A 97911-nucleotide genomic window follows, 5' to 3' on the forward strand; every position below is an offset into this window, starting at 1 on the left:
GCACGCGGGCGTTGTTGAGCCGGCCGATGTAGGGGTTGGCGGCCGAGCGGACGCCGTACTTGGCGTAGTCGACGATGCGCCGCGTCGGGATCGAGGAGAAGGGCTCGCCGACGCCCTCGGTCGTGACACCCTTCAGCGCGCGGATGCCTTCCTTGTTGATCAGCATCAGCACGTTGCGCTCGATGAGCTGCGCCTGTTGGCCGCGGTTGGCGTACAGCGTCAGGTCGGGCACGTTGATGACCTTGTTGGTCAAGCTGGTCTGCACCGGCAGCGAGGCGATCATGCCGGCCACCGCGGCTGCGGTGTAGGCGGGCGGCAGCACCGTGCCGTCGGGCTGGCGGATGCCGGGCGCGGCCAGCACGACGCGCGCCTCGGCCATCTTGTGGCCCAGGAAGTCGGCGACCGTGCTGCCCGGCGCGCCGATGACGCCGATGCGTTCGAGGTCGACCTGCTCGGTGGCCAGCAGGTGGTCGACAAGGGTGGAGCCCATGCCCGCCGCGTCCTGGCCGGCCAGCACGACGATGTTGACGAGCTGGTTGGAGATCGCGTCCAGGCCGGCGGCATATTCGTCCGTGCCGGCATCGGCACCGTCGGCACCGCCCAGATTGCTGCCGGTACCGAAATAGGCACTGACGCCGGTGGCGGGGCGCGCGTTGCCGAAGCCGGCGTCGGCGGCGACGCTGACCAGCGCCGATGCCGCGGCCATCGTGGCCAGCGAGTTGCCGTCGGGCACGACATAGCTCTCCTTGACCTGGCCCCAGCTGAGGTTCACCTGCACGCTGTCGGCCGGCTCGACCGAGTAGCTGGCGCTGAGGACGTCGCCGGCCACGGCGCGCGGGCCCTCGCCGGCGGCAAAGTCGAGCTGGCCGTTCCAGACCGTGATCAGCACGTGGCCAGCGGCCGGTGGCGCGTGGTCCACGCCGTAGGTCGCGACGACGCTCTGGCCGGCGGCCGGCACCTGTGTGGCCTCGAAGGTCAGCTCGCCGGTGGTGGCGTTGAGGCGGACTTCACCGACGCCCGGCGTCGCTGCGATGTCGTAGATGATGGTGCCGGGCGTGACGCCGGCGGGCGTGTTGGCGCCGTAGGCTCTCACCGGTGCGCCGTTGCCGTCGCGCACGACGATCGAGTTGATCGCGGCAACGACGGCGGCAGGCGCGTTGGCGAGCTGGAAGGTGCCGCTGCCGTTCTTCGCGACGGTCTCGTCGCGGGTGACGTATTTGTAGTCGATGTCGAAGTTGTCGACGCGCCGCGTGTCGCCGCGCACGACCTGCAGGCGGTTCTGCGGCCCGGGCTGCACGCTGTGGTACTTCAGCGCGGAGAAGCCGCTGGTCTGGCGTTCGCCGGTGATGCGCGCGGGCGTCTTGGCGTCGGTGACGGCGACCTGGATGTTGTTGCCCCAGGTGCCCGGCGTGGCGGCGGTCAGCACGGCGACGGTATGGTCGGCTGCGTCCTTGAGCGCGTACTGCGCGGCGGCGGCGCGGGCGCTGGCGACGCGCACGGCAATCACCGTCGAGGCGCCGTTGCCGTAGACCAGTTGCAGCGCGCGGGTCAGCGTCAACGGGTTGCTGCCATCGCTGGGTACGTTGAACCGGTCGGGCGCGCCAAACAGGTCGTTGGCATCGGACAGCGACGCCAGCGTGACCGGGACGCCGATCGGCCCCGAGCTCGCCGTGCCGATGACGCCGACGACGCCGGTCGTGACGCCGCCCGCCGAGATCAGTCCCTCCGTGCGTTCCTCGATATAGGTGCCGGGAATTACCATCTCTGCCATCTCGACCTCCTCGGTCAACGAACATCGGCGGCATCGGGCCTCTGGCAGGCCGGTGCGCGTGAGCCGCTAGGCGCGCACTGCGTAGACAAGGTGAGTTGCCTCGGCGGCGATTAGAGGAGCGATCACTCGACCGGAGCATCCCCAAACCGATTGACGGTCTGCGCGGTGCTAGGTCTTGCGTTGCCGCGCGTTGCGGCGCATGGAAGGTCGGCCGTTCTGCAGTGGCCTTGTGCTGTCCCGCAAGGAGTCCGGCATGGGTTCCGGGTGCGGGTGACTGCAGGGGTAGGAGCAGGCCCGTCGGGCACCAGGCCGCGCTGATGCGAGTGTGGGCGCGCAGACGTCAGGACGCGCAGAGGCATGCCCGCATGGACACCGCAGCAACCGAGAGGCTCGTCTCCTGCGCTGTGGCAGCACCGGGTATGCCCTAGATCAGTCAAAAAATGATAGCGATACCATTTGCTTTGGTAAACATACCATTGGAGTGCGAGTGAATCAGTTCTTCCGGCACCGTGCGAGTGCTGCTTGTTTCGCCGTCATGGCGTTCTTCGTGCCAGGTGTCCTGGCACAGACGCAGTCCGCCGCGGCACCAGCGGCCGAGCCGGGCGCGATGCCGGCCACGTTCGAGAACCCGGTGGTCAGCGGATTCGCGTCCGACCCCAGCGTCTGCCGCTCGGGCAACGATTTCTATCTCGTCACCAGCACCTTCGAGTACTTGCCCGGGCTGCCGGTCTATCACAGCCGCGACCTGGTGCACTGGCGGCTGGTGGGCAATGCGCTGTCGCGCGAGAGCCAGCTGAGCTTCGTCGGCCGCAAGAGCTCGCAGGCCATCTTCGCGCCGACGATCCGCTGCGAGGCGGGCCGGTTCTACATCGTCACGACGGACGTGGGCGGCATCGGCAACTTCTTCATCACGGCGTCCGATCCGGCGGGCGAATGGTCCGACCCCGTTCTCCTGCAGGAATCGGTGTTCGGCATGGACCCGTCGTTCTTCTTCGACGACGACGGCACGGTCTACTACACCCGCCACGGCGGCGGCCGCAACGGTGGCGTCTACCAGGCGCGGGTGGACCTGAAGGCCGGCAAGTTGCTGGAGGAGCCGCGCCTGGTGTGGAGCGGCATGGGCGGCATATGGCCCGAGGGGCCGCATCTGTACAAGCGTGACGGCTGGTACTACCTGATGATTGCGGAAGGGGGTACGTCCTATGACCATCGCATCACGATGGCCAGGTCGCACTCGCCGTGGGGGCCGTTCGAGGCGCATCCGAACAACCCGGTGCTGACCCATCGCAACAAGCCCGACAGCCCCCTGCAGGCGCTGGGCCATGCCGACCTGGTGATGACACCCAAGGGCGACTGGTGGGCGACGCTGCTGGCCATCCGTCCGCAGCAGGCCGAGGGTGGTCGTCATCACCACATCGGGCGCGAGACGCTGCTGGCGCCGGTGCGCTGGCGTGAGGACGGATGGCCGGAGTTCGGGCAGGGCGGTGTGCTCGAGCCGCTGCAGCCCACCACGGGGCTGCCGGGCTGGCAGCCCTGGCCGCAGCCCGCCGTGCGCGAGACCTTCGCGGCCGACCGCAAGCTGCCTCTGCACTGGACCTTCCTGCGCACGCTGGCCGCCGGCAAGTGGTCGTTGACGGCGCGGCCGGGCCAGTTGCGCCTGATCGGCGCGCGCAACGGGTTGGACACGATCGGCACGCCCGCCTTCGTCGGCCGGCGGCAGGAACACCTGAACCAGCGCTTCGCGACCGAGGTGGATTTCAGCCCTGCCGACGCTGGGGACGCGGCCGGGTTGGCGCTGCGCATGAACGAATCCCACCACGCGTTGCTGCGCGTGACCGGCGCAGGGGAGCAGCGGCGCGTGGAGTGCGTCCTGCGGACGGCCGGCGAGCCGCGTGTGCTGGGCTCGGCCCCCGCGCCGGCCGGCGCTTTGCAGTTGCAGGTGAGGGCGGACCCGCAGCGCTACGAACTGGCCTGGCGGCCAGTTGGCGACGCCAAGGCGTGGCAACTGCTGTGCAGCATCCCGACGCACCGGCTGTCGACCGAGACGGCCACCGGCTTCACCGGCGTCTACCTGGGCCTGTTCGCGCAGAGCGCCACCGACAAGCCGGCGACGGCCGACTTCGGCTGGGTGGACTTCGAGGCGCTGGGCCCCTGAGGTCGCGCCGCGGGACGTTGTCCCGCGGCTGCAGTCGGCACAGATCGGGAAAACGATAGGGCGCTCGCCAGGGGATGGCACTAGACTGAAATGGTTGCGATACCAAACATTTGGTTGAATTACCAATCGAGCTGAACCCACCGTGAGGTGGCGGCTTCAACAAAAGGCCCTCCATCGGGCCAATCAGGAGACAAGAGTGAACGGAAATTCAACGAGGGCGGGGCGCCGCCGTGCCGCGGGGCGCAATCTCTTCGCGACCACGCTGCTGGCTGGCCTGATCGCCAACGCCTTCGCCCAGACCGCGCCCGCCTCGGCGCCGCAGGGCAAGGACAACAAGCTGGAGACGGTCGTCGTCACCGGCTACCGCAGCTCGCTGGCCAACTCGGCGCGCGAGAAGCGTGATGACGTGGGCCTGAGCGAGACCGTGTTCGCCGAAGACATCGGCAAGTTCCCCGATCCCAACATCGCTGACGCGCTGTCGCGCGTGCCGGGCGTCGTGGTCAACCGTGGCGCCATCGACGGCGAGGGCCTGAACATCTCGATCCGCGGCATGGGCGCCAACTTCACGCGCGTCCTGCTCAACGGTGCGCCCATCGCCTCGGCGTCCGCCGGCTCATGGGGCGGCAACATCAGCGCCAACCGCGAGGTCGACATCGACTTCCTGCCGGCCGAGCTCTTCCGCAGCGCCACCGTCTACAAGAGCCAGCGTGCCAGCGTGCTGGAAGGCGGCATCGCCGGCACCGTGGACATGCGCAGCGCGCGGCCCTTCGACAAGCAGGGCTTCCGCTCGGCCTTCACGATGAGCGGCAATTACCGCGACCAGTCGGGCAAGTGGGGCACCACCGGCTCGGCGCTGGTCAGCAATACCTGGAACGGCGGCTCGGGCGGCACCTTCGGCGCGCTGGCCGGCGTGGCCTTCGGCGACACCAACTACAAGACCACCGGCTTCCAGACGGTGGACATGCGCAACTTCGCGCTCAACAGCAGCCAGTGCCTGAGCACCGACAACTGCAACAACACCAGCGGCGGTTCGCAATCCACGCCGGCGACCGTGCCGTCGGGGCTGGCGCTGTCCGACCTGCCGGCCTACGCGCAGTCCATCCTCGTCCCGGGCAAGACCATCGACCGCAACATGCTGCTGGCGCTGAACCCCGGCGCCAACATCAAGCAGATCGACAACGCGCTGATGGGGCGCCTGGGCCGGCACCTCTCCTACGAGGGTGAGCGCAACCGCGTGGGCGGCATCATCAGCCTGCAGGCGCGCCCGAACGAGAACGCCGACTTCTACCTCGACATGATCGGCGGCGTGAAGTCCAACAAGATGATCTACCAGGCGATGAACGCCGGTACGCGCGCATCCACGCCCATCCCCATCGGCATGGAGTTCGACCGCAGCGACTGCACCTACGGCTGCGTGCTGAACAAGGCGACGTTCGCCAACACCTTCTGGTCGCTGGAGTTCCGGCCGATGAAGGAGAAGACCAACTTCTGGAGCCTGAACCCGGGCGCCGAGTTCCGCCTCACGGACCAGCTGACCGTCGACGCCCACCTGAACTGGACCTACAGCAACTTCTTTCGCGACATGCCCTCGGTGCTGCTCGCCACGAAGTCGCCCAACTCCGTCATCACCTACGACAACTCCAAGCCCGGAGAGATCCCGACCTACTCCAGCAACATCGACATCAACGACCCGAACAACTTCGGCTGGTACCAGGCCGGGCAGGGCCTGTCGGGCCTGCGCATGGACCTCTACGAGCGCCGCAACACGACCGAGGGGCAGCGCGTCAACGTGAAGTGGGGCGACGAGAAATTCAGTGTCAAGGCCGGCGTTTCCCACGACGACATCGAGCGCCGCTACCGGGGCTACGGCGTGCCCGACGCGTGGATGAACGTCGCCTGCGGCAATAACGTCAGCTACCGCTTCTTCCCGGCCAACACGCAGATCCAGGGCGCTTGCGACGGTCGCAGCACACCGGGCACCGCGCTCGCGGCGACCGCCTACCCCGGCTACGGCACGGGTTCGACGGCGGGCCAGACCACGCCGCTGACCTACCTCGGCTCCGTCGTGCCCAACGCCAGCGTGGCCAACTACGCCCATGCATCCAGCCAGGGCTTCATCACGCTGGACTGGGACAAGTTCGCCAAGGACACCGACTACCAGTACTTCCGCGACAACATCCGCCGCGGCTTCTACACCGGGTCGGGCGGCTATCTGCGCGAGGACGTGACCGGCTTCTACGTCGAGACCGATGGCCGGGTGCCGGTGTTCGGCCGCACGCTGCGCTACAACCTCGGCCTGCGTTACGCCGAGACCGTGCAGACCATCGGCAACGTCGTGTCCCAGGCCGATCCGCGCAACGCCACGCTGACCAACGGCGGCCTCTACGACAACATCGCCGTCTGGACGTACGAGACCAAGAGCTACTCCAACACGCTGCCGTCGTTCACGCTGGCCTACAACGTGATGCCCGACCTGATCGCCCGCGCCTCCGGGTCCAAGTCCATCACCCGCGCCAACCCTGCCGACCTGAAGCAGAGCAGCATCGCCATCGGCGACCAGGGCGTCACGCAGGGCAGCGTGACCAACCCCAACCTCAAGCCCTTCAAGTCCAACAACCTGGACCTGTCGCTCGAGTACTACATGACCAAGGAGGCCTACGTCTCGCTGAGCGCGTTCGGCAAGGATCTGGTCGGCCGCCCGGGCAACCGCATCACGACCTACTCGCTGGCCCAGCTGGACGCCATCTACGGCACCATCGGGCTGACCAGCGCGCAGCAGATCGCCGTCGATGCCGCGGGCGGGCGCGACAAGAAGCTCGTCGAGATCACCGAGCCCTACAACATCGACACCAAGCTCAAGGTGCGCGGCTTCGAGCTGACCTGGCAGCAGCCGCTGGACATGCTGCCAGTCAAGGGCTTCGGCTTCACGGCCAACTACACCTACAACAAGCAGACCGACGAACTGCCGAACGCGCTGCCGGTGGCCGGTGTGCCGCCACGCACCAGCAACGTGACGCTGTACTACGAGCGCAACGGCCTGAGCTTTCGCGCGGCGCGGCAGTACACGGCGGCCAACATCGTGAACGCCAGCGTCGGCCTGAACGCGCCGGGCGCCTACATGTGGACGACCGCCCGCACGCAGTACGACCTGTCCGCCGGCATCAACCTGAAGCAGGCCTTCGGCTTCGCCTACGATACCAGCCTCAACCTGAGCGTCTGGAACGCCACCAACGCGATCAGCAAGACCTACGTGCAGTTCCCGAACGCCGTCTTCGACGAATACAAGCCGGGCCGCAGCTACACGCTGTCGGCGCGCGTGGCGTTCTGACGATTCGGGCGGGCATGTGGCTCGCCCGGTTCCGGGCCTCCGAGCCCTCCAAGCCCGAACGATCCCCGTTCGGGCTTTTTACTTTCTGGAGACAGCAATGGCATTCAATCCATGGCGCCGCCTGGCGTCGGCTTTGTTGTGGGCGATCGGCGGGGCGTTGGCGGCCGGTACGGCCGGCGCGCAGACCGTGACGATCAATCCGAACACCAGCTACCAGACCATCCGCGGCTTTGGCGGCATGAACGGCGCGGGCTGGATCGCCGACCTGACGTCCAGCCAGATCGACACCGCCTTCGGCACCGCTGCCGGCCAGGTGGGCCTGTCCATCATGCGCATGCGCATCGACCCCGACAGCTCGACGTGGGCGACGCAGTTGCCCACCGCGGCCGCGGCCAAGGCCAAGGGCGTGACGCTGTTCGCCACGCCGTGGACGCCGCCGGCTTCCATGAAGAGCAACGGCAGCCGCGTCGGTGGCAGCCTGCTGGCCGCGAGCTACGGCGACTACGCCACTTTCCTGCTGAACTTCGCCAGCTACATGAGCAGCGGCAACGCGGCCCTGTACGCGGTCTCCGTCCAGAACGAGCCCGACTGGCTGCCCAACTACGACAGCTGCAGCTGGACGTCGGACCAGTTCCGTGCCTTCCTCACCGCGCAGGGCTCGCGCTTCGGCAATCTCAAGGTCATCGTCACCGAGTCGCTCAACGCCAGCAAGACGCTGGGCGATCCCATCCTCAACGACGCTTCGGCTGCCGCGCAGATGGACATCATGGGCGGGCACTTCTACGGCGTCAGCCCCAGCGACTACCCGCTGGCGCGCAGCAAGGGCAAGGAGCTGTGGATGACCGAGCACTACACCGACAACACCGACGCCAACGACTGGACGGCGGCGCTGCCGGTGGGCCTGGAGCTGCACAACACGATGGTGTCGAACTACAGCGCCTACGTGTGGTGGTACATCCGCCGCTCCTACGGTCTGCTGACCGAGGACGGCCTGATCAGCAAGCGCGGCCACGTGATGTCGCAGTTCGCCCGCTTCGTGCGGCCCGGCATGGTGCGCATCGCCGCGACCGAGAAGCCCTACAGCGATACCTATGTGACGGCCTACAAGGACTCGGCCGGCAAGCTGGTCGTCGTGGTCATCAACAACGGCACGTCACAGCGCCGTGTGGACCTGACGCTGGCCGCCGGCTCCGCAACCTCCTTCACGAAGACGCGCACCAGCGCCACCGTGTCCAGCGGCTATGCGGGCAGCTACGCGGTCAGCGGCGGCGTCGCAACGGCCTACGTGGACCCGGGCAGCATCAACACCTTCGTGAGCCAATGAGGTGAAGGCGGGCGTCGCCCGCCGCGTTCGGACAAGCGCCGCTCCCGTGCGGCGCTTTTTTCCTGCGAGGCCTAACGCCTGTCCGTGAAGCGGAACCAGTCCACGTCCACGTGCCCGGCCGGGCTGTCCTTCGTGGTGTTGAAGCAGAAGAGGGCGTACTGCGGCCCCTGGAAGGTGCCGGTGCGCCAGTCGTAGACGAGATCGAAGGCGTCGCCCAGCGGCTTCCAAGTGGCGCCGTCCTGCCATGACAGCCGCCCCTGCGCGCGCTCGAAGTCCATCTCCAGCCGCAGCGTCACGTCGTTGCCGTCCAGTGCCGCCGAGGGGCCGGGCACGACGGTGGCCGCCTGGCGGTCGCCGTTGTCGATCAGCGTGTGGCGCTCCAGCCTCAGCGTGCCGTCGGGCGCCCGCACTGCAGCGATGCCGGCATTGACCTTGCCCAGCGTGCCCAGGCCGCAGCGGTCGCCGGCAGCCAGCCCCGACAGGTCCAGCTTCACGTCGGCGCGGCTGTAAGGGCCCTGGCCTTTCTGCGTCAGCGTGTTGCGTGCAGTCCAGAAGCCATCTGCCCGGGTGGCATTCAGGCGCAGCCAGCCCGGCCGCTCGGTCAGGCTCCAGCGCGAGTCGTCGGGGTTGTGGTTCCACGCCCACTGCAGGCCCAGCGTCGCGCGGTCGAATTCGTCGGACGTGTCCGGCTGCGCCGGCGGCTGCCCCTGCACGGGCTTGGTCACCCGCGCCGGCACGCGGCCCGGTGCGTCGGGCGTGCCCCACACGGGCCAGTCGTCGCGCCAGAAGATCGGGCTGAAGTTGGTGATGCGCCCGATGCTCGGCCGGTCCTGCATGACGAAGCCCCACCAGCGGCCGTCGGCCAGGTCCACGATGGCGCCCTGGTGGCCGCCGCTGGTGGCCGAGTCGATGGCGTTGATGGTCTCCCAGGGGCCGGTCAGCGCGCGGGCGCGCGAGATCGTCATCGCCAGGCGCCGCGGCACGGCGTTGAAGAGGTAGTACCAGTCGCCGCGGCGGACCAGCTTGGAGCCCTCGGCGCCGGGGATGTAGTGGATCTTGCGCGCTTCGGTCACGTGCGTCAGTGACTTGTCCAGCGACAGCAGCGTCACCGTGCCGTCGCTGCCGACTGACGTGGCGATGTAGGCGCTGCCGTCGGTGTCGAAGAACAGCGCCGGGTCGAAGGCCGCACGGTCCAGCGCATGGCAGCGCCACGGGCCCGCCACCTGCACGGCGCGGCAGATGCGGGTGTTCTGGCCCACCATCGTGAAGGCCAGCACGAACTCGCCGTCATGGAATCGCAGGCTGGGCGCGAACACGCCGCGTCGGTAGACGCTGCCGCCCTGCAGATCAAAGGCGGGACCGCCCTCCAGCCTTGGCAGCACATGGCCGGCGATGCGCCAGTTGACGAGGTCGCGCGACTGCAGGATGCGCAGGCCCGGCGAGTTGGCGAAGGTGGTCGTCGCGAAGTAGAAGTCCTCGCCGACGCGGATGACATCGGGGTCGGGGTAGTCCGCGTACAGCGGCGGGTTGGTGTAGCTGCCGTCGCCGTTGTCTGCCTGCCAGGCGCGGGCCGGCAGGCTGGCGAGCAGCAGGCCCGCCGCGCCCAGCGCGAGCGCGATGCGGGTGCCCAGGGGGAATGTCATGGCGGCAGGTTGTCCTTCAGGTAGATCTCGATGCGGATGGGCGCGTCCGTCTCCGGGCTGCGTTGGCGCGTCAGCCGGCTCAGGGCCAGGCGGCAGGCCACCTGCGCCTCCTGCGCGGCGGACTGGCCGATGACGGCGCTGGCCGTGCCGTCCAGCAGCGCGGCGCGGGTCTGCGGCGTGAGCTCGTGGCAGACCCACGAGACCCAGCCGGCGGCGCCGCTGTCGCGCAGCGCCGCGTAGATGCCGTCATTGCCGGCGCCGATGCTGTACAGCCCGGCGAGGTCCGGCCGTTCGGCCAGCAGCGCGGCCACAAGGGGCTGGGCCGCCTCGGGGCGGTCCTTGCATTCCAGCGGCGGCAGCAGCGTCAGCGCCGGATGCTCGGCGGCCATCACTTCACGAAAGCCCTGCAGCCGCTCGGCGTGGTCGTGCAGCGCGTGCGAGCCCATGACGATGCCCACCGGCCCGCTGCGCCCGGCGAGGCTGCGGCCCAGCAGGGTAGCGGCCGTGCGACCCGCCGCGCGGTTGTCGATGCCGACGAAATAGTTGCGGGCGCGGGAGTCGATGTCTGACACCAGCGTGACGATGCAGGTGCCGTCGCCGGCCATGCGGTCCACGGACTCGCGCACCAGCGGGTGGTCCTCCAGCATCAGCACGACGGCGTCGTACTGGCCGCGCAGCCGGCGCACGGCCGCCGATGCGGCGGCAGGGGAGAAGGCGTCCGTCGTGCGCACCTCCACGCGGGCATGCTGCTCGGTGAGCCACGGCGTCAGCGCGCGCAGGGCCTCGCGCAACTGCTCGACGAAGCTGTTCTGCCCCGACGGCAGCAGGAAGCACAGCAGCCAGCTGCCGCCGCGCGGCTGCGGCGCCATGGTGGGCTCGTTCTGCAGGGCCAGCCGCTGCAGCGCTTCCTGCACGCGCAGCAGCGTGCGCGTGCTCACGCCGGGCCTCTGGTTGAGCGCGCGGTCCACGGTGGCCAGGCTGACGCCGGCCTCGCGGGCGACGTCGTGCAGCTTGGCGCGGAGCTCGGGGCGGGGCGTGACGAAGGCCGATGTCATGGCGCGCGACCTGATGCGGGCCGACTGGCGGTCCCGGGGACTGTCAGTCGGCCTCGCTAACGGCCCGTTCCTGTGTATTTGGTATCGCTATCATAACTATCGGTCAAATCCCGATCCCATGGCGTTTCCACCTAGGATGTGACCTGTCCAGCAGTCTTGATAGCGATACATACCGTGCCAGGATTGCGGTCCCAGCCGGCAGTGCGTTACTGCGGGTAGCGGCGGCCCTGCGTCTCCAGTGCCCACCCGTCGCTGCGTGCCGGCGCAGCAGGCAAGCCATCGCCGCCCACCAGGTTGGCCTCGCTGGCGTTGTCCACCCAAGCGTAGCGCGCGGCGACGGGCGCCGCGACGGTCGGGCTGCTCAGCACGACCCGGTCGCCGTCGATGCGGGCCGTGGCCGGAACGAAGCGTTGGTCCGCGCCAGCGATGACGAAGCCGCGCAGCGACTCGCCCGACGCGGCCGTGCGCAGCCCGCCGGCTGTGTCCTTGAAGCGCAGCCACAGCTCGTTGCCGTGCACCTCGGCGCCCGCGAAGCGCGGGCCGGTGGCCGGCGCGGCGCGCAGCCCCATGTCGTGCAGGGCCAGGGCCGCCAGGCGCTGCCCCGGCGTGCGCTTGTTGCGCGGATGGATGTCGTCGGCGTTGCCCACGTCGATGGTGACCGCCATGCCGGTGTGGGGCAGGGCGAGGGCGCGAGACTGCGCCTCGCGCAATTCCGCCCAGCCGCCGTGGCCCGGTCGGTTGTTCTGCAGTGGCAGGAAGGATGCGAGCTGCACGAAGAAGAACGGCAGATCAGGTTGATGCCACTGTGCACGCCAGTCGAGGATCAGGCGCTGGAAACCATCGGCGTAGGCCGCGGCGCGGCCCGTGTTGCTCTCGCCCTGGTACCAGAGCACGCCGCGCAGGGCCAGGCCGGTGATCGGGGCAATGAGGCCGTTGTGGGCGAGCGAGGGCGCGTCGTTGGCGGTCGGGCCGTCGGCCACGCTGATCTGCTCCACGCGGGCGCGCCACGGCCCGGCTAGCGAGACCGAGCCGGCCGTGGTGTCCAGCCTCATCGTGGCCGCGTCGCCGTGGAAGCCGCCGCCGCCGCCCGTGTCGGTCACGCGCACGGCGATCCAGTTGGCGCCTGCGCGCAGCAGGCCGGCGGGCAGGCTGTAGTGGCGCAGCTGGTCGTAGCCGCACAGGCCACCCACGCGCTGGCCGTTCACCCACACTTCGTCGCAGTCGTCCACCTTGGCGAGATGCAGCTCGGCCGTGCCCGCAGCCTGCGCGGCGCTCAGCTCGACCTTGCGGCGCATCCAGACGACGCCGTCCAGGTCAGCCAGCCCCTGGCCTTCCCATTCCTGCGGCGCCTGCAGCGTGGGCCAGTCCAGGTCGAGGTCGCCGGCGGCGGACCAGCCCTTGGCGTCGATGCCCTGCAGCGGCAGACCCGGCTGCCAGGCCACCACGCGCGCCAGCACGCGCTCGCGCTGCGCCTTGGCGAAGTCGGCGTTGTCCGTCGGCAGTGCCTTCAGGGTCGGCGCCAGGTCGGGGTCGGCCAGCGCCACGTCGCGGCGCATCCAGGTTTCGAGGTGCGAGCCGCCCCAGGCCGTGTCGATGAGGCCGATGGGCACGCCCTGCGTGGTGAGCATCTGGCGCGCGAAGTGGTAGCCGATGGCGCTGAACTCGCCCACCTTGCCGGACTCGGCGACGACCCAGGGGGCGGGCGCGATATCGGCTTCGGGGTGCAGGCTGGCGCGCAGCGGCACGCGCAGCTGGCGCAGCTGTGCGTTCTGCGGCGCGGCGACCTCCTGCGGCCCGGTGTCGGTCGGGCCCAGCGGCCATTCCATGTTGGACTGGCCGCTCAGCAGCCAGACGTCACCGATCAGGATGTCTCCGCGCTGGGCCTCGCCGTCGCCGTGCACGCGCAACTGGTGCGGGCCGCCAGCCGGCAGTGGCGCCAGCCTGGCTGTCCAGCGACCGTCGGCACCGGCCTGGGCGCTGGCCTTGCGGCCCGCCAGTTCGACGGTGAGCTGACGCCCGGGCGTGGCCCAGCCCCACACGTTGATGGGCTGATCGCGCTGCAGCACCATGTGGTCGCCGAAGACCTGGGCCAGCCGGACCTCGGCGTGCGAGCCTGCAGCCAGCACACACAGCAGGGCAGGGATCAGCGACCGGGCGAGCCGCAGGGGGGATGAAGGCATGGAGTCTCCTGTGTTGTTGTGGATGTCTCGCGTTGGCGTTGCCGCCGCGGAGCGGTCAAGAATGTAGCGCTACCATTTGGTGTGTGGAAGGTCGGCCGCGTCGGCCGCACCGGGCCAGCCATTTGACGGCCCGGCCCGGCGGCTTGACTTACCATTTTGAGGGTCAGGCCGAGCGCCGAGCCTGCAAGAGTCCATGGCCGCCCCGCGAACCATCGAGGTCGAGATTTGAACCAAACCGCGCGTCCGCGGCGGCGCACCAAGGCCGCTACGCTGGCCGATGTCGCCAAGCTGGCCGGCGTGTCGCCGATGACAGTTTCCCGCGTCGTCAACGAAGAGCCCGGCGTGCGCCGGGAGATGCGTGACAAGGTCGTTGCGGCCATCGCTGCGCTGAACTATCTGCCGCATCCGTCCGCGCAGCCGACGCTGGACACGGATGTCGTGCGCATCGGCATGGTCTTCAACGACCCGAGCGTGGGTTATCTCAACGACTTCATGATCGGGTTGCTGAGCAAGGCCGGCCTGCCGCACGTGCAGCTGGACGTGCAGCGCTGTGAACTGCGCGAGGACGAGGAGGCGATGGTGCAGGTCATGATTGCCGGCGGCATCCACGGCCTCATCCTGCCGCCGCCGTTCTGCGACTCCGAGCCGCTGCTGCGCAAGCTGGCGGCCCACGGCGTGCTGGGCGTGGTGGTGTCCAGCGGCCGGCCGAGCCCGCTGGCCAGCGCCATCGGCATCGACGACCAGCGCGCCGCCTACGAGATGACGCGCCACCTGCTCTCGCTGGGGCACCAGCGCCTGGGCTTCATCGTCGGCGACAAGGATCAGCACTGCAGCGAGCGGCGCCTCGCGGGCTTCCGGCAGGCCATGAACGATGCCGGGCTGGACCCGGCCCGGATGGCCGCGCTGGCGTACGGCGACTTCAGCTACCGCTCGGGGCTGGACGCCGCCGAACAGCTGTTGGCGCTGGAAAGCCGGCCAACGGCCATCTTCGCCAGCAACGACGACATGGCGGCCGCCACCGTCGCCATCGCGCATCGCCGCGGCCTGGACGTGCCCAGCGACCTGGCCGTCGTGGGCTTCGACGACGCGCCGCTGGCCACCACCATCTGGCCCGAGCTGACGACGATCCACCAGCCGGTCACGGCCATGGCCGGCGCCGCGGTCGAGTTGCTCGTGCGACACATCCGCTCGCGCCGTGCCGGCAAGCCGCTGCCCTGCGAGCATGTGCTGATGCCCTTCGAGCTGCTGCGGCGCCAGTCCGATGCCGCGCCGCGCTCGCGCCCGCCGCTGCGCTTGGGCGGCATGGCCTGAACTCACCGGAAGAGCTGCTGGGCGAAGTGGTACAGGTCCTCTTGCCACTGCGCCGCATCGTGGCCGTGGGCCGGCACGTGCCAGACGTGCGGCACGCCCAGTGACTGCAGGCGGGCGTGCACGCCCTGGCTGATGCGCAGCAGTCCGTCGAGGCTGCCGCAGGACAGCCACAGCAGGCGGAGCTGCTTAGCGGCCTCGGCGTCGGGCAGCAGCTCCGCCGGCGCACGTGTGTTGGGCGCGGACGAGAAGCCGCCAATCCAGGCGAACCGGTCCGGGTGCGCCAGCCCGAAGTTCAGCGTCTGGCCGCCGCCCATCGACAGCCCCGCCAGCGCGCGGCCCTCCCGGTCGGTGCGGGTGTGAAAGCGTGCCTCGATGGCCGGGATGACGTCGTCCAGCAGGTCCCGCTCGAAGCGGGCGAAGGCCGGCGCCGTGGCGAAGACGTTGCCGCGCGCCCGGTCGTCGGGCTGGGCGCGGCCATTGGGCATGACCACGATCATCGGCACGGCGCGGCCGTCGGCGATGAGGTTGTCCAGCAGCACTTCGGGCGCCGCGAAGCGCTGCCATTCGGTCTCGTCGCCGCCGATGCCGTGCAGCAGGTACAGCACCGGGTAGGCGCGCTGTGGGTCGTAGTGCGGTGGCGTGTAGACCAGCATGTGCCGCCGGGTGCCGACGGTGCGCGAGTCGTAGTCCACCATCTCCAGGCGCCCGTGTGCGATGGCGTCGCGGGGCCGGTTCCATCCGGCGGCTGGAGGCGGGAAGGCCGGTCGGTCATCGGCGTGGAGCTCGATGGGCCAGCTCAGCGGAGCCGGCGTATCGGCGGGCTGGGCCGGCGCAACGCCGGACAAGGCCACGAGCAGGCAGCACCAGAGTCGTTTCATCTTGGGGGAAGTGCGGTGTTGGGGCCGCGCATGCTAGTCAGCCGCCCGGCTGCAGGGCAATGACTTGTGACCGTCGAGCGATTTGATTTTCGTCATCGGCTCCCTCAGTGCTTCACATCCTTCACCTCAGGCTGCGTGGTTCGATATCGACTTCGTGATTGAAGTGCTCGGCAAATTGATTGCTGTGCGTCGAGATGCGTTTCTAGGATGTGTCCGGGATGCCAGGGAGGCATCGTCGTCATAACCCGGAAAGGATGTCGTCCATGAAGCAGACAGCGCGGCAGGGTGCCGTACCCAGGTCGGCGACCGTGTCGGATGTGGCCCGCCTGGCTGGCGTGTCGACGATGACCGTGTCGCGTGTCGTGAATGGCGAGCCCACGGTCCGGCCGGACAGCCGTGCCCGGGTGCAGGCCGCCGTCGCTGCGCTGAACTACATGCCCAACCCATCGGCGCGCAAGCTGGCGGGATCGCGGCCCATCCTGCTCGGCCTGCTCTACAGCGACGCGCGGGCGGGCTATCTGAACGGCTTCATGCTGGGGATGCTCGGCAAGATCAGCCTGCGCCACGTGCAGCTGAACGCGGCGCACTGCGACGCCGGCAGCGACGGGGTGGACGCGGTTGCGTCGCTCCTTGACAGCGGCGTCGACGGGCTGATCCTGCCGCCGCCGTTCTGCGAATCGCGTGTCTTGCTCGACCTCGTGGCGCGCAGCGGTACGCCGACCGTGACGGTCTCCGCCGGCCGGCCGAACCCGCATTGCTACGGCGTCAGCATCGACGACTACAAGGCCGCCTACGAGATGACCCGCCACCTGCTGTCGCTGGGGCACCAGCGCCTGGGCTTCGTCATGGGCGACCCGGGGCAGAGCTGCAGCGAGCGCCGCTTCGCGGGCTTTCGGGCCGCGGCCATCGAGGCCGGGCTGGACGAGGCCCACGACATCCAGACCGTGCAGGGGCGCTTCACTTACCACTCGGGGCTCGATGCGGCCGAGGCGCTGCTGGCCGGCAGCCAGCGCCCGTCAGCGGTCTTCGCGAGCAACGACGACATGGCGGCCGCCACCGTCGCGGTGGCGCAGCGGCTGGGCCTGTACGTCCCGAGTGATCTGACCGTGGTGGGATTCGACGATGCGCCGCTCGCGACGACGATCTGGCCCGAGCTGACCACCGTGCGGCAGCCCATCGGCGAGATGGCCGGTACGGCCGTGGACATGCTGGTCCGGCACATCCGCGCCTGGCGCAACGGTGTCAGGCTGCCGGTCGCCCAGCAGATGATGGACTACACGCTGATCCGGCGGCAGTCGGACGCCGCGCCGCGCTACCGGCCCTCGGCGCGCCTGGGCATCGTGGCCTGAGCCGGCCGCGGTCGCCCTGGCGCTCACGCGCGCAGCGCGTGAGCGAGCAGCAGGCGCGCCTTGTCCCAGTCCCGCCGCACGGTGCGGTCGGAGATGTTCAGCGCTTCGCCGATTTCCACGTCGCTCAGGCCGCCGAAGTAGCGCAGCTCGACGACTCTCGCCAGCCGGGCGTCGATCTGCGCCAGGTCGTTCAGCGCGGCATCTACGTCGAGGATCTCGCCGGCCGGGTCGGCGAGCTGATCGACGAGCGTCGTGTCCAGCGGGATGGCATCCACGCCGCCGCCCCGCCGCTCGGCGCGTGAGGCCCGCGCCGCGTCGACGATGATCGAGCGCATCACCGAGGCCGCGTAGGCCAGGAAATGCCCGCGGTCGACGGGCGGCAGGCCGTCGACGCGGGACAGCTTGAGGTAGCACTCGTTGACCAGCGCCGTCGTGTCGACGGCCTCTTCACGGGCATGGCGTCCCAGCCGGCGGTGGGCCACCGCGCGCAGTTCCGGATAAAGCTTTTCGAACAGGCGGTCGAACGCGGCGCGGTCGCCGTCGCGGGCCTGTTCGATCAGAAGTGTGATGTCGCCCATTCGCGGTCGGTCCGTGGCGCGCGGGCTGTGCCACGCGGAGCGCGAATGATATCGACCGGCCCAGGCTCATGCCCGCTGGGTGCTGCCGCGCGATGCCGGCCCGGCCACGCGTGGCAGGCGGTGGCAGGCTGCGGTCACGGCGACGCTGGATGCGATGGCCAGCAACAGGGCCCAGCCGGTTCCCAACGCGGGTAGGGCCAGTGCGAAGGCCGCACCGAACAGCGCCCGCCCGAACAAGCCGCGGGTGTAGGCGTGGAGGAACTCGCCCGCGGCAGCGGTGCCATGCCTCGCGTGCTCGGCGACCGCCACCGTGCCGCAGACCACCGGCAGCGACGCGAGAACGCCGGCGGCCGACGGCCCCCAGTGCGCGCCCAGGCTGGCGGCCAGCGTGCTGAGCAGTGCCGAGGCCAGCACGGTGAGCGTGATCTCGCCGAGCCCGCCATGCGGCGACGAGCGAGGCGCCTCATGGCGCTGGCCGGACCGGGGGCGCAGCTTCAGGCTCAGCGCGACGCCCGCCACTGCGGCGGCTGTTGCCTGCAGCAGTTGATGGCTGATGGTCGGGGTCAGCGCCGCCAGCCCCGCCGCGGCGGCGAGGCCGCTCCCGAGTGCTCCCGCCGGGCCGACATGGCGGGACGCTCGCGCATAGCCCAGCGCGAAGCCCGCCTGCATCAGGCAGCAGGCCACGGTCGCCACCGCCGCCGCCGAGGCGAAGGCCGCACCTTCGTCGCGCGCCAGCCATAGCAGGGCCGGCGCGGTCGCCGTCGGGAACGCGGCGACCAGCCCCGCCAGGCGCCGATGTACGTGCCGTGCGGCGAGGATCACCGCCGCCATCGTGATCGCCGTGCACGCCGCCTTCCACCAGATATCCATCGCGCCTGCCATCCATCTGCCGGGCACGCTCCCGGCACCCCTTGCTCGTCAGTACGGCTTGCCGGGCGGCAGGCGGACAGCGGGGCGGGGCGGTCCCCAAGGGCTAGGGGGAGGGCTGTGTCACGTTGTGGAGGTCCGGTCCGGCTTGCGGGTGCCGGATGTCCGCTCCGTCACAGCGAATCCGTACAGCCGCATGTCAGCCGCCCCGACCGCGTCCTTGTCGACGGGCCGCGGTGGCGTGCCGGCTCAACGAAAGGGTGAATCGAATGCGAGTCCTGCGATGGATGGTGGTGGCGCTCGGGGGCGTCGCGACGTTGGTGCTGGTGGCGGCCGCAGTGGCCTACGGCGCTTCGGAATACCTGCTGCGGCAGACCTCGCCGGCCCGCGCCCCCGCGGTCGCGTTGCCGACCGATGCGGTCTCGGTCGCGGAAGGGAGCCGCCTGTTCATGGTGCACGGCTGTGCCGGCTGCCATGGTCCGGCTGCCGAAGGGAATCTGCTGTTCGATGAACCGCTCATCGCCACGATCGTGGCGCCCAACCTCACCGATTCGATCGCCCGCTACGGCGCTGGCGACATCGCGACGGCGATCCGCAACGGCGTCAGCCCGCGCACCGGCAGAACGATGCTGGTCATGCCGTCGCAGGCATTCGCGCCGCTGAGCGACGCGGACCTGGGCAAGATCCTGGCGTTTGTGGCGAGCCTGCCGCGGGCGCCGGGCATGGAAGGCAGCGTGTCGGTCGGGCCTGTGGGGCGCCTGGGGCTGCTGGCCGGCCAGTACAAGACCTCGCTGCAGCTCGTGGAGCAGGCGGTGGCGCCGCCCGAGGCGCCCGACGCCGGGGCGTCCATCGGGCGCTACCTGGCCCGCACCTCCTGTGCCGAGTGCCATGGCGCCGATCTCGGCGGTGCGAGCCACCCCGAAGGTGTCGCGCCCAACCTGCGCATCGTGGCCGGCTACCAGCCGGAGGCGTTCACGCGCCTGATGCGAACGGGCATCGGCATGGGCGACCGCAAGCTGGGCGTCATGTCGGGCTGGGCCCGGGCGTATTTCTCGCACTTCACCGACGCCGAGGTGCAGGCGCTGTACCGCTACCTGCACGACCTGCCGGAGCCCGTCCGGCGCTGAGGCGAGGTGGCACCGCGGCGGCCGTGCCGACAGAAAAAGGTGGGCGTGTGTCCGGGAGGCCGACGGCGCCTCGTTCACTGAGACGGCACGTTTGCCATGGCTCCAGTGGACCCGACATGACCCGTCCTGCGTCTTTCGCCGCGCGCCCCGCGCTCCTTGCCTTGCTCCTCTGTGCAGCCGCGACGGCCGCCTCCGCCCGGGGGCAGGCCACCGAGGTGCTGTGCGGAATGCGCACGGGCGACGCAGCGGCCACGCTGCGAGTGGCGGCGGGCGGCGACCCGCTGGCTGCGTCCGCCGTCGATGTCGGCGAGGGCTTCGAGGTGCGTGCCGTGGCGCTGTCCGGGGCGGGCGATGCCGACCTTGTCGACCGGGCCGTCGTCACGGTGCTGGACCGGGCGGACGCGAGCCGCCGGGTCGTCCTTTCGCAGAGCCGCCTGCCGACGGCCGGGCGCGAGGCTCTCGATTCACAGGCGGCCTGGCGGCCGAACCTGTCGGGCTGGCAGCGCGTCTACTCGCCGGCACTCGGCCGCGAACTGGCCTGGGGCTGCGCGTTGGTGCTGAAGGGCTCGACGCCCGCGAACTGGGACCGCGTGGACGCGACCGACATCGACGACAGCCAGGCGCCCGCAGGCCAGAAAGCCGCCCGCACGGGCTCCGCCACCGTCCGCCTCGCCTGGATGGGCGACGTCATGCTGGCCGATGGACCGGGTCGGAGCATCGCCCGTGGGCGCGATCCGTTCGCGGCGGTCATGACGGTCATGAAGGCGGCAGACCTGCGCATCGCCAATCTGGAATGTGTCATCGCGACCGGCGGAACGCGCGTCGCCAAGCCCTGGACCTTCCGGGCCCATCCGCGCGTGCTGGCGGTGCTGCGAAGGCATGTCGACGTGGTCTCGCTCGCCAACAACCACTCGGGCGACTTCGGGCCCGCGGCGTTCGCGCAGATGCTGGGGCGGCTGGAGCGGGCCGGGCTGCCTTACTTCGGTGGCGGCGCCGATCTGCGCGTGGCACACCGGCCCGCCATCATCGAGCGGCAGGGGCTGCGCATTGCCCTGCTCGGCTACAACGAGATGTTCCCGCGCCTGTTCGAGGCCGGTCCCGGCAGCCCCGGCATCGCCTGGGCCGACGAGGAGCAGATCGTGGCCGACATCCGCGCCGCCCGGGCCGAGGCCGACGTGGTCATCCCCTACATGCACTGGGGCCAGGAACACAGCGAGACGGCGCATGCCCGCCAGCGTGCCCTGGCCCGGCTGATGATCCGTGCGGGTGCAGACGCCGTCGTGGGCACGCATCCGCACGTGCGCCAGGACACCGAGCTCATCGATGGCAAGCCCGTGATCTACAGCCTCGGCAACTTCGTCTTCGACGGGTTCAGCGACGCGGACAACAACACCGGCTCCATCCTTTGGATGACCGTGACGGCCCAGGGTGTCAGTGACTGGCATCTGCAGTCCGTTCATATCGATCCGTCAGGCGCCCCGCAGATCGACCGTGCCGATGCGGCGCGGCCGGCACGGCAGATCGCGGTGAACCAGTCGGCCTCCGACCCGCCAGCCGCAGGGGACTCCCGATGAGATCGTTGCTCGCGATGGCTGACCAATGGCCGGTCCTGAACCACCTGCTCGACGAGGCACCGACCTTGCCGGCCGACCAGCGCGCTGCCTGGCTGGCGCAGCTCGTCGGCGCGGACACTGGACACCGCGAGGCGCTGGAGGCGCTGCTGGCCACGCAGGCAGGCGTGGAGACTGCGGGCTCTCTTGCGCGGCTGCCGGTGCTGGAGCCCTCGGAGGCGGCCGACGACCTCGTGGCCGGCGCGGAGGTCGGGGCCTACCGCCCCTCCGGCCACGTCGGGCGCGACGATGCTGGTCTCCCTGCGGCGCAGGCTTGCGTAAGCCACGCTGCCGCTTGCCGCAGGTGACGCTGCCGCAGCGCCGCGCCCTGGGCGACCCGGTCAGAAGCCCCGATGTCGCCCGTGTCCGGCAACTGCTCGCACAGGCCGGTTCAGGTTAGGGGGATCGTGCCGCGCGGTGGCGCGCGATGTCCGGTTGGAGGCGTCGACTGCGTAACTCTCTTCAGCAACTGATTGAAGAGATCCATGCGACGTCTGACGTTGACCCTGAGCTTCGCCGCGGCCGTGTGCGCCGCCGCGCAGGCGGCCCCGGCAACCCCGGATCGCCCCGCGGTCCAGAGCTGGACGCTGCGCGCGCGCATCGTCGCCACCGGCATGCGCCGCGCGTTCGGCGTTCGCCAGGTCGGCCGGTTCCACAGCGGCGGGCCTTTCGTGTCCAACCCCGAGTTCCTGCTGCAGACGCAGCCCGGCAAGGTGCTGGACCCGCAGCGCGTGCTGGTGGCGGTGGAGCAGAACTTCGGTGCGACGCCGGGCAACCCGGCCCATGCGCCCGGCGCCGTCCTGTCCATCGACCCGACCGCCGCGACGGACGATCACGCGCTGGCAATCCCCGCCGTGCTGGCGCCGGGCCGCCCGGCCGAGGGCGGCGCCGTGCAGCTGTACAGCGTCCAGGCGCGCACGCAGCTCAACCGCCTGCACAACGCGGGCGCCCGCACGGCCGACTTCGCCGGCGTGTCGGGCCCGCGCTACCTGTCGATCAACAACGCCTTCGGCCGGCCTTGGGTCGCGAACGCGCCGTTCGGGCTGCGCGGCGCGGGCAGCGAGAGCGTGCTCGACCCCGACGGCGCGCCGCTGGCCAATGCACCCAGCGACGACGCGGGCGGTGTGTTCGCCGGTGCGATGAATTTGCGCACCAGCAGGCCCCGCGCCGTGCGTACCGGCTGGTTCGCGCAGTGGCTGAACCGCCAGGACAGCGGCCAGCTCACGCCTGGCGCCATCGACAAGGGGGCGCTCGGCACGGCCTTCCTCGGCTCGTCGCCTGACGGCAGCGGCTTCGCGGTGTTCGCCGTCGTGACGGGCGATGGCGCCGTCGTGCAGGTGCATGTGCAGGACGGTGTCGACGGCCTGGCGCCGCGCGGCACGGTCGACGTCGGCGGCGACGATCCCGGCGTGATCGGCACGGCGTTCCAGTGGGTGCCGGACCGCACGCTGTACGTTGCCGACGCGCGGCGCGATCGCATCGCCGTGCTGGAGCTGGGCGACGACACGCGGCACTTCACGCTGCGCCGCACGCGCCATCTGCAGTCGCCGTGGTTCCAGCACCCGGTCGACCTCGCGCCCTGCGTGCCCGAGATCGCCAACCCGCGCTTCGCCAGCCACACGACGCTGGCCGGCGGCTCCGACCTCTACGTTGTCAACCGTGGCGACGGCTCGGTGCTGCGCGTCGCGCAGGATGGCACGGTCGTCGCGCGTGCCGTGGTCACCTGGCCGGATGGCCGTGAGGTCGGCGCCGACCGACTGCACGCCATCGCCGTGTCGGCCGATGCGCAGCGGCTGTGGTTGATCGCCGAGCGCGATGCCGGGAGCGTGCTGATCGAAGTGGCCGGCTTCGACGCCGGCGGTGCCTTCGTCGCCCGCGGCCAGGTGGCGGCTGCGCAGGCCAGGCCGCAGGAGACGGTAGAAGAGGGTGCCCGCCTGTTCACGGCCAACCTCACGCTCGGTGCGGGGCCGGGCACGCGCTTCAACGCCACGTCCTGCGTGGCCTGCCACCCCGGCCCGGGTGGCGCGAGTGCTGGCGAGGAACACTTCGCGCGCCGCATCGCCCGCCTCGACGCGGTCAGCGGCCGGGCGGCGCCGGGCGCGGCGGAGCTGGCGCCGCGGCATGTGATGGCCGGCTCCGTCATGCGCGCCGAACCTTTGCCGCGCGGGGCCAACGTCGTGTCGCTGCGCATGCCGCTGACGCTGGTCGCAGCCGGCCGGCTGGACGAGATCCCTGACGCCGTCATCGAGGCCCAGGCCGTCAGCAAGGGCGATGGCATCAAGGGCCGCGTGCACTACGTGACCGCCGGAGATGGCGCGCAGCGCGTGGGCCGCTATGGCTGGAAGGCCGACACCGCCCGGCTGGACGACATCGTCACCCGGGCGCTGGCCAACGAGATGGGCGTGGTGCGCACGGCGGCTGGCGAGGACGGTACGGTGCGGGCGCTGGCTGCCTATCTGCACGGGCTCTCCACGGCGCGTCCGCCCACCGTGGCCGCAGTGTCCGCGCAAGCCCGCGGGAGGGCCGCGCCATGACGCCCGCGCTGCCTCTGCAAGGCCTTGCCGCGACGCTGCGTGGGCGCACGCCGGGCGTTCTCGTCGCTGCCGCGCTGGCGCTGGCCGCAAGCTGGATCGCGGGCGGCCTGGGCGACCCGCTGGCGCGCAACCCGGTGCTGGTGGCCATGCTGCTGGGTCTGCTGCTCGGCAACGTCTTCGGCTGCCCCGACGCGCTGCGTCCCGGGCTGGACTTCACGAAGCGCTTCCTGCTGCGCACGGGCATCGTGCTGCTGGGCTTTCGCATCACCGTGGCGCTGTTGGGGGATCTCGGCCTGGCGCCCATCCTCATCGCCGCGACCGAGCTGGTCTTGATGCTGCTCATCGTGCGCTGGGTGGCGCTGCGCGTGTTCCGCCTGGAGCCGGCACTCGCGCTGCTGGTGGCGGCGGGCTCGGCGGTCTGCGGGGCTGCAGCCATCCTGTCGGTGGCGGCGATGGCGAAGGACCGTGAGCGGCATGCCGGCATCGCGATCGCGCTCATCACGATGGTCGGCACTGTCGCGCTGCTGCTGTACCCGATGGCCTTCCTGGCCGGCTGGATGCCGGGGCTGGACGAGCGCAGCTTCGGTGTCCTCGTCGGCGCCAGCATCTTCGAGCAGGCCCAGGTCTATGGCGCGTCGTTCGCCGTGTCCGAGGGCGCGCTGAACATGGCGACGCTGGTCAAGCTCAGCAAGGTCGTCATGCTGATCCCGTTGCTGCTGTTGATGGGCGTTGCCCAGCGCCGCGCGCCGTCGGGCGAAGCGCGCGGCCGCTTGCCGGTGCCGTGGTTCGTGTTCGCCTTCCTGGCCGTGCTGCTCTTCAATTCGGTGGTGACCGTGCATCCGCAGGTACGCGCGGCCGTCCTGCAGTTCGACCAGTTCCTGTTCCTGATGGTCATGGTGGCGTTGGGGCTCACGACGCCGCTGAAGCCGCTGGTCGGCAGCGGCGGCCTGCGGTTGATCGGCGCGGGCGTGTTCGCGCTCGTGCTGTCGGCCGGCATCGCCTATGCGCTGGTGCGTGCCAACCAGGGCAGCGCGCTCGCCGAGGAGACGTCGGCGCGTGCTGTGCCGCCGGGTGACGGCGCTCGCATCTTCGATGCCGTCGGCTGCGTGAAGTGCCACGTGCCCAGCCTGCGCGGCGTCAATGGCGACGTGCCCGTGTTTTCCGACCTGCTGTTGCACGACATGGGCCCGGCGCTCGACGACAAGATCGTGCAGGGCCAGGCCATCGGCTCCGAATGGCGGACGACACCGTTGATCGGCATCCGGCTGCGCGAGCGCTATCTGCACGACGGACGCGCAACGACGCTGCGTGATGCGGTGCTCGAACACGGCGGCGAAGCGGAGCTCGTGCGCAGACGGTTCTTTGAACTCGACGAGGACGAACAGCGTGCGGTCTACGCGTTCGTCGCCTCCCTTTGACCGGAGCGAGGCGCGGGCCCTCGCCGCACGAGGCGCACGATATCGGCGCCGAGCGGCCTGCCTTCGACCCGCTCCCGATCGGGGATTCTCGGGAGCGTTCAGACCTTATTCAACGTTTTGCACCTGCTCGCGCATCTGTTCGATCGCGACTTTCATTTCGACGGAGATATTCGTCAGCTCGAGCGCCGCGGACTTGGAGCCCAGCGTGTTGGCCTCGCGGTGCAATTCCTGGATCAGGAAATCCAGCCGCTTGCCGAGTTCGCCGCCTTTCTTGAGCAGGCGGCTGAGTTCATCCAGGTGGGCGCGCAGCCGCGCCAATTCCTCGGCCACGTCGATGCGGATCGCGAAGGCCGCGGCCTCACCCAGGGCGCGTTCCTGCAGGGCCTCCTGCGGCACGGAACTGGCCGCACCGGTGGCGTTCAGCGCCTCCTGCCAGCGCTCCAGGAAGCGCTGTTGCTGGCGGGCGACGACGGCGGGCAGCAGCGGCTCGGCTTCATCGGCCAGCGCGCGCAGCCGCTGGATGCGTTCGCTGAGGATGGCCACCAGCTTCTCGCCCTCGCGTTCACGCGACTCGGCCAGGCCCTCGACGCAGGCTCGCGCGGCTTCCAGCGTTGCGGCATCGAGCTGAGCTGGCACGGCGGCGCCGCTCTTGCACCAGTTCAACACCTCCTGCACGGACAGCGGTGCCGCGTCCGGCATCCAGGCGCGCACCTTGGATTCCAGGCTGGCCAGGCGGTTGAGTTGCTCCGGCTGGGGCTGGGGCCAGCCGCCGTCTGACTCGCGCTGGGTGTTGATACGCAGCTCGATCTTGCCGCGCTTGAAGCGTGCCGCGACCAGTTCGCGCAGCGCCGGCTCCAGCCCGCGCAGCTCTTCAGGCATGCGCATGGACAGGTCCAGGAAGCGGCCGTTTACAGACCGTAACTCGACGCTGACGGAGGCTTGTGAAGTGTTGGTGCCGTCGTCGGCTTTAGGGGGTTGCGCCACGGAATTGGCGTACCCGGTCATGCTGTAGACTGGCATTTCGCACTCGCAAAACAGACAAAACGCGATTATGTCCAAGCCGAAGCCGGCGCCATTGCCCGCAGGCACGGTGGTTGGGGGCTATCAGATCATCAAGCGACTGGCGGCGGGCGGTTTCGGCGTGGTTTACCTCGCTGAAGACCCGGACCACCACCTCGTCGCGTTGAAGGAATATCTGCCCTCGTCGCTGGCCGAGCGTTCCCCCGGAGAGCTGACGCCTCGCGTCAAGCCTGAGAAGCAGCCGTTGTACCGGCTGGGGCTGAAGAGCTTCTTCGAAGAAGGCCGTTCGCTCGCGCAGATCTCGCATCCCAGCGTCGTCTCGGTGCTGAACTTCCTGCGCGAGAACGAGACCGTCTACATGGTCATGAACTACCTGCAGGGCGACACGCTGCAGGACTTCATCGTGACCGCACGAGACATGAAGCGCGACAAGGTCTTCCGCGAGTCGACCATCCGCAGCCTGTTCGACGAGATCCTGCGCGGCCTGCGCATCGTCCACCAGCACAAGATGTTGCACCTGGACATCAAGCCGGCCAACATCTTCATCACGAACGACAACAAGGCCGTGCTGCTGGACTTCGGCGCCGCGCGCGAAGTACTGAGCAAGGAAGGCAACTTCATCCGCCCGATGTACACGCCAGGCTTCGCCGCGCCGGAGATGTACCGCCGCGACGGCTCGCTGGGCCCGTGGACCGACATCTACGCCATTGGCGCCTGCATCTACGCCTGCATGCAGGGCTACCCGCCCAACGACGCGCCGCAGCGGCTGGAGAAGGACCGGCTGAACTTGAGCCTGTCGCGGCTGCGCAATGTCTACTCCGACAACCTGCTCGAAGTGACCGAGTGGTGCATGTCGCTGGACCCGCTCGCGCGCCCGCAGAGCGTGTTCGCGCTGCAGAAGGAACTCGCCCGCGAGACCGAGCGTCGGTACACCAAACTCAGTTTCAGCGAACGCCTCAAACTGCAACTTGAGAATCTGAAATCCGGAGCGAAAGCTTGAGCCCCCACGCGTACGTTCGTCCGCAGCCCCCCGAGGGGGCGCAAGGCCACCCCAGGGGCGGCCCGTCGGGAGCCTTGGCGTGAAGTTCAGCGTCTTCCAAGTCAGTCGTCGCGGTGGCCGCGAGACCAATGAAGACCGCATGGGCTATTGCTACACGCGGGAAGCCGGCCTATTTGCGCTGGCCGATGGCATGGGTGGCCATCCGGAGGGCGAGGTCGCTGCGCAGATCGCGCTGCAGACGCTGGCAGCGCTGTTCCAGCAGGACGCCCGCCCGGTGCTGGACGACCCGCAGCGCTTCCTGCAGGACACCATCGTCATCGCCCATCAGCAGCTGCTGCGCTACGCCCAGAGCAAGGGGCTGTCGGACACGCCGCGCACCACGGTCGTCGCCTGCATCATCCAGGGCAACCAGGCCTGGTGGGCGCACTGCGGAGATTCGCGCCTGTACCTCGTGCGCGGCGGCAAGCTGATCGCCCGCACGCGCGACCATTCCTACTCCGAGCTGCAGGAAGCGCTCGGCCGCGTCGCCCGCGGTGCCGAGCCCTTCAATCGCAACGTGCTGTTCACCTGCCTGGGCAGCCCCGGCAAGCCCATGGTGGACTGCCAGGGCCCGCTGGTCCTGGAGTCTTCGGACCGCATCCTGCTGTGCTCCGACGGCCTGTGGGGCAGTGTGGAGGATCACGAGATCGTCCAGCACATGGCCGACCAGGCCATCTCCGAGGCCGTGCCAGACCTCGTCGAGCAGGCCTTGCGCCGCGGCGGCGAGCGCAGCGACAACGTCACGGTGCTTTCCGTCGAATGGGAAGGCCAGGGCGACCCCGATGGGGACACCACGCAAAACCTCGGCAACTCCGGCTTCGCCTCCACGATCCAGGGCGCGCTGGACGCCGACCTCGTCGCCGCGATGGACGACGAGGAGATCGAGCGCTCGGTGCGCGAGATCAACGAAGTCATCCGTCAATCCGGCCGCGGTCTGAACCGCCGCTAACCTCTTTCTCGTCATGACCAAGACTTTCACGCGCAGCGCAGGCCGCGCTGCCAATGAGTTGCGCCCGGTGCGCATCACCCGCGGCTTCACAGTGCATGCCGAGGGCTCCGTGCTCATCGAATTCGGCTCGACGCGCGTGCTGTGCACGGCGTCCGTTGAGGAGCGCGTGCCGCCGCACAAGCGCGGCTCGGGCGAGGGCTGGGTGACGGCCGAGTACGGCATGCTGCCGCGCGCCACGCACACCCGTAGCGACCGTGAGGCCGCCAAGGGCAAGCAGAGTGGCCGCACGCAGGAGATCCAGCGCCTCATCGGCCGCTCGCTGCGCGCGGTGTTCGATCTGGCGGCGTTGGGCGAGCGCACCATCACGCTGGACTGCGACGTGCTGCAGGCCGACGGCGGCACGCGCACGGCGGCCATCACCGGCGCCTTCGTCGCGGCGACGGATGCCGTCAACAAGCTCATCGCCGACAGCAAGCTGTCGCGCTCGCCGATCAAGGACTCGGTCGCTGCGATCTCGGTCGGCATCGTCGACGGCGTGCCGCTGCTGGACCTCGAATACGTCGAGGACTCGGCCTGCGACACCGACATGAACGTCGTCATGACCGGCTCGGGCGGCTTCGTCGAACTGCAGGGCACGGCCGAGGGCGTGGTTTTCACGCGCGACGAGATGAACGCGCTGCTGGACCTGGCCGACAAGGGCATCCGCGAGCTGATCGCGTTGCAGAAGGCGGCATGATGGGCCGCGCAGCGCCGGGCCGCCCCAAGCAAGCGGTCATCCCCTCGGGGGATCGACCGATGTACTCGTCGGGCGAGGGGCCGACATGAAACTCGTCCTCGCCTCCAACAACGCCAAGAAGCTCGTCGAACTGCAGGCGCTGTTCGCGCCGCTCGGCATCGAGCTGGTGAACCAGGGCAGCCTGGGCATTCCGGAGGCGGAGGAGCCTTTCGAGACGTTTGCCGAGAACGCGCTGGCCAAGGCGCGGCATGCAGCGAAGCTGAGCGGCCTGCCGGCGCTGGCCGACGACTCCGGGCTGAGCGTCGACGCGCTGGGCGGTGCGCCGGGCGTGCGCTCGGCCCGCTACGCGCTGGACGCTGGCGGCGAGAAGAGCGATGCGGCCAACAACGAGCGTCTGCTGCGCGAGATGGCGGCGATCGACGACCGCCGCGCGCGCTTCGTCTGCGCGTTGGTGGCCGTGCGCAGCGCCGATGATCCCGAGCCGCTGATCGCGATGGGCCGCTGGGCTGGCGAGATCTTGACCGCGCCAAGCGGCGAAGGCGGCTTCGGCTATGACCCGCTGATGAACATTCCCGCACTGGGCCAGACCGTCGCCAGCCTCGGCGCCGAGGTCAAGAACCGGCACAGCCACCGCGCGTTGGCGGCGGCGCAACTGATCGTGCAGTTCCGCGAGGTCTGGCGCCTCGGCTGACGTTCATGGCTGATCTCCAGCACCTGATGCGCCCGGGCACGCTGCAGTTGCCCGCGCTGCCGCCGCTCGCGCTCTACGTGCACCTGCCGTGGTGCCTGCGCAAATGCCCCTACTGCGACTTCAACTCGCACGAGGTGAAGGATGGTGCGCTGGCCATCGACACGGCCGAGGCCTACCTCGCCGCGCTGCGTGCCGATCTCGAAGCTGCGCTGCCGCTGATCTGGGGCCGGCCCGTCGTCAGCATCTTCATCGGCGGCGGCACGCCCAGCCTGTTCAACCCCGAGCAGATCGGGCAGTTGATCTCCGACATCCGCGCCCGTCTGCCGCTGGAGGCGGGCTGTGAGATCACACTGGAGGCCAACCCCGGCACCTTCGAGCGTGAGCGCTTCGCGGGCTTCCGCCAGGCAGGCGTGACGCGGCTGTCGGTCGGCGTCCAGAGCTTCGACGATGGGCAGCTGAAGACGTTGGGGCGCGTGCACAGCTCGACCCAGGCGCGCGCGGCACTGGCCGAGGCGGCCAGTGCGTTCGAGACCTGGAACCTCGACCTGATGTACGCGCTGCCCGGTCAGACGCTGGACCACCTGGCGCGCGAGCTGGATGCGGTGCTGAGCTTCAAGCCACCGCACCTGTCCATCTACCACCTGACCATCGAGCCCAACACGGTCTTTGCGACGCGCACGCCCGAACATCTGCCCGACCCGGACCTGGCGAGCGACATGCTGGACCTCATCACCGCGAAGACCGGTGCCGCGGGCCTGTCGCGTTACGAGGTCTCGGCCTACTCGCGCGATGGCCATCGCTGCGCGCACAACCTGAACTACTGGCAGTTCGGCGACTACCTCGGCATCGGCGCCGGCGCGCACAGCAAGCTGAGTTTTCCGAACCGCGTGCTGCGTCAGGTGCGCTGGCGCGAGCCGGCGGCCTTCATGGCGCAAGCCAACAAGGTCAGCAATGAGAACGAGGTGGCGCGCAAGGAGCTGCCGTTCGAGTTCATGCTGAACGCGTTGCGGCTCAAGGACGGTGTCACCGTCATGCAGTTCCTCGAACGCACCGGCCTGCCGATCTCCAGCATCGCCAAGGCGCTGGAAACGGCGCGCGACCGTGGCCTGCTGGTGAATGACCCCGCGCGCATCCAGCCGACCGAGCGCGGCTTCGACTTCCTCAGCGACCTGCAGCAGCTTTTCCTCTGAGCCGCGTCAGGCGGGCGTCGGCGCTTCGCTCAGGCGCTGCTGCAGCGCCGCGATCTCGGCATGCAACCAGTCGCAGAAGGCGCGCACTGCGAGGTCGTCGCGCAGCGCCTCGGGGTAGACGATCTGGTAGTCCCGCGTGGCGTCGAGGTCCACCGTGTGCGCGTGTACGCGCACGAGCCGGCCGTCCAGCAGCGCGTCGGCGGCCAGCAGCTCGCGCGCCAGCGCCACGCCCATCGCCTGTTCGCCCGCCTGCAACAGCACGCCGGCATCGTTGAAGCTCGCGACGACGACGGGTGCCGCTCGCACGCCCGTGCCGGCGAACCATTCCTGCCAGTCTTCCGCATCGCCCAGCAGCGGTTCTTCCAGCAGTGCGGACGACGGCTTGCCGATGAGTCGATGTGCCAGGGCCGGTGCGGCCACGGCGATCAACGGTGAGTGGAAGAGTGCCTCGGTGACCAGGCCCGGCCAACCGCCGCGCCCCACGCGCAGCCCGATGTGAAAGCCCTCGCGCTCCAGGTCGACGACCTGCTGCGACGTGTGCAGGTCCAGCGAGATGCAGGGCTGCAGGCTCTGCCAGCGCGGCAGGCGCGGCATCAGCCAGCGCTGTGCGAACGAGGGCAGGGCGGTCACGCGCAGCATCTGGGCGGCCTGGCCGTGGGCCTGCGTCGCGGCGATGACGCCGGTTTGCAACTCCGCGAACATCTTCAGCACCGCGCGCTGCAGTGCCTGTCCGGCCGGGTTCAGCGTCAGCCGCCGCCCCTGGCGCGCGAACAGCTCGAAGCCCAGCTGAGTCTCCAGTCCGCGGATCTGCTGGCTGACGGCGCTATGCGTCAGGTGCAGGCTCTCGGCCGCGGCGCGCAGGTTCTCCGTCTGCGCGGCAGCGCGGAAGGCGGCGAGGTAGTGCAGCGGGAAACGGTCCAGTGAGGCCATTTGGTAAGCGAAATGAACCAGGCAGTGCAGAAACGAGCGCTTGGTAAGCGGTTGCTGGATTCCTAGGATACCCAGGAACCTCCAGGAGACACCACCATGAACTCGCCGTACCGCTGGATTGCCTCGACTTTGCTTGCCGTTGCCCTCGTGCTGGTGGCTGTGGCCGCGCCTGCGTTCACCGACTCGAACGCCGATTTGAAGGAGGTCGCAGCCGACCGCACCGCGCGCGTCGTCGTGCTCGCCAAGGCCCAGCCGCCCAGGCCGGTGGCATGGGTGCCGCAGGCGACGGCCAAGCAACTGGACGGATTCAAGCCCGTGCTGCCGCCAGAGCATGGCATCGCTGCGGGACACCCGCCGGCGCAGCAGACGCTGGCCCAGGCAGACGCCGCGCGATGAGCTGGCGTCAGACGCGGTTGAGCGAGATGCCCGACGTGGCGCGCAGCCGCTCCAGCACCTTGCCGGCGATCTGGTTCAGCGGCAGCACCTCGTCGGCAGCGCCGTGTGCGATGGCTTCGCGCGGCATGCCGAAGACGACACAGCTCGCCTCGTCCTGGCAGTAGTTGTAGGAGCCGGCGTCCTTCATGACCTTCATCGCGCGGGCGCCGTCGGCGCCCATGCCGGTCAGCATGATGCCGATGGCGTTCTGGCCCACGACCTTGGCGGCCGACAGGAACAGCGCCTCCACCGATGGCTTGTGGCGGTTGATCGGCTCGCCGTCCTGCACGCGGGCGATGTAGTTGGCGCCGCTGCGTTCCACGGTCAGGTGCAGGCCGCCCGGCGCGATGTAGCCGTGGCCGGGCAGGATGCGCTCGCCGTCCTGCGCTTCCTTCACGCGGATCTTGCACAGCCCGTCCAGCCGCGCCGCGTAGCTCTTCGTGAAGCCGGGCGGCATGTGCTGCGTGATGACGACGGCCGGGCTGTCGGCTGGCAGGTTGATGAGCACGTCCTTGGTCGCCTCGGTGCCGCCGGTGGAGGCGCCGATGAAGATGATCTTCTCGGTCGACGCGCGGCCCAAGCTGGCCATCGTGACGGCCTTGACCGGCGCGGCGGGCGTGCTGCCCGGCGCGGGTGGTGGCGGCGCGCGGCGGATGTGGGCCTTGGACGCGATGCGGATCTTGTCGGTGATGTCCTGGGCCAGCAGCCGGATGCCGTCGGCCACGCCGATCTTGGGCTTGGCCACAAAGTCCACCGCGCCCAGTTCCAGCGCCTTCAGCGTGACTTCCGCGCCGCGTTCGGTCAGCGTGGACACCATGACGACGGGCATCGGCCGCAGGCGCATCAGGCGCGACAGGAAGTCCAACCCGTCCATGCGCGGCATCTCCACGTCCAGCGTGATGACGTCGGGGTTGAGCGTGCGGATCATCTCGCGCGCCAGCAGCGGGTCGGCCGCGGCGCCAATGCATTCCATGTCGGTCTGGCGATTGATGATCTCGGTCAGGATGGAGCGCACCAGCGCCGAATCGTCCACCACAACGACCTTGGTTTTGGCCATCGTTGGCCTCCTCAGAACAAGTCGATGGAGCCGCCGCTGCTGGCGACGGGCTGCACCTTCTGGATGGCCGCCTTGTCCTGTTGGACCAGTGCGTCCGTGTTGGTCGGGGCCAGGCGCTTGACCATGGCCTTGCCGCTTGCGGGCAGGAAACAGACCTTGCGTGGGTACACGTCCATCACGTCCTTGGACACGATGGGGATGCGTTCTAGCTTCAGGTAGTCGATGACGAAGTTGGTGTTGCGCTCGCCGACGTTCAGCGAGTTCATGCCGGAGATGACGGCGCCGCCGCCGAAGATCTTGGCCTCCATGCGGGCCTTGCTGGCGCCGCGCTTCATCATCTCGTTGATCAGCAGTTCCATCGCGAACGAGCCGTAGCGGCCCGAGTCGCCGTTGCCCTCGGGCAGCATGAAGTGGTTCATGCCGCCGACCTTGGCCGTACGGTCCCACAGGCAGGCGGCGATGCACGAGCCCAGCGTCGTCATGACGAGAAGGTCCTCGGTGTCGACGAAGTACTCGCCCGGCAGGATCTTGACGGCCGCGTTCTTGAAGTGGGCGTCGTAGAAGAAGAACGAGGCCTCGCCCTGCTTGCGTGGCTGGGCCTTGAGCTGGTTGACCTTGGCAACCGCGACCGGGTTGCCGATGCCGACGGTCGCGGCGGAGGCGAAAGGCGTACTCATCTTCAGACCCGTTCGTAGATGGTTTTGCCGCGCAGCTTGAACAGGTCGCGGGATTCGGTGAAGTTCTCGGAATGGCCCACGAACAGCAGGCCTCCCGGGCGCATGACGCGGTGGATGCGCTCCAGCACCTTGCGCTGCGTCGGTGCGTCGAAATAGATCATGACGTTGCGGCAGAACACCATGTGGAAGGGGTCGCCGAGCTGCCACTGCGCGTCCATCAGGTTCAGCGGGCGGAAGTCCACCCAGCGCTGCAGCTCCGGCTTGACGCGGATCTTGCCGGAGTTGGCGCCTGTGCCGCGCATGAAGAAGTTCTTCAGCCGCGTCGCGTCCAGGCCGCGGGCGTCGGCGTTGTAGACGCCGCGCTTGGCCGTGGCCAGCACATTGGTGTCGATGTCGCTGGATACCAGCTGCACCGACGCGCCCGGGCCCAGCGCCTCGCTGCAGGTCATCAGGATGGAGTACGGCTCCTCACCGGTCGACGCCGCACAGCACCAGATGCGGACGGGCTTGCCGACAAAGGGCTTGAGGTCGTCCTTCAGCGCGTGGAAGTGATGCTCCTCGCGGAAGAAGGACGTCAGGTTGGTGGTCAGGCAGTTGACGAACTCCTGCCACTCGGCCGCACCGGACGCACCACTGGAAGACTCCAGCCACTGCAGGTAGCTCGCGAAGCTCTTGTGCCCCGTCTCGCGCAGGCGGCGCGACAGGCGGCTGTAGACCATCGCGTGCTTGCCGTCGTGAAGGCTGATGCCGGCGTGCTTGTAGATCAGCTCGCGCACCCGGTCGAAGTCGGCCTTGCTGAAGCTGAACTCGTGATCGAGGGTGTCGTTGCCGTGGGCAAGGTCGGGTGCGGGCATGTCTCTAAATCAGATTTGTTGGTGCTCGCAGCAGTTATGGCGTTGGCGCGCCGATTCTGCACCGCAGGCCGTTTGTACGGTCCGGGTTCGACTCAGCATAGTGCAAACAGGCCGCAGGAACGTGCCTGTTTCACGGCCGGCCCTCATAAGTCCCGCTGCTAGACTGACTCGAAACCACAATTCACCAACCGCTCGCCAATCCGCCAGCCTTTGGAACACCGCTCGCCCGCCACCTCGCTGATCGACGCCCAGGCGCTTGATCTGGACCAGGCCCTGCAACTGCTTCAGCAGGCCGGGGCACTGCTGCCGGATGAAGCACCGCTGAGCGCCGCCTGGCTGCAGGCCGTGCTGGATGCGCTCTGTGACCTGTCCAGCAAGGACGCCCTGACCGGCCTCGTCAACCGCCGCAGCTTCGAGATGGCCCTGGCTCGCGAGGTCGACCGCGTGGCCCGATCCGGCGAAGCTGCCTTGCTTTTGATCCTCGACATCGACCACTTCAAGGCCGTCAACGACACGCACGGCCATGGCGCCGGCGACCAGGTGATCCGCGCCGTCGCCAACGCCGTCGCGCAGACGGTACGGCCCATGGACCTCGTGGCCCGCGTGGGCGGCGAGGAGTTCGCCATCATCTTGCCCAACTGCGCGACGCATGTCGGTCTGGCCGTCGCCGAGCGCGTGCGCGAGCGCGTTTCCGAGCTCGACATCGAGATCGCCCCCGGCCAGATGCTGGGCGTGACCGTCAGCCTCGGCGGCGCCTTTGCCCCGCAATGGGTGCGCTCGTCGCCGCTGCTGTGGACGGAGCGTGCCGACCGCCAGCTCTACCGCGCCAAGGCCGACGGCCGCAACCGCGCCTGCCTGGAGCCCCAGATCGACTCCCTGGTCAGCGCCGAAGAAAAGGGCATGTTGTTTGCCTCCATGAATCTCGACACGCAACAGGACCTGCCATGAGCATGACCCACGATCCTGCTGCCCCGCGCCCGCCGCGATCCGGCGCCCGCACGCTCGCCATCACCAGCGGCAAGGGCGGCGTCGGCAAGACCTTCGTCACCGCCAACCTCGCCGCGGCCCTCGCCGCGCGCGGCCAGAAGGTGCTGGTGCTGGACGCCGACCTCGGCCTCGCCAACCTCGACGTGGTGCTGAACCTGCACCCCAAGCTGACGCTGCACGACGTCTTCACCGAGAAGGCCACGCTCGAGCAGGCCATCCTGCCCGCGCCGGGCGGGTTCAGCGTGCTGCTGGCCGGCTCCGGCATGGTGGAGTACTCGCGCCTGACGCCCGAGGTGCGCGACAAGCTGTTGCACATCATCGACCTCGTGAAGCCCCGATTCGACTGGGTGCTGCTGGACACCGGCGCCGGCATTTCCGACGTCGTGCTGTTCGCGATCTCGCTGGCCACCGATGTGCTCGTCGTCGCCACGCCTGAGCCCACGTCGCTGACCGACGCCTACGCCACCATCAAGGTGCTGGCCACGCAGCAGGAGCGCCGCCAGGTGGGCCTGCTCGTCAACCAGGCCAACCGCGTCGGCGAGGGCCGGCTGATCTGCGGGCAGTTGCAACAGGTGCTGCAGCGCTTCGTCGGGCCGACACCGGGCCAGACCTTCAAGCTCGAACTGATGGGCGAGGTGCGTGCCGATCCGGCGGTCAAGCAGGCCGTGCTGAAGCGCCAGCTGATGCTGGAGCACTTCCCCGGCTGCGATGCGGCCCAGGCCATCAAGGCACTCGCCACAAAAATCCTTGGCTGACTCTCCCGCGACTGCATTCGACTGGATCGGCGGCGAGGCGCGCGTGCGCGAACTCGTTGACCGTTTCTACGACCTGATGGACCTGGAGCCGGGCTACGCGCGACTGCGCGCGGCGCATGGCGACTCACTGGAGTCGGCGCGCGACAAGCTGTTCTGGTTCCTGTGCGGCTGGCTGGGCGGGCCGGACCACTACATCAGCCGCTTCGGCCACCCGCGGCTGCGGGCGCGGCATCTGCCGTTCCGCATCGGTATCGCCGAGCGCGACGAGTGGCTGGCTTGCATGGCGCAGGCCATGCAGGAGACCGGCGTGAACCCCGACCTGCAGGCTCGCCTGGCCGAGTCGTTCGCGGGCACGGCCGACTGGATGCGTAACGTCGGCGCTTGAAACGCGAGGCTGGCGCCTTCCCGGCGCCAGCCCCGTCACGATGCTCAGTCGATACTGAAAGCGAAGTCCTGCTGGAACATCGCATCGCCCTGGCACTGGTAGCCGGCGAGCGCGGTCTCCACCGAACGCTGCAGCGAGCGCCGGGTCTTGCCGTCCAGCGCACCCTGGGTCACATGGAAATCGGTGCCCACGACGCGGCCGCCGCGCACCGTGGCGACGACGTTCAGCACCGCCTCGCCGCTCCAGTTGAGTGCGGGCATCTCAGGCTTGGGCATGACCGAGCAGACGGCGCCCGGCGTCTGCAGCCGGGGCTTGCTGACCGGCTGCGCGGGTGTCGGATCGGCGCGGGTCGAGCCTCGCTCGGCCACGATCGTCCCGGTGTCGCGGATCACGGTCGGGCCAACCGGGGGCGGGTCTTGTGCTACGACGACGTCGTCGGGGACGGGCACCGGGATGGGCTGGAAGTCCCGCATCACGGGCCTGTCCACCGGTCGAGGCTCGGGTTTCGGCGGATCGGGCTGCACCTCCGGCGGCAGCGGCTTCAACGTGATGATCTTGGGCGGCTCGGGAGGCGACTTGATGAGCCCGGCGCTCAGCGCATAAATCGCGGCGACATGCACGGCAACGACCAGACCGATGCCCACATAGCTCTTGGGCTTGGGGGCATGGCCCGAATAGGCGTGGGACAGGTTCATGGGATCTCCTCTCTGCAGCGGTTGGGGAAACCAGATGTCGCGTTTGCGGTGGCTTGGGGCCAACGCTACTGCGGTTGGGAGAGGCGGGTCAATGGTGGGTTTGCCCGTCGGCGCCACGCCACGCGTGAAGGCGTTCGCACAGCGCGTCAGTGCGGTGTCAGGCCGTACCCGTCAGCAGCACGATGAGTGCGCCCGCACCGCCATCGCTGGCGCGTGCCTGCACGAACGCCAGCACCTCGTTCTTCTGCACCAGCCAGCGGCGCACGCGGCCCTTCAGCACGGGCTCGCGGCCCGGCGAGCCGTGGCCCTTGCCGTGCACCACGCGCACGCAGCGCAGGCCGCGGCGGGAACTGTCGTGCACGAAGTGGCTGAGCGCCTCGCGCGCGGCGTCGCGGCGCAGGCCGTGCAGGTCCAGCTGGCCCTGCAGCGCCCAGTGGCCGCGGCGCAGCTTGCGCACGACCTCCAGGCTGATGCCCTCGCGGCGGAACGACAGCGTCTCGTCCGTCTCCAGCAGGCTCTCGATGTCGATCTCGTCGGACAGCGCCTGCAGCAGCACGGCGCGCTCGTCGGCTTCGCGCTGGCGCGGCTCGGGCGCGGGCTGCTCCAGGTCGTGCAACACGCGGTCGACGCGGCGCAGCGGCGTCACCGGGCCCACGGTCAGCTCGAATACGCGACGCTCCTGCTCGGCCAGGCGCATTGCTGCAGCCAGCCGCTCGCGTTCGGCCTCGGCCGCCAGCCGAGCCGCAGCCAGCTCGCGGGCCAGCGGCTTGAGGTCGGCAAGGCTGCGCACCGGCTTGTTCACATCAAGCCCCGCTCGGCGAACGAGACGACCTCGTTCGCGCCGACGATGAAGTGGTCCACCACGCGCACGTCCACGAGGGCCAGCGCCTGGCTCAGCTGCTTCGTCAGCAGTTCGTCGGCGCGCGACGGCTCGGCGTGGCCGCTCGGGTGGTTGTGCGCCAGGATGGCCGCGCCGGCCCCCAGCGCCAGCGCGCGCTTGACGACCTCGCGCGGGTGCACGGTTGTGTGGCTCAGCGAGCCCGTGAACAGCGTCTCCATCGCGATCAGCTTCAGCTGCGCGTCCAGGAACAGCACGGCGAACACCTCGTGCCCCAGCCCGCCCAGTTGCAGCCGCACGTAGGACTTGACCGTGTCGACGTCGCTCATCGCCGGCTTCTCGGCCAGCCGCTGGTTCAGCGAGCGCCGCGCGATCTCCAGCACGGCAGCGATCTCGGCGCGCTTGGCCGGTCCCAGGCCCTTGACCTTGCCGAGGTCCTGCACGCTGGCTGCCAGCAGCCCCGCCCAGCCGCCGAAGCGGTCCAGCAGGCTCTGCGCCAGCTGCAGCACCGGCGTGCCCTGGATGCCGGTGCGCAGCAGCAAGGCCAGCAGCTCGGCGTCCGCCAGCGCCTGCGGACCGCGGGCGAGCAGCTTCTCGCGCGGGCGGGCGTCGGGGGGCAGGTGGGTCAGCGGCATAAAATCGTCAGTCTAGCCAAGCGCTCTCCACTCTCTCTCGAATGAACCCCATCCAGGCCGGCTCCTTCCTCACGCTGCACTACCGGCTCTCGGGCCCGGACGGCGCCGACATCGTCAATACCTTCGACGACAAGCCCGCGACGCTGTCGCTGGGCACGGGTCAGCTGTCGCCGGCCATCGAGGCGCGCCTGATCGGCCTGCCCGAAGGCGCGCACGAAACCTTCCAGCTCAATGCCGGCGAAGCCTTCGGTGAACGCAACCCCGAGCTGCTGCAGCGCGTGAAGCTCACGCTGCTGCGCACGCTGGGCGACCCGGACGAGACCTACAACGTCGGCGACGTCGTGCAGTTCCCTGGCCCGGACGGGCAGGGCGGCTACGCCGGCGTCGTGCGCGAGCTGGGCGACGAGGCCCTGCTGTTCGACTTCAACCACCCGCTCGCTGGCCAGCCGGTCAGCTTCGAGGTGCAAGTGATCGGGGTGCTGTGATGAACGCTGTCGTGCATCCCCAGGAAGTGCTGCTGGCCGAGCCGCGTGGCTTCTGCGCCGGTGTGGATCGGGCCATCGAGATCGTCGAGCGAGCGCTTGTCAAGTTCGGCGCACCGATCTACGTGCGTCACGAGATCGTCCACAACACCTATGTCGTCAACGACCTGAAGTCACGCGGCGCCATCTTCATCGAGGACCTGGCCGAGGTGCCCGCCGGCGCCACGCTGGTGTTCAGCGCCCATGGCGTGAGCCAGGAGGTGCGCCGCGAGGCCGCTGAGCGCGGCTTCAACGTGTTCGACGCGACCTGCCCGCTGGTCACCAAGGTGCACGTGGAAGTGGCCAAGCTGCACCGCGAGGGCTTCGAGTTCATCATGATCGGCCACAAGGGTCACCCGGAGGTCGAGGGCACGATGGGCCAGCTGTCCGACGGCATCTTCCTGGTCGAAGAGGTCGAGGATGTCGCCAAGGTGCAGGTCAAGGACCAGACCAAGCTCGCCGTCGTCACGCAGACGACGCTCAGCGTGGACGACGCCGCCGAGATCCTCGCCGAGGTGAAGCGCGTGTTCCCGCAGGTCCGCGAGCCCAAGCAGCAGGACATCTGCTACGCCACGCAGAATCGTCAGGACGCGGTCAAGGTGCTGGCGCCGCAGGTGGACGTGGTCATCGTTGTCGGCAGCCCCACCAGCTCCAACAGCAACCGCCTGCGCGAGCTGGCTGAGCGCCTGGGCACGCCGGGCTACATGGTCGATGCCGCCGAGGACCTGAAGGCCGAATGGCTGGACGGCCGCGCCCGCGTGGGCCTGACCGCCGGTGCGTCGGCGCCCGACGTGCTGGTGCAGGCCGTCATCGACCGCCTGCGTGCGCTGGGTGCGACCACCGTGCGCAGCCTGCCGGGCGTGGAAGAGCATGTGCGCTTCCCGCTGCCGATGGGCCTGGGCGACAAGTCCATGGCCGAGGTGAGTGCCTCACGATCTTGAAGCCGGTGCTTCCGGCTTCCGGCGGCGCCTGACATCGGCGCCGCTTCCGCATCCGATTTCTGAAAGACCCTCATGCTCGACATCACCCAGCTGCGCAAGGACCTCGACGCCGTCATCGAGCGCCTGAACGCGCGCAAGAACCCGCAGCCCTACCTCGACGTGGAGCGCTACAAGGCGCTCGAAGCCGAGCGCAAGGACATCCAGGTCAAGACCGAAGCCTTCCAGGCCCGCCGCAACGCGCTGTCCAAGCAGATCGGCATGGCCAAGGGCAAGGGCGAAGACGCCTCGGCGCTGATGGCCGAGGTCGGCGGCATCGCCGACGAACTGAAGGCCGGCGCCGAGCGCCTGGACGCCATCCAGGCCGAGCTGAACGTGCTGCTGATGGGCGTGCCCAACCTGCCGGACGCCAGCGTGCCGGCGGGCGTCGACGAGACCGGCAACGTCGAGGTGCGCCGCTGGGGCACCCCGCGCACGTTCGACTTCGAGGTCAAGGATCACGTCGACATCGGCGCCCCGCTGGGCCTGGATTTCGAGATGGGCGCCAAGCTTTCAGGCTCGCGCTTCGCCTTCCTGAAAGGTCCGGCCGCCAAGCTGCACCGCGCGCTCGCGCAGTTCATGCTCGACGTGCAGACCGACGAGCACGGCTACACCGAGTGCTACACGCCCTACATCGTCAACCGCGAGATCCTCGAAGGCACGGGCCAGCTGCCCAAGTTCAAGGAGGACATGTTCTGGGTGCTGCGCGGCGGCGACGACGAGCAGGTCGAGCAGTATCTGATCTCCACGTCGGAAATCTCGCTGACCAACACCGTGCGTGAAAGCGTGCTGAAGCCCGAAGACCTGCCCGTCAAGCTGACGGCGCACAGCCCGTGCTTCCGTTCGGAAGCCGGTTCGGCCGGGCGCGACACGCGTGGGTTGATCCGCCAGCACCAGTTCGACAAGGTCGAGATGGTCCGCATCGAGCTGCCCGAGAACAGCATGGCCGCGCTGGAAGAAATGACCGGCCACGCCGAAGCCGTGCTGCAAAAGCTCGGCCTGCCGTACCGCACCATGCTGCTGTGCAGCGGCGACATGGGCTTTGGCTCGACCAAGACCTACGACCTGGAGGTGTGGCTGCCGGCGCAGAACACCTTCCGCGAGATCAGCTCCTGCTCGAACATGGGTGCCTTCCAGGCCCGCCGCATGCAGGCGCGCTTCAAGAACGCCCAGGGCAAGAACGAGTTCGTGCACACGTTGAACGGTTCCGGCCTGGCCGTCGGCCGCGCGCTCGTTGCGGTGCTCGAGAACTACCAGAACGCCGACGGCAGCATCACGGTGCCCGAGGCGCTGCGGCCCTATCTCGGCGGCGTCGACACGCTTCGCGGCTGAAGGCGGAAAATCCGGCTATACTGCTGGGCTCAGCTCGCACCAGATTCGGAGAGGTGGCAGAGTGGTTGAATGTACCTGACTCGAAATCAGGCGGACGGTAACGTCTCGGGGGTTCGAATCCCCCCCTCTCCTCCAAGCACAAGGCCAGTCCCTCAGGACTGGCCTTTTTGCTTTGTGCTCAGGCGGGCAGCACCGTCAGGTGCTCGTACAGGATGGCCGAGCCGATGCCAATCAGCAGCAGGCCACCCAGCACCTCGGCGCGCTTGCCGATGGCGCTGCCCAGCGCGCGGCCCAGCATCACGCCCAGCGTGACGGCCACGAAGGTGGTGAAGCCGATGGACAGGGCGATGGGACCGATGGACTCGTCCAGGAAGGCCAGGCCGACGCCGACGGCCATCGCGTCGATGCTGGTGGCCAGGCCCGTCAGCGCCAGCGTCAAGAAGCCGTGCCGGCTGACGGGCGGCTCGCGGTCGTCGTCGTGCTTCAGGCCTTCCCAGATCATCTTGGCGCCCAGCACGCCGAGCAGCGTGAAGGCGATCCAGTGGTCCCACACGCGCACGTAGTCGCTCGCGGCGGCGCCGAGCAGCCAGCCGATGACCGGCGTTGCCGCCTCGATGCTGCCGAAGATGGCGCCGGTGCGCAGCGCTTCGCGCCAATGGGGCTTGTCGAGGGCCGCGCCCTTGCTGACGGCGGCGGCGAAGGCGTCCGTCGACATGGCGACGGACAGCAGGGCGATGGAGGCGAGGTTCATGCGCATGGGTCCATGCGGTCGGGCGAAAGACGGTCATCAGCGACCGAGGCCGCCCGACCGGCAGAGCCTCGATACGCCAATGGTCTTGCCACGCTGAACGCTGCTTGCACCATGGCAACTGCCAAGTATGTTGATGCAAGCGCCCCGGTTGCCAGGATCTGGAACCGGGGCCGGCTACTCCCCAGAGGAGGCACGATTCTAGCGGCAGGGCTTCAGTGCCCCTCGTGGCCCGCGTGCCCGCCGGGCTTGCGCACCTGCACCTCGACGCCGCCTGGCGATACCGATGCTTCCGGCGCGACCGCTGCCGGCGGTGCATCACCCACCTCGCGGGCCAGCGTGCCGGGCGGGTGCTGGAACCAGCCCGGGTCCGCGTAGTCGCCGCGCCTGAGGCCGCGCCGCACCTTCAGCACGCTGAACATGCCGCCCATGCCGATGGCGCCGAACGGCCCGTCGCCGGCCATCATCGGCGCCGTGTTCGCCGGGCCCGGCATGCTCATCTCCGTCATCTCGTGCATGCCGGTCTGGCCCATGGCCATGTAGCCGGGCACGAGCTTGCGGATCTTGCCTTCCAGGTCGCTGGCGTCCACGCCCAGCATCGTCGGCACGCCGTGGCCCATCGCGTTCATCGTGTGGTGGGCCTTGTGGCAGTGGAAGGCCCAGTCGCCTTCCTCGTCGGCGGTGAACTCCAGCTGGCGCATCTGGCCCACGGCGACATCCGTCGTCACCTCGGGCCAGCGTGCCGTGCGCGGCACCGGGCCGCCGTCCGTGCCGGTCACGGTGAACTCATGGCCGTGGATGTGCATCGGGTGGTTGGTCATCGTCAGGTTGCCGACGCGGATGCGCACGCGGTCGCCCTGGCTCGCCACCAGCGGCGCGATGCCCGGGAAGATGCGGCTGTTCCAGCTCCACAGGTTGAAGTCCAGCATCGTCATGATCCTGGGCACCGCGCTGCCGGGCTCGATGTCGTAGGCATTAAGCAGGAAGGCGTAGTCGCGGTCGACCTCGTCGATGTGGGGGTGCTTCGCCTTCGGATGTGTGATCCACAAGCCCATCATGCCCATGGCCATCTGCACCATCTCGTCGGCGTGCGGGTGGTACATGAAGGTGCCGGGGCGGCGGGCGATGAACTCGTAGACCCAGGTCTTGCCGGGCGGGATGGCCGGCTGTGTGAGTCCGGTCACGCCGTCCATGCCATTGGGCAGGCGCTGACCGTGCCAGTGCATGCTGGTGGGTTCGGGCAGGCGGTTGGTCACGTAGATGCGCACGCGGTCACCTTCGACGACCTCGATGGTCGGCCCCGGGCTCTGGCCGTTGTAGCCCCACAGTTTCGCGGTGAAGCCGGGCGCCATCTCGCGCACGACAGGTTCGGCGACGAGGTGGAACTCCTTGACGCCAGCGTTCATGCGCCACGGCGCGGTCCAGCCGTTCAGCGTGACGACGGGGTTGTAGGGCCGTCCGGTGGGCGGCACGAGCGGCGCCTGTGTGTCGGGTGAGGTCTGGATGACGGGCTCGGGCAGTGCTGCCATCGCGGCCTTGGAGACAGCGGCCAGTGAAGCCGCGCCGAGCAGGGAGCGTCGGTTGAACATGGATCTGTCCTCGGATTCAGTGGGTGGTCGGCCCGACGAGGGCCTGGTCCAGGTCGGCCTGCGCGAGCCAGAAGTCGCGCAACGCCTCCTGCGCGGCGCTGACGGCGGCGACCTGCGCGCGCGCATCGGCCAGCAGCTCGAAGACGCCGATCAGCATGCCGTTGTAGCGAAGCAGCTGCTCGTCGGCGATGCGCTTGGCCAGCGGCATCAGCTCGTCGCGATGGTGGCGCGCGATATCGAATGCGCTGCGGTACAGACCGTGGGCCTCGCGCACCTCGGAGCGGGCGCGGATGGCCGTGTCTGCTGCCTCGTGCGCGGCCTGGCGGGCCAGCGCCTGGGCACGCGGCAACGGGCCGGGGCCGAACAGCGGCAGCTCCAGCGCGACCTCCCAGCCGCGTTGCGTCGGCTGTTCGTTGGACGAGTTGCGCACCGTGCCCAACTCCAGCATGGAGACAAAGCGCGTCGTCTGCGCCAGCTCGGTCTGCCGCGCGGCCTGCTCCAGCGTCGAGCGCGCGGCGAGCACGTCCAGGCGCTGGGACAGTGCCAGCGTTTCCGCGTCGGCTACATCGCGCGGTGCGGCGGGCAGGTCGGGCAGGTGGTCCGGCAGTTGCAGCGCAGAGTCGTTGTCGAGGCCCAGCAGGCGAACGAGGCGTTCGCGCGAGACCAACCGCTGCTGCAGGGCCTGCGCGAGCGCGAGCCGTGTCTCGGCCTCGAAGGCTTGTTCACGGGCTCGTGCCAGTGCGTTGAAGTTGCCGGCCGTCTGCATGCGTTTGGCCAGCTCCGCGCCGGCCTCGGCGGCCTCCATGACCTGCTCGCGATAGCGCAGCGTCTCCTCGGCGGACACGGCGCGCACCCAGGCGCGGCGAGTGTCGGCAGCCAGCGCCAGCACGTCGGCGGCGGCCTGCTGCTGCTCGGCCTGCTGACGGCGCTGCTCGGCGGCGCGCACCAGCGGTAGCGTCAGCAAGCGAGCGAGGTCGACGTGCCAGCCGCGCTCCAGCTCCACCTCGCTGCCGCGCGTCAGCCGACTGAAGCGAAAGCCCGGATTGGGCAGCCGGCCGGCGTCGGCCACTTCGGAGGCGGTCACGCCCAGGCGTGCGAGGCTGGCCTGCAGCGCGCGGTTGTTCTGCAGCGCGAGCTGAACGGCGGCGTCGGCAGGCAGCGGTTCGCGCAGCCGTTCGGCCAGCTCTTCGGGCGGCAGCGGTTGATCGGCCAGCGGCTGGCCGAGGTGGGGCTGGGTCAGCCGGTTGACGTCTGCCAGCGGTGCGCTGGCGTCGACGCTGGCGCAGCCGGACAAGGCCAGCGCAAGCAGCAGCGGCAGCGCCGCGTGGAAGGGAACAGGGGGCATACGACGAGCCTCTCGGGGCAGGACGGAAGCAGGCCGCCGGTCGCGGGCGACCGGGCGGGGCAGCGAGAAGAGGGGCTCAGGCCCGCGGTGGCGGGTCGGGCAGGGGGGGGCACGATGCTGGCCCAGGCCTCTGCGGGCGCCACGGCGGCGCGCGCGGTGGGTGCCACCGCGGCCGTGCCCGTTGCCAGCACCGGCGGCGGCGCGGCCGCCAGGCAGCAGGGAGCGCAGAGCTTGCACGGCTTGGCCGCGCCGCCGCCGTGCGACTCGCCGTGTCCGGCGTGATGCGTATGGTGGGCCGCGTGTTCGCCCTGCGTGGGCGCCGGCCCGCAGCCCAGATGCCCGGCCGCGAGCAGGCTGCGCAACGGCAGCATCACGAGCAGCAGGCAGAGGACGAGGAAGCGGCCGGGGCGACGCATGGCCGGCACTTTACCCGGGCTGGTTCAGCCAGGCCCGTGGCGACAGCCCGGCGTGCTTTTGAGTGAACAACCGGCTCAGCGCCGACGCGTTCGCGTAGCCCAGCTCGGTGGCTAGCAGCTTCAGTGGCTTGCCGGCACGCAACTCGCTGCGGGCGATGGCCAGCCGCCAGTCGGCGAGGTAGTCGGCCGGTGTCTGGCCCAGCGCGTCGCGGAAGGCCTCGGCAAAACGGCTGCGCGACATGCCGGCCTCTGCCGCCATCGCGGCCAGGCTCCACGCCTCGCCCGGCCGCGCGTGCAACGCCGTCAGCGCTCGCGCCAGGCGTGCGTCGGCCAAGCCGCGCAGCAGGCCCAGCGGCAGCGTGGCGTCGCGCTGGTCCAGCATCCAGCGCAGCAACTGCAGCAACAGCACTTCCAACAACCGGTCCGCCAGCAGCCGCTGGCCACAGCGCACGCGCTCGGCCTCGCCGAACAGCAGTGTCAGCGTCGCGCCGATGCCGTCGACGCTGGCCAGCGGCAGCACGACCAGCGGCGGCAGCGCCTGCACCAGCGGGTGGCCGGCTTCGAAGTCCAGCGTTGCGCAGACGAAGTCCGACCCTTCGGCCGGTGCGTTGTGGAAGTCGTGCGCCAGCGGGCGCGGGTAGAACACGAGGCTGGGCTCGCGCACCCACAGCCTTTCCACGAGGCCCGTCGCGGCGGCGTGCCGCACCTCCATCTCGCCGTTGCGCATGACGTGCAGGAACCCGCGGCCCGGTTGTGCGTCGAAATGCGTCACGCCGCACAGCGGGCCGGCGTGGAACAGGCTCGCCCGCACGCGGAAGCGCTCGAACAGCGGGCTCAGGCGGTCCAGCGGCTGGGTGTCGGCCATCGGGACGATCCGGTTGATGTGGTGGATGAAATGATACTTTTCGTTCTCGCAGCGCCGCGACAGTGGAGTCCTTCATCCACTGCCAGTCAGGCGACACCATGACCTCCCGCATTCCTCTCGTCTCCGCCACCGACACGCCCGCGGCCAGCCGCGCGACGCTCGATGCCATCCACGGCGCCTTCGGTGCCACGCCCCACATGTTCCGCGCCGTCGCCAACTCGCCGGCCGCGTTGCAGGCGATGTGGGGCTTTTTCGGTGCCCTGGGTGGCGGCACGATCGCGCCCAAGCTGGGCGAGCAGATCGCCGTCGCCGTGGCCGACCGCAATGCCTGCGAGTACTGCCTGGCCGCGCACTGGGCGTTGGGCCGAAAGGCCGGCGCGTCGGCGGCCGAGATGGCTGCGGCCCAGGCAGGCGAGTCCGCCGATCCGGCCACGGCGGCTGCGCTGCGCTTTGCGCTCAAGCTCGTCGAGCAGCGTGGCCAGGTGGGCGACGCCGACGTCGCGGCGCTGCGCGCGGTGGGCTTCAGCGATGCCCAGGTCGTGGAGATCCTGGCTCACGTCGCACTGAACCTGTTCACGAACTACGTGAACGTCGCATTCGCCGTGCCGGTGGATTTCCCCGCCGTGAAGCTGCGTTCGGCGGCTTGAGGATCGGTGTTGAGCGCCGATGATGCTGTCCATGAAGATGACCGCCCTCGCGCTGCGCCACCTCGCCTTCGAAGACCTCGGGCTCATCGCTCCACTGCTGCAGGCGCGTGGCTTCGAGGTCCGCTATCACGAGGCCGGCGTCGACGATTTCGCCGCCGTCGACCTCGACGCGGTCGACCTGCTCATCGTGCTCGGCGGGCCGATCAGCGTCGAGGACGAGGCCAACTACCCGTGGCTGGCCGACGAGGTCGCGTTGGTGCGCTGGCGCCTGGATTCGCAGCGACCACTGCTGGGCATCTGCCTCGGCGCGCAGCTGATGGCCAAGGCGCTGGGCGCCGCGGTGCGACCGATGGGTGTCAAGGAGATCGGCTTCTCGCCTCTGGTGCTGACCGCGGCGGGGCGGGGCACGGCGCTGGCCGAACTGCGCGACCAGCCGGTGCTGCACTGGCATGGCGAGCAGTTCGCGCTACCGGCCGGGCAGGCGTCGCTGGCCGCCACGGCGGTCTGCCCGTACCAGGCGTTCGCGCCGCACGCGCGGGCGCTGGCGCTGCAGTTCCACCCGGAGGTCGACCCGGCCCGGTTGGAGCAATGGCTGATCGGCCATGCGGGTGAACTCGAAGCCGCCGGCATCAAGCCGCAGGCGATGCGCGACGCCGCCAAACAACAAGGCCCCGGACTTGCCGAGGCCTTGAAGCAGTTGATGCAGCGCTGGCTAGACCAGGCCCTGCTTTGACGCCAGCACCGCCGCTTCGGCGCGGCTGGACACGTTGAGCTTCTTGTAGATGCTCTTGATATGGTCGTTGACGGTGAACCACTTGATGCCCATCAGGTTCGCGATCTCCTTGATCGTGAAGCCCTTGCTGAGGTAGGTCAGCACCTCGCTCTCGCGCGGCGTCAGGCGTTCCCACTCGGGCGGCGGGTCCAACGCGACGTTGCGGCTGTTGCTGAACGGCGCGTGTGTGGACGACAGGGAGCCGAAGCCCGAGTTCAGCGGCATCGTTCCGCTGTCGCTGGACGACGGACGGAAGTGCGACAGCAGCCGGCGCGCGATGGCCGGCGACAGCGGCGGCTGGCCGCGCACGATGCGCTGCAGCTCTTCCACCAGCACCTCGAAGCGGTCTTCCTTCAGCAGGTAGCCGTCGGCGCCACATTGCAGCGCGGGGAAGAGGTGGTCGTCGTCGGAGTAGAGCGTCGTGACGATCTTCAGTGCCGTGGAGCCGGCCAGTTCGGTCAGGAACTCCATGCCGTTGCCGTCGGGCAGTTCCAGGTCGACGAGGATGAGCTTGAAGCCGTTGTCCGGCGCGCTCCCGAACTTGGCGACTTGCCGTCGTGCGTTCTCGAGGTCGCCGACCTCGGTGATTTCCATCGCGTCGCTGAAGCTCTCGCGCACCACGCGGCACAGGAAACTCCGGGCAACGGGGTTGTCTTCGATGATGAGGACTTTGACGGTCATGGCGGGAGCGGCACTGCGGCTGTCGATTCGACTGACGAATGTATCGCACGCACCCTACCGTCACGGGGCGAGACTGCGGGGGAGCAAGCCCCCGTTTCAGGCTTCACACATTGGTAAGAACTAACTTGCCGACGACCTCGCGGGCGGCCATGCGGGCGAAAGCGGCGGGCAGTTGTTCCAGCGGCAGCACGCGGTCCAGCACCGGCTTGATCTTGCCGGCGGCGTACCAGGCGGCCAGCTCGCCCAGCATCTTCGCGTTGCGGCCCGGCTCGCGTTTGGCGAACTCCCCCCAGAACACGCCTACCAGCGAGGCGCCTTTCAGCAGCGCGAGGTTCAGCGGCAGCGCCGGGATCTGCCCCTGCGCGAAGCCGATGACGAGGTAGCGCCCACGCCAGGCGATGGAGCGGAAGGCCGCCTCGGCCAGGTCGCCGCCGACCGGGTCGTAGACCACGTCGGGGCCCTTGCCCTCGGTCAGCGCTTTCAATTCGTCACGCAAATTCTGCGTCGCGTAGTTGATCGTGGCGTCGGCGCCCAGCGCCTTGCAGGCCTGGGCCTTGGCTTCGCTGCCCACGGCGGCGATGACGCGCGCGCCGGTGGCCTTGGCGATCTGGATGGCTGCGGTGCCCACGCCGCCGGCGGCGCCGAGGATGAGCACGGTCTCGCCTGCCTGCAGCGAGCCGCGGTCGATGAGCGCGTGGTGGCTGGTGGCGTAAGTGCAGATGAATGCGGCGGCGTCCTCGAAGCTGAAGGCGTCCGGCAGCGGCATGGCCAGCACGGCGGGGATGCAGACTTCGGTGGCGAAGCCGCCCAGCCCGCCGAAGGCCGCGACGCGCTGGTCGACGGCGAAGCCCTTCACGCCTTCGCCGACCTCGGTGACGACGCCCGAGAACTCCGTGCCCGGCACGAAGGGCAGGGGCGGCTTCATCTGGTACTTGTTCTGCACGATGAGCAGGTCGGGGAAGTTCAGGCTGGCCGCCCTGATCTGCACGCGGATCTGGCCTGGGCCGAGCGGCGGCGGTGGCAGTTCCTTGAACTGCAGCGCCTCGACGCCCACCGGGTTCTCGCAGACCCATGCCTTCATTGCCATCTCCTGTTTGGTGAAGCGGCGATGATAGGAATCCACTGGGTTACACCCGGTCTCGCAGGTGACGCGCTCCCTACAATTGGCCACCATGCGTATCCTGATTTCCAACGACGACGGCTACCTCGCGCCCGGCCTCGCCGCCCTCGTGAAAGCCTGCGAAGGCCTGGGCGAGATCGACGTCATCGCGCCCGAGCAGAACGCCAGCGGCACCTCCAACTCGCTGACGCTGAACCGCCCGCTCAATGTCTACCGTGCCGCCAACGGATTCCGCTACGTCAGCGGCACGCCGTCGGACGGTGTCCACCTCGCGCTGAGCGGCCTGCTGGGCTACCGGCCCGACCTGGTGCTCTCGGGCATCAACAACGGTGCCAACATGGGCGACGACACCCTGTACTCCGGCACCGTAGCCGCGGCCACCGAGGGCTATCTGTTCGGCATCCCGTCGATCGCGTTCTCGCAGGCCGAGAAGGGGTGGGGCGAGCTGGAGGCGGCGGCCCGCACGGCGCGCAGCGTCGTCGAGCAAGTCATCGCCGGCGGCTTGGGCCAGGCCTTCCTGCTGAACGTCAACATCCCGAACCGGGCCGACGCCGACCAGTTGCCCCGCAAGATCACGCGGCTGGGTCGTCGCCACTCCGCCGAAGCCATCATCGAGCAGGTCAACCCGCGCGGCGAGACCATCTACTGGATCGGCCCGGCCGGTGACGCCCGCGATGCCGGCGAGGGCACGGACTTCCACGCCACGGCCAACGGCCGGGTGTCGATCACGCCGCTGCAGGTGGATCTGACCGAGCACGCGTCCCTCGGTGCCTGGGGCCAGCGGCTGGGCCTCTGAATGTCCACGCCCAAGCGTTTCCCGGCCAGCCTGAAGTCCGCCACGGCGCCGCAGCGCGAGCTGCTGATGCCGCAGCGCCACCTGCACCAGGCCACACGTGACGCGGCCCGGCTGGCGCGGCCCAGCGGCACCGGCCTGGACAGCGGCGCCGTGCGCCAGCGCATGGTCGACCGGCTGCGCGCTGAAGGGCGGTTCGACGAGCACGTGCTTGCCGCGATGGCGGCCATGCCGCGCCACGAGTTCGTCGACAGCGCGCTGGCCGCCCAGGCCTATGAGGACACGGCCCTGCCGATCGGCCATGGCCAGACCATCTCCAAGCCCTCCGTCGTGGCCCACATGCTGGGCCTGCTGATGGCTGGCGGCGGAGCCCGCCAGCGTGGCTCGCTGGGCCGCGTGCTGGAGATCGGCACCGGCTGCGGCTACCAGGCGGCCGTCATCGCGATGCTGGCGCGCCAGGTCACGTCCATCGAGCGGCTGAAGGGACTGCATGACAAGGCCAAGCTGAACCTGCATCGCGTGGCCCTGCCGCGCGCGCCGCGCCTCGTATGGGGTGACGGCCGTATCGGCCATGCGGCCAGCGGGCCGTTCGACAGCATCATTGCGGCGGCCGGCGGCGAGGACATCCCGGCCGCCTGGACCGAACAATTGGCCCCCGGCGGGCGCCTCATTGCACCCACCGCGGCGAGTGGCCGCGGCCAGGTGCTGGTGGTGCTGGATCACGTCGTCGAAGGGGGTGTCAGCCGGTGGTTGAGGAGCGAACACGAGGCGGTGCTGTTCGTCCCCCTAAAATCTGGCGTCGTCTGACGGGGCCGCTGGCGCACCGCGCCACACAATCCGTACGGCCTCCAAGCCACCGCTACACGATGCCCTCACGCCTGAGCCACCTCCTCGCCGTTGTCTCCACCTCGCTGCTGCTCTGCGCCTGCAGCAGCGTTTCGCTGAACCAGGCCCCGGTCGAGGACCGCAATCCGCAGCCGCCCAAGGCCGCCGCTCAGGCGCCTGCGTCGGCAGCGTCCACGCCTGCGGCCGAGGTCAAGCCACCGCCGGGCGCCGAAAACGCCGGCAAGCCGGGCTACTACACCGTCAAGCCGGGTGATGCGCTGATCCGCATCGCGCTGGACAACGGCCAGAGCTGGCGCGACGTGGCAAAGTGGAACAACCTCGAGAACCCGAACCGCATCGAAGTCGGCCAGGTGCTGCGCGTCGTGCCGCCTGGCGTCGACCCTAGCGCGGTGACGGCCCGCCCGATCGCCAGTGCGCCCAAGGTCGAGACGCGACCGCTGGACGCCAAGCCGCCGGTCGCGTCTGCCAGTGCGGCCTCTGCCGCGGCGCCGACGCCGGCACCGCCGCGTGAAGCGCCGCCCAAGGAAACCGCCTCCTCGGACGACGACGGCCTGGCCTGGGGCTGGCCGGTGTCGCAGCCCGTCAGCGCCGGTTTCGACGAGCAGCGCAACAAGGGCCTGGACTTCGCCGGCAAGCCTGGCGACCCGGTGCTGGCCGTTGCTGACGGACGTGTCGTTTACGCAGGTTCGGGCTTGCGCGGCTACGGCAACTTGGTCATCATCAAGCACAACAACACCTACCTGACGGCGTATGCCCACAACCGGGCGATGCTGGTCGAGCAGGACCAAGTCGTGCGCAAGGGCCAGAGGATTGCCGAGATGGGTTCCACCGAGAGCGATACCGTCAAGTTGCACTTCGAAGTGCGCAAGCTCGGCAAGCCCGTCGACCCTGCCAAGCTGTTGCCGGCGCGCTGAGTCGGCCGGTTAGCGGACCAAGCACTTCGGGCCAGCGATCACGCCATGAAACGCGCTGCGCCCACCTCCATGAACGGTCGCAACGGCCATGACGGCGCGGCTCACGAGCCCGGCGTCATGCTGGCCATGAGCGGCAGTGCAGACACTGAGCCCGCTGCCGATGGGCCTGACGAAGACGCGCAGGCGCTGCGCAACAATGGCAACGGCCAGGATGTCGAGCTGGGCAATGCGTTGCAGGCCTACCTGCGCGACATCCGCCGCACGCCGCTGCTGACGCCGCAGCAGGAGTTCGACACGGCAGTCGCAGCCCGCGCGGGCGATTTCGATGCCCGCCAAGCCATGATCGAGCACAACCTGCGGCTCGTCGTCAGCATCGCCAAGAACTACCTCGGCCGCGGCCTGCCGATGAGCGATCTCATCGAGGAAGGCAACCTCGGCCTGATGCACGCCATCAGCAAGTTCGAACCCGAGCGAGGCTTCCGCTTCTCGACCTACTCGAGTTGGTGGATACGCCAGAGCATCGAGCGCGCGCTGATGCACCAGGCCCGCCTCGTGCGGCTGCCGGTGCACATCGTGCGCGAGCTCAACCAGGTGCTGAAGGCACGCCGCGCGCTGGAGGCGCTGCAGAGCGCCAGCGGCGCGGAGAGCCGCGTGCGCGCCGAGGACGTGGCCCAGGCGCTCGGTCGGCCGGTCGAGGAGGTGGCCGAGTTGCTGGCCTATGCCGAGTTGCCCAGTTCGCTGGACTCGCCGGTGGACCGAAACGGCGAGGGCGGCGAGTCCATGCTGGACCTGGTTGCCGACGACCAGGCCATCGACCCGATGGGGCTGCGCCTGTCGCACGAGGTCGAGCAGTTGCTGCAGCACGGCCTCGCGAGCCTGAACGACCGCGAGCGCGAGGTGCTTTCGGGTCGCTACGGCCTGTCGGACCGCGAGCCCGAGACGCTGGACGTGCTGGCCATCCGCCTCAAGCTGACGCGTGAGCGCATCCGCCAGATCCAGATCGAGGCGCTGGCCAAGCTCAAGCGCAACATGATGCGTCACGGGGTCGACCGGGATTCGATCTTTTAGCCCCTCGTCCAGCCGCACACCGCTGAACGCGGTGCGTCTGACCGGTCCCCCGAGGGGACGGCGATGCTTGCGGCATCGAGCCGCAAGCACATCGCCCAAGCGGGCCGGCTCGGGAGCGGCCCAGCGCTCGGCCCGGAATACCCTCCGATAATTCGGGGATGACTCAGACAACGGATTGGCTCAAGGTCGAGAGCATCGAGCTTGAAGCGCAGGGCGTGGCGCACAACGCCGAGGGCAAGGTGGTCTTCATCGACGGCGCCTTGCCGGGCGAGATCGTGAAGGCGCAGATTGCGCGGCGCAAGAACAACTGGGAGCAGGGCCAGCTCACCGAGATCAAGAAGGAAAGCCCGCTGCGCGTGACACCGGGCTGCCCGCATTTCGGCCTGCACGCTGGCGCCTGCGGCGGCTGCAAGATGCAGCACCTGCATGCGGGCGCGCAGGTCGCCGTGAAGCAGCGCGTCGTCGAGGACAACCTCTGGCATCTTGGCAAGGTCAAGCCCGAGGTCATGCTGCGCCCTATCGAGGGGCCGACCTGGGGCTACCGTTACCGCGCGCGCTTCTCGGTGCGCTATGTGCAGAAGAAGGGCGTCGTGCTGATTGGCTTCCACGAGCGCAAGAGTCGCTACGTGGCCGACATGCAGGTCTGCAAGGTCGTGCCCAAGGTCGTCAGCGACCTGCTGATGCCACTGCGCGAGCTGATCTCCAGCATGGCCGAGCGAGATCGCCTGCCGCAGATCGAACTGGCCATGGGCGACGAGGTCATCGCGCTGGTGCTGCGTCACCTGAACCCGCTGCCGGATGGCGACATCGCACTGCTGCGCGAATTCGCGGCCAAGCATGGCGTGCAGTGGTGGCTGCAGCCCAAGGGGCCGGACACAGTCAAGCTGCTGGACGTGGGGGGGGCGCAGCTGGCCTACCGCCTGCCCGAGTTCGGCGTGACGATGCCGTTCAAGCCGACCGACTTCACGCAGGTCAACCCGCACATCAACTCGGCCCTCGTCGGCCGCGCGCTGCGGCTGCTGGCCGTGGAGCCGGACGATCGCGTCATTGACTGGTTTTGTGGCTTGGGTAACTTCACGCTGCCGTTGGCGACAAAGGCGCGCGAGGTGCTGGGCATCGAGGGCAGCGAGACGCTCGTGCAGCGCTCGCGCGAGAACGCCGTGGCCAACGGGCTCGCTCACAAGACCAGTTTTGTCGCGCGCAACCTGTTCGACATGACGCCAGAGCTACTGGCAGCCGACGGCGTTTCCGACCGCTGGCTCATCGACCCGCCGCGCGAGGGCGCGTTCGCGCTGGCGAAGGCGGTGGCCGATATCGCCCAGGACCCATCGCTGGCACCGGGCTGGACACCGCCCAAGCGCGTCGTCTACGTCAGCTGCAACCCGGCGACGCTGGCGCGCGACGCGGGCTTGCTGGTCAACGTGGCCGGCTACCGCTGCACGGCGGCCAGTGCGGTGAACATGTTCCCGCACACGGCCCACGTCGAAAGCATTGCGGTCTTCGACCGCTGAGCTTCCGGTTACCGATTCCTGAGCGCCCGCCGGCCCGTCCGGTGTGGTGCGGTGTTGCTCTGTCCGTGTAAGTCCGGAGTCTCAGCCTGCCGGCTGTAGACAAAATGGATAAACAATGATGTTTAGTGAAAACTAAACAAGCCAACCTCAACGGAGACAGAGGACGACATGGGCTTTCGCATCCATCTTGCACGCTCGCTGGGCCTTGCCTGCCTGGCGCTGGGCCTGGCCAGCGCGGCGCCGACACAAGGCGACACCACCGCGTCACCCGCGTTGAAGCGCGGCGTCAACATCGTCGGCTACGACCCGCTGTGGACCGAGCCGGCCAAGGCGCGCTTCCAGCCACGCCACATGCAGGCCATCCGCGACGGCGGTTTCGATCATGTGCGCATGAACCTGCACGCGTTTGCGCATATGGACGCGCAGTACAACCTGTCGCCGGCCTGGTTCAAGCAACTGGACGAACTGGTCGATGCCGGGTTGAAGTCGGGGCTGCAGGTCATCCTCGACGAGCACAACTTCAACGAGTGCGCCAAGCCGACCGACATCGACAGCTGCCGCGCCAAGTTGAAGGCCTTCTGGCGCCAGGTCGCGGCCCATTACAAGGGGGCGCCGGACGCGGTGCTGTTCGAGATCCTGAACGAGCCCAACAGTGCGGCCGACGCGGTCTGGAACGACATGCTGGCCGAGAACCTGGCCATCATCCGCGAGACCAACCCGACACGGCGCGTCATCGTCGGCCCCAAGGGCTGGAACTCGATGGCGCACCTGGACAGCCTGAAGCTGCCCGATGCGGACAAGCGTCTCATCGTCACCTTTCACTACTACACGCCGATGGAGTTCACGCACCAGGGCGCGTCGTGGACGCCGCAGTTCCAGAAACTGTCGGGCGTGACCTGGGGCAGTGCCGCGGACCGCGAGAAGCTGGGCAAGGATCTCGACGTCGTCAAGGCCTGGGCTGACAAGGCAGGCCGCCCTATCCTGATGGGCGAGTTCGGTGCGCTGGAGAGCGCCGGCATGGCGCAGCGTGTCGGCTGGACATCCGCCGTTGCGCGCGCCGCCGAGGCTCGCGGCTTTGGCTGGTCCTATTGGCAGTTCGACTCCGACTTTGTGCTCTGGGATATGCAGGCCGACGGCTGGGTCAAGCCCATCCACGGCGCACTGGTGCCCGAGAAGGCGACCGCCGCTGCTGCGCGTGCGACCGACCCGGCGCTGGACTACCTGATCAACACGCCGCGCGCCTCGGCCTGGTCGGTCTACGGCGACGGCCAGACCAGCGGACAGGTGCCCTGCGCGGCGACCGGCAAGGTCTGCCTGCGGGTGGCACTGGCGTCGTCCAAGCCCAACCCCTGGGACATCGGTGCCGTCGCGCCGCTGCAGGGCAGTATCGCCAAGGGCGACAAGCTACAGGTCGTCGCCTGGGCGCGGCTGGACACTGAGGATGCCAACGCCAAGGTCGTCGTGCCGTTGCTGCTGCAGGTCGGCGCGCCGCCGTACACGGCGGTGATCTCGGGCTCGGTGACGTTGACCAGCAAACTGGAAGCCATTGCCATCGGTGGTGTCGCGGCGGACAACTTTGCCGGCGGCACCGTCAACCTGGCGATGCAACTGGGGCAGGTTGGCCAGCCCATCATCATCAGCGCGCCCTTCGTGCTGAAGAACTACAAGGCGCCGCAGTAGCGCCTCGGCGCGCAAAGAAAAAGGCGGCCGAGGCCGCCTTTTTTCATGGTGCGTGACGAGCTCAGTCGCGGTCGCCGCCGAAGATGCCCAACAGGGAAAGCAGGCTCTGGAACACGTTGTAGAGGTCCAGGTAGATGTTCAGCGCGGCGCTGATGTAGTTGGTCTCGCCGCCATCGATGACGCGCTTGACGTCGTACAGCATGAAGGCCGAGAAGATGCCCAGCGACAACACCAACATCGTCAGCATCAGGGCCGAGGACTGCATGAACAGGTTGGCGATGCCGGCCACCATCAGGATGACCGCGCCGACCACCAGGAACTTGCCCATGCCGGACAGGTCACGCTTGATGACCGTGGCCAGGCTGGCCATCGTGAAGAACACGGCGGCCGTGCCGCCGAAGGCTGTCATGACCAGCGACGTGCCGTTCTTGAAGCCCAGCACGTAGCCGACCAGGCGCGACAGCATCAGGCCCATGAAGAAGGTGAAGCCCAGCAGCGCAGCGACGCCGGTGGCGCTGTCCTTGGTCTTCTCGATGACGAACATCAGGCCGAAGGCTCCGATGAAGAAGATCAGCGTGCTGGCGCCCGGGCTCATCAAGGCGAAGAGACCGGTCGCGACGCCGATCCAGGCGCCCAGTACCGTCGGCACCAGCGACAGGGCCAGCAGCCAGTAGGTATTGCGCAACACACGCTGGCTGTCCGCAGCAATGCCGCTGCCGGCGTAGCCGAATTGCGTTTGCACGTTGTTGTTCATGACGATCCTCCGAAGGACGAATGGAAACCGCAGGGATTCTAGGGCGACGTCTGCCGGCTACATTGGGGGCTGTCTCCCGGAAATCAAGACCATGAAACAGCAAGCTCAACTCGAACTCGAAGACGTCAAACGCATCGCCGCCGCCGCCGAGGCGCACGCACTCGGCAAGGGCTGGGCGGTGTCCATCGCCATCGTCGACGCCGGCGGTCATCTGCTGTGGCTGCAGCGCCTGGACGGCGCCTCGCCCAGCTCGGCGATGTTCGCGCCGGCCAAGGCGCACACGTCGGCCCTGGGTCGCCGTGAATCCAAGGTCTACGAGGACATGATCAACGGCGGTCGCGTGTCCTTCCTCAGCGTGCCCGGCATGTACGGCACGTTGGAAGGCGGCGTCCCCATCCTCGTCGACGGCCAGGTGGTTGGCGCGGTGGGGGTCAGCGGCGTCAAGTCCAGCGAGGACGCCGAGATCGCCAAGGCCGGCATCGCGGCACTTTGAGGCGTCACGAGCGGGTCACGAAGCCTCGGTACTAACCCCAGTCGGCTATACTCGATGGGTTTACCTGAACCCCATCGCTGCCCGGCGGAAACCTGCAAGGTTTCTAGAAAACCTCCCCCTTCGGTTTCTACAAGTTGACCCGTCGTCCGACGGGTTGATGCCGGGCACGCGAACCACTTGCGGAGACCCTTTGTGCTGACCGACCTGCTCCATCCCCCTCAAGCAATCCTGGCTCTGGCGGATGGGACGGTGTTCCGAGGCCAGTCCATCGGCGCGACCGGCCAGACGGTCGGCGAAGTCGTGTTCAACACGTCGCTGACTGGCTACCAGGAAATCCTGACCGACCCCAGCTACTGCAAGCAGATCGTCACGCTGACGTATCCGCACATCGGCAGCTACGGTGTCGCTGAAGAGGATGTCGAATCGAGCAAGGTGTTTGCCGCCGGTCTGGTCATCAAGGACCTGCCGATCCGCGCGTCCAACTTCCGCGCCGGCAAGACGCTGGACGCCTACCTGCGTGAGCAGGGCACGGTCGCCATCGCCGGCCTCGACACCCGCCGCCTGACCCGCGTGCTGCGTACCAAGGGTGCCCAGAACGGCGCCATCCTGGCGCTGCCCGCCGGAGAGACGCTGACGCAGGTCCACATCGACGCGGCGGTTGCTGCTGCCAAGGCCGCGCCGTCGATGGCCGGCCTGGACCTGGCCAAGGTCGTCAGCCGCACCGAGAACGAGACCTGGACGCAGACCGAGTGGAAGCTCGGCAGCGGCTACGGCACCCAGGCAGCTCCGAAATTCCATGTCGTCGCCTACGACTTCGGCGCCAAGAACAACATCCTGCGCATGCTGGCCGAGCGTGGCTGCAAGATCACCGTCGTGCCGGCGCAGACGCCCGCCAGTGCCGTGTTCGACCTGGAACCGGACGGCGTGTTCCTGTCCAACGGCCCTGGCGACCCGGAGCCCTGCGACTACGCCATCAAGGCGACGGCGCAACTCGTTGAATCCGGCATTCCCGTGTTCGGCATCTGCCTGGGGCATCAGATCCTCGCGCTGGCCTCGGGTGCCAAGACCTTCAAGATGAAGTTCGGCCATCACGGCGCCAACCACCCGGTCAAGGACCTGGACAGCGGCCGCGTCGGCATCACCAGCCAGAACCATGGCTTCGCGGTCGACCCCGAGACGCTGCCGGCCAACCTGCGCGCCACGCACGTCAGCCTGTTCGACGGCACGCTGCAGGGCATCGCCCGCACGGACAAGCCGGCCTTCAGCTTCCAGGGCCACCCGGAAGCCAGCCCGGGCCCGCACGACATCGCCTACCTGTTCGACCGCTTCATCGGCCTGATGAGCAAGGCGTAAAGCCATGTTCGGCATCACCGACCTCGGCACCTACCTCGCGGCAGCGATCTTCATCATCCTGCTGCCGGGGCCGAACTCGCTGTACGTGCTGTCCGTTGCGGCGCAGCGCGGCGTGCGCACCGGCTACACGGCCGCGTGCGGCGTGTTCGTGGGCGACACGGTGCTGATGACGGCCGCTGCCGCCGGTGGGGCCTCGCTGCTGATGGCCAGCCCGCAGATCTTCTTTGTCGTGAAGATGGTCGGCGCGGTCTACCTCGGCTGGATCGGCATTCAGCTGCTGCGCGGTGGCGTGAAGAGCTGGCGCGGTGACGCGCAGGCAGAGGCGCCTCGCGTGGTCGACGCCAGTCAGCCGTTCCGCAAGGCGTTGGTCGTCAGCCTGCTGAACCCCAAGGCCATCGCCTTCCTGCTGTCGTTCTTCATCCAGTTCGTCGATCCGGCCTATCCGCATCCCGCGCTGACCTTCCTGATCCTGGGCTCCATCATCCAGGTGCTCAGCTTCCTCTACCTCTCGACGCTGATCTTTGCCGGTGCCCGCCTCGCGGCGGCCTTCCGTGCGCGGCGTCGCCTCTCCGGCGCCGCCAATGCGGGCGTCGGTGTCCTTTTCGTTGGATTCGGGGCCAAGCTGGCCACGGCCACCCTCTAAAAAGTTCCAAGAGCGCAGACCGCCATGCCGAAACGTACAGACCTCAAGAGCATCCTCATCATCGGCGCCGGCCCGATCATCATCGGCCAGGCCTGCGAGTTCGATTACTCCGGCGCCCAGGCCTGCAAGGCGCTGCGCGAGGAGGGCTACAAGGTCATCCTCGTCAACAGCAACCCGGCGACGATCATGACGGACCCGGACACGGCGGACGTCACCTACATCGAGCCCATCACCTGGCAGGTGGTCGAGAAGATCATCGCCAAGGAGCGCCCGGATGCGGTGCTGCCGACGATGGGCGGCCAGACCGCGCTGAACTGCGCGCTGGACCTGCACAAGCACGGCGTGCTGGCCAAGTACGGCGTCGAGATGATCGGCGCCAACGAGGTTGCCATCGAGAAGGCCGAGGACCGGCTCAAGTTCAAGGACGCGATGACCAAGATCGGCCTGGGTTCGGCCAAGTCGGGCATCGCGCACACGCTTGAAGAGGCGTGGGCGGTCCAGAAGCAGATCCATGCAGAGATCGGCGGCAGCGGCTTCCCGATGGTCATCCGTCCCAGCTTCACGCTGGGCGGCACGGGTGGTGGCATTGCCTACAACCCGGAAGAGTTCGAGACGATCTGCAAGCGCGGCATCGACCTGTCGCCGACCAACGAGCTGCTCATCGAAGAGAGCCTGATCGGCTGGAAGGAATACGAGATGGAAGTCGTCCGCGACAAGGCGGACAACTGCATCATCGTCTGCTCCATCGAGAACCTGGACCCGATGGGCATCCACACCGGTGACTCCATCACCGTGGCACCGAGCCAGACGCTGTCCGACAAGGAATACCAGCTGCTGCGCAACGCATCGCTGGCCGTGCTGCGCGAGATCGGCGTGGACACCGGCGGCTCCAACGTGCAGTTCTCGATCAACCCGAAGGACGGCCGCATGGTCGTCATCGAGATGAACCCGCGCGTGTCGCGTTCGTCGGCACTGGCCTCCAAGGCCACGGGCTTCCCCATCGCCAAGGTCGCGGCCAAGCTGGCCGTCGGCTACACGCTGGACGAGCTGAAGAATGACATCACCGGCGGCGCGACGCCGGCATCGTTCGAACCCAGCATCGACTACGTCGTCACCAAGATCCCGCGCTTCGCCTTCGAGAAGTTCCCGATGGCCGACTCGCGCCTGACGACGCAGATGAAGTCCGTCGGCGAGGTGATGGCCATGGGCCGCACCTTCCAGGAGTCGTTCCAGAAGGCCTTGCGCGGCCTGGAGACGGGCATCGACGGCCTGACCGAGCGCTCGACCGACCGTGAAGAGATCGTGCAGGAGATCGGCGAAGCCGGCCCCGAGCGCATCCTGTTCCTGGCCGACGCCTTCCGCATCGGCATGACGCTGGACGAGATCTACGAGGAGACCGCGGTGGACCCGTGGTTCCTCGCCCAGATCGAGCAACTGGTGCAGATCGAAGGCGCGATCAAGGGCCGCTCAATCGAGTCGATCACCGAAGCCGAACTGCGTTTGCTGAAGACCAAGGGCTTCTCGGACAAGCGCTTGGCCAAGCTGCTGGGCACGAACCAGCACGAGGTCCGCGCCCGTCGCCATGCGCTGAATGTGCGCCCGGTCTACAAGCGTGTGGACACGTGCGCCGCCGAGTTCGCGACGCAGACGGCCTACATGTACTCGACCTACGAAGGCGAGGGCGCTGAGTGCGAGGCCAACCCGACCGACAAGAAGAAGATCATGGTGCTGGGCGGTGGCCCTAACCGCATCGGCCAGGGCATCGAGTTTGATTACTGCTGCGTGCACGCGGCCCTTGCCATGCGCGAGGACGGCTATGAGACGCTGATGGTCAACTGCAACCCCGAGACCGTCTCGACCGACTACGACACGTCCGACCGCCTGTACTTCGAGCCGGTCACGCTGGAAGACGTGCTGGAAATCGTCGACAAGGAAAAGCCGGTCGGCGTCATCGTGCAGTACGGCGGCCAGACGCCGCTGAAGCTGGCGCTGGACCTGGAGCGCGCCGGTGTGCCCATCATCGGCACGACGCCCGATTCCATCGATATCGCGGAGGACCGCGAGCGCTTCCAGAAACTGCTGCACGAGTTGGGCCTCAAGCAGCCGCCCAACCGCACCGCCCGAACCGAAGAGCAGGCCGTCACGCTGGCCAACGAGATCGGCTACCCGCTGGTCGTGCGCCCGAGCTACGTGCTGGGCGGCCGCGCGATGGAGATCGTGCACGGCGACAAGGACCTGGAGCGCTACATGCGCGAAGCCGTCCGCGTGTCCGAGAAGTCGCCCGTGCTGCTCGACCACTTTCTGCAGGACGCCGTCGAGGTCGACGTGGACTGCATCAGCGACGGCACCGACACGATGATCGGCGGCATCATGGAGCACATCGAGGCGGCCGGCATCCACTCCGGCGACTCGGCCTGCTCGCTGCCGCCGTACACGCTGGCCGCCGACGTGCAGGACGAACTGCGCCGCCAGACAGCCGCGATGGCCAAGGCACTGAAGGTCGTCGGCCTGATGAACGTGCAGTTCGCGATCCAGGGCGATGTTGCCAAGGGTCTGAAGCACTGCACGATCTATGTGCTCGAAGTGAACCCGCGCGCCTCGCGCACGGTGCCTTACGTGAGCAAGGCCACGGGCCAGCAACTCGCCAAGATCGCTGCGCGTTGCATGGCTGGCCAGAAGCTCAAGGACCAGCGCGACCGCAAGGGTCGTGTGCCGCAGGAGGTCGTGCCGCCGTACTACAGCGTCAAGGAAGCCGTCTTCCCGTTCAACAAGTTCCCGGGTGTGGACCCCATCCTGAGCCCCGAGATGCGTTCGACCGGCGAGGTGATGGGTGCGGCCAAGACCTTCGGTGAGGCCGTGCTGAAGAGCCAGATCGGCGCCGGCTCGCGTCTGCCGCGTTCCGGCAACGTGCTGATCACCGTGAAGAGCGGTGACCATGCCCGTGCGGCCGCCATCGCCAAGGACCTGCACGAACTGGGTTTCGGCATCGTTGCGACCAAGGGCACCGCGGCTGCGATCGCCGAGGCTGGCGTACCGGTCAAGCTGATCAACAAGATCAAGGACGGCCGTCCGCACATCGTCGATGCGCTCAAGGGCGGCGACATCCAGCTCGTCTTCACGACGGTGGACGAGACCCGCACGGCCATTGCCGACAGTCGCTACATCCGCCAGGCGGCGCTGGCCAACCGCGTCACCTACTACACGACGATGGCGGGCTGCGAAGCCGCCGTGGAAGGCATGAAGCACCAGGACGGGCTGCTCGTGCAATCCCTGCAAGAGCTGCACGCCGAACTGGCCTAAACTTTCGCCTCACTGATTCCGCCGCCGCCGTCCGGGCCATCCGGATCGCAGCGGCGGTCTCTTTTTGACCGCACGACCAACTTGTTTGCCCCAAGCTCGCGTTGCTCGCTGGCCCCCCCAAGAGGTGTCAGCGGCTTCGGGCGGCCGGGCGCCACTGAGACATGAGCACCATCCCCCTGACCAAGCGCGGCGCCGAGGCGCTGAAGGAAGAGCTGCACCGCCTGAAGACCGTGGAACGCCCGGCCGTCATCCTGGCGATTGCCGAAGCGCGTGCGCAGGGTGACCTGAGCGAAAACGCCGAGTACGACGCAGCCAAGGACAAGCAGGGCTTCATCGAAGGCCGCATCCTGGAAGTCGAGGGCAAGCTGTCCGTCGCTCAGATCATCGATCCGTCCACGCTGGACGCCGGGGGCCGTGTCGTCTTTGGTGCGACGGTGGACCTGGAAGACGAGGACAGCGGCAACGCCGTGACCTACCAGATCACCGGCGATGACGAGGCCGACATCAAGCTGGGGCGGATCTCCATCGGCTCGCCCATCGCGCGGGCGCTGATCGGCAAGGAAGCCGGCGACACGGCCGAGGTGCAGGCCCCTGGTGGCGTGCGTCGCTACGAGATCATCGAAGTCCGCTACGTCTGATGTTCGCCCGGCTTCAAGCCCTGCTGGCCGCCCTCTGGGGCGGCTTTTTGCTGTGCGTGGCTTTCGTGGCGACACCCAGCGCGTTTGCGGTGCTGGAGCGTGCCCAGGCCGGTGCCTACGTGGCGCGCGTGTTCGCGCTGGAGGCGCAGATCAGCCTGGCGCTGGGCCTGGTGCTGATGATGATCGAGCGCCGCCTCGCCCGTGATGCGGTGGAGGCTGGCGCGGCGAGCCATCAGTTCTCGGCCCGGTTGCTGCTGCCCGTCGTTGCGGTGTTCTGCACCATCGCGGGCTACTACGGCCTGCAGCCATTGATGGCCGATGCCAAGGCCGGCGCCGGTGTCGCGTCCTTCGCCGCATTGCACGGCGTATCGCTGGCGTTCTTCGGCGTGAAGGGCCTCGTCGTGCTGGCCCTCGCGTGGGTCAGTCAGCGACGTTCTTCTTGACGCTGGTCATGCGCCGCTTGGCGCGCTTGATCTCGCCACCCTGGGCGACGCGCTCGTTGCCCAACACCTTGAGCTTGCTGACCTGGGGGCGGCCATTGCCGCTCTTGGAGAACTTGACGATCTTGACGACGCGAGGGCCCGGCCGGGCATCGGTGCGTTCGGCGACGGCCTTCTCGGGAATCGGCCGCCACAGCACCAGCAGCTTGCCGATGTGCTGGATGGGGGCTGCGTTCAGCTCATCGCAGAGCTGGGCGAACATCGCCTCGCGAGCCGTGCGGTCGTCGCCCAGCACCCGCACCTTGATCAGGCCGTGGGCCTTCAGCGCGGCGTCGGTTTCCTTGACGACGGCAGGGGTGAGGCCGTCGCCGCCGATCATCACGACCGGGTCGAGATGGTGGGCGTCGGCGCGCTTGTCCTTGCGCTGGGCGGGGGTGAGGTTGATTTGAGGCATCCCCGTATTATCCCGTAGGCATGAAAACTCAAACCAAAAGCAAGAAGCTCAACAAGGCGTGGCTCAACAACCACGTCAGCGACCCCTATGTGCAGCAGGCGCAGAAGGACGGTTATCGCTCGCGCGCGGCCTACAAGCTCAAGGAAATCGACGAGGAGCTGAAGCTGATCCGCCCGGGCCAGGTTGTCGTCGACCTCGGCGCCACGCCGGGCGCCTGGAGCCAGTATCTGCGCCGCAGGTTCGCGCCTACCGAGGCAGGGCGGGGCGGGGCAGCCGTGGGCCAGCTCAACGGCACCATCATTGCGCTGGACCTGCTGGACTTCGAACCCATCGAGGGCGTGCAGTTCATCCAGGGGGACTTCCAGGAGGACGCGGTGCTGGCCCAACTGGAGGCCGCGCTCGCCGGCCGGCCGGTCGATGTCGTCGTGTCGGACATGGCGCCCAACCTGTCGGGCATCGCGTCCACGGATGCAGCCCGCATCTCCAATCTCATCGAGCTGGCGGTGGATTTTTCCAGCCATCACCTCAAGCCCGAGGGGGCGCTGGTGGCCAAGGTCTTCCACGGCAGTGGCTACAACGAGCTGGTGCAGTTGTTCCGTGCCCAGTTCAAGACCGTCAAGGTCGTGAAGCCCAAGGCCTCGCGCGAACGCTCTTCCGAGACATTCTTGGTCGGCATCGGGTTGAAAAACCGCTAATTACAGGGCTTGCCCCCTTGCCTCACCTAAAATCGCCCCCACAGTCCTGAAACCCGCGCTGGGCCATCAGGGCCAAGGAGTCGCAGTGAACAATCAATGGTTTTCTAAGTTCGCCGTCTGGATCGTGATCGCGTTGGTGCTGTTCACGGTCGTGAAGCAGTTTGGCGGGGCGACGGCACCGGGCAAGCAGGTGACGTATTCCGAGTTCCTGGACCTGGTCCAGTCGCACCGGATCAAATCGGTCACGCTGCCGGACGGCTTTGCCGGTGATGTCACCGCCGAGGACACCGACGGCAACAAGCTGCGCACGCTGGCCACGGCCAAGGATCAGGGCCTTGTGGGCGACCTGCGCAACAACGGCGTCAAGTTCGACGTCAAGCCGCGCGAGGAGCAGAGCTTCCTGATCAGCATGCTGATCAACTGGGCGCCCATGCTGCTGCTGATCGGCGTGTGGGTCTACTTCATGCGCCAGATGCAGGGCGGCGGCAAGGGCGGGGCGTTCAGCTTCGGCAAGTCCAAAGCCCGCATGCTGGACGAGAACAACAACACCATCACCTTCGCCGACGTCGCCGGTTGCGACGAGGCCAAGGAAGAGGTGAAGGAACTGGTCGACTTCCTGAAGGACCCGCAGAAGTTCCAGAAGCTCGGCGGCCGCATCCCGCGTGGCGTGCTGATGGTCGGCCCTCCGGGTACCGGCAAGACGCTGCTGGCCAAGTCCATCGCCGGCGAAGCCAAGGTGCCGTTCTTCACGATCTCGGGTTCCGACTTCGTCGAGATGTTTGTCGGCGTCGGCGCGGCCCGCGTGCGCGACATGTTCGAGCAGGCCAAGAAGAGCGCGCCCTGCATCATCTTCATCGACGAAATCGACGCCGTCGGCCGCCATCGTGGTGCCGGCCTGGGCGGCGGCAACGACGAGCGCGAGCAGACGCTGAACCAGATGCTTGTCGAGATGGACGGCTTCGATACCAACCTCGGCGTCATCGTCATCGCGGCCACCAACCGCCCCGACATCCTGGACCCCGCGCTGCTGCGTCCGGGTCGCTTCGACCGCCAGGTCTACGTGACGCTGCCGGACATCCGTGGCCGCGAGCAGATCCTGAACGTGCACATGCGCAAGGTGCCCATCGGCCAGGACGTGAACGCGTCCATCCTGGCCCGCGGTACGCCTGGCATGAGCGGTGCCGATCTGGCCAATCTCGTCAACGAGGCCGCACTGTTTGCTGCCCGTCGCAACGGTCGTCTCGTGGAAATGATCGACTTCGAGCGCGCCAAGGACAAGCTCTACATGGGCCCCGAGCGCAAGAGCATGGTCATGACCGAGGACGAGAAGAAGGCCACGGCCTATCACGAGTCCGGCCACGCCGTCGTCGCAGAGTTGCTGCCCGGCACCGACCCGGTCCACAAGGTCACCATCATGCCGCGCGGCCGTGCCCTGGGCGTCACGTGGCAGCTGCCCGAGCGCGACCAGCACAGTCTGTACTTCAAGCAGATGCTCAACAGCATCAGCATCATGTTCGGTGGCCGTATCGCCGAGGACCTGTTCGTCCACGACATCTCCACCGGCGCATCCAACGACTACGAGCGCGCCACCCGCATGGCTCGCGACATGGTCACGCGCTACGGCATGAGCGAGGCGCTGGGCCCGATGGTGTATGCCGAGAACGAGGGCGAGGTCTTCCTCGGCCGCAGCATGACCAAGACGGCCAACATCAGCGAAAACACGCAGCAGAAGGTCGACAGCGAGATCCGCCGCATCCTCGACGAGCAGTACGCCGTCGCGCAGAAGATCCTCGAGGACAACCGTGACAAGGTCGAGGTCATGACCGCCGCACTGATGAAGTGGGAAACCATCGACCGCGACCAGATCCTGGACATCATGGCCGGCCGCCCGCCGCGCGAGCCGGGTGGTGGCGCGCCGCCTGCTGCCAGCAGCGGCCCGAGCGGCACGCCGCCTGTCAGCACCGACGGCGCCCCCGCCGCGGCCTGATTGGCTCCCGAACAGCGGGCCCGGTTGACCCCGGGCCCGTTTTCCATTCGCGAATCGCATGTACTGGCAGACCCGCCGCTTCCGTATCGACCTGAGCCGCCCGCAGGTGATGGGCATCGTCAACGTGACGCCCGATTCGTTCTCGGATGGCGGCCGGCACGACGGACATCCTTCCGCCATCGCTCACTGCGAGCGTCTGTTGGCCGAGGGCGCCGACATCCTCGACATCGGTGGCGAGTCCACGCGGCCTCACGCGCCTCACGTCGATGCCGACACCGAGTGGGCACGCATCGAGCCGGTGCTGGCTGCGGCCGTCACGCTGGGGGCGCCAGTCTCGGTCGATACCTACAAGCCCGAGGTCATGCGCCGCGCTCTGGCGGCCGGCGCTGACATCGTCAACGATGTGCAGGCCTTGCAGTTGCCCGGTGCGCTCGCCGCGGTCGCAGGCACCGGTGCCGGCGTGTGCCTGATGCATATGCGCGGCGACCCGGCGTCCATGATGGACCTGGCGGTCTACGGTGACGTCGTCGCCGAGGTTGGGGCGTTCCTGAAGCTGCGCGCCCAGGCGGCGCTCGACTCGGGCGTCCCGGCAGGGAACATCGCGCTGGACCCTGGCTACGGCTTCGCCAAGACGGCCCAGCACAACCTCCAGCTGCTTGCCGGACAGCAGCGACTGGCTGAGCTGGGCTACCCGCTGCTGGTTGGCTGGTCGCGCAAGCGCACGCTGGGCGACATCACCGGCAAACCTGTGGACCAGCGCCTGCCGGCAAGTCTCGCCGCGGCGCTTCGGGCCGTCAGCGCCGGCGCCAACATCATTCGTGTGCACGATGTCGCTGCGACGGTGGACGCTCTCAAGGTGTGGACCGCCGTCGATGCGGCGAAAATCGCACGCACTGAATAAAGGAAGAGCTCGATGAGCCGCAAGTATTTCGGGACCGACGGCATTCGAGGCACCGTCGGCCAGTCGCCGATCACGCCGGACTTCATGTTGCGCCTGGGCCATGCCGTCGGCCGTGTGCTGCGCAAGACCAGCAACCGCCCGATGGTGCTGATCGGCAAGGACACGCGCATCTCCGGTTACATGCTGGAGTCGTCGCTGGAGGCCGGGTTTGCGTCGGCTGGTATCAACGTGCTGCTGACCGGCCCGTTGCCCACGCCGGGTGTGGCCTACCTGACGCGGGCGCTGCGCCTGGACCTGGGCGTCGTCATCAGCGCCTCGCACAACCCCTTCCAGGACAACGGCATCAAGTTCTTCTCGGCCAAAGGGGAGAAGCTGCCCGACGCCTGGGAACTGGCCGTCGAGGCCGCGCTGGACGAGGAACCTCAGTGGGTGGACTCCGCCAGCCTGGGCCGCGCCAAGCGCCTGGAAGATGCGCGCGGCCGCTACATCGAGTTCTGCAAGAACAGCTTCGGCTCCGACCTGACGCTGAAGGGCCTGAAGATCGTCGTCGACGCGGCCAACGGTGCGGCTTATCACGTCGCGCCGGACGTCTTCCACGAGCTGGGTGCCGAGGTCATTTCCATCGGCTGCAAACCCGACGGTTTCAACATCAACGCGGGTTTCGGTGCGACCTCGCCAGCCGCGCTGGTCGAGGCCGTCAAGGCCCACGGCGCGCACTATGGCGTGGCGCTGGACGGTGACGCCGACCGGCTGCAACTGGTCGACGGCAACGGCCGCCTCTACAACGGCGACGAGCTGCTCTACGCGATGGTCACGGACCGTCTGGCCCAAGGGCAGCGAGTGCCCGGTGCGGTCGGCACGCTGATGACCAATATGGCCGTTGAGCTGGCGCTGCGCTCGCGCGACGTCGAGTTCGTGCGCGCCAAGGTGGGCGACCGCTACGTGCTGGAGGAACTGGCCGCGCGCGGCTGGCAGTTGGGCGGCGAGGGGTCGGGTCACCTGCTGGCGCTGGACAAGCACACCACCGGTGACGGCATCGTCAGCGCGCTGCTGGTGCTGCAGTCGGTCTGCCGCAGCGGCCGTAGCCTGGCGGAGCAACTGGCCGGCGTGGACCTGTTTCCGCAGACCTTGATCAACGTGCGCCTGCAGCCTGGTCAGGATTGGAAGAGCAGTTCACGGCTGGCCGAGGAGCAGTCCGCGGTGACTGCAGAGCTGGGCAACAAGGGCCGTGTGCTGATCCGCGCGTCGGGTACCGAGCCGTTGCTGCGCGTCATGGTCGAGGCGGCGGACGCCTCTCTGGCCCAGCGTTGCGCGCAGCGACTGGTGGACGCGCTTTCAGCGTGAGTGGCTGGCCGTAGAAAAAGGCCGCCCTCGGGCGGCTTTTGTTTTGGCCGGCATGGCCTTGAAAGCATCGTCGCTGGGCACGAAGACGGTCAGCGGGCCGGCGCCGCGCAGTTCCTCGGCCAGGCCAGACTGTGCCGCGAGGCGGTTGAAGGGGGTGAACTGCGGGTCGCGGGCCGCGTTTGCGCCAGCGGTGCGGGCGCGGGCGTGGTGGCGCAGCCGGCCAGCAGCCAGGCGGCTGCAAAGGCGAGGAAGGCCGGGCGACGGATCACTCAGGTCTCCGAACAGGTGCGGACAATGGGCGGCCGGCACTCCAGGAGCCAAATGTGACATTCGCGTGAACGCCAAATGACGCTGTCACAAAGCCGGCTCACGCGGCTTCACATGAGCACTTCGACAGGTTCCAATCGCCGGATGGGTTCAGTGATGGTCACCGAATGGTCACATTTGATCCCTAGGATGCCGTCCATCGTCAAAACCGCTCTGCGGAAGGTGTTTCAGATGAACTTTGTCCAGGTCAGCAAGTCTTTCGCGATCGTCGCGAGCCTTTTCGGGGCTCAAGTGGCCCTTGCCCAGGACGTCACCGGTGCTGGTGCGACTTTCCCCGCCCCCATCTACGCCAAGTGGGCCGATGCCTACAACAAGGCGACCGGTGCACGCATCAACTACCAATCCGTCGGCTCCGGTGCCGGCATCCGCCAGATCAAGGCCAAGACGGTCGACTTCGGCGCCTCCGACATGCCGCTGAAGGACGAAGAGCTGGCCAAGGATGGTCTGCTCCAGTTCCCCACCGTCATCGGCGGTGTCGTGCCCGTCGTCAACATCAAGGGCATCGCCCCGGGTCAGATCAAGCTGACTGGCGCCGTGCTGGCTGACATCTACCTGGGTAAGGTCGCCAAGTGGAACGACGCGGCCATCACTGCGCTGAACCCCGGCGTCGCGCTGCCTGACGCTGCCATCGCCCCGGTGGCCCGCGCCGACGGTTCGGGAACGACCTTCATCTTCACGAACTACCTGTCCAAGGTCAGCCCCGAGTGGAAGGACAAGGTCGGCGAAGGCACGACGGTCAAGTGGCTGGCTGGCACGGCCGGCAAGGGCAATGAAGGCGTCGCCGCCTTCGTGCAGCGTCTGCCCAACTCCATCGGCTACGTCGAGTACGCCTATGTGAAGCAGAACAAGATGACCTACGTCCAGCTGAAGAACAAGGAAGGCCACTGGGTCAGCCCGAACGACGAAGCCTTCAAGTCCGCCGCCGCCGGTGCCGACTGGAACAAGACGTTCTACCAGATCACGACCGACCAGCCGGGCAAGGCGTCGTGGCCCATCACGAACCCGACCTACATCCTGATGTTCAAGTCGCAGGACAAGGCTGCCCAGGCCACCGCCGCCCTGAAGTTCTTCGACTGGGCCTACGGCAATGGCGACAAGATGGCCGACGACCTCGACTACGTGCCGCTGCCCTCCAGCGTGAAGGAACTGGTGCGCAAGCAGTGGGCCGACCACATCAAGGACAGCGCCGGCAAGCCCGTCGCTTTCAAGTGACCCCTGGACGCGATTCTTGACACGAATGCGGGCCCGGCTTCGGCCGGGCCTTGCCACGTCCAGGCGTCCATCCCGCAGACCAGACCTTCGGAGGTTCCTTGGCAGCCATCCTTCCCGCCGACAGCAGCGCAGGCGCTGATCGAAGCGAACCTCGCACATCACCGATGAAACCCCAACCCCAGCGCCGCCGCGTCGCTCCCTGGGCCGACACGTTGTTTGCCGCCCTGTCGCAGGGTGCGGCCTGGCTGACGCTGGCGCTGATGGTGGGCATCATCGGCTCCCTCATCATCGGCGCGACGCCGGCGCTCAAGGCCTTCGGCCTGGGCTTCCTGACCAGCGCGGAATGGGACCCGGTGCAGGAGAAGTTCGGCGGCCTCGTGATGATCTACGGCACGCTGGCCAGTTCGTTCATCGCACTGGTCATCGCCGTGCCGGTCAGCTTCGGCATCGCCATGTTCCTGACCGAGCTCTCGCCCACCTGGCTCAAGCGACCACTTGGCATCGCCATCGAACTGCTGGCGGCCGTGCCCTCCATCGTCTACGGCATGTGGGGGCTGCTGGTCTTTGGCCCCATCCTTGCCACCTTCGTCCAGCAGCCACTGCAGGCCGTGCTGGGCGGCGTGCCGGTCCTGGGTTCGCTGGTGTCCGGCCCGCCGGTGGGCATCGGCATCCTGTCGGCCGGCATCATCCTGGCGATCATGATCATCCCGTTCATCGCTTCGGTGATGCGCGATGTGTTCGAAGTCACGCCGCCCATGCTGAAGGAGTCCGCCTACGGCCTCGGCGCGACGACCTGGGAGGTCGTCTCCCGCGTTGTGCTGCCATACACCAAGACCGGCGTCGTCGGCGGCATCATGCTGGGCTTGGGCCGCGCGCTGGGCGAGACGATGGCCGTCACCTTCGTCATCGGCAACATGAACCAGCTGAACTCGCTGTCGGTCTTCGAGGCCGCCAACAGCATCACGTCCACGCTGGCCAACGAATTCGCCGAAGCCGGCGAGGGCCTGCACCAGGCCTCGCTGATGTACCTCGGCCTCGTGCTGTTCCTCATCACCTTCGTCGTGCTGTCCATCTCCAAGCTGCTGCTGCTGCGCCTGAAGAAGAGTGAAGGAGCCCGCGCATGAGTTCCGCACTCGACGCTCGCCGCCTGGCGATGCACAACAAACGCAAGCGCATCAACGCCGTCGCGCTGACGCTGTCGCTGGGGGCGATGGCCTTCGGCGTGTTCTGGCTCATCTGGATACTGTTCGAGACCATCTATCTCGGCATCGGTGGTCTGAGCCTGGCCACCTTCACGCAGATGACACCGCCGCCGCAAGGTGAGGGCGGTGGTCTGGCAAACGCGCTGTTCGGCAGCTTGGTCATGGTGGGCCTGGCCACGCTGGTCGGTACACCGGTCGGCATCCTGGCCGGGGTCTATCTCGCCGAGTACGGCCAGAAGAACCTGCTGGGCAGCGTGGTGCGCTTCATCAACGACATCATGCTGTCCGCGCCATCCATCGTCGTGGGCCTGTTCGTTTACGCCCTCGTCGTGGCCAAGATGCACACGTTCTCGGGTCTGGCGGGTTCGCTAGCCCTGGCGCTGCTGGTCATCCCGGTCGTCATCCGCACGACGGAAAACATGCTCAGCCTCGTGCCCAACGCGTTGCGCGAAGCCGCCTACGCGCTGGGCACGCCCAAGTGGAAGGTCATCCTGGCCATCACGCTGAAGTCCGCCCGCGCCGGCGTGCTCACCGGCATCCTGCTGGCACTGGCCCGCGTGTCCGGCGAGACGGCGCCGCTGCTGTTCACGGCGCTGTCCAACCAGTTCTGGACCAGCGACATCGGCGCGCCGATGGCCAGTCTGCCCGTCACCATCTTCAAGTTCGCGATGAGCCCCTACGAAAACTGGCAGAAGCTGGCCTGGGCCGGCGTCTTCCTGATCACCGTCGGCGTGCTGCTGCTGAACATCCTCGCCCGCGTGCTCTTCAAGAACAAACACTAAGGACTCAACCATGGACGCCAAGATCGAAACGCCCGTGGGCGAACGCGCCAAGCTGTCGGTGCGCAACCTGAACTTCTTCTACGGCAGCTTCCATGCGCTGAAGAACATCAACCTTGATATCCCCGAGAAGAAGGTCACCGCCTTCATCGGTCCGTCGGGCTGTGGCAAGTCCACACTGCTGCGCACGCTCAACCGCATGTTCGAGCTCTACCCCGAGCAGCGCGCCGAAGGCGAGATCCTGCTGGACGGCGAGAACATCCTGCAGAGCAAGGACGACGTCTCGCTGATCCGCGCCAAGGTCGGCATGGTCTTCCAGAAGCCCACGCCGTTTCCGATGTCCATCTACGACAACATCGCCTTTGGCGTGAAGCTGTTCGAGACGCTGCCGCGCGTCGAGATGGATGAGCGTGTCGAATGGGCCCTGAAGAAGGCCGCTCTCTGGACCGAAGTGAAGGACAAGCTCAACCAGAGCGGCGCCGGCCTCTCTGGCGGTCAGCAGCAACGTCTGTGCATCGCGCGCGGCATCGCCATCAAGCCCGAGGTGCTGTTGCTCGACGAGCCGTGCTCGGCGCTGGACCCGATCTCCACCGGCAAGATCGAAGAACTCATCCACGAACTCAAGAGCGACTACACCGTCGCCATCGTGACCCACAACATGCAGCAGGCCGCGCGTTGCTCCGACTACACGGCCTACATGTACCTCGGCGACCTCATCGAGTTCGGCCCCACGGCCGAGCTCTTCATGAAGCCCAAGCGCAAGGACACCGAGGACTACATCACCGGCCGGTTCGGCTGATTGAGGAGAAAAGAATGGTTGACAAGCATCTCTCCACCCAATTCGACGCCGAACTCAGCGGCATCTCTACCCGCGTGCTTGAGATGGGCGGCCTCGTCGAGGCTCAGGTAGCCCAGGCCGTGCAGGCCCTCAGCGACTTCTCGGCCGAGTCCGCCGACGAAGTGCTGGCCCGCGAAGGCCGCGTGAACTCGATGGAAATCGAGATCGACCGCGATCTCTCCACCATCATCGCGCGCCGCCAGCCCACCGCCCGCGACCTGCGCCTGCTGATCGCCATCAGCAAGAGCATCGCCAACCTCGAGCGCGTCGGCGACGAGGCCGCGCGCATCGCCCGCACCGTGCAGCGCCTGGTGGCCAGCGGCGTTTCCAGCCGCATGCGTGTGCCGATGTCGGACCTGGCCTTCGAGGCCGAGCTCGCCACCGGCCAGCTGCGCAAGGCGCTAGACGCCTTCGCCCGCCTGGACGTCGAACGCGCGCTGGATGTGCTCAAGCATGACGACGAGATCGACAAGGAGTTCGACGGCCTGCTGCGCAAGCTCATCACCTACATGATGGAAGACCCGCGCACCATCTCGTCGTCCATCGACCTGGTGTTCGTCGCCAAGGCCATCGAGCGCGTGGGCGACCATGCCAAGAACCTGGCCGAGGTCATCATCTACGTGGTCAAGGGTCAGGACGTGCGTCACAACACGCCTGAAGCCGTCGAGACGATGGTGCGCTGATCATGAGTCGCATCCTTGTCGTCGAAGACGAATCGGCCATTGCCGAACTGATCTCCATCAACCTGCGTCACGCCGGCTTCGAGGTCACGCTGGCCGCCAGCGCCACTGCGGCGCAGTACGAGGTGGACCGCGTGCTGCCCGACCTGGTCGTGCTGGACTGGATGCTGCCCGGCCAGAGCGGCGTGGCGCTTGCCCGCCAGTGGCGCGGCGCGGCGCGCACGAAGGAGCTGCCCATCATCATGCTGACGGCGCGAGCCGACGAGGGCGACAAGATTGCCGGCCTCGATGCGGGTGCCGACGACTACGTCACCAAGCCGTTCTCGACCAACGAGCTGCTGGCCCGCATCCGCGCCGTGCTGCGCCGCAAGGCGCCTGAGGCGCTGGACAGCGCGGTCGAGGTCGGTCCGCTGCTGCTGGACCCGGGCACGCGCCGTGTCAGCCGCGAGGGTGTCGAGGTCAAGCTCGGCCCCACCGAGTTCCGCCTGCTGCACTTCTTGATGACGCACCCGGAGCGCGTGCACAGCCGCTCGCAGCTGCTGGATCGCGTCTGGGGCGACCACGTCTTCATCGAGGAGCGCACCATCGACGTCCACGTCAAGCGCCTGCGTGAGGCGCTGGAGCGCGTGCAATGCGCCCGCATGATCGAGACCGTCCGTGGTGCGGGTTACCGCCTGACCCAGCAAAGCAGCGCACTTTCGGCCTGAGGCGGTTCCCCAGCACATGACCTGGTTGTTGCCCCGACTGCTGATGGCCCTGGTGGCCGCGCTGCTCGGGTTTGTCATTGGAGCGGCGGTGCGTACCGCCACGGGTGTCGATGGCCTCGGTCTGGGCGTGGGCGTTGTTGTCGGCGTCATGCTGATGCTGCTCGTCGACGCCGTGCGCGGCTACCGGCTGCTGAGCTGGTTGCGCGGCAACCAGCTCGAGAACGCACCGCGCGACACCGGCCTGTGGGGCGAAGTCGGCTATCGCATCGAGCGCGCCGTGCGCGACCGCGATCGCGCCGTCGCGCGCGGGCAATTGGAGCTGGAGCAGTTCCTGTCGGCCATCGAGGCCTCGCCCAACGGCGTGCTGATGCTGGATGCGCAGGAGCAGATCGTCTGGTGCAACCGCGTCGCGGCCGATCACTTCTCGCTCGACCCGCAGCGCGACCTGCGCCAGCGCATCACCAACCTCGTGCGCGCGCCGTCCTTCGTCGCCTACCTGCAGGCGGGCCGCTACGCCGAGCCGCTCGTGCTGGGCAACAGCCGCGGCCCGGGCACGCTGTCCATCGTCGTTCGCGATTACGGCGAGGGCATGCGTCTCGTGCTGTCGCTGGACATCACCGAACGCCTGCGTGCCGAGGGCATGCGGCGCGACTTCGTCGCCAACGTCTCGCACGAGATCCGTACGCCGCTGACCGTGCTGTCCGGCTTCATCGAGACCATGCATTCGCTGCCGCTGACGACCGTGGAGCGCGAACGCGTGCTGGTGCTGATGAACCAGCAGACCCAGCGCATGCAGACGCTGGTCGCCGACCTGCTGACGCTGGCGCAGCTGGAAGGTAGCCCGCGCCCCGCGCCGGACCGCTGGGTGGGGCTGGACGGCCTGCTGCTGCGCATCGCTGCCGATGCCGAGGCGCTTTCGGCAGGGCGCCACCGGCTGTCGCTCAAGCCCGCCACCGGTGTCGAGCTGGCGGGCATCGAGAGCGAACTGCTCAGTGCCATCGCCAACCTTGTCACCAACGCCGTGCGCTACACACCCGACGGCGGCGACGTCGACGTGGCATGGCGGCTGCTGGAGGACGGCAGCGGCGAGCTGACCGTCATCGACAGCGGCCCGGGCATCGCGCGCGAGCACATCCCGCGGCTGACCGAACGCTTCTACCGCGTCGACGGCAGCCGTTCGCGGGAGACCGGCGGTACAGGCCTGGGGCTGTCCATCGTCAAGCACGTCATGCAGCGGCATGGAGGCGAGCTGATGATCCAGAGCGAGGTCGGCAAGGGCTCGCGTTTCCGTCTCGTCTTCCCGGCCGCGCGCGTGCGGCCTTCCAGCGACTCAGCCCTGGGCGACGAGGCCGCGTTCAGCGCGGCGGCGATCTCCGATCACTGACGCTTCAGCAGCACCAGCCCGGCGCTGCCGCTGCGGTCCGTCGGGCGCTTCACGTGGGCGATGACCTGCCAGCCACGTGGTGCTGGCTGGCCGGCCGCGATGACGGCATGGCTGCACGTCGTCGCGGCCAGCGAGCCCCGGCCCTCGACGCGCCAGCCGCCGTGCCATTCCAGCGCCGCCAGCGTCGGCAGGCTCTGGCCCGGTGCGGCCAGGCACGAGACCTCGGGCGGCATGCGCGCCTTGAGGCGCGAGACCAGCGGCGCCAGGCTGCGTGCGTAGTCCAGCGGCGGCAGCAGCAGGCTCATGACCAACAGCCAGCCCAGGGCCACGCCGCCGGCCGGCAGCGCCAGGCTCTTCCACAGCGCGTGGCGGTGGCGGGCCGTGCGCCAGCGCACGAGCGCCAGCCAGGCCGCCGTCGCAGCGAGCGCGAACACAAGTGCCAGCAGGCTGAACTCTGGCTCGAAGCCCTCGGCCAGCCGGCGCAGATTGGCCAGCGGGCGCTCCGGCCAGCCGGTGTGCATGGACAGGTAGTAGAGCCAGAAGAACAGCGCCGCGGCGCTGAAGAAGAACACCGAGAACCAGTCCACCGCGGCCGCGAAGCCCCGGCTCAGCGTCGGCAGCGCGAAGGCGGCGAGGATGGCCAGCGACGGCAGCGCCAGCAGCAGCGCGCGATCCGACCCGTCCATCGCGATGCAGGCCACCAGCGGTACCAGCAGCGCGATGGCGGGCACCGTGATGTGGCGGCGCAGCCCGTGCCGGCGCCAGCGCCACAGCGTCCACAGCGCCAACGGCCCGGCAGGCCAGCAGAACCAGGCCAGCAGGCTCAGCAGCGAGGTGACGTCCAGTCCCGGTTTCGCTCGCCAGGCCCAGCCGTCAAAGGCGTAGGCGGCCAGCACCGCCAGCGTCAGCGCGCCCAGCAGCCAGACGCGCTGGCCCTTGGCCTCGGGGTAGCTGGAGCGGTGGTTGAGCAGCACGCCCAGCAGGCCCAGCACGCAGGCCACCGTGGGGGCATCGCTGGCCGCGAGCACCGGCAGCGCCAGCAGCACGGCAACGCGGGACCGGCCGCGCCGGAACGGCGCCGCGGCCAGGCCATAGATGTAGACCGACACCGCCAGCAATTGCAGCAGCTCGGGCGTCGTCTCGTGGCCCAGTCGCAGCAGTCCCAGCGAGGCCATCAAGGCGAGCAGCGCGCCGTCGGCCAGTGCGCGGGCGTAGTCCACCGCATGCGCTTCGCCGCCGAAGGCGAACGCCACCGGCTGGGCCGCCTCCGTGCAGGCGAGGTGGAAGCAGGCGTACCAGGTGGCGATGAACACGCCGGCCAGCACCAGCACGTAGGGCAGGCGTGCGGCGACGGGCGCGTCCAGGAAGGGCAGGGCCTTGATGGCCAGCGCGCCCAGCCAGTAGGGCAGGGGGCCGCCCTCTGCCGGGATGCCGGCGATGGCCGGCTGCCACCAGGTGGCATGCCCCTTGGCGATGCTGACCATGAAGCCGAAGGCCGTCAGGTCGTCGTTGCGCCAGGGGTCGTGGCCGAAGATGCCGGGCAACAGGTAGGCCGCGCACAGCAGCAGCAGGGCCAGTCGCGGCAGGCGCTCGACGCCGCGTTCGGCGACGATGGCAGGGGTGGGCAGATTCACTCGTGCAGCTTCAATCAGGTCGGCCGGCATGATGCCGCAGTTCCGGCAGGGCAGCGTCAGGCGCAAATGACAAAGGGCAGCCAAAGCTGCCCTTGCATGCGAAGCGGCCTAAGCCGCTGCGAAGAATTACTTCTTGAGGTGCGCGAACTTGTTGCGGAACTTCTCGACACGGCCGCCGAGGTTGTCCACGCTCTTCTGCGTGCCCGTGTAGAAGGGGTGCGATTCGCTGGTGGTTTCCAGCTTCACCAGCGGCAGGGTCTTGCCGTCGAGCTCGATGGTTTCCTTGGTCTGGACGGTGGAACGCGTCACGAACTGGAAACCGTTGGACAGGTCGACGAAGACGACGTCGCGGTAGTTGGGGTGAATGCCTTCTTTCATGGGAACCTCTCGGCTTAGGTCGGGAGCCACGCCACGGGTTGTGACGCACTTTCCGGGTGTTCTGGGGCGGAAAACCCGCGATTCTAGCGGGCTTCCCTGCAGTTTGGCTAGTTTGGGGCTGAAGAGTTACCCGCCGCGCCGCATCATGTCGAAGAAGTCCAGGTTGTTCTTCGACGCCTTCATCTTGTCGAGGATGAACTCCATCGCCTCGATCTCGTCCATGTTGTAGAGCAGCTTCCGCAGAATCCAGCTCTTCTGCAGGATCTCGGGCTTGAGCAGCAGCTCTTCACGACGCGTGCCGGATTTGTTGATCAGGATGGACGGGTAGACGCGCTTCTCGGCCATGCGGCGATCCAGGTGGATTTCGCAGTTGCCGGTGCCCTTGAACTCTTCGTAGATGACCTGGTCCATCAGCGAGCCGGTGTCGATCAGCGCCGTGCCGATGATGGTCAGCGAGCCGCCTTCCTCGATATTGCGCGCCGCGCCAAAGAAGCGCTTGGGGCGCTGCAGTGCGTTGGCGTCCACACCGCCGGACATGACCTTGCCGGACGATGGCAGCACGTTGTTGTAGGCACGGGCCAGGCGGGTGATCGAGTCCAGCAGGATGATCACGTCCTTCTTCAACTCCACCAGGCGCTTGGCGCGTTCGATGACCATTTCCGCGACCTGCACGTGGCGGGCGGCGGGTTCGTCGAAGGTGGAGCTGATGACCTCGCCGCGCACGGTGCGCAGCATCTCGGTCACTTCCTCGGGGCGCTCGTCGACGAGCAGCACGATGAGGTGGCAGTCCGGCGCGTTGGCGACGAGAGCATGGGCGATGCTCTTCATCATCTCGGTCTTGCCGGTCTTGGGCTGGGCGACGATCAGCGCGCGCTGGCCTTTGCCGATGGGAGACGTCAGGTCGATGATGCGACCGGTGATGTTCTCCTCACCCTTGTAGCCTTCACGCTCGAGCTTGAACTGCTCCTTGGGGAACAAGGGCGTCAGGTTCTCGAACATGATCTTGTTCTTGCTCTCCTCGGGCGTCTGGCCGTTGACACGGTCGACCTTCACGAGCGCGAAGTAGCGTTCGCCGTCCTTGGGCACGCGCACTTCGCCTTCCACCAGGTCGCCGGTGTGCAGGTTGAAGCGGCGGATCTGGCTGGGCGACAGGTAGATGTCGTCCGTCGAGGCCATGAAGCTGGCTTCGATCGAGCGCAGGAAGCCGAAGCCGTCGGGCAGGACTTCGAGCACGCCATCGCCGAAGACCTGTTCGCCGGCCTTGGCGCGCTTCTTCATGATGGCGAACATCAGTTCCTGCTTGCGCAGGCGCGAGACGTTCTCGATCTCCAGCTCCTCGCCCATCTTGATGAGGGCGGAGACGTGAAGGGCTTTGAGTTCGGAAAGATGCATGGGTGAACACCCGTCAGGGGCCGCAGCGCCAGCCAAGGCGCAACGGCGATTCCACGGCCGCCCCGTGACCGGACCGAAGGGGCAATCGCTCCAACAGCGAGCGACGCGGATTCAGACGAAACAAGGTGGGGAGGGGAGCCGAGGCCACGCTGGCTGGATTCCGTCGGGAACCCGGGGCGTGTTGGCTTTGGCTGCTGCGGCGGGGAGCCGGGAGGCGCCAGGAGCGCCGCAGCAGTTGGCGCGATTATAGGTTCGCGTCGAGGAAGGCGGTCAACTGGGCCTTGGACAGGGCGCCGACCTTGGTGGCGGCGAGCTGGCCGTCCTTGAACAGCATCAGCGTCGGGATGCCGCGGATGCCGAACTTGGCCGGCACTTCACGGTTCTCGTCGACGTTCATCTTGGCGACCTGCAGCTTCTCGCCGTAGCCGGTGGCGACCTCGTCGAGGATGGGCGCGATCATCTTGCAGGGGCCGCACCACTCGGCCCAGTAGTCCACCAGCACGGGCTTGCCGGACTGGATCACGTCGGCGTCGAAGGACGCGTCGGAAACATGCTTGATCAATTCGCTGCTCATGGGAGGGTTCCTTGGCCTCAAAGGTGTGGCGGCCGCCGTTGGCGCCGTCCGAATAGGCAAAAATGATTGTGACATAGCCACTTTTGCCCGGACGGTCACAGGGGTGACCGAAGTGGCAGCAGACGTTAGGGCGGGAGGCCCGGATTGCAAGCCATGAACGTGGGCCTGGAGCCCGGGGAAGACATCGACGCGTTCTGGCGCCGGGTGGCCGCCACCTGCGCCGACTGGCTGGCCAGCCAGGGCCTGGCGTTGCGCGACGCCGTGCTGCTCCTGCCCTTCGCACAGCAGATTGCGCCCGCCCGGCGCGCATTTTCGGCCCGTGGCGGTTGGGCGCCGCTGATCACCACAACCAACAGCCTGGCCTCGTCGCTGGGCCCCAGCCGGTTGGCCGCGCCCGGGCAGATCAGCCAGGACGCCGCCATCGACGCCTTCACGGCCGAAGGCCTGCTGGCTGACCAGAGCTGGGCGCTGGCGCTGCGGGGGCGCGACGAAAAGGCCTACGTGGCCGCCCGTGCCCGGCTTGTCGAAACCGCCCACGCGCTGGCCCGCGGTGCGGCGCAGCGGGCGCCGCAGGCGCGGCAGGCCTTCTTCGAGGCTGCCCGTGCGCGGTTGCAACTGCAGGCCGGTGGCCCGGGTGATCTGGAGCGGGCGCTGGGCCTGGTGGCCGTGGCCTGGGTGGAGGCGGACGACCGCCGGCCGGCCACCGATGCGCTGTTCGGCCAGCGGCCCGGCGCCTGGCTGGTGCTGGAGGTCGGCGGCCCGGACCCGCTGGCTCATGCGCTGATGACGCGGGACGTGCCGGCGCTGCGGCTGCAGGCCGATGTGGATCTGGACACGGCCGTGCCCACCGGCGTCGATCTGCGGCTGGCCGCCAGCGCCGACTTCGAAGCCCTGGCCGAGCAGGCCGCCACGGCCGTGTTGCAGCACCTGAACGCCGGCCGCGCGCCGGTGGCGCTGCTGGCGCAGGACCGCGTCGTCGTGCGCCGTGTGCGCACGCTGCTGATGCGCCAACGCGTGCCGATGCAGGACGAGACCGGCTGGACGCTGGCCACCACGCCCGCCGCCGCGGCGCTGATGGCCTTGCTGCGCGCGCTGCTGGCCCAGCCCGTGCTGGATGACTGGCTGGCCTGGCTGAAGTCGCCGCTGGGCGCCGCCTGGGATGCCGCCGCGCTGCGCGAGCTGGAGGCGCTGTGCCGCCGCAAGGGCTGGCGCCAGACCGGCCCGCTGGACGCACTCGCCCTGCCGCTGTGGCGCGAGATCCGCGATGCCACCGCGCCGCTGGCCGGTGGCGGCGCGCGCAAGCTGGGTGGTTGGCTGGCCGACCTGGGCCGCGTGCTGCGACGCCTCGGGCCATTGGCCGGCGTGGAAGGCGGCGAGCCGCTGCTGGATGCGCTGTGGATCAGCCGCAACCCGTGGGAGGGCAGTGCGCACGAGCAGGTCATCGGCGCGACGCGGCTGCGGCCCGACGAGTTTCTGGCCTGGGTGGACGCGACGCTGGAAGGCGCCCAGTTCAGCCCGCAGGAGGATGCGCAGGCAGCAGTCATCATCACGCCGATGGCGCGCGCGCTGCTACGGCCCTTCGGTGCCGCCGTGCTGCCGGGCGTGGACGCTGCGACGCTGGCTGCCTCGCCGCCGCGCAACGGCGTGCTGTCGGATGCTGACGCGCAGGCGCTGGGCCTGCCGCACATGGCCGCGCAGCGCGAGGCGCAGGCCTGGGCTTTCGCGCAGCTGCTGCGCCTGCCGGCCGTCACGCTGCTGCGCTGCAGCCACGCCGGTGCCGAGCCGCTGCCGCCCAGCCCGCTGCTTGAGCGCCTCGAAGCCGCCTGGGGCCACACGCTGCCGGCCTGGCAGGACGAACGCGCCGCGGCGGTGCTGGCCCACACGCCCACACCGCGGCGTGCAGCCGTTCCGGCATGCCTGCCGGCGGCCTTGAGTGCCAGCAGCATCGAGGCGCTGCGCAACTGCCCCTACCAGTTCTTCAGCCGCAGCCTGCTGGGCCTGCGCGAGCCCGACGAGCTGGAGGTCGAGCTGGACAAGCGCGACTACGGCACCTGGCTGCACGACGTCCTCAAGCGTTTCCACGAGCAGCGCAGCGGTGATGATCTCGCCGACCTGCGCGCTGCCGCCGACACCGAGGGCGAACGCCTGGACGCGGCCGACTTCCTGCCTTACCGCGCCGCCTTCGAGCGTGTGCTGCCGCGCTACGTGAGCTGGCTGGCCGAGACCGAGGCCCGTGGCCAGCGCTTCGAGGCCGGTGAGGTCGACAAGCGCTGCCAGCCCTTCGACGGCGTGCTGGCCGGGCTGGTGCTGCAGGGGCGTCTCGACCGCATCGACGCCACGCGCGACGGCCCGCTGCTGCTGGACTACAAGACCGGCCGTGCTGCTGAACTGAAGGACAAGCTCAAGGCGCCGCTGGAGGACACGCAGCTGGCCGTCTACGCGCTGCTGATGGACGCCGCCCCGGCGTTGCAGGCCGCCTACCTCGCGCTGGACGAGCCGGACGCGCTGAAGCTGGTGCCGCACGAGGCCGTCAGCGAGACGGCTCTCGCCTTGCGCGACGGCCTGCAGGCCGACCTCACTGAGGTGCTGGGCGGCGCCGCGCTGCCGGCGCTGGGCGAAGGCCGCGTCTGCGACTACTGCGAAGCGCGCGGCCTGTGCCGCAAGGATGACTGGGCATGACAAGCGACTTCGCCTACTACGCCGATGGCCGGCTGATCCCCCGCGAGCGCTTCTACGCCATCGCCTGCGACCCGGCGCGCAGCAGCATCGTCGAGGCCTGCGCCGGCGCCGGCAAGACGTGGATGCTGGTGTCGCGCATCCTGCGTGCGCTGCTGGCCGGCGCCGAGCCGCAGCAGATCGTCGCCATCACGTTCACGCGCAAGGCCGCGGGCGAGATGCGCGAGCGGCTGTCCGAATGGCTGGCCGGCTTCGCCGCGGCCGACGAGGCCGCGCAACGCCAGGCGCTGGTGGACCGCGGCCTGGAAGCCGCCGAGGCCGAGCGTCTGCGCCCGCGGCTGGCCACGCTGCAGGCCGAGTTGCTGCGCGGCGGGCGTGGCGTGGAGGTGCGCACCTTCCATGGCTGGTTCTCTCAGTTGCTGCGCGCCGCGCCGATGAGCCTGCTGGCCGAGCTGGGCATCTCCCCGGAGCTGCAGCTCATCGAGGACGAGGCGGAGCTGATGCCGCAGCTGTGGCGGCGCTTCCACGCCGCGGTGCTGGGTGATGCCGACCTGCTGGCCGACTTCCAGGCGCTGACGTTGACGCGCGGCCGGCACAACCTGCGCGAATGGCTGGTGGCCGGCTTCTCCAAGCGTGTGGAGTTGGGCCTTGCCGACGCGACCGGAGTGCTGGCCGCCAGCCTTTTGCCGCCAAAGCACGACCCGGTAGAGCGCTTCGAGCAGCTGGCGCCGTCGCTGGTGGCGCTGGCCCGTGAGCTGGGGCAGGGCGGTGCCAAGGCGCAGACGGCTGCTGCGGCGCTGGTGGACGCCGGCAACTTCGACGAGGTCTGGGCTGCGCTGTTCACCGCCACCGGCACGTCGCGCAAGCTGGACAAGGCCAGCGACGCGCTGCCGTCGCTGCGCGCCATGGTCACCGAGCTCGAAGCGCTGCGCGCCGACTTCGACCAGCTGGCCGCTGCCGAGCAGCATGCCCGCATGTGCCGGCTGGCCCGCGTGCTGGTCGCCGAGTTCGAGGCGCTCAAGCGAGGCCGCGGCCTCGTCGACATGAACGACCTGGAGCGCGGCGCGCTGGCGCTGCTGGCGCGGCCCGAGCTGGCCGGCTGGGTGCAGCAGCGGCTGGACGCGCAGGTGCGCCACCTGCTCATCGACGAGTTCCAGGACACCAGCCCGCTGCAGTGGCAGGCCCTGCACGGCTGGCTGCAGGCCTATGCCGGCGCGGGCGGTGGCGCGCAGATCAGCGTCTTCATCGTCGGCGACCCCAAGCAGAGCATCTACCGCTTCCGCCGCGCCGAGCCGCGCGTCTTCATCGCCGCGCGCGAGTTCGTGCTGGGCGGGCTGGCCGGCGTCAGCCTGGCCTGCGACCACACGCGGCGCAACGCGCCCGAGGTGCTGGCCGCCGTGAACGGGGCGCTGGACGGCGTGCTGGAAGGCTTTCGCCCCCACACCACCGAGGGCGCGCCGGGCAGCGATGCGCTGGCCGGCCTGTGGCTGCTGGACGGCCCGCCCGGCGAAAAGACGGAGCGCGAGGTCGACCCGCTGGCCTGGCGCGCCAGCCTGATCGAGCCGCGCCACGAGCCCGAGTTCGAACGCCGCGCCGCCGAGGCCCAACGCGTGGCGGCCTGCATCGCCGGCTTGCTGGCCGCGCGGCCCGACCTGGGCCCCGAGGACATCTTTGTGCTGGCGCGCAAGCGCGAGCCGCTGCGTCAGCTGAGCGCAGCACTCACCGCTGCGGGCATCCCGCATGCCGCGCCCGAGGAGACGCCGCTCGCCGACGCGCCCGCCGTGCGCGACCTGCTTGCGGTGCTGGACGTGCTGGCCTCGCCCGGCCACGACCATTCGCTGGCCCAGGCGCTGGCCAGCCCGCTGTTCGGCATCGCCGACGACGAACTGCTGCGCATCGCCCGGGCTGCAGGCCGCGTGGCCTATCTGGACATGCCCGCCGCCGCCCAGCACCTGCCGTGGTGGGAGGCCGTGCAGGCCTTGCCCGAACCCAGCCTGGCGCTGGCACGTGCACGCGGCCTGCTGGCCGGCTGGCGCGAGGCCGCCTCACTGAGCACGCCGCACGAGCTTCTGGATCGCATCGTCCACGAGGGCGAGCTGCTGCCGCGTCTGCTGGCTGCCAGCCCGCCCACCGAGGCGGCGGCGCGCGTGCAGAGCGTGCAGGCGCTGCTGCGCGCCGCGCTGGACCTGGACGGCGGTCGCTATGCCCAGCTCTACGGCTTCGTGCGGGCGCTGCGCAGCCGGCCGCTGACCTGGGGCCAGGCCACCGGCGAGGCCGGCGTGCAACTGCTGACCATCCACGGTGCCAAGGGGCTGGAGGCCGAGGTCGTCGTGCTGCTGGATGCCGACGCTGCGCCGCCCAAGGCCGAGACCTACGGCCTGCTGCTGGACTGGCCGGTGGACCTACCGGCACCGCGCCAGGCGGCCTTCTTCGGCTCCGAGGCCAAGCCGCCGCCGTCGCTGGCCGGTCTCGTCGCGCAGGAACAGGCCGCCCGCGAGCGCGAGGAGTTCAACGCGCTCTACGTGGCACTGACGCGTGCGCGCCGCATGCTCATCGTCAGCCGCACACCGGCCAAAAGGCCGCAGGCCAGCTGGTGGGCGCGGCTCTCGCCGCTGGGCCAGCCCTGGCCGCTGGCGCTGAAGGATGGCGCGGCGGCCGAGGCGCCCGCGCCGCGTTGGTGGCCGCTGCCGGCCTGGCAGGGGCAGCGTGTGGAGCTGCCGGCCCGCGCGGCCGACAACGCGCGGGCCGCCCAGGTGGGCGAGGCGCTGCACCGGGCCCTGGAATGGGCCAGCCAGCCGGGCCAGACCCAGCCGCTGGACGTGCTGCTGGCCGGCAGCGGCCAGGCCTTCGGGCTGGACGCCGCCGGCCGCCAGCAACTGGAGCGCAGCGTGCGCGCCATCCTGGCCAGCCCCGAGGCCGGGCCCTTCTTCGATCCGGCCGAGCTGCTATGGGCCGGCAACGAGGTGGCCGTGGCACTGGACGGCGGCGAAGGCCGCATCGACCGCCTCGTGCAGTATCGCGACGGCTGCTGGTGGGTGCTGGACTACAAGCTGGGCCTGTCACCCGAGGCCGTGCAGACCTATCACCAACAGCTGCGCGGCTACGTGGCGGCGGTGCAGGCACTGCAGCCTGGCGAGCCCGTGAAAGCCGCGTTGATCAGCGGCGAGGGCAGGGTCGTGTTTGTCGCATAGAATGGCGGGCTTGATCGGGGCGTAGCGCAGCCTGGTAGCGCATCTGCTTTGGGAGCAGAGGGTCGCGAGTTCGAATCCCGCCGCCCCGACCAAATTTTTCCTCAGAAATCAACGGGTTGCAGCTGCATGGCTGTAGCCCGTTTTCCTTTCCGAGTCCGAGTTTTGGTCTTTGGGGACAACCGCGGACTCGACGGGCTTTGCGCTGTGGTGAAAGCCGGCCATTGGGCTCCCGCGACGCTGGCTGTGGGGCAGAGCAGACAAAAGGGCGCCCGAGGTACCCCGCCTGCAGACTGAGCGGTTCGGACTTGGACTGATGCATGCCTGTGCAGGGGCGAGCACTGCAGTTCTTGAGGACAACTGGCGCCAGCAGGGCAGCGTGGACTGCAGTTTTGCCACCGACTGCGTAGTCGACGACCCGCGCGTGCCAGGCGAAATTTTGGAAGTGCTGGCGCAAGGTGGGCCCCGGCCGGTCCGCAGCCGGGCGCGTGACGGTCACAGGCGCTTGCGGACGAGACGCTTGATCAAGGGGGGGCTTCCGGTGCCGGGGGCCGTCTCGAGTTCGAGCTCGAACCGGCAGCATTCGCCGGCCGGCGTGATGACGGTCAGGTCGTCGAGCGACGCAGCGACCGCCATGCGGTGGCGCGCAATCGCCTCCCCTTCGTCCCTGGGCGGCAGCTTGCCGATCAGCTGCGCCACTTCAATGGGGCCGTGCGCTTCACCCAGGTCGGCGCCGGTGATCCAGTCGCCGTCGGGATGGATCAGGCTTGCAGCGGTGTGCGCATCTCGCCGGTCCACCGCGTCGAGAAAGCGCATCAGCAGTGATCGGGCAGACCCTCTCGGCGCATAGGCTGTGTGCAGCAGGGCCTGCGCCGCGACACCGTTGGCCTCCCCGATGGCTTCCGCGTAAAGCGCCTGGACGGACAGGTTCTCATGCGATCGGCGGCGCGGCGCGGCGCCGTCGAGGGTGTAGATCGCCTGTGCGCGCTTGGTCAGGATGTCCCGGTCCTGAGACTTGGGCTCGCCGCCGCCGCCGAGGCAGCCGCCCGGGCAGGCCATCACCTCGATGGCGACGTACTCGGTCCGCCAGCCCTCCGTCTGCAGGAGGCGCTGTGCGACCGCAATGCCGTTGCAAACCGCGACGCGTCCCATGCCTGGCACGTCGGTGGTCTTGATGCCTTCGTCGACGCCACGCAGTTGATGCCATTCCAGGGGCAGCGTGCGGTCGCCCCGGACGATGAATGACGCTGTGCGGACCAGGGCTTCCATGACGCCGCCGGACGCGCCGAAGATCTGACCGGCGCCGGTGCTCTCGCCCAGCGGGTCGTCGAAGCGTCCGTCGTCGTCGAGCGCTCCGAATGCGATGTCGCGCGCCCGGATCATCCTGGCGAGCTCCCTTGTCGTCAGTACCAGGTCCACGTCGCCCGACATGCCAGGTCTCAGCGCTTCGTCCTTCTTGGCGGTGCAGGGCATGATGCCGACGACGAATGCCTGTGTCGGCCGGCCGGCTGTCGCGGCTAGCGTGCGCGCGAACGGCCCGCGTTTCGTCAGCGACCCGAGGATCTGTTGCGGGGAGCGTGTGTCGCTGAGATGCACCAGCAGGTCCGGACGGTTGATCTCGACCCAGTTCACCCACGCAGGACAGCACGACGTCAACAGCGGCAGCTGCCGTCCGTCCATGAGGCGGCCGAGCAATTCGGCGCTCTCCTCCATGATGGTCACGTCGGCGCCGAAGTTCACGTCGAAGACCTGCTTGAAACCCAAGGCCCGCAGCGCATTGATCAATCGACCGGTGCTGATGGTCCCGGGCTTGAAGCCGAACTCCTCGCCGATGGCGATGCGTGTAGCGGGGGCGACCATTGCAACGGCCATGTGCTGGCGGGAGTCCAGGACTTCAAGCGCCGCATGCCAGGCGGGGGCCTCGACCAGCGCGCCGACCGGACACACCAGGGTGCACTGGCCGCAGGAAATGCAACGCGTTTCGGCCAGCGGCTGATCAAAAACCGTCACCGGTGCGCGATCGCCGGCGCGCCCGGCGAAGCCGATCACGTGCTGCTCCTGGCCTGGACTGCCGCAAACCTGTGCGCACAGGCCACATTCGATGCACTTGGACAGGTCGCGCCAGATGCTCGGTGAGGTGTGGTCCGTGACGAGGTGTGCGCCGGGGCCAGGCAAGACTGCGGGCACGTGGGGCCAGCGGCTTTCCCATTGATGTTCATGGACAAGGGATTGCAGCCGGCACGCCCCATTCACCTCGCAGTGCATGCAGCTGTCGGGATGCCTCGCGAGCAGCCATTCGGCATTCGCTTGCCGGAAGGTCCGCACCACGCCGCTTTCCGTCTCGACGATGTCGCCTTGCTTGGCGGCCGTCGCGCAGGAGGGCTGCAGGCGCTGTGTGCCCTCGACCTCCACGACGCACATGCGGCAGACGGCAAGCGGCGGCAACCTGGGGTGGTGGCACAGGGTGGGGACGTGCACGCCGGCCTTGCGGGCGGCGGTGAGCAGCGTCGCGCCATCGTCGACCTCGACCTGCAAACCGTTGACTTTCAGCTGGATCATCAAGTCCCTCGCCCTGGCAGGACAGCCTGCTTCGCGCAAACCTTTCCTTCGGCATGCCGGGTCTGCGCGCCTGCGCCGCGACCCGAGTGGCATTCGGCAGCCCAATGCTGTTCGGCGCATGGGGGGTGATGCCTTTCAACCGGACGAGATTCGCGGCGGACCAATCTACAACTCATCGGGCCTTCTGCCTTGCGAAGTCGCAAGCTGGGAAGTTCACGTTGACCTGCCCTCAATGCCCGTACCAGTCGTTTTGAGAAGTTCGCTGGGTTGAAGGAGATTACTGCTGGGTGTGCAGCGGCGCCAGCACGGCGCCGCCGGTTGTTTGATGATTCAGGCCGGCGATGCGGCTGAAGCTGCGGTCGGAGAGTCGGGGCGTGCCCACGGCGTGTTGCTCAGGCCGCCAACGCCATCTGGCTGGCTTCGCACAGAGCGGCCATCTCGCCGATGTCGAAGGCGCGCTCCGGGGCCAGCAGCACGACGAAGCGCTCGCCGCGCTTGCCCATGCCGGCGATGAAATCGCGCCGCGTCGCGCCGCCGAACTGCGGCGGCGGTTCGATCTGCGACGGCTCCAGCGAGATCACCTCGCTGACGGCGTCCACCATCAGCCCGAGTTCCGCGCGCTCGCCATCCCGCACCGAGTCGACGATGACGAAGCAGGTCTTTTTGCTGATCGTGGCCGGCGGGCGGCCGAAGCGGGCTTGCAGGTCGATGACGGGCACGACCGCACCGCGCAGGTTGATGACGCCGCGCACGAAGTCGGGCATCAGCGGCACGGGCGTGACTGTGCCGTGCTGGATGATCTCGCGCACAGTGCGGATGTCGATGGCAAAGGCCTCGCCGTCGACCGTGAAGCTGAGGAACTGTTGCGCCGTGCCGGTGGCGTCGGTCGTCGGGGTGCTCATGGTCGAGACTCCTGCGTCAGAAGGGGCGGAAATTGCCGTGGGTGCCGGTGGCCAGCGGGCGCGCCTGGCCCACGCCGCGGGTGCCGCGCATCGGCGAGTGGGGCGCGCGGCGCTCGACGAAACCCGTCTGCTCAGGATGCCCCTGCGCCGGGCGCCGGCCCGCCTCGACCTCGGTGTTGAAGAAGGCCACCGACTGCTGCAGTTGCGTGGCCTGGCTGGACAGCTCCTCGGAGGTTGCGGCCAGTTCCTCGGAGGCACTGGCGTTCTGCTGCGTGGCCTTGCTGAGCTGGCCCATGGCGCCACCGATCTGGGTGACAGACTGGCTCTGCTCCTGTGACGCTGCAGAGATCTCCTGCACGAGCTCGCTGGTCTTCTGGATGCTGGGCACGATCTCGTCGAGCAGCTTGCCGGCGCGCTCGGCGGTGTTGACGCTGTTGCTGGCGAGGTCGCCGATCTCCTTGGCGGCCTCCTGGCTACGCTCGGCGAGCTTGCGCACTTCAGCGGCGACGACGGCGAAGCCCTTGCCATGCTCGCCGGCACGGGCAGCCTCGATGGCGGCGTTCAGGGCCAGCAGGTTGGTCTGGTAGGCGATGTCGTCGACGATGCTGATCTTCTGGGCGATCTGCTTCATCGCGGTGACGGTCTGCGTGACGGCGATGCCACCGTCAGTGGCTTCCTTGCTGGCCTTGGTGGCCATGCTGTCGGTTACGCGGGCGTTGTCGCTGTTCTGGCTGATGCTGGCCGAGATCATGTCGACGGAGGCCGTCGTCTGCTCGACCGACGAGGCCTGCTCGCTGGCGGCCTGGGACAGGCTCTGCGCGGTGGCGCTGACCTGGCTGGCTGCGCCGCTGAGCGCATCCGCTGCGCTGCGCACCTCCTCGATGATGGCCGCCAGCTTGTCGCTTGTGCGATTGGCGTCGTCGCGGAGCTGGCCGAACACGCCCGAATAGTCACCAGTGATGCGCTGGGACAGGTCGCCTTCGGAAAGCGCCGACAGCACGCGGCTCACGTCGCCGAAGACGACAGTCGTCGTCTCGAGGAGCGTGTTCACACCCTCGCACAGCCGCGACACGAGCCCGGACTTGCCTGTCGTCGGGATGCGCTGCGTCATGTCGCCGTTGCGTGCTGCCGCAGCCACCTGTTCCGCCTCCTCGACGGCTTGCTCCAGTGCGCGGGTGGAAGCCACCTGGGCGCTCACGTCGGTCGCAATCTTGACGATCTTGACGACACGGCCCATCTCGTCCTTGACCGGCGCGTACACGGCCTGAATCCAGACATCCTGGCCTGACTTGTTGAGGCGACGGAAGAGGTCGTTCTGTGCTTGGCCGGCATTGAGGTCGCGCCAGAACTGGGCGTATTCCGGGCTCGAAGCCAGCGTCGGGTCGCAGAACATGCGGTGATGCCGGCCCTTGACCTCGTCCAGGATGTAGCCAAGCGTGCGCAGGAAGTTGTCGTTGGCGTGCAGGACATGGCCGGTCAGATCGAATTCGATGTAGGCATAGCTGGCATCGATGGCGGCCAGGATGCCGCGGGCGTTCTGGCGCTCGATCTCCTGCTCGGTGATGTCGTAGCGCACACCGAGGTATTTCATCGGCTTGCCGTTGTCGCCCAGGATGGGGGCGATGACGGCGTCCACGTAGTAGGGGGTGCCGTCCTTGGCGCGGTTCTTCACGATGCCGCGGAAGATGTCCCCGCGGCCGATGGTGGACCACATCTGCTTGAACACCTCCTTGGGCATGTCGGGGTGCCGCGTGGTGTTGTGGCCGTGGCCGATCAGCTCGCTGCGGCTGTACTTGGACACCTCCAGGAACTTCTCGTTGACACAGAGGATGTCGCCCTTCTTGTCCGCCTCCGAGACGATGCTCGTGATGTTCATGATGTCGGTGCGGACCTTGAGTTCGGCTTCTACGTCGTGCAGCCGGGCCTCGGCTTCGGCGCGGGCGGTCTCGGCTGCCTGCCGGGCAGCCTCGGCGGCGTCCAGCGCCTTGCCGGCGATCAGGCGGGTGATCCAGGAGGGCTTGTTCATGGTGGATGTCCTTCTTTGCAGGCGATCTGCGTTGATGCCGCTTCAAGCGGTGAAGCGTTCCGGAGCGAGTTCGTTGGCGTGGCGGCGCCCCGGGAGTTCAGCCGCCAAATGGCTGAGGGCGGCGATGTCGAAGATCAGCGCCACCTCGCCGTTGCCGAGGATGGAAGAGCCGGCCATGCCGCGCAGGCTGCGGAAGAGGCGGCCTAGCGGCTTGATAACCGTCTGGTGCTGGCCCAGCAGCGCGTCCACGAGCACGCCGAAGCGGCTGTGGCCGGCCTTGAGCACGACGATGCTGCCGCGAACGGCCTGCGGGCCGTCGATGGCGTAGAGCGTGCGCAGGCTGACGACGGGCAGCACCTGCCCGCGCAGCTCGACGACACCGCGGCCGCGCGGGTCCAGCACGGCCTCGCCGGCGCGGCCTTCGATGACCTCGACGACGGCGTCCAGCGGAAAGATGAAGCGCGACGTGCCGACGCCGATGAGGAAGCCGTCAATGATGGCCAGCGTCAGCGGCAGCCTGATCTCGATGGTCGAGCCCTGGCCCTCCACGCTATCGAGCAGGACGCTGCCGCGCAGCGCCTCGATGTTGCTGCGCACGACGTCCATGCCGACGCCGCGGCCGCTGAGGTTGGTGACGGCCTCGGCTGTGGAGAAGCCTGGCTCGAAGATCAGTTGCAGGATGGCGTTGTCGTCCGGCACGGTGCCGCGCTCGAGCAAGCCGCGCTCCCACGCCCGCTCCAGCACCTTGCGGCGCTGGATGCCGCGGCCGTCGTCGTCGATGCGGATGACGATGCTGCCGGCCTCGTGGTGGGCCGACAGCGTGAGACGGCCCTGCGGCGGCTTGCCAGCCGCTTCGCGCTGTGCCGGCGTTTCCACGCCGTGGTCCAGGCCGTTGCGCACCAGGTGCATCAGCGGGTCGGCGATGCGCTCAACGACGCTCTTGTCCAGCTCGGTGTCGCCGCCGATGATTTCCAGCTGCACGGACTTGCCCAGCTCGGCGGCGGTGTCGCGCACGACGCGGCGAAAGCGCGCGAAGGTCTCGCCGATGGGCACCATGCGCAGCTGCAGCGTGCTGTTGCGGATCTCCTCGATGAGGTGGCTGATCTGGCCGTTGGCCTCGATGAGCTGGCGCTGCTGGGTCTGGCGGGCGAGCAGTTCCGCCCCGGCGCCGGCGATGACGAGCTCGCCCAGCAGGTTGATGACGGCGTCCAGACGGTGGGCCTGCACGCGGATGAAGCGCTGGTCCTCGCCGCCAGCCGCGGCCGGGGCGGTGGTGTCGCTGCGGCGCTGTTCACGCTGCTTGCGCAGCGCGGCGTCCACCACCTGCGGCGCGAGCCCGGTCTGCTCGGTCAGCAGCTGGCCGGGCAGGGCCGGCGCGCCCACGGCATCGGTGGCCTGCTGGCTACGAAGCCCCTGCTGCAGCTGCGCGGGGCTGACGGCGCCCGCGGCGACGAGGATCTCGCCCAGGCGCGGATTGCCGGGCATGGCGTCGATCATGTCGGCGAACTGGGCAGCCGTGGCTCCCGGGTTGAGCACGTGGAGCTGGCAGTCCTCGCGCACGAAGCTGAAGGCGTCCTCGATCTGCTCGCGGCTGGCTTCCGAGACCAGGCTGAAGATGAAGGCCAGGTGGCAGCTCTCGGGGTCGAGTTCGTCCAGCGCCGGCACGCCGCCGACGTCGCAGATCATGTGCGGCACGTCGCCCAGGCCGCGCACGTAGTTCAGCACCGCCAGCGGGTCCATGCCGTTGCGGAAGACGTCGCGGCCGAAGGCGATCGAGACATGCCATGGGTGCTGTGTCGACGTGGCCGCGCGGGCCGGGGCGGGCGGCGCGGCCTCGCAGACCGGGGCGCTGATGCCGGCGGCGGCCTGCAGCTCGGCGACGAGGCCGTTGCGCTGGTCTGCCGCCACCGCGTCGGCGGGCAGGCCGCCTGCCTCGGCGACGAGGGCGCGGATCTGGTCGTTGCAGCGCAGCAGCAGTGTGCTCAGGGCGGGCGTCAGCACGACCTGGCCCTCGCGCAGCCGCTGCAGCAGCGTCTCGACGTGATGGGTGAAGCCGACGATGTCGTCCAGTCCGAACAGCCCGGCCGAGCCCTTGACGGTGTGGGCGCAGCGGAAGAGGGCATTCAGCAGCTCGGCGTCGTCGGGCTCGTCTTCCAGTTGCAGCAACAGGGCTTCCAGACCTTCGATCTGCTCCTCGGCTTCGCTGAGGAAGGCGGGCAGGGCTTCGGCGATGAAATCGGCATCGGTGCTCATGCGGCCTCCGCAGGCGATGGGGTCTGGAGATCGCCCAGCCAGGTGGCCAGGCCAAGCGCCGCGCAGGCCTCGCGCAGCGGGAGGCTGGGGGCGCGCAGGCGCAGCGTGCAGCCGCGGGCAGCCAGGCAGCGCTGCAAGGCCAGCAGCAGCTGCACGCCGGCGCCGTCGACCTGGTCGACGCCCTGGCCGTCCGCCAGGGCCTCGGTGCCGGCCGAGGCGGCATCGCCCGCCCAGGCCAGCCACTGCGGATGCAGCTCGGCGGCGCTGTAGATGCTCAGTTCCGAGGGAAGGGGCAACGCGTCCATGCGGCCTCCACGTTCAGGGCAGCACCAGCTTGGACACGGCGTCCAGCAGCTGGGGCGGGTTGAAGGGCTTGACGATCCAGGCCTTGGCGCCTGCCTGGCGGCCACGGTTCTTGGCGTCCTCCTCGCCCTCGGTGGTCAGCATGACGACCGGGATGAAGCGGTGCCGCGGATGCTGCTTGACCTGCGTCACGAAGGTGATGCCGTCCATGTTGGGCATGTTCACGTCGCACACGATGAGGTGGACCTTGGGTACCTGGCCCAGCGCGTCGAGTGCGGCCACGCCGTCGCCGGCTTCCAGCACGTCATAGCCGGACCGGGTCAGGGCCAGGCGCACCACGGTGCGCAGCGAGGTCGAGTCATCGACGATGAGAATGGTCTTGGCCATGGGCATCCTCAGAAGAAGGTGGTCTCGGTGTGCTGGGCAGGGGTGGCCTGCACCGGGGCGCCGCGGGTGACGGCGCGTTGTTCGGCGGTCGTGTAGCCGGCCGCGAGCAGTTGTTGCCAGGAGGTCTCGTCGGGCGTCTCGCCGCTGGCGGCGGCTTGCCGTAAGGAGGCGCTGGCCTGGGTTATGGAGTCGCGCAGCTGGTCCAGGATCTGGTGCACGCGGTCCTGGAACTGGAAGGACATCAGCAACTGCTCCACCTGCGACTTGACCCGTTCGCCCTGTGCGCTCTGCTCGGTACTGCGCTGCCGCAGTTCGGCCACCGTGGCATTGACCTGCGCGACGACCTGGCTGACGGTCTGTTCCGAGGCCTGGATGGCCTCGGTGTCCCGTGTGGCGGATTGCGTGGCCAGTTGCAGCGCCTGCTGCATGTGCCGATCGAACTCGCCGACCTGCACGCCGATGCGGCGGCCGGTCTCCCCCGATTCGGCCGACAGCCGCCGCACCTCCCCGGCCACGACGGCGAAGCCCCGCCCCGCCGTGCCAGCGCGTGCGGCTTCGATGGCAGCGTTGATGGACAACAGGTTGGTGTGGCGCGCGATGTTGGAGACGTCCTCGGCCATGGCGTGCAATTGGCCGGAGGACTCGCCCAGCGTGCGCACGGTGCTCAGGATCTCGTTGCGCGACTGCACGAAGCTGTTGAAGTGATCCAGCAGGCCGCGCAGCTGCGCGTCGCAGTCGGCCAGCACGACCAGGCGGCCTTGTCCTTCGGCGCTGCCGTCGGTCTGGCCGATCAGGCCGTCCAGTTGCTGGAGGATGTCGCCGAAGGCACCCAGCATCTGCTCGACCGCCTCCCGCAACTGCGTCTGGGCGGTGGCGACGTGCGTGCCCCAGGTGCGGGACGCCTCTTCCATGCAGTTGACGAGCACGGCGGACGGGGGCTGCGCGTCCGGGTCGGCAGCGCCCGTGGCGGTTGTGCTGCCCAACTGCCAGCCCGCGGCGGCGGCCAGCACCCACAGCACCCAGGCCGCCCTCATGCCACCGAAGGCCAGTGCCACGCCAGCCAGCAGCCACAGGCCCACCATGGCCGCCAGGCGCGCGCGGCGCCACGCTGCGGCGGACGCGCCGGTCGGCGTGACGGCGGTGCTAGTTGGCGAAAATGATGTTTCGATCATTTGTTGCGATTTTTTTACTGCGCAGGCGAAGTTGGTCGTGGATGGTTGGCGAGAGCAACGTCTTTTGAATCATTTATATCAATTTTGGCAAATCAAAGATCAAATGACCAGCACACGCAGACCGAGCGGCTGCGCTATTCGAGGTTTCTGCGCACAAGTTGGCAGGCCGGCACGTGCTGCCGTGCCTTCGGGGGAGGGGGGCGAGTTCAGGATGGCTTTGTTGCGCAAATCAATACGCGAAGGGCATAACCCCAGCCCCGGACGGCCTCATGCCAAGACGGTCACCGGCACGGTTGGGAGAGGTCGATCTGGCTGAAGCGGTTCAGCAACGCGACCCGGACATGCAACTCCGCCACCTGGCGATAAATCCTGGCGCTGACTCGTTCGCCCAGGCGCTTGCAAGCTTGAACGGCTTCATTGCATGGCTCCGATCCCGCGCTCGGCCTCTTCCAGAGGCTGGCGCGCCCGAGCTTGCCTCGATCCGTTGGCTTGGGGCCTGTGTACTCGCCCCCCCGGCGCTGACGACGCTCGCCGCATCCGTGCAGGTGCGGCTGATGTCCAGCTTCTTCGCCTTGTTGCACCACAGCTCGTAGACAGCGCGCAGCCGGAGCGCCGCCGCTGGCTTCTTGGCGGGTGGCAATGTGGAACTGTTCGGGCCAGCGAGGGAGCGGGGCAGGGCGACCTCAGAGGGTGTGTCGACTGGTTCGCCTTCGTCCCGCAGTTTGTGGGCCTTGCGTGGCTTCGCCATCGCCGTGGCGGACATGTAGAGCATGCGGCGACGCGCTAAAGGGTCGCCGAGGGCTTCGCTGTGTCCCTTCTTCCCGATGACGGAGACCAGTTCCTTCGGGACCGCGATGCGGAAGTAGTGGCGGCCACCTTTCGTGACCAGCTAGGGATCTTCTTGGGCAACTTCGTCACCGCTGGATACTCCCATCGGGCCGCTGGAGAGTGGCCCTTCTGGGAAGACGAATGGAACCAAGCCCTTGAATGACAAAGGCCCCAGAGGTGCGCTTTGATCCATAACCGTGCTGGAACGACGGACGCATATCTCGGTTTCCAGGGGACGCCAGCGTGCATCTCCTCGAGGGATTGTTCTCAACGCATATGTGGGCCGCAAAGTTCAGAGTTCGGACCGGGAGAAGTAGCCGCCAGCAAAGTAATGGGGCGTCTTTCTTGTAGTCCGCAAAGTTATGCGACCGGGTTGCCAGCGAGGGGTATGCCGTCAAGCAAATATGGGCCGCTTCAGCAGTTCGTGCCGAGCCGCGCCGTTCACTGATCGCGTGCGGCACATTCGCTGTCACACATTCGGCTGCACTCAGAACAGATGCCAACTTAGCTTGCCCTGCGAGGTCGCGATGAGCAGTCCTACGAGCAATGAGGCCGCGTGTTGACGCCGACTGAAATTTGACCCACCCGTGAGGGCCCTGCCGACCCAAATTTGACCCAGGTGTTCAACCTACCCTGCCCGAGATATCCACAGCTGGGCGGGGGTGTGAGGAGTGATCACCAT

The 97911-nt window shown here is 68.5% G+C and carries 84 protein-coding genes, 2 tRNA genes, 1 pseudogene and 1 riboswitch (1 of these 88 cut by a window edge); of the genes and pseudogenes, 51 read left to right on the forward strand and 36 right to left on the reverse strand.

Annotated elements, in window-relative coordinates; translation table 11 throughout:
- Positions 1-1771: the 5' portion of a phage tail sheath C-terminal domain-containing protein gene (locus ACG04R_RS20670; protein ID WP_394415317.1), read on the reverse strand. Its footprint begins 188 nt before the window's first position; 1771 of the gene's 1959 nt are visible here — the first part of the coding sequence; its start codon is at positions 1769-1771; its stop codon lies off the left edge, out of view.
- A 487-nt stretch (positions 1772-2258) separates the two neighbouring features.
- On the opposite strand from ACG04R_RS20670, the gene ACG04R_RS20675 reads away from it, so the two are divergent.
- The 3 genes from ACG04R_RS20675 (at position 2259) to ACG04R_RS20685 (ending at position 8578) form a co-directional block, all read left to right on the forward strand.
- Positions 2259-3926, forward strand: coding sequence for a glycoside hydrolase family 43 protein (locus tag ACG04R_RS20675; protein WP_394415320.1), 1668 nt, complete (start codon positions 2259-2261; stop codon positions 3924-3926).
- A gap of 196 nt (positions 3927-4122) precedes the next feature.
- On the forward strand, positions 4123-7254 hold the full coding sequence (locus ACG04R_RS20680; RefSeq protein ID WP_394415323.1) for a TonB-dependent receptor: 3132 nt from the start codon (positions 4123-4125) through the stop codon (positions 7252-7254).
- A 97-nt stretch (positions 7255-7351) separates the two neighbouring features.
- Positions 7352-8578, forward strand: coding sequence for a glycoside hydrolase family 30 beta sandwich domain-containing protein (locus ACG04R_RS20685; protein WP_394415326.1), 1227 nt, complete (start codon positions 7352-7354; stop codon positions 8576-8578).
- Between the two features lie 71 nt (positions 8579-8649).
- On the opposite strand, the gene ACG04R_RS20690 is transcribed toward ACG04R_RS20685, so the two are convergent.
- The 3 genes from ACG04R_RS20690 to ACG04R_RS20700 all read right to left on the reverse strand — a co-directional run bounded on the left by ACG04R_RS20690 (position 8650) and on the right by ACG04R_RS20700 (position 13456).
- The gene (locus ACG04R_RS20690; RefSeq protein ID WP_394415329.1) at positions 8650-10221 is read right to left on the reverse strand and encodes a glycoside hydrolase family 43 protein; all 1572 of its coding nucleotides are present in this window, start codon (positions 10219-10221) and stop codon (positions 8650-8652) included.
- Positions 10218-11276: a LacI family DNA-binding transcriptional regulator gene (locus ACG04R_RS20695; RefSeq protein WP_394415332.1), complete on the reverse strand. Its 1059-nt coding sequence runs from the start codon at positions 11274-11276 to the stop codon at positions 10218-10220. Before ACG04R_RS20695 ends, ACG04R_RS20690 begins: the two co-directional genes overlap by 4 nt.
- Positions 11277-11482: 206 nt before the next feature.
- Positions 11483-13456: a sialate O-acetylesterase gene (locus ACG04R_RS20700; RefSeq protein WP_394415335.1), complete on the reverse strand. Its 1974-nt coding sequence runs from the start codon at positions 13454-13456 to the stop codon at positions 11483-11485.
- Between the two features lie 225 nt (positions 13457-13681).
- Here ACG04R_RS20700 and ACG04R_RS20705 point away from each other — a divergent pair, with 225 nt between their 5' ends.
- The gene (locus ACG04R_RS20705) at positions 13682-14767 is read left to right on the forward strand and encodes a LacI family DNA-binding transcriptional regulator (protein ID WP_394415338.1); all 1086 of its coding nucleotides are present in this window, start codon (positions 13682-13684) and stop codon (positions 14765-14767) included.
- A 2-nt stretch (positions 14768-14769) separates the two neighbouring features.
- Here the strand turns inward: ACG04R_RS20705 and ACG04R_RS20710 are convergent, their stop codons facing one another.
- Positions 14770-15645: an alpha/beta hydrolase gene (locus ACG04R_RS20710; protein WP_394415341.1), complete on the reverse strand. Its 876-nt coding sequence runs from the start codon at positions 15643-15645 to the stop codon at positions 14770-14772.
- Between the two features lie 263 nt (positions 15646-15908).
- Between ACG04R_RS20710 and ACG04R_RS20715 the strand changes: the two genes are divergently transcribed.
- A complete protein-coding gene (locus ACG04R_RS20715; RefSeq protein WP_394415344.1) occupies positions 15909-16994 on the forward strand; it encodes a LacI family DNA-binding transcriptional regulator in 1086 nt (361 codons plus the stop codon).
- A gap of 23 nt (positions 16995-17017) precedes the next feature.
- On the opposite strand, the gene ACG04R_RS20720 is transcribed toward ACG04R_RS20715, so the two are convergent.
- A complete protein-coding gene (locus tag ACG04R_RS20720) occupies positions 17018-17572 on the reverse strand; it encodes an ECF-type sigma factor (RefSeq protein ID WP_394415347.1) in 555 nt (184 codons plus the stop codon).
- A gap of 66 nt (positions 17573-17638) precedes the next feature.
- Complete coding sequence (locus ACG04R_RS20725) at positions 17639-18442, reverse strand: hypothetical protein (RefSeq protein ID WP_394415350.1); 804 nt, start codon at positions 18440-18442, stop codon at positions 17639-17641.
- Positions 18443-18708: 266 nt separating this feature from the next.
- On the opposite strand from ACG04R_RS20725, the gene ACG04R_RS20730 reads away from it, so the two are divergent.
- The 5 genes from ACG04R_RS20730 to ACG04R_RS20750 all read left to right on the forward strand — a co-directional run bounded on the left by ACG04R_RS20730 (position 18709) and on the right by ACG04R_RS20750 (position 25128).
- Positions 18709-19566, forward strand: a complete 858-nt coding sequence (locus tag ACG04R_RS20730) for a c-type cytochrome (RefSeq protein WP_394415353.1) — start codon at positions 18709-18711, stop codon at positions 19564-19566.
- A gap of 161 nt (positions 19567-19727) precedes the next feature.
- Positions 19728-21140 carry a CapA family protein gene (locus tag ACG04R_RS20735; protein WP_394415355.1) on the forward strand — a complete coding sequence of 471 codons (1413 nt, stop codon included), beginning with the start codon at positions 19728-19730 and terminating at the stop codon, positions 21138-21140.
- Positions 21137-21484 (forward strand): hypothetical protein, encoded by a 348-nt coding sequence (locus tag ACG04R_RS20740; protein WP_394415358.1) that lies wholly within the window; start codon positions 21137-21139, stop codon positions 21482-21484. The genes ACG04R_RS20735 and ACG04R_RS20740 overlap by 4 nt, the downstream gene beginning before the upstream one ends.
- Before the next feature lie 177 nt (positions 21485-21661).
- The gene (locus tag ACG04R_RS20745; RefSeq protein WP_394415361.1) at positions 21662-23710 is read left to right on the forward strand and encodes a lactonase family protein; all 2049 of its coding nucleotides are present in this window, start codon (positions 21662-21664) and stop codon (positions 23708-23710) included.
- Complete coding sequence (locus ACG04R_RS20750) at positions 23707-25128, forward strand: putative sulfate exporter family transporter (protein ID WP_394415364.1); 1422 nt, start codon at positions 23707-23709, stop codon at positions 25126-25128. The genes ACG04R_RS20745 and ACG04R_RS20750 overlap by 4 nt, the downstream gene beginning before the upstream one ends.
- A 105-nt stretch (positions 25129-25233) precedes the next feature.
- Here the strand turns inward: ACG04R_RS20750 and ACG04R_RS20755 are convergent, their stop codons facing one another.
- Positions 25234-26148 carry a YicC/YloC family endoribonuclease gene (locus tag ACG04R_RS20755; protein ID WP_394415366.1) on the reverse strand — a complete coding sequence of 305 codons (915 nt, stop codon included), beginning with the start codon at positions 26146-26148 and terminating at the stop codon, positions 25234-25236.
- A gap of 31 nt (positions 26149-26179) precedes the next feature.
- Here ACG04R_RS20755 and ACG04R_RS20760 point away from each other — a divergent pair, with 31 nt between their 5' ends.
- The 5 genes from ACG04R_RS20760 to hemW all read left to right on the forward strand — a co-directional run bounded on the left by ACG04R_RS20760 (position 26180) and on the right by hemW (position 30753).
- Positions 26180-27148 carry a serine/threonine protein kinase gene (locus tag ACG04R_RS20760; protein ID WP_268150084.1) on the forward strand — a complete coding sequence of 323 codons (969 nt, stop codon included), beginning with the start codon at positions 26180-26182 and terminating at the stop codon, positions 27146-27148.
- Between the two features lie 79 nt (positions 27149-27227).
- Positions 27228-28136, forward strand: coding sequence for a PP2C family protein-serine/threonine phosphatase (locus tag ACG04R_RS20765; protein ID WP_394415368.1), 909 nt, complete (start codon positions 27228-27230; stop codon positions 28134-28136).
- Positions 28137-28149: 13 nt separating this feature from the next.
- Positions 28150-28872 (forward strand): ribonuclease PH, encoded by a 723-nt coding sequence (gene rph / locus ACG04R_RS20770; protein WP_394415370.1) that lies wholly within the window; start codon positions 28150-28152, stop codon positions 28870-28872.
- Between the two features lie 85 nt (positions 28873-28957).
- Entirely contained in the window at positions 28958-29563 is a 606-nt protein-coding gene (gene rdgB / locus ACG04R_RS20775; protein ID WP_394415372.1) for an RdgB/HAM1 family non-canonical purine NTP pyrophosphatase, read from the forward strand.
- A 5-nt stretch (positions 29564-29568) separates the two neighbouring features.
- Positions 29569-30753 carry a radical SAM family heme chaperone HemW gene (gene hemW, locus ACG04R_RS20780; RefSeq protein WP_394415374.1) on the forward strand — a complete coding sequence of 395 codons (1185 nt, stop codon included), beginning with the start codon at positions 29569-29571 and terminating at the stop codon, positions 30751-30753.
- A 6-nt stretch (positions 30754-30759) separates the two neighbouring features.
- Here the strand turns inward: hemW and ACG04R_RS20785 are convergent, their stop codons facing one another.
- A complete protein-coding gene (locus tag ACG04R_RS20785; RefSeq protein ID WP_394415376.1) occupies positions 30760-31683 on the reverse strand; it encodes a LysR substrate-binding domain-containing protein in 924 nt (307 codons plus the stop codon).
- 96 nt (positions 31684-31779) lie between these two features.
- Here ACG04R_RS20785 and ACG04R_RS20790 point away from each other — a divergent pair, with 96 nt between their 5' ends.
- A complete protein-coding gene (locus tag ACG04R_RS20790) occupies positions 31780-32079 on the forward strand; it encodes a hypothetical protein (RefSeq protein WP_394415378.1) in 300 nt (99 codons plus the stop codon).
- A 7-nt stretch (positions 32080-32086) separates the two neighbouring features.
- Here the strand turns inward: ACG04R_RS20790 and ACG04R_RS20795 are convergent, their stop codons facing one another.
- From ACG04R_RS20795 to ACG04R_RS20805, 3 genes are read right to left on the reverse strand one after another with little or no spacing between them, the layout of a single operon-like run.
- Positions 32087-33175 (reverse strand): protein-glutamate methylesterase/protein-glutamine glutaminase, encoded by a 1089-nt coding sequence (locus ACG04R_RS20795; protein ID WP_394415380.1) that lies wholly within the window; start codon positions 33173-33175, stop codon positions 32087-32089.
- Positions 33176-33186: 11 nt separating this feature from the next.
- Positions 33187-33852, reverse strand: coding sequence for a chemoreceptor glutamine deamidase CheD (cheD, locus tag ACG04R_RS20800; protein ID WP_394415382.1), 666 nt, complete (start codon positions 33850-33852; stop codon positions 33187-33189).
- Positions 33853-33854: 2 nt separating this feature from the next.
- Positions 33855-34706 (reverse strand): CheR family methyltransferase, encoded by an 852-nt coding sequence (locus tag ACG04R_RS20805; RefSeq protein WP_394415384.1) that lies wholly within the window; start codon positions 34704-34706, stop codon positions 33855-33857.
- A 210-nt stretch (positions 34707-34916) separates the two neighbouring features.
- Here ACG04R_RS20805 and ACG04R_RS20810 point away from each other — a divergent pair, with 210 nt between their 5' ends.
- From ACG04R_RS20810 to ACG04R_RS20820, 3 genes are read left to right on the forward strand one after another with little or no spacing between them, the layout of a single operon-like run.
- Positions 34917-35654 (forward strand): GGDEF domain-containing protein, encoded by a 738-nt coding sequence (locus ACG04R_RS20810; protein ID WP_394415386.1) that lies wholly within the window; start codon positions 34917-34919, stop codon positions 35652-35654.
- Positions 35651-36448, forward strand: coding sequence for a MinD/ParA family protein (locus ACG04R_RS20815; RefSeq protein WP_394415388.1), 798 nt, complete (start codon positions 35651-35653; stop codon positions 36446-36448). Before ACG04R_RS20810 ends, ACG04R_RS20815 begins: the two co-directional genes overlap by 4 nt.
- Positions 36402-36833, forward strand: coding sequence for a group II truncated hemoglobin (locus ACG04R_RS20820; RefSeq protein WP_394415390.1), 432 nt, complete (start codon positions 36402-36404; stop codon positions 36831-36833). The genes ACG04R_RS20815 and ACG04R_RS20820 overlap by 47 nt, the downstream gene beginning before the upstream one ends.
- Positions 36834-36877: 44 nt before the next feature.
- Here the strand turns inward: ACG04R_RS20820 and ACG04R_RS20825 are convergent, their stop codons facing one another.
- The 3 genes from ACG04R_RS20825 to radC form a co-directional block, all read right to left on the reverse strand.
- Positions 36878-37528, reverse strand: a complete 651-nt coding sequence (locus tag ACG04R_RS20825) for a hypothetical protein (protein ID WP_394415392.1) — start codon at positions 37526-37528, stop codon at positions 36878-36880.
- A gap of 157 nt (positions 37529-37685) precedes the next feature.
- Positions 37686-38318: a Smr/MutS family protein gene (locus tag ACG04R_RS20830; protein ID WP_394415394.1), complete on the reverse strand. Its 633-nt coding sequence runs from the start codon at positions 38316-38318 to the stop codon at positions 37686-37688.
- Between the two features lie 8 nt (positions 38319-38326).
- Positions 38327-39001 (reverse strand): RadC family protein, encoded by a 675-nt coding sequence (radC, locus tag ACG04R_RS20835; protein WP_394415396.1) that lies wholly within the window; start codon positions 38999-39001, stop codon positions 38327-38329.
- A 41-nt stretch (positions 39002-39042) separates the two neighbouring features.
- Here radC and ACG04R_RS20840 point away from each other — a divergent pair, with 41 nt between their 5' ends.
- The 4 genes from ACG04R_RS20840 to ACG04R_RS20855 all read left to right on the forward strand — a co-directional run bounded on the left by ACG04R_RS20840 (position 39043) and on the right by ACG04R_RS20855 (position 41966).
- Positions 39043-39486 carry an FKBP-type peptidyl-prolyl cis-trans isomerase gene (locus ACG04R_RS20840; RefSeq protein WP_394415398.1) on the forward strand — a complete coding sequence of 148 codons (444 nt, stop codon included), beginning with the start codon at positions 39043-39045 and terminating at the stop codon, positions 39484-39486.
- Complete coding sequence (gene ispH, locus ACG04R_RS20845) at positions 39486-40463, forward strand: 4-hydroxy-3-methylbut-2-enyl diphosphate reductase (RefSeq protein WP_394415400.1); 978 nt, start codon at positions 39486-39488, stop codon at positions 40461-40463. The genes ACG04R_RS20840 and ispH overlap by 1 nt, the downstream gene beginning before the upstream one ends.
- Positions 40464-40535: 72 nt before the next feature.
- The gene (serS, locus tag ACG04R_RS20850; protein ID WP_394415402.1) at positions 40536-41831 is read left to right on the forward strand and encodes a serine--tRNA ligase; all 1296 of its coding nucleotides are present in this window, start codon (positions 40536-40538) and stop codon (positions 41829-41831) included.
- Between the two features lie 47 nt (positions 41832-41878).
- Positions 41879-41966 (forward strand) — tRNA-Ser (locus ACG04R_RS20855).
- 43 nt (positions 41967-42009) lie between these two features.
- Here ACG04R_RS20855 and ACG04R_RS20860 read toward each other — a convergent pair.
- From ACG04R_RS20860 to ACG04R_RS20875, 4 genes are all read right to left on the reverse strand, one after another.
- Positions 42010-42582: a manganese efflux pump MntP gene (locus tag ACG04R_RS20860; RefSeq protein ID WP_394415490.1), complete on the reverse strand. Its 573-nt coding sequence runs from the start codon at positions 42580-42582 to the stop codon at positions 42010-42012.
- Positions 42583-42589: 7 nt separating this feature from the next.
- Positions 42590-42770: riboswitch (yybP-ykoY riboswitch) on the reverse strand.
- A gap of 24 nt (positions 42771-42794) precedes the next feature.
- Positions 42795-44168 carry a multicopper oxidase family protein gene (locus ACG04R_RS20865; protein ID WP_394415404.1) on the reverse strand — a complete coding sequence of 458 codons (1374 nt, stop codon included), beginning with the start codon at positions 44166-44168 and terminating at the stop codon, positions 42795-42797.
- Positions 44169-44184: 16 nt separating this feature from the next.
- The gene (locus ACG04R_RS20870; protein WP_394415406.1) at positions 44185-45513 is read right to left on the reverse strand and encodes a TolC family protein; all 1329 of its coding nucleotides are present in this window, start codon (positions 45511-45513) and stop codon (positions 44185-44187) included.
- A gap of 426 nt (positions 45514-45939) precedes the next feature.
- The gene (locus tag ACG04R_RS20875) at positions 45940-46794 is read right to left on the reverse strand and encodes an AraC family transcriptional regulator (protein ID WP_394415408.1); all 855 of its coding nucleotides are present in this window, start codon (positions 46792-46794) and stop codon (positions 45940-45942) included.
- Positions 46795-46892: 98 nt separating this feature from the next.
- On the opposite strand from ACG04R_RS20875, the gene ACG04R_RS20880 reads away from it, so the two are divergent.
- Together ACG04R_RS20880 and ACG04R_RS20885 are read left to right on the forward strand one after the other, a co-directional pair.
- Entirely contained in the window at positions 46893-47441 is a 549-nt protein-coding gene (locus ACG04R_RS20880) for a carboxymuconolactone decarboxylase family protein (RefSeq protein WP_394415410.1), read from the forward strand.
- Between the two features lie 31 nt (positions 47442-47472).
- Positions 47473-48174, forward strand: a complete 702-nt coding sequence (locus tag ACG04R_RS20885) for a glutamine amidotransferase (RefSeq protein WP_394415412.1) — start codon at positions 47473-47475, stop codon at positions 48172-48174.
- Here ACG04R_RS20885 and ACG04R_RS20890 read toward each other — a convergent pair.
- Both ACG04R_RS20890 and ACG04R_RS20895 read right to left on the reverse strand, forming a co-directional pair.
- The gene (locus tag ACG04R_RS20890; protein WP_394415414.1) at positions 48154-48894 is read right to left on the reverse strand and encodes a LuxR C-terminal-related transcriptional regulator; all 741 of its coding nucleotides are present in this window, start codon (positions 48892-48894) and stop codon (positions 48154-48156) included. The two genes, ACG04R_RS20885 and ACG04R_RS20890, sit on opposite strands and share 21 nt — an antisense overlap.
- A gap of 103 nt (positions 48895-48997) precedes the next feature.
- Positions 48998-49975: an NADPH:quinone oxidoreductase family protein gene (locus tag ACG04R_RS20895; protein ID WP_394415416.1), complete on the reverse strand. Its 978-nt coding sequence runs from the start codon at positions 49973-49975 to the stop codon at positions 48998-49000.
- 91 nt (positions 49976-50066) lie between these two features.
- Between ACG04R_RS20895 and surE the strand changes: the two genes are divergently transcribed.
- The 6 genes from surE (at position 50067) to ACG04R_RS20925 (ending at position 56826) form a co-directional block, all read left to right on the forward strand.
- Entirely contained in the window at positions 50067-50810 is a 744-nt protein-coding gene (gene surE / locus ACG04R_RS20900; protein ID WP_394415418.1) for a 5'/3'-nucleotidase SurE, read from the forward strand.
- Positions 50811-51614 carry a protein-L-isoaspartate(D-aspartate) O-methyltransferase gene (locus tag ACG04R_RS20905; RefSeq protein WP_394415420.1) on the forward strand — a complete coding sequence of 268 codons (804 nt, stop codon included), beginning with the start codon at positions 50811-50813 and terminating at the stop codon, positions 51612-51614.
- Between the two features lie 59 nt (positions 51615-51673).
- Complete coding sequence (locus tag ACG04R_RS20910) at positions 51674-52567, forward strand: peptidoglycan DD-metalloendopeptidase family protein (RefSeq protein ID WP_394415422.1); 894 nt, start codon at positions 51674-51676, stop codon at positions 52565-52567.
- A 45-nt stretch (positions 52568-52612) separates the two neighbouring features.
- Positions 52613-53635: an RNA polymerase sigma factor RpoS gene (gene rpoS, locus ACG04R_RS20915; RefSeq protein WP_394415424.1), complete on the forward strand. Its 1023-nt coding sequence runs from the start codon at positions 52613-52615 to the stop codon at positions 53633-53635.
- Positions 53636-53793: 158 nt separating this feature from the next.
- Entirely contained in the window at positions 53794-55146 is a 1353-nt protein-coding gene (gene rlmD / locus ACG04R_RS20920) for a 23S rRNA (uracil(1939)-C(5))-methyltransferase RlmD (protein WP_394415426.1), read from the forward strand.
- 168 nt (positions 55147-55314) lie between these two features.
- Entirely contained in the window at positions 55315-56826 is a 1512-nt protein-coding gene (locus ACG04R_RS20925) for a glycoside hydrolase family 5 protein (protein ID WP_394415428.1), read from the forward strand.
- Between the two features lie 61 nt (positions 56827-56887).
- On the opposite strand, the gene ACG04R_RS20930 is transcribed toward ACG04R_RS20925, so the two are convergent.
- The gene (locus ACG04R_RS20930; RefSeq protein WP_394415429.1) at positions 56888-57580 is read right to left on the reverse strand and encodes a Bax inhibitor-1/YccA family protein; all 693 of its coding nucleotides are present in this window, start codon (positions 57578-57580) and stop codon (positions 56888-56890) included.
- 91 nt (positions 57581-57671) lie between these two features.
- Between ACG04R_RS20930 and ACG04R_RS20935 the strand changes: the two genes are divergently transcribed.
- The 6 genes from ACG04R_RS20935 to ACG04R_RS20960 all read left to right on the forward strand — a co-directional run bounded on the left by ACG04R_RS20935 (position 57672) and on the right by ACG04R_RS20960 (position 64450).
- Complete coding sequence (locus ACG04R_RS20935; protein WP_394415430.1) at positions 57672-58073, forward strand: GlcG/HbpS family heme-binding protein; 402 nt, start codon at positions 57672-57674, stop codon at positions 58071-58073.
- A 192-nt stretch (positions 58074-58265) separates the two neighbouring features.
- On the forward strand, positions 58266-59426 hold the full coding sequence (gene carA, locus ACG04R_RS20940) for a glutamine-hydrolyzing carbamoyl-phosphate synthase small subunit (protein ID WP_394415432.1): 1161 nt from the start codon (positions 58266-58268) through the stop codon (positions 59424-59426).
- 4 nt (positions 59427-59430) lie between these two features.
- Positions 59431-60069: a leucine efflux protein LeuE gene (gene leuE / locus ACG04R_RS20945; protein WP_394415434.1), complete on the forward strand. Its 639-nt coding sequence runs from the start codon at positions 59431-59433 to the stop codon at positions 60067-60069.
- 24 nt (positions 60070-60093) lie between these two features.
- Positions 60094-63369: a carbamoyl-phosphate synthase large subunit gene (carB, locus tag ACG04R_RS20950; protein WP_394415436.1), complete on the forward strand. Its 3276-nt coding sequence runs from the start codon at positions 60094-60096 to the stop codon at positions 63367-63369.
- Between the two features lie 161 nt (positions 63370-63530).
- On the forward strand, positions 63531-64007 hold the full coding sequence (greA, locus tag ACG04R_RS20955) for a transcription elongation factor GreA (protein ID WP_394394491.1): 477 nt from the start codon (positions 63531-63533) through the stop codon (positions 64005-64007).
- Positions 64007-64450, forward strand: coding sequence for a DUF4149 domain-containing protein (locus ACG04R_RS20960; RefSeq protein WP_394415438.1), 444 nt, complete (start codon positions 64007-64009; stop codon positions 64448-64450). Before greA ends, ACG04R_RS20960 begins: the two co-directional genes overlap by 1 nt.
- Here the strand turns inward: ACG04R_RS20960 and ACG04R_RS20965 are convergent.
- Positions 64428-64901, reverse strand: coding sequence for a YhbY family RNA-binding protein (locus ACG04R_RS20965; protein WP_394415440.1), 474 nt, complete (start codon positions 64899-64901; stop codon positions 64428-64430). The two genes, ACG04R_RS20960 and ACG04R_RS20965, sit on opposite strands and share 23 nt — an antisense overlap.
- Positions 64902-64921: 20 nt before the next feature.
- Between ACG04R_RS20965 and ACG04R_RS20970 the strand changes: the two genes are divergently transcribed.
- The 4 genes from ACG04R_RS20970 to glmM all read left to right on the forward strand — a co-directional run bounded on the left by ACG04R_RS20970 (position 64922) and on the right by glmM (position 69828).
- Entirely contained in the window at positions 64922-65596 is a 675-nt protein-coding gene (locus tag ACG04R_RS20970) for an RlmE family RNA methyltransferase (protein WP_394415442.1), read from the forward strand.
- A gap of 85 nt (positions 65597-65681) precedes the next feature.
- Positions 65682-67583, forward strand: coding sequence for an ATP-dependent zinc metalloprotease FtsH (gene ftsH / locus ACG04R_RS20975; RefSeq protein ID WP_394415444.1), 1902 nt, complete (start codon positions 65682-65684; stop codon positions 67581-67583).
- A 58-nt stretch (positions 67584-67641) separates the two neighbouring features.
- Positions 67642-68484 carry a dihydropteroate synthase gene (folP, locus tag ACG04R_RS20980; RefSeq protein WP_394415446.1) on the forward strand — a complete coding sequence of 281 codons (843 nt, stop codon included), beginning with the start codon at positions 67642-67644 and terminating at the stop codon, positions 68482-68484.
- A gap of 12 nt (positions 68485-68496) precedes the next feature.
- A complete protein-coding gene (gene glmM / locus ACG04R_RS20985) occupies positions 68497-69828 on the forward strand; it encodes a phosphoglucosamine mutase (protein ID WP_394415448.1) in 1332 nt (443 codons plus the stop codon).
- On the opposite strand, the gene ACG04R_RS20990 is transcribed toward glmM, so the two are convergent.
- Positions 69820-70158 carry a fasciclin domain-containing protein gene (locus tag ACG04R_RS20990; protein WP_394415492.1) on the reverse strand — a complete coding sequence of 113 codons (339 nt, stop codon included), beginning with the start codon at positions 70156-70158 and terminating at the stop codon, positions 69820-69822. The genes glmM and ACG04R_RS20990 overlap by 9 nt on opposite strands.
- Positions 70159-70326: 168 nt before the next feature.
- On the opposite strand from ACG04R_RS20990, the gene pstS reads away from it, so the two are divergent.
- From pstS to phoR, 7 genes are all read left to right on the forward strand, one after another.
- On the forward strand, positions 70327-71367 hold the full coding sequence (pstS, locus tag ACG04R_RS20995) for a phosphate ABC transporter substrate-binding protein PstS (protein WP_394415450.1): 1041 nt from the start codon (positions 70327-70329) through the stop codon (positions 71365-71367).
- 164 nt (positions 71368-71531) lie between these two features.
- Positions 71532-72491 (forward strand): phosphate ABC transporter permease subunit PstC, encoded by a 960-nt coding sequence (gene pstC, locus ACG04R_RS21000; RefSeq protein ID WP_394415452.1) that lies wholly within the window; start codon positions 71532-71534, stop codon positions 72489-72491.
- Entirely contained in the window at positions 72488-73351 is an 864-nt protein-coding gene (gene pstA, locus ACG04R_RS21005; RefSeq protein WP_394415454.1) for a phosphate ABC transporter permease PstA, read from the forward strand. The genes pstC and pstA overlap by 4 nt, the downstream gene beginning before the upstream one ends.
- A gap of 10 nt (positions 73352-73361) precedes the next feature.
- Positions 73362-74147 (forward strand): phosphate ABC transporter ATP-binding protein PstB, encoded by a 786-nt coding sequence (gene pstB, locus ACG04R_RS21010; RefSeq protein ID WP_310268155.1) that lies wholly within the window; start codon positions 73362-73364, stop codon positions 74145-74147.
- Between the two features lie 14 nt (positions 74148-74161).
- Positions 74162-74869 (forward strand): phosphate signaling complex protein PhoU, encoded by a 708-nt coding sequence (gene phoU / locus ACG04R_RS21015; RefSeq protein ID WP_394415457.1) that lies wholly within the window; start codon positions 74162-74164, stop codon positions 74867-74869.
- Positions 74870-74871: 2 nt separating this feature from the next.
- On the forward strand, positions 74872-75573 hold the full coding sequence (phoB, locus tag ACG04R_RS21020; protein WP_394415459.1) for a phosphate regulon transcriptional regulator PhoB: 702 nt from the start codon (positions 74872-74874) through the stop codon (positions 75571-75573).
- A gap of 16 nt (positions 75574-75589) precedes the next feature.
- The gene (gene phoR / locus ACG04R_RS21025; protein ID WP_394415461.1) at positions 75590-76957 is read left to right on the forward strand and encodes a phosphate regulon sensor histidine kinase PhoR; all 1368 of its coding nucleotides are present in this window, start codon (positions 75590-75592) and stop codon (positions 76955-76957) included.
- Here phoR and ACG04R_RS21030 read toward each other — a convergent pair.
- From ACG04R_RS21030 to trxA, 4 genes are all read right to left on the reverse strand, one after another.
- Positions 76951-78591 (reverse strand): hypothetical protein, encoded by a 1641-nt coding sequence (locus tag ACG04R_RS21030; RefSeq protein WP_394415463.1) that lies wholly within the window; start codon positions 78589-78591, stop codon positions 76951-76953. The two genes, phoR and ACG04R_RS21030, sit on opposite strands and share 7 nt — an antisense overlap.
- Positions 78592-78717: 126 nt before the next feature.
- A complete protein-coding gene (locus tag ACG04R_RS21035; RefSeq protein WP_088481742.1) occupies positions 78718-78969 on the reverse strand; it encodes a type B 50S ribosomal protein L31 in 252 nt (83 codons plus the stop codon).
- 126 nt (positions 78970-79095) lie between these two features.
- A complete protein-coding gene (gene rho / locus ACG04R_RS21040; protein ID WP_394415465.1) occupies positions 79096-80361 on the reverse strand; it encodes a transcription termination factor Rho in 1266 nt (421 codons plus the stop codon).
- A gap of 244 nt (positions 80362-80605) precedes the next feature.
- Positions 80606-80935: a thioredoxin TrxA gene (trxA, locus tag ACG04R_RS21045; protein ID WP_394415468.1), complete on the reverse strand. Its 330-nt coding sequence runs from the start codon at positions 80933-80935 to the stop codon at positions 80606-80608.
- A gap of 153 nt (positions 80936-81088) precedes the next feature.
- Between trxA and ACG04R_RS21050 the strand changes: the two genes are divergently transcribed.
- The 3 genes from ACG04R_RS21050 to ACG04R_RS21060 all read left to right on the forward strand — a co-directional run bounded on the left by ACG04R_RS21050 (position 81089) and on the right by ACG04R_RS21060 (position 86894).
- Entirely contained in the window at positions 81089-83614 is a 2526-nt protein-coding gene (locus ACG04R_RS21050) for a PD-(D/E)XK nuclease family protein (protein ID WP_394415470.1), read from the forward strand.
- On the forward strand, positions 83611-86802 hold the full coding sequence (locus ACG04R_RS21055) for a UvrD-helicase domain-containing protein (protein ID WP_394415472.1): 3192 nt from the start codon (positions 83611-83613) through the stop codon (positions 86800-86802). Before ACG04R_RS21050 ends, ACG04R_RS21055 begins: the two co-directional genes overlap by 4 nt.
- Positions 86803-86817: 15 nt before the next feature.
- Positions 86818-86894: transfer RNA gene (locus tag ACG04R_RS21060), tRNA-Pro, on the forward strand.
- 400 nt (positions 86895-87294) lie between these two features.
- Here ACG04R_RS21060 and ACG04R_RS21065 read toward each other — a convergent pair.
- The 8 genes and pseudogenes from ACG04R_RS21065 to ACG04R_RS21100 form a co-directional block, all read right to left on the reverse strand.
- Positions 87295-89358 (reverse strand): [FeFe] hydrogenase, group A, encoded by a 2064-nt coding sequence (locus ACG04R_RS21065; protein WP_394415474.1) that lies wholly within the window; start codon positions 89356-89358, stop codon positions 87295-87297.
- 392 nt (positions 89359-89750) lie between these two features.
- Entirely contained in the window at positions 89751-90260 is a 510-nt protein-coding gene (locus ACG04R_RS21070) for a chemotaxis protein CheW (protein WP_394415476.1), read from the reverse strand.
- A 16-nt stretch (positions 90261-90276) separates the two neighbouring features.
- On the reverse strand, positions 90277-92286 hold the full coding sequence (locus tag ACG04R_RS21075) for a methyl-accepting chemotaxis protein (protein ID WP_394415478.1): 2010 nt from the start codon (positions 92284-92286) through the stop codon (positions 90277-90279).
- Between the two features lie 42 nt (positions 92287-92328).
- Positions 92329-94539 (reverse strand): chemotaxis protein CheA, encoded by a 2211-nt coding sequence (locus ACG04R_RS21080; RefSeq protein WP_394415480.1) that lies wholly within the window; start codon positions 94537-94539, stop codon positions 92329-92331.
- Complete coding sequence (locus tag ACG04R_RS21085) at positions 94536-94844, reverse strand: STAS domain-containing protein (RefSeq protein WP_394415482.1); 309 nt, start codon at positions 94842-94844, stop codon at positions 94536-94538. The genes ACG04R_RS21080 and ACG04R_RS21085 overlap by 4 nt, the downstream gene beginning before the upstream one ends.
- Before the next feature lie 13 nt (positions 94845-94857).
- Positions 94858-95229 carry a response regulator gene (locus ACG04R_RS21090; protein WP_394415484.1) on the reverse strand — a complete coding sequence of 124 codons (372 nt, stop codon included), beginning with the start codon at positions 95227-95229 and terminating at the stop codon, positions 94858-94860.
- 8 nt (positions 95230-95237) lie between these two features.
- The gene (locus tag ACG04R_RS21095; protein WP_394415486.1) at positions 95238-96401 is read right to left on the reverse strand and encodes a methyl-accepting chemotaxis protein; all 1164 of its coding nucleotides are present in this window, start codon (positions 96399-96401) and stop codon (positions 95238-95240) included.
- A gap of 281 nt (positions 96402-96682) precedes the next feature.
- A pseudogene (locus ACG04R_RS21100) lies at positions 96683-96862 on the reverse strand (IS5/IS1182 family transposase); the annotation flags it as partial.
- Between the last annotated feature and the right edge of the window lie 1049 nt (positions 96863-97911).

This window comes from Pelomonas candidula, assembly GCF_043555985.1.
Taxonomy (GTDB): domain Bacteria; phylum Pseudomonadota; class Gammaproteobacteria; order Burkholderiales; family Burkholderiaceae_C; genus Pelomonas; species Pelomonas candidula.

Excerpts from the sequence above, each read along its gene's own strand:
- ACG04R_RS20785 (WP_394415376.1), bottom strand. The coding sequence starts at position 31,683 with ATGGCCTCACTGGACCGTTTCCCGCTGCACTACCTCGCCGCCTTCCGC.
- ACG04R_RS20815 (WP_394415388.1), top strand. The coding sequence starts at position 35,651 with ATGAGCATGACCCACGATCCTGCTGCCCCGCGCCCGCCGCGATCCGGC.
- carB (WP_394415436.1), top strand. The coding sequence starts at position 60,094 with ATGCCGAAACGTACAGACCTCAAGAGCATCCTCATCATCGGCGCCGGC.
- ACG04R_RS20805 (WP_394415384.1), bottom strand. The coding sequence starts at position 34,706 with ATGCCCGCACCCGACCTTGCCCACGGCAACGACACCCTCGATCACGAG.
- leuE (WP_394415434.1), top strand. The coding sequence starts at position 59,431 with ATGTTCGGCATCACCGACCTCGGCACCTACCTCGCGGCAGCGATCTTC.
- folP (WP_394415446.1), top strand. The coding sequence starts at position 67,642 with ATGTACTGGCAGACCCGCCGCTTCCGTATCGACCTGAGCCGCCCGCAG.
- phoB (WP_394415459.1), top strand. The coding sequence starts at position 74,872 with ATGAGTCGCATCCTTGTCGTCGAAGACGAATCGGCCATTGCCGAACTG.
- ACG04R_RS20990 (WP_394415492.1), bottom strand. The coding sequence starts at position 70,158 with ATGTCACATTTGGCTCCTGGAGTGCCGGCCGCCCATTGTCCGCACCTG.
- pstC (WP_394415452.1), top strand. The coding sequence starts at position 71,532 with ATGAAACCCCAACCCCAGCGCCGCCGCGTCGCTCCCTGGGCCGACACG.
- rlmD (WP_394415426.1), top strand. The coding sequence starts at position 53,794 with ATGACTCAGACAACGGATTGGCTCAAGGTCGAGAGCATCGAGCTTGAA.
- rph (WP_394415370.1), top strand. The coding sequence starts at position 28,150 with ATGACCAAGACTTTCACGCGCAGCGCAGGCCGCGCTGCCAATGAGTTG.
- ACG04R_RS20795 (WP_394415380.1), bottom strand. The coding sequence starts at position 33,175 with ATGGCCAAAACCAAGGTCGTTGTGGTGGACGATTCGGCGCTGGTGCGC.
- phoU (WP_394415457.1), top strand. The coding sequence starts at position 74,162 with ATGGTTGACAAGCATCTCTCCACCCAATTCGACGCCGAACTCAGCGGC.
- ACG04R_RS21055 (WP_394415472.1), top strand. The coding sequence starts at position 83,611 with ATGACAAGCGACTTCGCCTACTACGCCGATGGCCGGCTGATCCCCCGC.
- ACG04R_RS21080 (WP_394415480.1), bottom strand. The coding sequence starts at position 94,539 with ATGAGCACCGATGCCGATTTCATCGCCGAAGCCCTGCCCGCCTTCCTC.
- ACG04R_RS20875 (WP_394415408.1), bottom strand. The coding sequence starts at position 46,794 with ATGGCCGACACCCAGCCGCTGGACCGCCTGAGCCCGCTGTTCGAGCGC.
- ACG04R_RS20720 (WP_394415347.1), bottom strand. The coding sequence starts at position 17,572 with ATGGGCGACATCACACTTCTGATCGAACAGGCCCGCGACGGCGACCGC.
- surE (WP_394415418.1), top strand. The coding sequence starts at position 50,067 with ATGCGTATCCTGATTTCCAACGACGACGGCTACCTCGCGCCCGGCCTC.
- ACG04R_RS20745 (WP_394415361.1), top strand. The coding sequence starts at position 21,662 with ATGCGACGTCTGACGTTGACCCTGAGCTTCGCCGCGGCCGTGTGCGCC.
- ACG04R_RS20960 (WP_394415438.1), top strand. The coding sequence starts at position 64,007 with ATGTTCGCCCGGCTTCAAGCCCTGCTGGCCGCCCTCTGGGGCGGCTTT.
- greA (WP_394394491.1), top strand. The coding sequence starts at position 63,531 with ATGAGCACCATCCCCCTGACCAAGCGCGGCGCCGAGGCGCTGAAGGAA.
- radC (WP_394415396.1), bottom strand. The coding sequence starts at position 39,001 with ATGCCGCTGACCCACCTGCCCCCCGACGCCCGCCCGCGCGAGAAGCTG.
- pstB (WP_310268155.1), top strand. The coding sequence starts at position 73,362 with ATGGACGCCAAGATCGAAACGCCCGTGGGCGAACGCGCCAAGCTGTCG.
- ACG04R_RS21050 (WP_394415470.1), top strand. The coding sequence starts at position 81,089 with ATGAACGTGGGCCTGGAGCCCGGGGAAGACATCGACGCGTTCTGGCGC.
- hemW (WP_394415374.1), top strand. The coding sequence starts at position 29,569 with ATGGCTGATCTCCAGCACCTGATGCGCCCGGGCACGCTGCAGTTGCCC.
- trxA (WP_394415468.1), bottom strand. The coding sequence starts at position 80,935 with ATGAGCAGCGAATTGATCAAGCATGTTTCCGACGCGTCCTTCGACGCC.
- ACG04R_RS20825 (WP_394415392.1), bottom strand. The coding sequence starts at position 37,528 with ATGAACCTGTCCCACGCCTATTCGGGCCATGCCCCCAAGCCCAAGAGC.
- ispH (WP_394415400.1), top strand. The coding sequence starts at position 39,486 with ATGAACGCTGTCGTGCATCCCCAGGAAGTGCTGCTGGCCGAGCCGCGT.
- serS (WP_394415402.1), top strand. The coding sequence starts at position 40,536 with ATGCTCGACATCACCCAGCTGCGCAAGGACCTCGACGCCGTCATCGAG.
- ACG04R_RS20725 (WP_394415350.1), bottom strand. The coding sequence starts at position 18,442 with ATGGATATCTGGTGGAAGGCGGCGTGCACGGCGATCACGATGGCGGCG.
- ACG04R_RS20710 (WP_394415341.1), bottom strand. The coding sequence starts at position 15,645 with ATGAAACGACTCTGGTGCTGCCTGCTCGTGGCCTTGTCCGGCGTTGCG.
- pstS (WP_394415450.1), top strand. The coding sequence starts at position 70,327 with ATGAACTTTGTCCAGGTCAGCAAGTCTTTCGCGATCGTCGCGAGCCTT.
- ACG04R_RS20860 (WP_394415490.1), bottom strand. The coding sequence starts at position 42,582 with ATGAACCTCGCCTCCATCGCCCTGCTGTCCGTCGCCATGTCGACGGAC.
- ACG04R_RS20895 (WP_394415416.1), bottom strand. The coding sequence starts at position 49,975 with ATGAAGGCATGGGTCTGCGAGAACCCGGTGGGCGTCGAGGCGCTGCAG.
- ACG04R_RS20695 (WP_394415332.1), bottom strand. The coding sequence starts at position 11,276 with ATGACATCGGCCTTCGTCACGCCCCGCCCCGAGCTCCGCGCCAAGCTG.
- ACG04R_RS21075 (WP_394415478.1), bottom strand. The coding sequence starts at position 92,286 with ATGAACAAGCCCTCCTGGATCACCCGCCTGATCGCCGGCAAGGCGCTG.
- ACG04R_RS21065 (WP_394415474.1), bottom strand. The coding sequence starts at position 89,358 with ATGATCCAGCTGAAAGTCAACGGTTTGCAGGTCGAGGTCGACGATGGC.
- ACG04R_RS20750 (WP_394415364.1), top strand. The coding sequence starts at position 23,707 with ATGACGCCCGCGCTGCCTCTGCAAGGCCTTGCCGCGACGCTGCGTGGG.
- ACG04R_RS20840 (WP_394415398.1), top strand. The coding sequence starts at position 39,043 with ATGAACCCCATCCAGGCCGGCTCCTTCCTCACGCTGCACTACCGGCTC.
- ACG04R_RS20930 (WP_394415429.1), bottom strand. The coding sequence starts at position 57,580 with ATGAACAACAACGTGCAAACGCAATTCGGCTACGCCGGCAGCGGCATT.
- pstA (WP_394415454.1), top strand. The coding sequence starts at position 72,488 with ATGAGTTCCGCACTCGACGCTCGCCGCCTGGCGATGCACAACAAACGC.
- ACG04R_RS21095 (WP_394415486.1), bottom strand. The coding sequence starts at position 96,401 with ATGATCGAAACATCATTTTCGCCAACTAGCACCGCCGTCACGCCGACC.
- ACG04R_RS20970 (WP_394415442.1), top strand. The coding sequence starts at position 64,922 with ATGAAAACTCAAACCAAAAGCAAGAAGCTCAACAAGGCGTGGCTCAAC.
- rdgB (WP_394415372.1), top strand. The coding sequence starts at position 28,958 with ATGAAACTCGTCCTCGCCTCCAACAACGCCAAGAAGCTCGTCGAACTG.
- ACG04R_RS20910 (WP_394415422.1), top strand. The coding sequence starts at position 51,674 with ATGCCCTCACGCCTGAGCCACCTCCTCGCCGTTGTCTCCACCTCGCTG.
- ACG04R_RS20905 (WP_394415420.1), top strand. The coding sequence starts at position 50,811 with ATGTCCACGCCCAAGCGTTTCCCGGCCAGCCTGAAGTCCGCCACGGCG.
- ACG04R_RS20685 (WP_394415326.1), top strand. The coding sequence starts at position 7,352 with ATGGCATTCAATCCATGGCGCCGCCTGGCGTCGGCTTTGTTGTGGGCG.
- rho (WP_394415465.1), bottom strand. The coding sequence starts at position 80,361 with ATGCATCTTTCCGAACTCAAAGCCCTTCACGTCTCCGCCCTCATCAAG.
- ACG04R_RS20715 (WP_394415344.1), top strand. The coding sequence starts at position 15,909 with ATGAAGCAGACAGCGCGGCAGGGTGCCGTACCCAGGTCGGCGACCGTG.
- ACG04R_RS21035 (WP_088481742.1), bottom strand. The coding sequence starts at position 78,969 with ATGAAAGAAGGCATTCACCCCAACTACCGCGACGTCGTCTTCGTCGAC.
- ACG04R_RS21090 (WP_394415484.1), bottom strand. The coding sequence starts at position 95,229 with ATGGCCAAGACCATTCTCATCGTCGATGACTCGACCTCGCTGCGCACC.
- ACG04R_RS20730 (WP_394415353.1), top strand. The coding sequence starts at position 18,709 with ATGCGAGTCCTGCGATGGATGGTGGTGGCGCTCGGGGGCGTCGCGACG.
- cheD (WP_394415382.1), bottom strand. The coding sequence starts at position 33,852 with ATGAGTACGCCTTTCGCCTCCGCCGCGACCGTCGGCATCGGCAACCCG.
- rpoS (WP_394415424.1), top strand. The coding sequence starts at position 52,613 with ATGAAACGCGCTGCGCCCACCTCCATGAACGGTCGCAACGGCCATGAC.
- ACG04R_RS21070 (WP_394415476.1), bottom strand. The coding sequence starts at position 90,260 with ATGAGCACCCCGACGACCGACGCCACCGGCACGGCGCAACAGTTCCTC.
- ACG04R_RS20700 (WP_394415335.1), bottom strand. The coding sequence starts at position 13,456 with ATGCCTTCATCCCCCCTGCGGCTCGCCCGGTCGCTGATCCCTGCCCTG.
- ACG04R_RS20965 (WP_394415440.1), bottom strand. The coding sequence starts at position 64,901 with ATGCCTCAAATCAACCTCACCCCCGCCCAGCGCAAGGACAAGCGCGCC.
- ACG04R_RS20820 (WP_394415390.1), top strand. The coding sequence starts at position 36,402 with ATGCGGCCCAGGCCATCAAGGCACTCGCCACAAAAATCCTTGGCTGAC.
- ACG04R_RS20890 (WP_394415414.1), bottom strand. The coding sequence starts at position 48,894 with ATGACCGTCAAAGTCCTCATCATCGAAGACAACCCCGTTGCCCGGAGT.
- ACG04R_RS20690 (WP_394415329.1), bottom strand. The coding sequence starts at position 10,221 with ATGACATTCCCCCTGGGCACCCGCATCGCGCTCGCGCTGGGCGCGGCG.
- ACG04R_RS20740 (WP_394415358.1), top strand. The coding sequence starts at position 21,137 with ATGAGATCGTTGCTCGCGATGGCTGACCAATGGCCGGTCCTGAACCAC.
- ACG04R_RS20925 (WP_394415428.1), top strand. The coding sequence starts at position 55,315 with ATGGGCTTTCGCATCCATCTTGCACGCTCGCTGGGCCTTGCCTGCCTG.
- phoR (WP_394415461.1), top strand. The coding sequence starts at position 75,590 with ATGACCTGGTTGTTGCCCCGACTGCTGATGGCCCTGGTGGCCGCGCTG.
- ACG04R_RS20870 (WP_394415406.1), bottom strand. The coding sequence starts at position 45,513 with ATGCCCCCTGTTCCCTTCCACGCGGCGCTGCCGCTGCTGCTTGCGCTG.
- ACG04R_RS20880 (WP_394415410.1), top strand. The coding sequence starts at position 46,893 with ATGACCTCCCGCATTCCTCTCGTCTCCGCCACCGACACGCCCGCGGCC.
- ACG04R_RS20755 (WP_394415366.1), bottom strand. The coding sequence starts at position 26,148 with ATGCCAGTCTACAGCATGACCGGGTACGCCAATTCCGTGGCGCAACCC.
- glmM (WP_394415448.1), top strand. The coding sequence starts at position 68,497 with ATGAGCCGCAAGTATTTCGGGACCGACGGCATTCGAGGCACCGTCGGC.
- ACG04R_RS20865 (WP_394415404.1), bottom strand. The coding sequence starts at position 44,168 with ATGTTCAACCGACGCTCCCTGCTCGGCGCGGCTTCACTGGCCGCTGTC.
- ACG04R_RS21085 (WP_394415482.1), bottom strand. The coding sequence starts at position 94,844 with ATGGACGCGTTGCCCCTTCCCTCGGAACTGAGCATCTACAGCGCCGCC.
- ACG04R_RS20760 (WP_268150084.1), top strand. The coding sequence starts at position 26,180 with ATGTCCAAGCCGAAGCCGGCGCCATTGCCCGCAGGCACGGTGGTTGGG.
- ACG04R_RS20935 (WP_394415430.1), top strand. The coding sequence starts at position 57,672 with ATGAAACAGCAAGCTCAACTCGAACTCGAAGACGTCAAACGCATCGCC.
- ACG04R_RS20885 (WP_394415412.1), top strand. The coding sequence starts at position 47,473 with ATGAAGATGACCGCCCTCGCGCTGCGCCACCTCGCCTTCGAAGACCTC.
- ACG04R_RS20790 (WP_394415378.1), top strand. The coding sequence starts at position 31,780 with ATGAACTCGCCGTACCGCTGGATTGCCTCGACTTTGCTTGCCGTTGCC.